Here is a 90,269-nt window from a genome sequence, read left to right on the forward strand (position 1 = left end):
GCGTACTTTTCCGGCCGGGCGTTCGGCAAGCGCAAGCTGGCGCCGCAGGTCAGTCCCGGCAAGAGCTGGGAGGGCGTCTATGGTGGCCTCGCACTGAGCCTGGTCATCACGCTGGTGGTCGGTCTGGTCCGCGACTGGACCGTGGCGGAACTGCTTAAAGGTTTGGTGGGTGCGGCGTTGATCGTGTTCATTTCGGTGGTGGGCGACCTCACCGAAAGCATGTTCAAGCGTCAATCCGGGATCAAGGACAGCAGCAATCTGCTGCCGGGTCACGGCGGCGTGCTGGATCGGATCGACAGCCTGACGGCAGCGATTCCGATCTTCGCGGTGCTGTTGTGGATGGCTGCGCCGTGAGCCGCCCACAGCAAATTACCGTTCTGGGGGCGACAGGCTCGATTGGCCTGAGCACCCTGGATGTCATTGCTCGTCATCCCGAGCGCTATCAGGTTTTCGCATTGAGCGGTTTCACTCGGTTGAGTGAGTTGTTGGCTTTGTGTGTGCGGCATACGCCGCGGTTTGCGGTGGTGCCTGAAGCTGCGGCGGCCCGTACATTGCAGGACGATCTGCGCGCCGCCGGCCTGTCGACGCGTGTTCTGGTGGGCGAGCAGGGGCTGTGTCAGGTTGCTGCCGACCCTGAGGTCGATGCGGTCATGGCGGCCATCGTCGGTGCGGCGGGCTTGCGTCCGACCCTGGCGGCTGTCGAGGCCGGCAAGAAGATCCTGCTGGCCAACAAAGAAGCGCTGGTGATGTCCGGCGCGTTGTTCATGCAAGCCGTGCGCAAAAGCGGTTCCGTGTTGCTGCCGATCGACAGCGAACACAACGCGATTTTCCAGTGCATGCCCAACGATTTCGCCCGTGGTCTGGGTGCAGTCGGCGTGCGTCGGATTTTACTGACAGCCTCTGGTGGCCCTTTCCGGCAGACGCCGATAGCGGAATTGGCGCATGTTACCCCCGATCAGGCCTGTGCTCACCCGAACTGGTCCATGGGGCGCAAGATTTCGGTCGATTCGGCCAGCATGATGAATAAAGGCCTCGAGCTGATCGAAGCTTGCTGGCTGTTCGATGCCAAGCCATCCCAGGTCGAAGTGGTGATTCACCCGCAGAGTGTTATCCACTCGCTGGTGGACTATATCGACGGGTCGGTGTTGGCGCAGTTGGGTAATCCGGACATGCGCACGCCGATTGCCAACGCCCTGGCCTGGCCGGAGCGAATCGACTCGGGTGTCGCCCCGCTGGATCTGTTTGCCATCGCACGCCTGGATTTCCAGGCCCCCGATGAAGAGCGTTTTCCATGCCTGCGTCTCGCGCGACAAGCGGCCGAGGCCGGCAATAGTGCGCCGGCCATGCTCAATGCGGCGAATGAAGTGGCTGTTGCGGCCTTTCTCGACGGACGGGTTCGTTACCCGGAAATCGCGAGTATCATCGAGGAAGTCTTGAATCTTGAGCCTGTAGTTGCGGTGAATGATCTCGAGGCGGTGTTCACCGCAGACGCCAAGGCGCGTGTGCTGGCCGAGCAGTGGTTGAGTCGTCACGGGCAATAAGTGTTGCAGTACGTTGGCCCCATGCAGCACTGGATAGGATTGCGGAGAAAGTAGATGAGCGCGCTCTATATGATTGTCGGCACCCTGGTAGCCTTGGGCGTGCTGGTCACTTTCCACGAATTCGGCCACTTTTGGGTCGCGCGTCGCTGTGGGGTCAAAGTGCTGCGTTTCTCCGTGGGCTTTGGCATGCCGTTGTTGCGCTGGCACGACAAGCAAGGCACTGAGTTCGTGCTGGCCGCTATTCCCCTGGGCGGCTACGTGAAGATGCTCGACGAGCGCGAAGGCGAAGTGCCGGCCGATCAGCTCGATCAATCCTTCAATCGCAAGTCCGTCCGCCAGCGCATTGCCATTGTTGCCGCGGGCCCGATCGCCAATTTTCTGCTGGCGATGGTTTTTTTCTGGGTGCTGGCCATGCTCGGCAGCGAACAGGTGCGTCCGGTTATCGGTGCTGTCGAGTCGGGCAGTATCGCGGCCAAGGCCGGTTTGAGCGCGAATCAGGAAATCGTTGCCATCGATGGCGAGCCAACCTCCGGGTGGGCAGCCGTGAACTTGCAACTGGTCCGTCGCCTGGGCGAAAGCGGTACGTTGCAACTGCTGGTGCGTGAACAGGGCTCCACCGCGGATTCGCCTCGTGAGCTGGCGCTGGATCACTGGCTCAAGGGCGCTGATGAACCGGACCCGATTCGCTCACTGGGTATCCGCCCGTGGCGTCCAGCGTTGCCGCCGATCCTGGCGGAACTCGATTCGAAAGGGCCGGCGCAAGCTGCGGGCCTGAAGACCGGTGATCGGCTGTTGGCCCTTGATGGCAAGTCGCTTGATGACTGGCAGCAAGTCGTCGATACGGTCCGTATGCATCCGGATACCAAAATCATGCTGCGCGTCGAGCGCGATGGTGCTCAAATCGACGTCCCTGTGACACTTGCGGCTCGTGGTGCAAGCAAAGCGCCGACCGGTTACCTGGGTGCCGGGGTAAAAGCAGTCGATTGGCCACCAGAGATGATTCGCGAGGTCAGCTACGGTCCTGTGGCCGCGATCGGGGAGGGTGCCCGACGCACCTGGACCATGAGTGTACTGACCCTCGATTCGCTCAAGAAAATGTTGTTCGGCGAGCTCTCGGTAAAAAACTTGAGTGGACCGATAACCATTGCTAAAGTGGCGGGCGCTTCTGCCCAGTCGGGTGTTGCTGATTTCCTGAATTTCCTTGCTTATCTGAGTATTAGCTTGGGTGTTCTGAATTTGTTGCCCATTCCAGTACTGGATGGGGGACATTTGTTGTTTTATCTGATCGAGTGGGTGCGTGGTCGCCCCTTGTCAGATCGGGTGCAGGGTTGGGGGATACAGATCGGCATCAGTTTGGTGGTCGGGGTGATGTTGCTTGCTCTGGTCAATGATCTGGGTCGTCTGTAACGCTTCGCTGAATTGCGAATCTGCCGCATTTTGCGGCAGTTTGTTTATTGCCAGTTGGAATAAGAAAGGACTTCATGAAACGTCTGCTGCTAACTGCGGTTCTCACCGTATTGATGATCGCCGAAGTTCACGCCGAGTCCTTCACTATCTCTGATATTCGCGTCAATGGCCTCCAGCGGGTCTCCGCGGGTAGTGTCTTTGGTGCCTTGCCGTTGAACGTCGGTGAACAGGCGGATGATCGTCGCCTGGTGGAATCCACTCGTGCGTTGTTCAAAACCGGGTTCTTTCAAGATATCCAGCTGGGTCGCGAAGGCAATGTCCTCGTTATCACGGTAGTCGAGCGTCCGTCGGTCGCGAGTATCGAGATCGAGGGTAACAAGGCCATCTCAACTGAAGACCTGATGAAGGGTCTCAAGCAATCCGGCCTCTCCGAAGGCGAGATCTTCCAGCGCGCCACCCTCGAAGGTGTGCGTAACGAACTGCAGCGCCAGTACGTCGCTCAGGGTCGCTACTCGGCGACCGTCGACACCGAAGTGGTGGCGCAGCCGCGTAACCGCGTGGCGTTGAAGGTCAACATCAATGAAGGCACCGTTGCCGCTATCCAGCACATCAACGTGGTGGGTAACACGGTCTTCCCTGATGACGACCTGATCGACCTGTTCGAACTCAAGACCACCAACTGGCTGTCGTTCTTCAAGAACGACGACAAGTACGCTCGTGAGAAACTCTCCGGTGACCTGGAGCGTCTGCGCTCCTACTACCTGGACCGCGGCTATATCAACATGGATATCGCTTCGACCCAGGTGTCTATCACCCCAGACAAGAAACACGTCTACATCACGGTCAACGTCAACGAAGGCGAGAAGTACACCGTTCGTGACGTGAAACTCAGCGGCGACCTGAAAGTGCCTGAAGACCAGGTCAAGTCCCTGCTGCTGGTTCAGAAAGGCCAGGTGTTCTCGCGCAAGCTGATGACCACCACCTCCGAACTGATCACTCGTCGTCTCGGTAACGAGGGCTACACTTTCGCCAACGTCAACGGCGTACCTCAGCCACACGATGAAGATCACACCGTAGACATCACTTTCGCAGTCGATCCGGGCAAACGTGCCTACGTGAACCGTATCAACTTCCGCGGCAACACCAAGTCCGAAGACGAAGTGCTGCGTCGTGAAATGCGTCAGATGGAAGGTGGTTGGGCTTCGACTTACCTGATCGACCAATCCAAGACTCGTCTTGACCGTCTGGGCTTCTTCAAGGAAGTCAACGTCGAAACCCCGGCCGTGCCAGGTGTAGACGACCAGGTTGACGTGAACTACAGCGTTGAAGAGCAGGCTTCCGGTTCGATTACCGCCAGTGTCGGTTTCGCCCAGAGTGCCGGTCTGATCCTCGGTGGTTCGATCACCCAGAACAACTTCCTGGGTACCGGTAATAAAGTCAGCATCGGCCTGACCAAAAGCGAATACCAGAGCCGCTATAACTTCGGTTATGTCGACCCGTACTGGACTGCTGACGGTGTGAGCCTGGGTTACAACGCCTTCTATCGCACCACTGACTACAAAGACCTCAACGTCGACGTTGCAAGCTATGCGGTAGACAGCCTCGGCGCTGGCGTCAGCGTCGGTTACCCGATCAGCGAGACTTCGCGCCTGACCTTCGGCCTGACTGCGCAACAAGACAAGATCAAGACGGGTCTGTACACCGTTGACGAGATTTTTGACTTCGTTAACAAGGAAGGTAACAGCTACCTGAACTTCAAGGCGTCGGCCGGTTGGTCCGAGTCCACCTTGAACAAAGGCGTGCTGGCTACCCGTGGTCATTCCCAAAGCCTGACCCTGGAAAGCACTACCCCAGGCAGCGACCTGTCGTTCTTCAAGCTCGACTACCGTGGCCAGTTGTTCCAGCCTCTGAGCGAAAACTACACCATGCGCCTGCACACCGAATTGGGCTATGGCGATGGTTATGGTTCGACCGATGGCTTGCCGTTCTATGAAAACTACTATGCTGGTGGTTTCAACTCGGTTCGTGGCTTCAAGGACAGCACGTTGGGTCCTCGCAGTACCCCAAGTAAGGGTACTAATCCGGGCACGGCTGAAGACCCGGATCAGGATCCACTGCCATTCGGCGGTAACGTTCTCATCCAGGGCGGCGTAGAACTTCTGTTCCCTCTGCCGTTCGTCAAGGACCAGCGGTCCCTGCGGACTTCGGTATTCTGGGACGTGGGTAACGTTTTTGACTCGCAGTGCAAAGATTCCACCAACGCAAACGGTTCGACGTCCAATACGAAGTGTAACGACATCAGCCTGAGCAACATGGCCAGTTCCGTCGGTGTCGGCGTGACCTGGGTTACCGCACTGGGCCCTCTGAGCTTCGCGTTGGCCATGCCGGTCAAGAAACCGGATAACGCTGAAACCCAAGTGTTCCAATTCTCCCTCGGCCAGACGTTCTAAGCGTCTGACCCAAGATAACGACAATGGATTTTGTAGGAGTGCATCGTGCGTAAGTTGACTCAATTGGTTCTCCTGGCGACCGTACTGGTAGCAGGCCCGGCTTTTGCCGACATGAAAATCGCCGTTCTGAACTATCAGATGGCTCTGCTGGAATCGGACGCGGCCAAGAAGTACGCCGTGGATGCCGAGAAGAAGTTCGGTCCGCAACTGACCAAGCTGAAAACACTGGAAAGCAGTGCCAAGGGTATCCAGGACCGTCTGGTTGCCGGTGGCGACAAGATGCAACAAGGCGAGCGCGAGCGTCTGGAGCTTGAATTCAAGCAAAAGGCCCGTGACTTCCAGTTCCAGTCCAAGGAATTGAACGAAGCCAAAGCCGTTGCTGACCGTGAAATGCTGAAGCAGCTCAAGCCGAAACTGGATAGCGCTGTGGAAGAAGTCATCAAGAAAGGTGCTTTTGACCTGGTCTTCGAGCGTGGCGCAGTGATTGATGTCAAGCCTCAGTACGACATCACTCGCCAGGTTATCGAGCGCATGAATCAGCTGAAGTAATCCATGACAGCGACTATAAAGCTCGGCCAATTGGCCGAGTTCCTCGGCGCCATCTTACGTGGCGACCCGGAGAAAGAAATTACTGGGCTAGCCACTTTGCAAGAGGCTGGCCCAGCTCAGTTGAGCTTTCTGGCAAACACTCAATACCGTAAATACCTGCCGGACAGCAAAGCAGCAGCCTTACTGCTGAAGGCTGCTGACGCTGAAGGTTTTGCCGGTAATGCGCTGGTTGTGCCGGATCCTTACCTGGCTTACGCCCGTGTTTCCCATCTGTTCGATCCCAAGCCCAAGGCAGCTGCCGGTATTCATCCGACAGCGGTCATTGCGGCGGATGCGGTGGTCGACCCGGCGGCGAGCATTGGTGCCTTCGTGGTGATCGAAAGCGCAGCGCGTATTGCTGCGGGCGTGACCGTTGGGGCGCATTGCTTCATCGGTGCGCGCTGCGAGATTGGCGAGGGCGGCTGGCTGGCTCCGCGAGTTACGCTGTACCACGACGTGCGGATTGGTAAGCGCGTAGTGATTCAGTCAGGTGCTGTACTCGGTGGTGAAGGTTTCGGTTTTGCCAACGAGAAAGGTGTCTGGCAGAAAATCGCCCAGATTGGTGGTGTCCTGGTCGGTGACGATGTGGAGATTGGCGTGAATACCGCCATCGACCGCGGTGCGCTGGCCGATACCATTCTTGGCAATGGTGTGAAGCTCGACAATCAGATTCAGATCGCCCACAACGTCCAGGTCGGTGATCACACCGCCATGGCAGCGTGCGTGGGGATCTCCGGCAGCACCAAGATCGGCAAGCATTGCATGCTCGCAGGCGGTGTAGGGCTGGTGGGGCATATCGAGATTTGCGACAACGTTTTCCTGACCGGGATGACCATGGTGACCCACTCGATTACCGAGCCGGGCTCCTATTCTTCCGGTACAGCCATGCAACCGGCTGCCGAGTGGCGCAAAAGCGCGGCACGCATTCGTCAGCTCGATGACATCGCGCGGCGTCTGCGACAGCTGGAAAAGCGTGTAGGGGAAGTGACCCCTGACGGTAATGCTTCATCAGATGGCTGATACCATTTCCATATCAAGTGTGCACAGCCGCTAGACTGCCTCCTTGATTTGCTAGAGGGGTGCGCTTCAGTCGCGCGCTCCCAATCTTTACATAGGCTTCCCCCCGAAATGATGGACATCAACGAGATTCGCGAATACCTGCCTCACCGTTACCCGTTCCTGCTGGTGGACCGGGTTGTGGATCTGGATGTGGAAGGCAAGCGCATTCGCGCCTACAAGAATGTCAGCATCAACGAGCCATTCTTCAATGGTCACTTTCCTGCGCATCCAATCATGCCGGGCGTGTTGATCATCGAAGCAATGGCCCAGGCTGCCGGGATCCTTGGTTTCAAGATGCTGGACGTGAAGCCGGCCGACGGCACCCTTTACTACTTCGTCGGTTCCGACAAGCTGCGTTTCCGTCAGCCGGTGCTGCCGGGCGATCAACTGATCCTTGAAGCCAAGTTCATCAGTTGCAAGCGCCAGATCTGGAAGTTCGAATGCCAGGCTTCGGTCGACGGCAAGCCAGTCTGCTCCGCTGAAATCATCTGCGCGGAACGCAAACTATGAGTTTGATTGACCCTCGCGCAATCATCGATCCGACGGCTGTACTGGCCGAGGGCGTAGAGGTCGGCCCTTGGTCGATCGTCGGCGCAGGTGTGGAAATCGGCGAGGGGACAGTGATCGGGCCGCATGTGATTCTCAAGGGCCCGACCCGAATCGGTAAGCATAACCGCATCTACCAGTTTTCCTCGGTAGGTGAGGACACGCCCGATCTGAAATACAAAGGCGAAGAAACCCGCCTGGTCATCGGTGACCATAACGTTATCCGCGAAGGCGTGACGATTCACCGAGGTACCGTGCAGGACCGTTCGGAGACTACCCTGGGTGATCACAACCTGATCATGGCCTATGCCCACATCGGCCACGACAGCGTTATTGGCAACCACTGCATCCTGGTCAACAACACTGCGTTGGCGGGCCATGTGCACGTTGAAGACTGGGCGATCCTGTCCGGCTTCACCCTGGTTCACCAGTATTGCCATATCGGCGCCCACAGCTTTTCCGGCATGGGCACCGCCATCGGCAAGGACGTTCCCGCCTACGTCACGGTATTCGGCAACCCCGCCGAAGCCCGCAGCATGAACTTCGAAGGCATGCGTCGTCGCGGTTTCAGCGAAGATGCGATCCACGCTCTACGTCGTGCCTACAAGGTGGTTTACCGCCAGGGCCTGACGGTCGAGCAGGCGCTCGCCGAGCTGGCCGAGCCCTCGGCACAGTTTCCGGAAGTCGCGGTGTTCCGTGACTCCATCCAGTCTTCGACCCGCGGCATCACTCGTTAATCATGGCTAATCTGCGTATTGCGCTGGTAGCGGGTGAGGCTTCCGGTGACATTCTGGGTGCGGGTCTGATGCGCGCGCTCAAGGCACAGCATCCTGCGGTGGAGTTCATTGGCGTCGGCGGCCCGTTGATGCAGGCCGAAGGCCTGACCTCATACTTCCCGATGGAACGACTCTCGGTCATGGGCCTGGTGGAAGTGCTGGGTCGATTGCGCGAGCTGATGGCCCGGCGCAAGAAGCTGATCGCCGACCTGATCGCCGAGAAGCCGGACGCATTCATCGGTATCGATGCACCGGATTTCAACCTCAATATCGAACTCAAGCTGCGCCAGGCCGGGATCAAGACCGTGCATTACGTCAGCCCGTCGGTCTGGGCCTGGCGGCAGAAGCGGGTGCTGAAGATTCGCGAAGGCTGCGATCTGATGCTGACGCTGTTCCCGTTCGAAGCCAAATTCTACGAAGAGAAAGGCGTGCCGGTCCGGTTTGTCGGGCATTCCCTGGCCGATGCCATTCCGTTGCAAGCCGATCGCGCTGCGGCGCGGGCCGAGTTGGGCTTGCCCGATGGTCCGTTGGTGGCGCTGATGCCGGGCAGCCGTGGCGGCGAAGTGGGGCGACTGGGTGCGTTGTTCCTCGATACCGCTCAGCGACTGCGGGCACTGCGTCCTGGCGTGCGATTCGTCATGCCTTGCGCCAGCCCCGAGCGCCGGGCCCAGCTCGAAGAGCTGCTGGCTGGCCGTGACCTGCCGCTGACCTTGCTCGACGGCAAATCCCATCTGGCCCTGGCGGCTTGCGACGCCGTGTTGATCGCCTCCGGAACCGCTACGCTTGAAGCGTTGTTGTACAAGCGGCCGATGGTGGTCGCTTATCGACTGGCGCCGCTGACGTTCTGGATCCTCAAGCGCATGGTGAAAAGTCCCTACGTCTCGTTGCCGAACTTGCTGGCCCAGCGCCTGCTGGTGCCCGAGTTGCTGCAGGACGATGCGACGGTCGAAGCCTTGGCCCAGACCTTGTCGCCGCTCATCGATGGCGGCGAAGAACAAACCCGCGGCTTTGATGAAATTCACCGGACCTTGCGTCTGGATGCCTCCAACCAGGCGGCGGATGCCGTGCTGAAACTGATTGGCCAAGTACAATGAGTAAGACAAGCATGCAAATGGGGCTGGATTTCACCTTGGTCGCTGAAGTGGAAGATTTGGTTGCCGGCGTCGACGAAGTCGGTCGCGGCCCGCTCTGCGGCGCCGTGGTTACCGCTGCGGTGATTCTCGATCCGAGTCGGCCGATCCTGGGTCTGAACGACTCGAAGAAGCTCACCGAAGCCCGCCGCGAAAAGCTCTACGACGAAATCTGCGAGAAGGCCCTGAGCTGGTGCATCGCCCGGGCCGAAGTCGAAGAAATCGACGAGCTGAATATTCTGCATGCCACCATGCTGGCCATGCAGCGCGCCATCGAGGGTCTGCATATTCAACCGAAACTGGCGATGATCGACGGCAACCGCTGCCCGAAACTGTCCATGCGTGCTGAAGCAGTGGTGCAGGGCGACGGCAAGGTGCCGGCAATTGCCGCAGCTTCGATTCTGGCCAAGGTCAGTCGCGACCGTGAAATGGCCGCTTTCGAATTGATTTATCCGGGTTACGGCATTGGTGGCCACAAAGGCTACCCGACGCCCGTTCATCTGGAAGCCCTGGCCCGTTTGGGGCCGACCCCGATCCACCGCCGCTCGTTCGCTCCGGTCCGTCTGGCGTACGAGGCGCGGGAAAACCTGATCGAGAGTTAGTCGCAAGGCTGATGTTTTTCCCAAGGCCCGGTACAATCCGGGCCTTGTTGTTTTCATGACATAACGCAGGATCACTATGCCGGCTTCATTCGTTCACCTACGCCTGCACACTGAATATTCCCTGGTCGACGGTCTGGTGCGGATCAAACCGCTGGTCAAGACCCTGGTCGGCATGAACATGCCTGCCGTGGCGGTCACTGACCAGAACAACATGTGTTCCCTGGTCAAATTCTATAAAGCTTCCATGGGCGCAGGCATCAAGCCAATTTGCGGCGCCGACCTGTGGCTGTCGAACAAAGACCCGGACAACCCACTGAGCCGGATCAGCCTGCTGGCGATGAACGCCGTGGGTTATCGCAACCTCACCGAACTGATCTCCCGTGGCTTCATCGACGGCCAGCGCAATGGCTCAATCATCATCGAGCGCGAGTGGGTGGCCGAAGCCAGCGAAGGCTTGATCATGCTGTCGGCGGCGAAAGAGGGCGAGATCGGCCTGGCCATGCTCGGCGGCAACCCCGCCGAAGCCGAAACCCTGGCCCGCGAGTGGATGGCGGTGTTCCCGGATCGCTTCTATCTGGAAATCCAGCGCACCAATCGCCCCAACGACGAAGAGCAATTGCACGGCGCCGTGGCCCTGGCCGAGAAAATCGGCGCACCGCTGGTGGCGACCAACGACGTGCGCTTCATCAAGCAGGAAGACTTCGAAGCCCACGAAACCCGCGTTTGTATCGGTGAGGGCCGCGCCCTCGACGATCCGCGGCGTTCGAAAAACTACAGCGATCAGCAATACCTCAAAAGTGCCGATGAAATGGCCGAGCTGTTCAGCGACATTCCCGAGGCGCTGGAAAACACCGTCGAGATTGCCAAGCGCTGCAACATCGAAGTGAAGCTGGGCAAACACTTCCTGCCCAACTTCCCGATCCCTGATGGCATGACCATCGACGAGTATTTCCGCAAGGTGTCCTTCGATGGCCTGGAAGAGCGCTTGAGCGTTCTGCTGCCCAAAGACACCACCGAAGACTACGAAGCCAAGCGCCAGGTCTACGTCGATCGGTTGAATTTCGAGCTGGATATCATTATCCAGATGGGCTTCCCCGGTTACTTCCTGATCGTGATGGACTTTATCCAGTGGGCCAAGAGTAATGGCGTGCCGGTAGGTCCGGGCCGGGGGTCGGGTGCCGGGTCGCTGGTGGCCTATGTGCAGAAGATCACCGACCTCGATCCGCTGGAATATGACCTGCTGTTCGAACGTTTCCTTAACCCGGAACGGGTATCGATGCCCGACTTCGACGTCGACTTCTGCATGGACGGGCGTGACCGGGTTATTGAATACGTAGCCGAAAAATACGGTCGCAACGCGGTCAGCCAGATCATCACCTTCGGTTCCATGGCCGCGAAAGCGGTGGTCCGCGACGTGGCGCGGGTGCAGGGCAAGTCCTACGGTTTGGCGGATCGTCTGTCCAAGATGATTCCGTTCGAAGTCGGCATGACCCTGGAAAAAGCCTACGAACAGGAAGAAATCCTGCGTGACTTCATCAAGGTCGATGAAGAGGCCGCGGAAATCTGGGAAATGGCCCGCAAGCTTGAAGGCGTTGTGCGTAACGTCGGTAAGCACGCCGGTGGTGTGGTTATCGCCCCGACCAAACTGACTGACTTCTCGCCGATCTATTGCGATGAGGCCGGTGATGGTCTGGTCACCCAGTTCGACAAGGACGACGTTGAGGCCGCCGGTCTGGTGAAGTTCGACTTCCTCGGTCTGCGGACCCTGACGGTTATCGACTGGGCGCTGAAAACCATCAACCGTGATCGCGCCAAGGTTGATCAGCCGCCGCTGGACATCGCGTTTATCCCGCTGGACGACAAACCGACTTACACCCTGCTGCAAAAAGCTGAAACCACTGCGGTATTCCAGCTTGAGTCCCGGGGCATGAAAGAGCTGATTAAAAAGCTCAAGCCCGACTGCCTGGAAGATTTGATCGCACTGGTGGCCCTGTTCCGTCCGGGCCCGCTGCAGTCCGGCATGGTTGACGACTTTATCAACCGTAAGCACGGTCGCGCCGAACTGGCGTACCCGCACTCGGACTACCAGTACGAAGGCCTCAAGCCCGTATTGGCGCCGACTTACGGCATCATCCTGTATCAGGAACAGGTGATGCAGATTGCCCAGGTCATGGCCGGTTACACCCTCGGTGGTGCGGACATGCTGCGACGAGCCATGGGTAAGAAAAAACCCGAAGAAATGGCCAAGCAACGCGGCGGTTTCATTGAGGGTTGCGCCACCAACAATATCGACGCCGACCTGGCCGGTAACATTTTCGACCTGGTAGAAAAATTCGCCGGTTACGGCTTCAACAAGTCTCACTCCGCCGCTTACGGTCTGGTGTCCTACCAGACGGCATGGCTGAAAACCCACTACCCGGCGCCGTTCATGGCCGCGGTACTGTCGGCGGATATGCACAACACCGACAAGGTCGTGACCTTGATCGAAGAAATTCGCACCATGAAGCTGCGTCTCGACGCGCCGGATGTGAATACTTCGGAATTCAAGTTCACGGTGAATGAGGAAGGCCGGATTATCTACGGCCTGGGCGCGATCAAAGGTGTGGGCGAAGGTCCGGTGGAAGCGATCACCGAGGCGCGTCAGGCCGGTCCGTTCAAGGATCTGTTCGACTTCTGCGCGCGGGTCGATCTCAAACGCATCAACAAGCGCACCCTCGACGGTTTGATCCGCAGCGGTGCGCTGGATCGTTTGGGGCCTTACTTCCATGACGAGCAGAAAGCCTACCAGGCCAACATCGACCGTAACCGCGCGGTCTTGCTCAATGCCATGGAAGGGGCGATCAAGGCTGCCGAACAAACCCTGCGTACCAAAGACAGCGGACACGTTGACCTGTTTGGCGGTCTGTTCGTCGAAGAAGACGCCGATGTCTACGCCAATAACCGCAAGGCCAAGGAACTGACCCTCAAGGAACGCCTGAAAGGGGAGAAAGACACTCTGGGCCTGTACCTGACCGGTCACCCGATCGACGAGTACGAAGGCGAGATCCGTCGCTTCGCCCGCCAGCGCATCATCGACCTGAAGCCGGCGCGGGATACCCAAACCGTCGCCGGCATGATCATCGCGTTGCGGGTGATGAAGAATAAAAAGGGCGACAAGATGGGGTTCATCACCCTTGACGACCGCTCGGGCCGGATCGAAGCGTCGCTGTTTGCCGAGGCGTTCCATTCCGCACAGTCGCTGTTGCAGACTGACGCGATGGTGGTGGTCGAAGGTGAAGTCAGCAACGATGACTTCTCCGGTGGCTTGCGCCTGCGGGTCAAGCGCGTGATGAGCATGGAAGATGCGCGCACCAACCTGGCTGAAAGCCTGCGCCTGAAGCTGCATACCCAGGATCTAAAAGGCGATCAGCTACGCTGGCTCGGTGAGCTGTTCAAGCGTCACCGCGGCGCGTGCCCGATCACCATGGAGTACACCAGTCCTGATGCGAAGGCCTTGCTGCAGTTCGGCGAGACCTGGCGGATCGACCCGGCGGATGCCTTGATTCAAGCCCTGCGTGACCAGTTCGGGCGAGACAACGTCTTCCTCCAATACCGTTGACGGTCAGGCTCTATTGAAAGGGCCTGATCTCGACCTGAATTTTTAATCTCGACCTGAACGCGCCTCTCCCTTAAGGTAGGGCGCGAATAGACAACCGGCCGGCCCAAGCTCTCTTGGATGTCGACCCAAGACGGACGCCTATGAACCCGAATTTTCTAGATTTCGAACAGCCGATCGCCGACCTGCAAGCCAAGATCGAAGAGTTGCGCTTGGTCGGTAATGACAATTCGCTGAATATCGGCGATGAGATCTCCCGCCTGCAGGACAAAAGCAGCACGCTGACCGAAGACATTTTCGGCAAGCTGACCAGCTGGCAGATCGCGCGTCTGGCGCGTCACCCGAAACGTCCATACACCCTGGACTACATCGAACACATCTTCACCGAGTTCGACGAACTGCACGGTGACCGTCACTTCTCCGACGACGCCGCCATCGTGGGTGGTATCGCCCGTCTGGATGACCAGCCGGTAATGATCATCGGTCACCAGAAAGGCCGCGAAGTACGCGAGAAGGTTCGCCGCAACTTCGGCATGCCGCGTCCGGAAGGTTACCGCAAGGCCTGCCGTCTGATGGAAATGGCCGAACGTTTCAAAATGCCGATCCTGACCTTCATCGACACCCCGGGTGCTTACCCTGGCATCGACGCTGAAGAGCGTAACCAGAGCGAAGCGATTGCCTGGAACCTGCGCGTCATGGCACGCCTGAAGACCCCGATCATCGCCACCGTGATTGGTGAAGGTGGTTCCGGCGGTGCGTTGGCCATCGGTGTTTGCGATCAGTTGAACATGTTGCAGTACTCGACCTACGCGGTGATTTCGCCGGAAGGTTGCGCTTCGATCCTGTGGAAAACCGCCGAGAAAGCCCCGGATGCCGCTGAAGCCATGGGCATCACCGCCGAGCGCCTGAAAGGTCTGGGCATCGTCGACAAAGTGATTGGCGAGCCGTTGGGCGGCGCCCACCGTGACCCGGCTACTGCCGCTGCCTCGATCCGCGCCGAGCTGAGCTCGCAACTGGCGATGCTGAAGAAGTTCGACAACGAAGCGCTGCTCAAGCGTCGTTACGAGCGTCTGATGAGCTACGGTCTCTGATCGATCGCTGCTTCGGCAAACGACGCAAAACCATTGTGGGAGCGAGCCTGCTCGCGAAAGCGGTATAACATTCAACAAATGTGTTGGATGTTACGCAGCCTTCGCGAGCAGGCTCGCTCCCACATTGGGTTTACGTGAAGCGATAGACGTCTATGAATCCTCCGAAGATTGATCTAACTGCCAGGCTTGTTCTGAACCTTGCCCCTTGGCGTACCGCTAGCACCTGGCGCATCGCCTTCTCCGGTGGTCTCGACTCCACCGTCCTGCTGCACCTCCTCGCACACCTCGCCAAAACAGAATCCCTGCCGGCGCTCAGCGCTATCCATGTGCATCACGGCCTCCAGGCTGCGGCTGATGCGTGGCCGGAACATTGCCGGTCAGTCTGTGACGCCCTCGGTGTGCCGCTGGAGGTCGTCCGTGTTCAGGTTCAACCCGGCGCCAGCCTTGAGCGTGCCGCCCGGGATGCGCGTTATGGCGCCTTCATCGCGGCGACTCACGCCAATGACGTGCTGCTGACTGCACAGCACCGCGACGATCAGGCCGAAACCCTGTTGTTTCGGCTGTTGCGCGGGGCAGGGGTGAGAGGTCTGTCGGGGATGCCTGGCGAACGTGTCTTGGGGCAGGGGCATTTGCTTCGGCCGCTGCTGGAGGTCACTCGGGCGGAACTTGAGGCGTATGCCGCGTTGCATCAATTGAGCTGGATCGAAGACCCCTCGAATGAGGATCGGCAGTTTTCGCGCAATTACCTGCGCCATCAGGTGTTCCCGGTGTTGACCGAACGCTGGCCGCAGGCGCAGGCAACCATGGCCCGCAGCGCGGCGCATCTGCGCGAAGCCCAAGAGTTGCTCGATGAGTTGGCGCAGATTGATCTGGTAGAGGCGGGCAGTCGCAGCGATTTCGATTGGCTGGGCTTGCCGTCCCTGAACTTGGCCGTCCTGGAAAAGCTATCCGCCGCGCGTCAACGCAATGTCCTGAGTTATTGGTTGAAAACACGGACTCGCCTGCCCGATAGCGACCATTGGTCGGGTTGGGAAGATCTTCGCGATGCCACTGGCGATGCCCGTCCGATCTGGCGGCTGGCGGAGGGTGAGCTGCACAGGGCGAGCGGGCGTATCTGGTGGCTGTCCGGTCCATGGTTGCGCACGCCACCGGTGGCCGGACGCTGGGCTGATCCTACGTTGCCACTGGCGTTGCTCGATAATGGCCAGCTCTCAATGACCGGCCAAGTCCCCGATGGCCCGCTGCATATCCGCTATCGTGAAGGCGGTGAAATCATGAGTTTGCCTGAACGTGGTCACCGCGACTTGAAGCGTTTGCTTAATGAAAGAGGCGTACCGTTGTTTGCCCGTGGCAGATTGCCGCTGCTCTATTGCGGTGAGCAATTGCTGGCTGTGGCGGGGTTGCAGGGGTTAAACGGCAGCGTACGGGACGGCTGGAATTTACATTGGCAGCCGCCGACCGAAGATCAAGGTTTGAGCTGAAAGGGGCTTTCCGGTAGACTACGCTCCCTTCTTGATACAACTTCTGTGGATTCGCCTGAATTGCAGGAGTTGCCGATTACCAAGCAGTCTTTGCTGGGCGATTCCAAAAAATGTGTAGCGAGCAACGCACCGGTGTTTCATCTCCCGGTCTGTCCCAACGCGGCGGTTTTTTTGAAAGATGCACTGTGATTAATGCAGGTGATCGGGGGCTTCGGCCTTCCTTCGCTTTCCCCGGCGGCTCGGACCGCTTTAACGCAGACTTCTAGGGTTTTTCATGACGCGCTACATATTCGTCACGGGCGGTGTTGTTTCTTCATTGGGGAAAGGCATTGCCTCGGCTTCATTGGCGGCCATCCTGGAGGCGCGGGGACTTAAGGTCACCATGCTGAAGCTGGACCCGTACATCAACGTTGACCCGGGCACCATGAGCCCGTTCCAGCACGGTGAAGTGTTCGTCACCCACGACGGCGCCGAGACCGACCTGGACCTGGGTCACTACGAGCGGTTCATCCGCACGACCATGACCCAGAACAACAACTTCACCACCGGCCGTGTCTACGAACACGTGCTGCGCAAAGAGCGCCGTGGTGATTACCTGGGCGCCACCATCCAGGTGATCCCGCACATCACCGACGAAATCAAGCGCCGGATCATCAAGGGCGCCGGCGATGCCGACGTGGCCATGGTCGAGATCGGTGGGACCGTGGGTGACATCGAGTCGCAACCGTTCCTCGAAGCGATCCGTCAATTGCGTTTCGAAGTCGGCGCCAAGCGCGCGATGCTGATGCACCTGACGTTGGTGCCGTACATCGCCACTGCCGGCGAAACCAAAACCAAGCCAACCCAGCACTCGGTCAAGGAACTGCGTTCCATCGGCCTGCAACCTGACGTGCTGGTCTGCCGCTCCGACCACCCGATCGACATCTCGTCCCGTCGCAAGATCGCCCAGTTCACCAACGTTGAAGAACGCGCGGTGATTGCACTGGAAGACGCCGACACCATCTACAAGATCCCGGGCATCCTGCACTCCCAGGGCCTGGATGATTTTGTCGTCGAGCGTTTCGGCCTGCAATGTGGCGGCGCTGATCTGTCCGAGTGGGAAGCCGTGGTCGACGCCAAGCTCAACCCTGAGCACGAAGTCACCATCGCCATGGTCGGCAAGTACATGGAACTGCTGGACGCCTACAAGTCGCTGATCGAAGCGATGAGTCACGCCGGCATCAGCAACCGCACCAAGGTCAACCTGCGCTACATCGATTCCGAAGACATCGAAAACCAGGGCACTGCACTGCTGGAAGGTGTCGACGCGATCCTCGTACCGGGCGGCTTCGGTCTGCGTGGCGTGGAAGGCAAGATCACTGCCGTTCAATTCGCTCGCGAAAACAAGGTTCCGTACCTGGGCATCTGCCTGGGGATGCAAGTGGCCGTGATCGAGTTCGCTCGTAACGTGCTGGGATGGAAAGACGCCAACTCCACCGAGTTCGATCGCACCAGCGGTCATCCGGTAGTGGGTCTGATCACCGAGTGGGAAGATGCCACCGGCGCCGTCGAAACCCGTACCGAAGCGTCCGACCTGGGCGGCACCATGCGCCTTGGCGCACAGGATTGCCTGCTGGAGCCGGGTTCGCTGGTTCACGATTGCTACGCAAAAGACGTGATCGTCGAGCGTCACCGTCATCGCTACGAAGTGAACAACAACCTGCTGCCGCAGATCATGGAAGCCGGCCTGAAAATCTCCGGTCGTTCCGGTGATGGCGCGCTGGTTGAAGTGGTTGAAGCCCCGGATCATCCTTGGTTCGTCGCTTGCCAATTCCACCCTGAGTTCACCTCGACCCCGCGCGACGGTCACCCGTTGTTCACCGGTTTCGTCAAAGCAGCGCTGACTCAACACCAGAAGAAGGCATAAATCCGATGGCGCAGAAGATCATCCGTGTAGGCGATATCGAGATTGCCAACGACAAGCCAATGGTGCTTTTCGGTGGCATGAACGTGCTGGAAAGCCGCGACATGGCGATGCAGGTCTGCGAAGAGTACGTAAAAGTGACCGAGAAACTCGGTATCCCTTACGTGTTCAAGGCCAGCTTCGACAAGGCTAACCGTTCCTCCGTGACCTCTTACCGTGGCCCTGGCCTGGAAGAGGGCATGCGGATTTTCCAGGACATCAAACAAGCCTTCGGCGTGCCGATCATCACCGACGTCCACGAGCCTGAACAGGCCGCGGTCGTCGCTGAAGTCTGCGACATCATCCAGTTGCCAGCCTTCCTGTCGCGCCAGACCGACCTCGTGGTCGCGATGGCCAAGACCGGCGCAGTGATCAACATCAAGAAAGCCCAGTTCCTTGCACCGCACGAGATGAAACACATCCTGAGCAAGTGCGTGGAAGCGGGTAACGATCAGTTGATCCTTTGCGAACGCGGGTCGAGCTTCGGCTACAACAACCTGGTCGTCGACATGCTTGGCTTCGGCATCATGAAGCAGTTCGAATACCCGGTGTTCTTCGACGTGACCCATTCGCTACAAATGCCTGGCGGTCGCTCCGATTCCGCTGGCGGTCGTCGCGCCCAGGTGACCGATCTGGCCAAGGCTGGTATCAGCCAGTCCCTGGCGGGTTTGTTCCTCGAAGCCCACCCGGACCCGGACAACGCCAAATGCGACGGCCCTTGCGCCTTGCGTCTGGACAAACTGGAGCCATTCCTGGCCCAGCTCAAAGCTTTGGACGAACTGGTTAAGAGTTTTCCGACGGTAGAAACCGCGTAAACCTCATTTCTCCGTGTAGGAGCTGAGCTTGCTCGCGAAGGCGCCCGAGAGAGCGCCGCTAGCCAACAGTCTTATGTAACAATGCGACCCACAAGTTATAAATCGATCAGTACGAGCGTTTCGTCAACTTTGGAGTGTTTACAACAATGGCAAAAATCGTCGACATCAAAGGTCGTGAAGTTCTCGACTCCCGTGGCAATCCCACCGTCGAAGCGGACGTGCTTCTCGATAACGGCATCATCGGTAGCGCTTGCGCGCCGTCCGGTGCTTCCACTGGCTCGCGTGAAGCACTCGAGCTGCGTGATGGCGACAAGAGCCGTTACCTGGGCAAGGGCGTACTCAAAGCCGTAGGCAACATCAACGGTCCGATTCGCGACCTGCTGTTGGGTAAAGACCCAAGCGACCAGAAAGCCCTCGATCACGCGATGATCAAGCTCGACGGTACTGAAAACAAAGGATCCCTGGGCGCCAACGCGATCCTCGCCGTTTCCCTGGCTGCGGCCAAGGCAGCAGCACAGGACCAGGACCTGCCGCTGTACGCTCACATCGCCAACCTGAACGGCACGCCGGGTGTTTACTCGATGCCGGTTCCGATGATGAACATCATCAACGGTGGCGAGCACGCCGATAACAACGTCGACATTCAGGAATTCATGGTTCAGCCGGTTGGCGCCAAGTCTTTCTCGGAAGGCCTGCGCATGGGCACCGAGATTTTCCACCACCTCAAAGCTGTGCTGAAGGCCCGTGGCCTGAGCACTGCCGTCGGCGACGAAGGTGGTTTCGCACCCAACCTGGCCTCCAACGAAGACGCGTTGAAAGTGATCTCCGAAGCCGTGGCCAACGCCGGTTACAAGCTGGGCACCGACGTGACCCTGGCCCTGGACTGCGCGGCCAGCGAATTCTACGAAGACGGTAAATACAACCTGGCCGGCGAAGGCCACGTATTCACCTCCGAAGGTTTTGCTGACTACCTCAAAGGCCTGACCGAGCGCTATCCGATCATCTCCATCGAAGATGGCCTGGACGAGTCCGACTGGGCTGGCTGGAAAGTACTCACCGACAAAATCGGCGAGAAAATCCAACTGGTAGGCGACGACCTGTTCGTGACCAACACCAAGATCCTGAAAGAAGGCATCGATAAAAAGATCGCCAACTCGATCCTGATCAAGTTCAACCAGATCGGCACCCTGACCGAAACCCTGGAAGCCATCCAGATGGCCAAGGCCGCTGGTTACACCGCCGTGATCTCGCACCGCTCCGGCGAAACCGAAGATTCGACCATTGCCGACCTGGCTGTGGGCACCTCGGCTGGCCAGATCAAGACCGGCTCCCTGTGCCGTTCCGATCGCGTTTCCAAGTACAACCAACTGCTGCGTATCGAAGAGCAGTTGAATGGCAAAGCCAAGTACAACGGTCGCAGCGAGTTCCGCGGCTAAGCGGTACGTGGTAAAAAAAGACACCGGATTGTGTCGGAAAAATCGCTACAGCGACGTTTTTGCCACTAATCTGATGCCTTAAGAGCACGAGCCTGGGTCTTCCAGGCTTCGTGCTATCAGAAGCTTCATAGTTTTGGCATGGCTGTCTTTTTTCACTGGATACCTGATATTCGATGCGCAGTCCCAATTGGTTGTTCCTCGTCTTGCTCCTGCTGCTGGCTGGCCTGCAGTACCGCCTGTGGGTGGGAAATGGCAGTCTGGCGCAAGTGGCCGAGCTGACTCAGCAGATCGCGGATCAACACGCTGAGAATGAAGGCTTGCTGGAACGCAATCGGGTGATGGACGCCGAAGTCAGCGAGTTGAAAAAAGGCATGGAGACCGTTGAAGAACGGGCTCGTCACGAGCTGGGCATGGTCAAGGACGGTGAAACCCTTTACCAGTTGGCTCAATGATCCAGTCGTTACCGGCCTTCTGGGCCGTGATTCCTGCCGCGGGCGTCGGTGCCCGTATGGCCGCAGACCGTCCCAAGCAATACTTGCAACTGGGCGGGCGCACTATTCTCGAACACAGCCTCGGCTGTTTCCTTGATCATCCGGCCCTGAAGGGGTTGGTGGTCAGTCTTGCTGTCGATGATCCTTATTGGCCGAACCTGGCTTGCGCCTCCGACCCTCGCATTCAGCGAGTCGAGGGAGGCGCGGAGCGTTCCGGCTCGGTGCTCAATGCGTTGCTGCATTTGCATGCGTTGGGTGCTGATGATGAGGATTGGGTGTTGGTGCACGACGCCGCACGGCCGAATCTGGCCCGGGACGATCTCGATAAGTTGTTGGGTGAACTGGCGGATGACCCGGTCGGCGGACTGTTGGCGGTGCCGGCGCGCGATACCTTGAAGCGGGTTGATAAGCACGGTCGTGTGGTTGAAACCGTGGATCGCAGCGTGATCTGGCAAGCCTATACGCCGCAGATGTTTCGTCTGGGTGCGTTGCATAGAGCGTTGGCTGACAGTCTGGTGGCCGATGCAGTGATCACTGATGAAGCGTCGGCGATGGAATGGTCAGGTTTGGCGCCACGCTTGATCGAAGGTCGGTCCGATAACCTTAAGGTCACCCGCCCTGAAGATCTGGAGTGGTTGCGTCAGCGTTGGGCTAACCGCCGCTGAATTGCTCGTTGATTGTTCGACCGCCATCGCGAGCAAGCTCGCTCCCACCTTGTTCTGCGTAGGGCTCACTTTTCGCTGATCACCATAGATCTATTGTGGGAGCGAGCTTGCTCGCGATAGCGGCGGTGCAGGCAACAAATAAGTTAACTTCGATACTCCGGCCGCTCCGCCAACCCTTCCTTCAAATAATCCACCAACTTGCGCACCTTCGGCGACAGATGCCGTTGCTGTGGGTAAAGCGCCCAAACCGCCGTATTCGGCGGTTGATGCGCTTCCAGTAGCGAAATCAACGCGCCGCTGTGCAAATGCTCCAGCACGTAATAGTCCGGCAACTGACACAACCCCACTCCTTGCAGCGTCGCATCCAATACCGCTTGCCCACTGTTGCAGCGCCAGTTTCCTTGCACCCGCTGGGAAAATTCTCGCCCGTTCTGTTCCAGTTGCCAGAGGTCCGAACTGCCGATAAGGCAGTTATGCCGGCTCAATTCCGACACGCTGTGTGGCCGACCGTACCGTTCCAGGTAGGACGGGGATGCGCACAGGTACATGCGCCGCGGTGCCAAGCGTGTCGCCACCAGTCGTGAGTCTTGCAGGCGACCCAGGCGGATCGCCAGGTCCAGACCTTCGTGCACCAGATCGAGTTGGCGATTGCTCAGTTCAATATCGATGCGCAATTGCGGGTAGAGCCCCATGAATCGGGTCACCAGTGGCACGATAAAGCGCTCGCCGTACGCCACGGCGCAGGTCATGCGCAGCATGCCCTTGGGTTCGCTGGTCAAGTCGCCGACCGCGCGCAACGCTTCTTCGCGACCATCCTGCAAACGCTGGCAATGTTGCAGAAACGTTTGCCCAGCCTCGGTCAGAGTGACTCGTCGAGTGCTGCGATACAGCAGGCGCGTCTGAAGACGCTCTTCCAGGCGTACGATTTGTCGACTGACATGGGAGGAGGAAACCCCAAGGCGTTCAGCCGCCGCAGTGAATTGGCTGCATTCGGCGACGGCGACAAACTCGTCGATCCCTTCCCAGCGGTTTTCCGACATTTAGGATTATCCCTGTACTGCAATAATATTTTGCATTTGCCCCGATTATTCATCGTACGGCTGTGTATTACACTCCTTGTCTCGTTTTTATTCACTGGAGAGTCAGCATGATCAAGTCGCGCGCCGCCGTTGCCTTCGAGGCCAAGAAACCCCTCGAGATCGTTGAAGTCGATGTCGCCATGCCGAAGGCCGGTGAAGTCCTGCTGCGTGTCGTGGCTTCCGGTGTTTGCCACACCGACGCCTACACCTTGTCCGGTGCAGATCCGGAAGGCATCTTCCCGTCAATCCTCGGCCACGAAGGCGGCGCCGTGGTTGAAGCCATCGGCGAAGGCGTGACTTCGGTCGCCGTCGGCGACCACGTGATTCCCCTCTATACCCCGGAATGCCGCCAGTGCAAATTCTGCCTGTCGGGCAAAACCAACCTCTGCCAAGCGATTCGCGCCACCCAGGGTAAAGGCCTGATGCCAGATGGCACGTCGCGCTTTTCCTACAAGGGCCAGCCGATTTTCCACTACATGGGCACCTCGACTTTTTCCGAGTACACCGTGTTGCCGGAAATCTCCGTCGCCAAGATTGCAAAAGAAGCACCGCTGGAAAAAGTCTGCCTGCTGGGCTGCGGCGTCACCACCGGCATCGGCGCGGTGCTCAATACTGCCAAGGTAAAACCGGGTGATACCGTCGCCATCTTCGGCCTGGGCGGTATCGGTCTGTCGGCGGTGATTGGCGCGGTGAAAGCCAAGGCGGCGCGGATCATTGCCATCGACATCAACCCGGCCAAGTTCGAGATCGCCAAGCAACTGGGTGCAACCGACTGCGTGAACCCGAAAGACTTCGATCGTCCGATCCAGGAAGTCATCGTTGACATGACCGATGGCGGCGTCGACTTTTCCTTCGAGTGCATCGGCAACGTGCAATTGATGCGTGCGGCCCTTGAGTGCTGCCACAAAGGTTGGGGCGAGTCGGTAATCATCGGCGTGGCCGGTGCCGGCCAGGAAATTTCCACCCGTCCGTTCCAACTGGTCACCGGTCGCGTCTGGCGCGGTTCGGCATTCGGTGGCGTGCGCGGTCGTACCGAGTTGCCAAGCTATGTGGAAATGGCCGAAGCCGGTGAAATCCCGCTGGATACCTTCATCACCCACACCATGGGCCTGGAAGATATCAACAAGGCGTTCGACCTGATGCATGAAGGCAAGAGCATCCGTTCCGTCATTCATTTTTAAGAGCAGCGCCAAGCTGGAAGCTTCAAGCTGCAAGAGCGTGGGTCTCTGCCTCCTCTAGCAGCTTAAAGCTTGGGGCTTGAAGCTGGGAGCATTCCCATGACTTTGGAAAATATCTCCTGCCAGAAAAGCTTCGGCGGCTGGCACAAACGCTACCGGCACCGCTCCGACGTGCTCGGCTGTGACATGACGTTTGCCGTGTACCTGCCGCCGCAAGCGGAACAGGGCGGCAAGTTGCCGGTGCTGTACTGGCTGTCCGGCCTGACCTGCACCGATGAAAACTTCATGCAAAAGGCCGGCGCCCTGCGCATGGCCGCCGAACTGGGGCTGATCATCGTCGCGCCGGACACCAGCCCGCGTGGTGCCGATGTACCGGGTGATCCGGATGGCGCCTGGGACTTCGGTCTCGGCGCCGGGTTCTACCTGAACGCCACCCAGGAACCGTGGTCCCGGCACTACCGGATGCATGACTATGTCGTGCAGGAATTGCCTGCCTTGGTCGAGGCGCATTTCCCGGCATCGGACAAGCGCGGTATCAGCGGCCACTCCATGGGTGGCCACGGCGCGCTGGTCTGTGCGCTGCGCAATCCGGGGCGTTATCAGTCGGTGTCGGCATTTTCACCGATCAATAATCCGATGGATTGCCCGTGGGGTCAGAAGGCCTTCTCCCGCTACTTGGGTGAAGACCGTTCAAAGTGGCGTGAATGGGATGCCTGCGCCTTGATTGCCGAGGCCGATGAGCAACTACCGTTGCTGGTCGATCAAGGAGATCGCGATGACTTCCTCGCCACCCAGCTCAAGCCCGAGGCCTTGCAACAAGCGGCGAAACTGGCGGGTCATCCGCTGACGTTGCGCCTGCAACCGGGCTACGACCACAGCTATTTCTTCATCGCCAGTTTTATCGACGACCACTTGCAGCATCACGGGCGCGCTCTAGGCCTCTAATGCAGGTAGAATCACGCCCTGACAAAAATCGGGGCGTTTTTTTATGCGTATTGGCCACGGCTATGATGTGCACCGTTTCGCTGAAGGCGATTTCATTACTCTGGGCGGCGTGCGTATTGCACACGGCTTCGGGCTGCTCGCTCACTCCGACGGTGACGTCCTGCTGCACGCCTTGAGTGATGCCTTGCTCGGCGCGGCTGCGCTGGGTGATATCGGCAAGCACTTCCCGGACACCGATCCAACGTTCAAGGGCGCCGACAGCCGTGTGCTGTTGCGTCACGTCGTCGCACTGATCCACGCCAAAGGCTGGAAAGTCGGCAACGTCGATAACACCATCGTTGCCCAGGCGCCGAAAATGGCCCCGCATATCGAATCGATGCGCGCGCTGATTGCCGCGGATCTTCAAGTTGAGTTGGATCAAGTGAACGTGAAAGCTACCACCACCGAAAAGCTTGGCTTTGTCGGTCGCGAAGAAGGCATTGCCGTGCATTCCGTTGCCTTGTTGCTGCGCGCATGAACGAACTGCAATTGCTCGGCCCGCGTGCCTATGGCGAAGCCCTGGGCACGGCGGTATTGAAAGCCACGGCGGAAGATTTTCAGGTCGATGAAGTGCTCAATATTCCCCTCAGTGGTGATGGCGAGCACCTGTGGATCTGGGTGGAAAAGCGCGGTCTGAACACCGAAGAAGCCGCACGCCGGATCGCGAAGGCAGCCGGCGTGCCATTGCGGACCGTCAGTTACGCGGGACTCAAGGACCGTCAGGCGCTGACCCGCCAGTGGTTCAGCGTGCAATTGCCGGGCAAGGCTGATCCTGATCTGTCGGCAGCGGAAAACGACACGCTGAAAATCCTCAAGACCGGTCGGCATAAACGCAAGCTGCAACGCGGTGCTCACTCGGCCAACGGCTTCACCTTGCGCCTGACTCAGTTTGCTGGCGACAAGGCGGCAATCGAAGAGCGTCTGCAACTGATCACCCAGCAAGGGATTCCCAACTATTTCGGCGCCCAGCGTTTCGGGTTTGACGGCGGCAACGTGGTCGATGCCCGCGCCTGGGCGGCCCGCAAGGCGTTACCGGAGCAGCGCAATGTGCGTTCGCGCCTGCTCTCCACCGCCCGCAGTTTTCTATTCAATCAGGTGTTGGCGGCGCGTGTCGCCGATGGCAGCTGGCAGCGCGCCCAGGTCGGCGATCTGTTGGCTTTCACCGACAGCCGCAGCTTCTTTCCGGCCGGTGAGGCTGAGTGCAGCGATCCGCGCCTGGCGATTCTCGACCTGCATCCGACCGGTCCGCAGTGGGGCGAAGGTGACTCGCCGGCCACGGGCGCTGTCCATGAACTGGAGCAGGAAATCGCCAGCCGCGAAGCAGACTTGCGCGATTGGTTGATTAACGCCGGTATGAGCCACGAACGTCGCATCCTGCGACTGCCCATTGGTGGGTTGACGTGGCATTATCCCGAGCCTGACATTCTGCAACTGGAATTCGTCCTGCCGGCCGGATGCTTCGCCACCGTATTGGTGCGCGAACTCGTCGATCTGGTGCCGGTGGGGCAGACGGACAGCCCATGCGTATTCTGATTTCTAACGACGATGGGGTAACCGCACCCGGTCTCGCCGCGCTTTATGCTGCGCTGGCGGATTACACCGAGTGCGTGGTTATCGCCCCGGACCAGGACAAAAGTGGCGCCAGCAGTTCGCTGACGCTCGACCGTCCGTTGCACCCGCAAACCTTGGCCAACGGCTTTATCAGCCTCAATGGCACACCCACCGATTGCGTGCACCTGGGCCTTAACGGCTTGCTGGAGCGCCAGCCGGACATGGTGGTTTCCGGTATCAACCTGGGCGCCAACCTGGGGGACGACGTTTTATATTCCGGCACTGTCGCAGCGGCCCTTGAAGGTCGCTTCCTGGAGCGTCCTTCGTTTGCCTTTTCGTTGGTCTCACGGCAAACAGAGAACCTTCCCACAGCCGCCTACTTTGCGCGCAAACTGGTCGAAGCCCATGCTGACCTCCAGTTGCCACCGCGCACGGTGCTGAACGTGAATATTCCCAATTTGCCGCTGGACCACATCCGCGGTATTCAGTTGACCCGCCTCGGGCATCGCGCCCGCGCCGCCGCGCCGATGAAAGTCGTCGATCCGCGAGGCAAGTCCGGTTACTGGATTGCGGCCGCAGGGGACGCCGAAGACGGCGGCCCGGGCACCGATTTCCATGCGGTGATGCAGGGCTTTGTTTCGATCACTCCACTACAACTGGATCGCACCTTCAATGATGCCTTCAGAAGTCTCGATGGCTGGCTGGAGGGGCTGCGTTAATGTCTCGTGAACAAGACGATATGCTGCGTCGCGGCATCGGCATGACCTCTCAGCGAACCCGTGAGCGGCTCATCCAGCGGCTGTATGAAGAGGGGATTTCCAACGCCAAGGTGCTGGAAGTGATCCGCCGTACACCGCGTCACCTGTTTGTCGACGAGGCGTTGGCTCACCGGGCCTACGAAGACACCGCGTTGCCGATCGGCAATAACCAGACCATCTCCCAGCCTTATATGGTGGCCCGCATGAGCGAGTTGCTGCTGGAGGCCGGTCCGCTGGACAAGGTCATGGAAATCGGCACCGGCTCGGGCTATCAGACGGCCGTGCTGTCGCAACTGGTGGAGCGGGTGTTTTCCGTGGAGCGCATCAAGGTGTTGCAAGACCGGGCCAAGGAACGCCTGGTCGAGCTGAACCTGCGCAACGTGGTGTTCCGCTGGGGCGATGGCTGGGAAGGCTGGCCGGCACTGGCACCCTATAACGGCATCATCGTGACTGCCGTCGCTACCGACGTGCCGCAGGCACTGCTTGATCAGTTGGCGCCGGGCGGGCGTCTGGTGATTCCGGTCGGCTCTGGAGAAGTCCAGCAATTGATGCTGATTATCCGTGAAGAACAGGGCTTTTCCCGGCGCGTTTTGGGGGCGGTGCGCTTCGTGCCATTGCTCAACGGGCCACTGGCCTGAGCATTTGTTTTGCCGCGCTGAATTCTCTTCGATTGCCCATGTCTTACAGCGGCGTCGATTCGTTAAACGGGATTTATCGGCAGGCAGCAAACGTGTGCGCGGAGCGATTTCGCTTCATTAAAGGTAAAGCCGGTACGGCCCGTTATACTTGCGACATTTCGTGCCGAAACACGGCAATCCACATTTTCAGCCACCACAAAGGGAGCGGCGGGTGAGTCTCACAGTCATTGCGCAGCGTAGGGTTACAACAAGCTTTCAGCGCCTGGTGACTGGCCTTGTCTTGAGCACGTTGCTGGTCGGTTGCTCGAGCACCAAGTCGAGCACCGTGGGCGTGGTGGACCGCAACAATGCCGTCGCCCAGCGCCCGGCAGTGACCACGGGTCAATATGTCGTTCGACCTAAAGACACCCTGTTCTCGATCGCTTTTCGATACGGTTGGGACTACAAAGCCCTCGCCGCCCGGAACAATATTCCTACGCCGTATACGATCCATCCGGGTCAGACAATTCGCTTCGATGGTCGTACCGGTTCAACGCCGACAGCGGTCGCCAGCACCGCGGATTCAACGCCTTCGTCGTCGCTGAAAACCACGGTAATCCGACGCCAGCCGAATGGCGCAACCACCAGTACTACGGTGGTAGCACCGTCCGTCGCCAGCAAGCCGGCCCTCGCTCCACTGCCTCCGGCAGGCCCGGCCCCGACCGGCTGGGGATGGCCTTCTAATGGCATATTAATTGGAAAATTCTCTTCAAACGGTAGTTTGAATAAAGGAATTGATATCGCCGGAGATTTGGGACAGCCTGTTTTAGCTGCGTCTGATGGGACGGTGGTATACGCCGGGAGTGGCTTAAGGGGCTACGGCGAATTAGTCATCATCAAACACAGCGATACCTACGTCAGTGCCTACGGACATAACCGCAGGCTTTTGGTTCGGGAGGGGCAGCAGGTCAAAGTCGGACAGACAATTGCCGAAATGGGGTCAACGGGTACAGACCGGGTGAAACTGCATTTTGAGATTCGCCGACAAGGTAAGCCTGTAGATCCGCTGCAATTCCTGCCACGTCGTTGATTTGTTGTCAGCCTGTTCCGTCACGTAGAGGGAACAGGCTCCAGCGTTGCCAAGGATAAAGGCGCCGCTTGAGCTTGAGGTCGAACTCACCAAAGGACTATAACAATGGCTCTCAGTAAAGAAGTGCCGGAGTTTGACATCGACGATGAGGTTCTCCTTATGGAGACCGGCATCGCTACGGATTCGATGTCGAATGATGAAGGGGCTGCACCACCTTCCGTTCGTGCCAAATCCAAACACTCCGCTTCGTTAAAGCAACACAAGTACATTGACTACACGCGGGCACTCGATGCCACGCAGCTGTATCTCAATGAAATCGGCTTTTCCCCGCTGCTCTCCCCGGAAGAAGAAGTTCATTTTGCGCGCTTGTCGCAAAGTGGCGATCCGGCCGGACGCAAACGCATGATTGAAAGTAACCTGCGGCTGGTGGTGAAAATCGCCCGGCGTTATGTCAATCGTGGGTTGTCGCTGCTGGACCTGATCGAAGAGGGCAACCTCGGGTTGATCCGGGCAGTGGAAAAGTTCGACCCTGAGCGCGGCTTCCGCTTTTCGACCTACGCAACCTGGTGGATTCGTCAGACCATCGAGCGCGCGATCATGAATCAGACCCGGACCATCCGGTTGCCGATCCATGTGGTCAAAGAGCTTAACGTGTACCTGAGGGCCGCACGGGAGCTGACGCAAAAGCTCGATCATGAACCTTCACCCGAAGAAATCGCCAACCTGCTGGAAAAACCGGTAGGCGAGGTCAAGCGCATGCTGGGCCTGAACGAGCGGGTTTCTTCGGTCGACGTCTCGCTGGGTCCGGATTCGGATAAAACCCTGCTGGACACCCTTACTGACGATCGTCCAACCGATCCATGCGAACTGCTGCAGGACGATGACCTGTCCCAGAGCATTGATCAGTGGCTCTCGGAGCTGACCGACAAGCAACGCGAGGTGGTGATACGCCGCTTCGGCCTGCGCGGTCACGAGAGCAGCACGCTTGAAGATGTCGGCTTGGAAATCGGTCTTACCCGGGAGCGGGTCAGGCAAATCCAGGTGGAAGGGCTTAAGCGCCTTCGAGAAATTCTCGAGAAGAACGGCCTGTCGAGTGAGTCGCTGTTTCAATAAAGCATTCATCAGATGGCAACAAAAAGCCCCGACTGGTTCGGGGCTTTTTGTTGCCTGGGAGAAATCTCAGGTTCGTAGTCTCGTGTTGTAAGATTTTGCTTACTCTTTCGTAAGTGTTCGTTATTTTTACAGATTGGCAGATGTCTACTTTTGCGTCGTTACTGTTATATCTAGCTGATTTATATAGATATTTAGTTTTGTTAAGTGCGTATGACAGACAATTTCGGCGGCGAAGGCCGGTTGCTCATGCCGGGGAATTCTCTAGTATCTGGGTTGTGTCGACGGATAGACACGCCCTTCAAGGAAGAGGGGAAAGGACATCGCAGGACGCGGTTCATCAGGACGATGAAAAGGAATACAGGGAATAGGGAAAAAATGTGGGCGGGTCAAACCGCCCCTTTTTTTTGCCTGCTGAAAAGCAAAAAGGCCCACAAGGGGCCTTTTCGAGAACGCGGGGCAAATCAGCGTTCGAGGTCTTTCAGCTTGCTGCCTACAGATTTGTTGAGCACGCGATCCCACTCTTCAGCACCTGGCATCGATTCTTTCTTCTCGGTGATGTTCGGCCAGATTTCGGCCAGATCAACGTTCAGCTGAATGAATTCCTGCATGTCTTCCGGGACTTCATCTTCGGAGAAGATGGCCACGGCCGGGCATTCTGGTTCGCACAGTGCGCAGTCGATGCACTCATCCGGGTGAATCACCAGGAAGTTAGGGCCTTCGTAAAAGCAGTCCACCGGACAGACTTCTACGCAGTCGGTGTACTTGCACTTGATGCAGTTGTCGGTGACGACGAAGGTCATTTCTAATTTTCTCCTCAGGCGGCGGCAGCGGAGCCCCTTCACGTTGGGGTCGCCAGGTTCGAGAGCGATAGTCTGCAGGCCGGCTAAACGCCTGCAGCATCCCAAACCGCGCGAGATTCTAACAGCTTGCAGGCAAGTGCGTTAGATCCGTGTCTTTAGTGTATAGAGCATTTCGAGCGCACGACGCGGACTCATGTCGTCCAGATCCAGTTTGGCCAGTTCATCCAGCACTGGATGCGGCAGGCTGGCGAACATGTCGCTCTGCTGCGGCGCCGCCGGTTTGCCCTTGGCGGTCTTGGGCACTTCGTGGGGCAGGGCAGTGGCTTCCAGTCGACCCAGGTGCTCGCGGGCGCGCACGATCACTTCGCTCGGCACACCGGCCAGCTGCGCAACCGCCAGGCCGTAGCTCTGGCTGGCAGGGCCAGGCAGTACGTGGTGCAGGAACACGATGCGTTCGTTGTGCTCGGTCGCATTGAGGTGGACGTTGGCCACCAGCGGCTGGGCTTCCGGCAACACTGTCAATTCGAAGTAGTGGGTGGCGAACAGCGTATAGGCGCGCAGGTGCGCCAGACGCTCGGCCGCCGCCCAGGCCAGGGACAGCCCGTCGAAGGTGCTGGTGCCGCGACCGACTTCGTCCATCAGCACCAGGCTGCGCTCAGTGGCATTGTGCAGGATGTTCGCGGTCTCGCTCATCTCGACCATGAAGGTCGAACGGCCACCGGCCAAGTCATCGCTGGAACCGATCCGGGTAAAGATGCGATCCACCAGGGACAATTCGCAACTAGCCGCCGGCACGAAACTGCCGATGTGCGCCAACAACACGATCAGCGCCGTCTGACGCATGTAGGTGGATTTACCGCCCATGTTCGGGCCGGTGATCACCAGCATGCGCGTGTTGTCGTCGAGGCTCAGGTCGTTGGCCACGAACGGCGTGCTCAGCACTTGCTCGACCACCGGGTGACGACCCTGGCTGATGCGCATGCACGGCTCGCTGACGAAGCGCGGGCAGTTCAGGTCGAGGTTCAGCGCCCGTTCGGCGAGGTTGCTCAGCACGTCCAGCTCAGCCAGTGCGGCGGCGGTGTCTTGCAGAGGCGGCAGTTGTGAGATCAGGTCTTCGAGCAGCGCTTCGTAAAGCATCTTCTCGCGAGCCAGGGCGCGGCTCTTGGCCGACAGCGCCTTGTCTTCGAACGCTTTCAGTTCCGGCGTGATAAAACGCTCGGCGCCCTTGAGCGTTTGGCGACGGATGTAGTCCGCCGGCGCCGATTCTGCTTGTTTGCTCGGCAACTCAATGAAGTAACCGTGAATGCGGTTGTAGCCGACTTTCAGGTGCGAGAGACCGGTGCGCGCCTTCTCCCGGGCTTCGAGGTCGATCAGGAACTGCCCGGCGTTTTCGCTGAGGGATTGCAAGTCGTCCAGCTCGGCGTCGTAACCGGTTTTCAACACGCCACCGTCACGGATGACCGCCGGCGGGTTGTCAATAATGGCTTTTTCCAGCAACGCCGCGAGTTCCGGGTAGGTGCTGGTGGTCGCGGCCAGTTGGATGATGTGCGGGGCTTCGAGCTCGGTCATAGCCACTTGCAACTCGGGCAGTGCACCGAGGGCGTCGCGCAGACGGGCCAGGTCACGCGGGCGAGCGTTACGTAAACCGATCCGCGCCAGGATCCGCTCGATGTCGCCGATTTCCTTAAGCTGGGGTTGCAGCTTTTCAAAACGGTAGCCATCAAGCAGGCAGGTAATGGAGGACTGACGCGCCAGCAGCACGGTCAAGTCCCGCAGCGGACGGTTCAACCAACGGGTCAACAAGCGGCTGCCCATGGCGGTCTGGCAGCGATCGACCACCGATTGCAAGGTGTTCTCGCGACCGCCGGCCAGGTTGGTGTCCAGTTCCAGGTTGCGACGGCTCGCGCCATCCAGCACCACAGTGTCGTCCAGGCGCTCATGGCGCAGGCTGCGCAAGTGCGGCAGGGCGGTGCGCTGGGTTTCCTTGGCGTAGCTGAGCAGGCAACCGGCGGCGCCGATGGCCAGGGTCAGGTTCTCGCAACCGAAGCCTTTAAGGTCTTGGGTCGAGAATTGTTGGCAGAGACTCTTCAGCGCCGTATCGCGCTCAAAATCCCACGGCGCCCGACGACGAACCCCACGGCGTTTTTCCGCCGGCAGGTCTTTCGGCCAATCGTCCGGGATCATCAGCTCTACCGGATTGACCCGCTCCAGTTCTGCCAGCAGGTTTTCCCAGCCTTTGATTTCCAGCACGGTGAAGTTGCCGCTGGTGATGTCCAGCACCGCCAGACCGAACAGACGCTCGTCACCCAGCACCGCTGCAATCAGGTTGTCCCGACGCTCATCGAGCAACGCTTCGTCACTGACCGTCCCCGGCGTGATGATCCGCACCACCTGACGATCCACCGGCCCTTTGCTGGTCGCCGGGTCGCCAACCTGCTCACAGATCACCACCGACTCGCCGAGCTTGACCAGTTTCGCCAGGTAACCTTCCGCTGCGTGGTAAGGAATCCCACACATCGGAATCGCCTGGCCCGCCGACTGCCCACGGGCGGTCAGGGTGATGTCCAGCAACTTGGCGGCCTTCTTTGCATCTTCATAGAAGATCTCGTAGAAGTCGCCCATGCGGTAGAACATCAGCTGGTCGGGGTGCTGGTTTTTCAGGCGCCAGTACTGCTGCATCATCGGCGTGTGCGAGGACAGATCGGAGATAGCTTTATTCATCGGAAATCAGGAAAACTCGTTGAAAGGTGTAGGGCAAAGGAGGGGCATCGGCCCGGCTTTTCCGCGATGGGCGCAAGGTTAACATGAGCTGTCTGCCAGACGCAGGCATCTGAACCTTGCGGCACACTTTCGTCTTTTATGCATTGTCTGCGCGAATCAGCGCAATCAAGCGGCTCGAAACAAATCTCTTTGTTCTACTGCCAATGATGAAAATCGGTCTTATTAAATTGTCGCCGTCAAAGCCAGCGACGCACCTGTCATGTCCGATGGTGCGTCGCTGTTGCCGATTAGCTAAACCGAGCGCGGAACTTTGAAAGTGGCAGCAGGGAACTCCCTCCTTCGTCGCTCACGCAATCCGTCACCTTAAGCAGGCCGGTACCACACACAACCACAGGCAAGCCGTCCTCAACAAAAATCACCTTGCCGGCAGTTCGGTTCTCGATCTGTACATCGTCTTGATCTACGGCTGCAAGGATACGCGCCGGGACACCGTCAACGAGGCAGAATGCGCCCTTGTATGGGGCTCCGACCGCATCGATCATTCGTCGAATCCGGCTCGCCGATTGACTCCAGTCAATTTGATAATCTGCATCGTCCCGCCACAAGCTATACGTCGCCTGACAATGGTCTTGAACTTCGGCTCTTAGCGGCTCACCGCTGGCCAGTGTTTTCAGCACAGCCATGCCCGAGACCAGGTAGCAACTTCCAACCGCTGTGATTGCTTCTGCAATCGTTATCGGATAGCTGATCGGCACGGAGGTTTGGTGGATGATATCGCCTCGGTCGTACTCGCTGGCGCCGAATATCGCAGACACGCCGACCTTGCTCTCACCATTGATCAGTGCATTGACCAGGGGCGCGAACCCTCGATACTTAGGCAGCAGAGAGTCATGGAAAACGATCAGCTTTTCTGGTGGGTGATTGATCAACCAGCGCCAGGAAATTGCCATTGCGTATTCAGTGGTGATTGTCGAGAAGTCTTTCCGAAGGCTGAACTTGACCCCCGCGGAATCGCACACGGATGCGATTTCTCGGGAGTAGTCATTGAGCACCGAACCGTCCTGGCCTATGACCACTTCGGCAATGATGTTTTTGAATTGAGAGACTGCTTGCTCGACGAACGTCAGCCCTTTTTCCGTCATTACAAACAAGGTCAGTAGATTCGATGTGTTCACGTGTTTTATTCCGACTGATGCTATTTAAGGGCTTTGCCCGTTTTTTATGCTCTTCTCCGGCGACCATCAACGCTGCATGGGCATCGGCTAGCGCTTGAGTAGAGTGGGCAGGGTTTTCAGCGATGAACTGTTTCAACCAGCTCAGAGCTCACTTTCCAGAAAGTCGAACTCCAGCAAGTAAGCGCCATCAAGCTTGATACTGTCGATTTAGCCGAGGGCAGTTGGGGCCGCTCCATTCGACAGGTCCCGTTTGAATATTGAGAGTGTCGCCGTAGGCTGTGACGGCCTGGACTGTGTGGGATATGCCCGGTCCAGGTACTTTTCCCACGATTTGAATGTAATCTTCATTGGGATTCTACGTCAGCAGCGGAAGGCAAATCATGCCACAAAGATCTATTTCCGTCGGCAGAGCTCTGTGATGCAAGAGTATCCAGTGTGGGTATTGCGATAGGTGGCATGGAGCCCCGCGGAACATTTCTGCTATTTATTTATGATTTATGCATATCTGCATTTGTTTTCCGCAAAAAGATCAAGCACTATTCGCGTTATGCAAAAACGCAATGTTTCTTCAGTCTTAAGAGCGCTGCTCGATCAGCACGGGATCTCCCCCACGGAGCTTCACCGTCGCACCGGCGTGCCTCAATCCACACTCTCGCGCATCCTCAGCGGGAAGATCGTCGATCCTTCGGATAAGCACATCTCGAAGATTGCCGAGTACTTCGCCGTGAGCACCGATCAGTTGCGCGGGCGCGCCGATGTTGCGCCGGCCGCCGGTGCCGGGCGCGAGCCCATACATTCCGAACTCAAGGACATAAGCTTGTGGGACGACGATACCCCTGTCGATGACGACGAGGTGTCGGTCCCCTTTCTTCGCGAGGTTGAATTGGCTGCTGGATCAGGAAGATTCGTCATCGAAGAAAGCGAGCGCTCCAGCTTGCGCTTCGGCAAGCGCAGTCTGCGTCACAACGGCGTGCAGTTCGACCAGGCCAAATGCGTGACAGTGCGCGGCAACAGCATGTTGCCGGTCCTGCGCGACGGCGCCACCGTCGGGGTCAATGCCGGTAAATGCGGGATTGGCGACATCGTCGACGGCGACCTGTACGCGATCAACCATAACGGTCAGCTGCGGGTGAAACAGCTTTATCGCCTGCCCACCGGTATCCGCCTGCGCAGCTTCAATCGCGATGAGCACCCGGATGAGGACTACACCTTCCAGGAAATCCAGGAAGAGCAGATCGTCATCCTCGGTCACGTCTTCTGGTGGGGCATGTACGCCCGCTAACCTCACCGCTATCCGATAAAACCCGCCACCCGGCGGGTTTTTTTTCGCCTGCGCAAAACCACCAACGCCTTTGTCTGCGGTGCTTTCATGCGTCAGCGCAAAACAAATGCATAAATAAATGCATTTGCGCATTGACTGTATATGCATCCATGCATATTCTTTGTCTCAAGCCGCTCAACAAAGCGGCTCGAAACGAAGCTCTTTAGTTCCACCACAAAGGCAGCGATGAACCGGCCTCAACGGTTCAGAGGGTTGGCAACTGACCCGGGTGTGCAGCGTAAAGCACCAGAAGCAGTTATCCGGCGGGCAGGGACCGCGGTCGGAAAAACAATTTGAATGGACTCGTACCGCGCCAGTAGCGCCGAAAAGTCAGCTTCCTTTTTTGCTAACAGGATCAAAGGAAGGCGAAGGACCGCATTACTGAAAAGCCCGGCCAAAACCGGGCTTTTTGGAATGCCTACCTACCGTCAGGCACTTCAAGCCTCGTCTGGGCACAGCCCGAACAAATGGAAGGAACCGGCAGAAATCAAAAGGCATTGCAGATGTTGAAAAATTGCAGATGTGGACATTGCAAAAGATTGCTCGCCCGAGTGGGTGAGCACACCGAGCTCCAGATCAAATGTCCCCGATGCGGGACGCTGAATCATGTGAAGGCCACGAGCCTCGAGCGATCGCCTGGGAGCGACTTGAGCGCGGCACCCGCTGCGCAAACCACTCAGTTAACTCAATAGGTGAACCATGAACAGTTTCAAAAAATACGTTACCCCGCTGTTGCTGTCCTTTGCGCTACTTGGTAGCGGTGGCAATGCGGCTGCCGCCAACCTTTTGGTCAACGGCAGCTTCGAACAACCCGGCTGCAGCGGTAGCTGCATTCTGGATACCCCGGCGAAAACCAACTTCATCACAGGCTGGACAACGTTCTTGTCCGGTGCCGAGTATTTCAACATGCCAGCCATGTTCGGGGGCTCGGTAGCGGCCGATGGTGTAGTGATTGTCGACCTGGCCAACTACGTCTATGGCAACGGCGGCGGCATTCAGCAGAACTTCGCCACCACGACCGGCGCCAAGTATCGACTGACCTTTAGCGCGGGCAACTCGCGCTACGCCAGTCGCTCCGGCGACGGTGTCATCCAGGTGAAAGTGGCCGGGCAAACCGTCTCCTTTAACACCCCGGTCGCCAAAGGCGTCGCGGTCGAATGGAGCACCATCACTTACGACTTCACCGCCACCACGTCGCAAACCACGTTGGCTTTTTTCAACGAACAGAACCCCTACAACAACTTCGCCTTTATCGACAACGTGATCGTTGAACGTCTTTAAAGCGGTATCGCCTGACATCACCCGGGCTGGGTCCAAAGGACACAGCCCGATCATTCATCAATCACCCCCAGGAGGCGTGACATGACAAACGAGCAACAAGCGTTGCTGGACATGCCGATCTGGCTTGTCATCGTCCTCGCCCTGGTGGGCGGGGTGTCCGGCGAAATGTGGCGCGCCGACAAGGAAGGCGCCCGAGGCTGGGCGCTGTTGCGGCGCCTGGCATTGCGCTCCGGGGCCTGCGTGATCTGCGGAGTCTCCGCGATCATGTTGCTGTACGCCGCTGGCGTGTCGATCTGGACCGCGTGTGCGTTTGGCTGCCTCACGGCGATGGCGGGGGCGGATGTGGCCATTGGGTTGTATGAGCGCTGGGCGGCGAAGCGGATTGGTGTGTGTGAAGTGCCGCCACGTCCGGATCAACAATAAAACAGCGGCGCTGATCTTTGCGTTGCAGGTGAACAGGAGGCCATTAATGTCCGTTGTCATCGAAAAACCTTCGCAGCTTGTGAGCGCCATTGCCGACGCATTGCGCATCGCCATTCCCGGCGTGAAGGTCGGCAGCCATCAAGACTTCGACAACACCATCGATTCGACCTGGGTGCTGATTGCAATCGATCACGATGCGCCGGGCAACCGCGCCAATAACGGACGCATCGCCCATGTCCTGACGGTTTCGTTGCAAGTTGTGTTGCCGACGCCTGGGCCTGAAGTGTGCGACCTGGTTAGCGAGTTGAAAAACCTCGTCACCGACAATCGCTGGAAACTGCCGGCCGATCAATGCGACCTGCCGCAGAACATCGATGGCCTTCCGACCACATCCCTCAGCGGTACACGGGAATACAACGCCTGGACCGTTTCATTCACCCAGACGCTGTACCTCGGGCCATTGCTGCTGGAAGACCCTACGGGCATCCCGAAATACGCCCGCACCTGGGAAGTGTCGAACATCGACGACCCGGATCAATACATTGCACTCGAGGACTAGCCCATGTTTGACGCGCTGTTACGCATGCAACTGGGCCCGATCATCGAGCGCTTGGCGCAGATGGAGACTGAGCTTGAAGACCTGTATCGACGCGCCGACAATTTTTGTCGGATCGGCGTGTGTCAGGAAGTCGATGCGGCCAGCAATACCTGCAAGGTCCGCCACGGTGAATTGCTGAGCCCGGCCATCCGCTTTTTCAACCCGAGTGCCGGGGCTCAGAGCGAGTCGCGGATCCCCTCCGTCGGCGAGCAATGCCTGTTGCTGAATCACGGTGGCGGCGAGGGCGGTGGGCAGTCGGTCGCGCTGTTCGGCCTTAACGGCGACCGGTTTCCCCCGGCCTCGACACTGGCGTCGCTGACCCGTCGTCTCTATCAGGACGGCACGGAAAGCGGTTACGACGATGTCAGCCATGTCCTGCACTGGAACAACGGCCCGGCGGCATTCACCGGTTCTCGTGAATCGCTCGAATTGAGCATCGGCCCGGCGCGACTGGCGATGACGCCCCAGGCAATCACCTTGCAACTAGGCGCGGTCGGTTTGCTGATCGACGCTGCCGGCGTGCACCTGAGCGGCCCGGTGGTGGATCACCAGGGGCGTGTCATCAGCCCCAAATAAAGGGTTTCCCATGATCGGAATCGATAGAAACACCGGCGCCACCGTCGACGACTGGCTGCAGTTTGTGCAGCGCGCCACCCGGGCGCTGACCACGCCGTTGGGCACCCGTCAGAAGCGCCCTCTGTATGGCAGCGCACTCCCGGAGTTGCTGGGCCAGAACCTCGGCGACGACGTGTTGATCCTGGCCCAGAGCCATGCCGCGCAAGCGTTTTACAACAAGCAGAACGGTATCGACGATTTTGAGCCGCAAGTCATTGTGGCCAGCCGGCAGGGCGCGGGGTTGTTGCTGCGCTTCGCCGGCACCTGGAAAAACCGTCAACAGACCTTCGAGGTGGTGACATGAGTATGTTGATCCCCGGCCAGAACCAGTTGGCCGAGCCGGCCATCGTCACCGTCGAAGCGTTTGAGGACCTGCTCGCAGAGTTTAAGACGTTCGTCGTTGAATACGTCGGCGCTCGCTCTCCCGAGAGTGCGGCGAAGCTGAAAGTCAGTCTGGAAAATGAAAGTGAACTGCTGACCCTTGCCCTCGAGGCTTTTTGTGTACGGCTGCAAACCCACGAACGCAAATACAACGCCCGCATCAAGCAGATGCTGGCGTGGTGGGCCACCGGCAGTAACCTCGATGCACGCCTGGCGGACATGGGCCTTGAACGTCAATTGCTGGACCCGGGCGACCCGGCGGCGTTCCCGCCGATCCCTCCGGTTTTTGAAAGCGACGATGACGCCCGGTTGCGTTATTACCTGGCGCCCCATGCCCCGGCAGCGGGTTCGCGAATGCAGTATCGCCGGGAGGTGTTCACCTTGGGTGAACGCCCAGCGGTGAAGGTAGAAACTGCGGCGGCGGGTGTAGTGACGGTCACTTACACCTTCGACCCGGACGGCTTTGCCGCGCAGGTCAAGGATGGCAACGGGCGCCGTACCGCGCCTGGAGAAGTGATGGTCACGGTGCTGGCCCGAGAGGGCGATGGCACACCGTCCGCCGCATTGCTCGACGGTGTTCGCCAACATTTCGCCCGGCCTGATGTACGCCCCGAAACCGACCTGGTCACCGTGCAGGGCGCGCAAATCAAAAACTACAAAATCCGGGTGGTGGCGAAGATCAACGCCGGTCCCGATTCGGGGCTGACCAAGGTCGCCGCGCAACAGCAATTGCAGGCCTATGCCGATTCTTGTCATCGCCTGGAAGGGCGGGTGGACCCGAGCTGGATCGACTACACGCTGCACAGCGCCGGCGCGGTGCAACTGCAAATCCTTGAACCGCTGGCGCCAATTGTTACGACGGCGTTCCAGGCCCCGTATTGCACGGGTGTCGAGGTTGAGGTGGACACGTTATGAGTGACGACACTCCTCGTCCGAGTCTGTTGCCGGCCAACAGTTCGCCACTGGAGCGGGCGCTTGATATTGGTTTCGGCAAATTGCTTGAGCGCATTACGCCGCCGTTTCCGGAGTTGATGAACCCCGCCGAAACACCGTTGGCGTTCCTGCCGTACCTCGGCGCGGATCGCGGTGTCAGCGAGTGGAGTTCCGAAGCGCCTGAAGCTGAGAAGCGCTTGACGGTCGAACTCGCTTGGCCCACCGCACGGCAGGCCGGCACTCGAAAGGCGCTGGAAAACGCCGCCAAAGGTTTGCGGCTCCAACCCGATGTGCGTGCCTGGTACGAGCAAACGCCTCCGGGCGCGCCTTACAGCTTTTCCGTCAGGGCTTTTACCGAACAGCCTTACAGCGAAGAAATCGATGCGCGCCTTGATCGACGCCTGGCGGACGCCAAAAGTGAGCGCGACACCTTAAAGGTCTCCGTCGGCCTGAGTGCCTTCGGCAATCACGTCATCGGCGCCGCCACCCTATGCGGCGAGCTGACCACGGTTTATCCGATTGTCATCGAAGGGCTCGAAGCCTCGGGCCAGGTCTTCATGGCCGCCGGGCTCTACGCCGTCGAAACCTCCACTATTTATCCACAGGGGTCCTAAATGGCCGACTATTACACCCTGCTTACCAACGCGGGGATCGCCTACGAAACTGCCTGCAAAGCGGCGGGCCTGCCGATCAAGTTGTCACAGATTTCCGTCGGCGACGGCGGTGGCGCGGTTTACAACCCGGCGGCAACCGACACGGCGCTCAAGCGCGAAGTCTGGCGCGGCCCGCTCAATGCACTGTTCCAGGATGAGAAAAACCCGAGCTGGTTGCTCGCTGAAGTGACCATCCCGCCGGACGTGGGCGGCTGGTATGTGCGCGAGGCCGGGATCTGGACCGATACCGGGATTTTGTACGCCATCGTCAAATACCCGGAGTCGTTCAAACCGGTTCTGGCCACGTCGGGGTCGGGGAAAGAGTTTTACATTCGCTCGATTTTCGAAACCAGCAATGCGTCCTTGGTGACGTTGCTGATTGACGACACCGTGGTGAAAGCGACCCGTGCGTGGGTGACTTCCTATGTCGCTGACGAACTCGCCAAACTCGACAGCAAGCAATCGGTGCGCGTGGCGACAACCGCCAGCATCACGTTGGCCGGGCCTCAAACAATTGATGGCGTAGCCGTTGTTGCGGGTGATCGGGTTCTGGTTAAAAACCAGACGGCCGCGAAAGATAACGGCATCTATGTTGCCGCAGTCGCGGCCTGGGTGCGGGCGAAAGACGCGGATGTCAGTGCAGACGTGACGTCGGGACTGATCGTCTCCGTGGAGCAGGGGGCAACGCTGGCCGATACCCGCTGGCAGTTGATCACTGATGTAGCGATTGTCCTGGGAACCACGGCGTTGACGTTCCAGAACGTGACGCAAGGTTTTGCGCCGCTCAATGCGCCGGCGCTGATCAGCCCGACGGCGAATACGCCAGCGCAGTTCGATAAATCGCAACTGCTGGTCAATTCGGCGTTTCTGAAACGTGCGGGAGTTGAGTACGGGGATTACACCAATTACTTGGCGTCTGCGGCGTTGACCCTCGCGGACATTGGTAAATGGGCTGCCTTTTCTACTGCTGGCGCGGCGGTCGCTACCTTGCCGGTCGGAAGTGGCGTTATTCCAGGTGGTGCCACTGTTTCCATTCTTTCTTCGATGGGGACTGTCAGGATCACGGCAGGGGCGGGAGAACTGATTGATGCGGTTAACGCTCCGGGTGATATCTCGATTGCTCAGGGTGACACTGCCGAGTTTATTCGCGTTGGTAACTTGTGGCGGTTAATCGGTGGGTCGGCGTTGCTGAAATATGCCGGTGTCATGTCTGGGTCTAACTGGACGACGCCTCCCCGGTTTGATAACACCAAGAAGCTTGCAACTACCGATTGGGTGAAAGCCAAAGGGTTTGAGCTGAGTGGGTTTTATATGTTCACTGCCCCATTAATCGGTATCGCGGCGCATGTTGGCAGCATGGTTCATTGTTACGGTGAAGGTCCGGTTTCCTACAGCCTTCCTGACTCGGTGGCGAATGGTATTCCCGTAGGCGGCACTATTCGTTTGCAGAACTGGTCGATGGTCAACCTGATCCTGTCCACTCAAGGCGTGGACAAAATGCAGGAAAGCCTGACTGTATTGAGCACATCTGTGAGCCGCAGCATTCCCCCGGACACCTACGTAGACATCACTTTCATTGGCAATGGCAACTGGTTGTTACTGGGTACGGGCGTTGTTGCCAAGACTTTACCGTTTGGTGCACTGATGTCACCGAACGGCTACCAGAAACTCCCCTCCGGTTTGATCATTCAGTGGATGACGGCGCTATTTCCAAAAGCTGCGCTAAGCACACCTTTCAACTTGCCGACTGCGTTTCTGAATGCAAATTTCGGCTGCGTCGTTTCGATGACAGACAGCACTATTTACGGCTCCACCGGCTCTCCTTTTGTAGCGGGTATGGCCAACGGATTGGGTCAGGTCGTTGTGCAGTCAAACTACACCGCGAGCCAATCGGCAGTTCGCGTAATTGCGTTCGGGATGTAAGGGGGAATCAGATGATTTACAGCAGTAAGACAACCGGTTTTTTTCACGATTCTGATTTGGGCGGCGAGCTTCCAGCGGATGCTTTCGAAATATCACCCGAGCTGCACGCCGAGCTGTTGAACGGTCAATCGCAGCTGATCAAAATCAATTTTGATACGGTCCCACCCTCACTGATTGAGCGTCCGCCGATGCCTCCTGAGCAATTGGCTGACTTCGAGCGTGCCTGGCGTGACGGGCAGTTGGCGAAAACCGATGGCATCGTGGCGCGTCAGCGCGACGAACTGGAGGATGGCGGTGCAACCACGCTCACCGCCGAGCAATATGCCGAGCTGCAAGTCTACCGGCGCAAGCTGCGCGACTGGCCGCAAGAGGCCGAGTTTCCTTTGGTGGATCACCGCCCCGTTGCACCCGCCTGGCTGTCTGGCCAGCTCCAATAAACGCCCCGCACCGCCGGGGCGTTTTCTTATCCGCTACATCCCAACACCACCCGAAAGCCCCAATCGAATGGGGCTTTTTAGTCTCTGGAGAAACCCAAATGGCAGAACGCCAAACCTACACCGTCCTTGTCCCGTTCCCTGTCGGGCGTGGTCACTGGTCGACCGCTGGCCAGGAACTCAACCTGCTCGACGTCGAAGCCAATGCATTGCTCAGCGCCGGTCGCCTGGAACTGAAAACATCCACCCAGGCCCAACAGGCCGCTGCCAAGAAGGCTGAATAACCATGGCTGAGGTTTTGAACTTCGAGCACAACGGCATTACCGTCAATGCCACTGAATCCCCCGAGGCCATGGGTGGCCTGGGTGACAACGTCATTGGCCTGGTCGGCACCGCGCCGAAAGCCGATCCGCTGATTCCGCGTAACTCCCCGTTCCGCATCAACAGCTTCACCACTCAGGCACTGCTCGATCCGACCGGCGCCGAGTCGGGCACGCTGTACCACGCGGTGTACCAGATCCTCAAAGTGGTGAAGGTGCCGATCTACGTGGTCATCGTCGAAGAGGGCACCGCCCCGGCGGACACCATCAACAACGTGATCGGCGGCATTGAGCCGGTGACCGGTCGCAAACTCGGCCTGACCGCGCTGGGCGGTGTGCCGGAAGACCTGACCATCATTGGTGCGCCAGGCTTCACCGGTACCAAAGCGGTGGCGAGCGAATTCGCTTCGTTCGGTAAACGCATCAAGGCCCGCGTAGTGCTCGACGGCAAGGATGCCGCGGTCGCTGATCAAGTGACTTACAGCCAGGAATTGGGCGGCGCGGACCTCGGTTTCGACCGTTGCCTGGTCGTGCATAACATGCCGGCCGTTTACTCCAAAGCGGCGAAGAAAAACGTGTTCCTCGCACCTTCCAGCCTGGCTATCGCCGCACTGGCCAAGGTCAAGCAATGGGAAAGCCCGGGCAACCAGGTGACCTACGCCGAAGACGTGTCGCGGGTGGTGGAATACAACATCCTCGACACCTCCACCGAAGGCGATCTGCTCAACCGTTACGGCATCAGCTATTACGCTCGCACCGTCCTCGGCGGCTTCTCGCTGCTGGGTAACCGCTCCGTCACCGGCAAGTTCATTAGCTACGTCGGCCTCGAAGATGCCATCAGCCGCAAACTGGTGAAAGCCGGCCAGAAAGCCATGGCCAAAAACCTGACCAAGTCGTTTATGGATCAGGAGGTCAAGCGCATTAACGACTGGCTGCAAACCCTGGTCGCCGACGAAACCATCCCGGGTGGCAGCGTGTACCTGCACCCGGAATTGAACAGCGTCGAGAAATACAAGAACGGCACCTGGTTCATCGTCATCGACTACGGCCGCTACGCGCCGAACGAACACATGGTTTACCAACTCAACGCCCGCGATGAAATCATCGAGCAGTTCCTGGAGGATGTTCTCTAATGTTTACCAACCGTGTAAGACAGGCCATCGCGGCCACCCTGCAAGGCCTGCCGTTGTCGGCGACTGTTGAAGATTTCACCGCGCCGAAGATCGAATTCGACATGGAAGAGATGCGCGGCGGGCGCTTTATCGGCGAGGAGATGGCCAAGAGCGGCAAGGTGCTCAATGCCACGCTGACCCTGCAAGGCGCCGGCCCGGAAATCATGCTGGCGCTCGGTGTGGCGCTGGGCGACGACATTCTGCTGAACGTGCGTGAAGCCGGCCAGGATCAGGACGGCAACACCTGGTTCACCTACCACACCGTGGGCGGCAAGCTGAAATCCCTTGAAGAGGCCAAGTTGAAGATGGGCGACAAACCCACCACCACGCTCATCCTGTCCTGCCGCACCTACAACCGTCTCGAAAACGGCATCCCGGTGATCGACATCGATGTGCGCACCCAGAAGTTCATGCTCAATGGCGTCGACATCCTCGGTGACGCCCGCCGCGCCGTGTTGCTGCCGTAAACCCGATCCCTGTGGGAGCGAGCTTGCTCGCGATGGGGCCGGCAGATTCAACACTTGTGTTGCCTGACCCACCGCCATCGCGAGCAAGCTCGCTCCCACAAAGGGCTTTGCAATCCCTTTGATCTGCATTCTCCAATCGGCATTTACGCAACACCTCCCCATGATCCACCAAGGAATTCATTTCATGTCCTGGACGCCTCCTGTTCACGTCTTGCTGTCGCCGATCACCGCCGACACTCAGGCGCAGATCGAGCAGATTCAGCTCAAACCCTTGTTCTACGCCGCGCAGAAAGAGGCCTTGGCCCATGCCGGTGATGATGAGGACGATCAGTTTTTCGAACTGGCGAAATTGGCCACCGGGCTGTCGGTCAAGGAACTCGACCAACTCAAACGCCCGGACTACGTGAGCATCGCCCAGTACGTGCACGAAATGTCGACCCGCCCGGCTTCTTACTTTCTGGAACAGGAAGGGCAGGGAGATCCATCGGCAGAACCCGACCAAGTACAACTGCTGCAACCGCTCAACCCCGGGGGCCGCAGCATGACTGCGCTGACCCTGGAAATGCCGGTGCTGCGCGCCACCAAGGCGATGAAGAAACTGAAAACTGCCAAGGAACGCGCTGAGTTCATCACCGCCCATTGCACCGGGTTGATGATCCCCGATCTGGACCTGCTGACCGTGCCCGACTGGACACAGCTTCAGGTACGCATCGACGATTTTTTAAACAAACCGGCGGACTTCTTTCGGAGCGCGACATCGAAGTAATCCTCGATGTGGTGCCGCTCATTTACCCGGTAAGTGAAGCGGAAATTCTGGAATGGGACGCCGGCAAGGCATTGCGCCGCTACGACATCGCGATCACTCGCCTTGGCGTGAAACAGGAGTAGAGCGGGATGGCGGACGATAGATATTCGCTCAAATACGCAGCCCTTGACGACAGTGGGCTGGCGTTCGGTAGTACCAGCATGGCCTCGGCCGGCACGGGCGTATTGTCAGCACAAGGCATGGGCTCGTCCGCCAGGGATCTTCTGTCTGGCCTCGGCTTGGCGCTGGAAAATGTCGGGCTCAAGCTCGGTCTGTTGACGACGGCGATTGAGTCGCTGAATTTGAAAATTTCGTCGCAACGTTTGTTGTCCCAAACGATGGGAGCTGGCGCCAAGAGTGAGCCGGCCAACGAAAAGAGTGCGGGCAAGCCCGGTAACCGTATAGAACCGCCGGACCTGCTCAAACCCGCGATAGAGATGGATTCGGCCATGGCCGATCTGAAGCAGGCAGCCCAATTGACGCCGCGCCAAAGCGCGGAAATGGTGCAGTCAACCCAGCACATCGCCAGCGCTCCGCTGGTGGCGGCCGGGGGGACTAAAGCGGTTGATCTGGTGAAGATTGAAAGCCTGGCGGCCACGGCGGGGATCGCCAGTGATCTGCCCAACGCGTCGGACCGACAGTTTGAACTGCTGCGCTTCGCCAGTGACGCTGGCGTCGCCGCGTCGGCGTTCAAAATGCCGGCTCTGGATGTCGCCGAGATGATGGCCGCCTGGCGCACGTCGATGAAGCTCAGCGGCCCTCAGGCTTTTGATCTGGCGGACGCAACCAACCATTTGGGCAAGATACCCGGTGGTGCAAAAGCGGCTGATATCGGTGCGGTTTTGCAGCGTGACGGTGTCGCCGCTACCACAGCAGGGTTGATGCCTGCCCAAGCTGCTGCGCTGACGGCGGCATTGCTGAACACGGGCACGCAAAAGTCCGACGCCGGCGCTGCGCTCAATAGCATCACGACCGCCATGGCCAAGGGTGATCAGGTTTCTGCAAGCGAGCGAGTGGCCTGGCAACAGTTGAAGCTTGATCCCGTGGAGGTGGCTGGTCTTTTACGCCAGCAGGACAAGGCGCCGGGCGCGGTCATGTCGGTGCTTGCAGCGTTAAACGCACAGCCTGCCGAAAATCGCTCAAGGCTGGCCACCACATTGTTTGCCAACGGGGACGAAGCGGCGGTGCGCATGTCGCGCAATCTGCCTGACGTCAGCCAAGCCTTCTGGCAGGTGTCCGACAACCGCCAGTACGCCACGTCGCAGTTAGGTGACAAGGGCTCGGTGAAGCAAGACGCGCTTGTACAGTCCAGGACCCAACAGGGTCAGTGGAATGTCTTGAATGCGCGCAACGATCGTCTGTCGCTGGCCTCCGGGAATGCGCTGCTACCCATGGCTGACAGCGCGCTGGGTGCTGCCGGTTCGGTGACTGACAGACTGAGCGAATTGGCCGAAACCCATCCGAAAACCACGGCGGCTGTTGTCATTGTCATGGCAGCTATCAAGCCGTTGGTGAGTACGCTGTTCAAATCCATTGCGGATGAGGTGAGCAGCCAGGCAGCCAAGGGGGTGCTGGGTAAGGTGGCACCTCGGCTTCCCGGCCGTTTGGGAGAATTGATCTCCGAAGACTTCAGAAAAACCGGTGGCACGCCCAAACCGGATCTCAAGCTCGCGAACGCCGCCATGGCAGATGTAGAGCTCGGTCCTATGCGAGGGCTGAGCGGTTCCTTGAGCCCCGTGAAGCGCTTGATTCCTTTGGCGACCGCGTTAAGTGTTGCCCCCATGGTGGTCGAAGGCGTGATGAACGGCGATGCCCGGATGGTCGGCGCTGGTTTGGGCACCGCTGGCGGCGCCTGGGCGGGTGTTGAAGCGGGGGCGGTCATGGGTGGCACGGCGGGTGCCTTTCTCGGTCCGTTCGGCGCCGCCTTTGGCGGGCTGGCCGGTGCGGCCGTTGGCGGATTGGCAGGCAGTTGGATCGGTCAGGAAATGGGGGCCCGGTTGGGCGAAAAACTCAGTGCGCCTGCCGACAGGCTCCTTCCTCCGGATCAGGCCGCTAAAGACCTGACCAACGCCCAAACCAACAATCAGCAAAACACGGTGAACGCCAACATCTACATCAACGGCCTCGATTCACCCAATACCACCGAATTGGCCAACCTGGTCGTGCAACACCTTTCCAACCAGTTCGCAATGATGACAACGACCAATCAACTCGCCGTGCGACGTGACACGGCCCTGACCGATGGGGTGGCTTGATGAGGCAGCAAATGGCACTCGGTACGTTCATTTTTGGCTTGTCGAGCAACTTTGCCTACGACGGTCTGGTGCGCAAGTCGGACGGTGGCTGGGTGAAGGTGGATATTTTGACCAGCAAGCCCAAATCCAGCCAGACCGGTCAAGGCCTGCAAACCCTGACGATCACTGGCAAGGCAATGTACGCGGTGGCCATGGATCGGCTCGACGAATTGCGTGCCTTGCAGGCGCTGCGGATACCGCTGCCGTTGGTCGATGGCATTGGGCGCAACTGGGGTTTGTGGCGCATCGATGATGTGTTGGAAACCCAAAGCTGCGTGATTGATGACGGCACGGCGATGTTGATCACTTGGTCGATTACCTTGGGGGAATACGTCAATGCGTAAGGTACGAACCATCGCCGGTGACTCGGTGAATCTGTTGCTCTATCGCGAAACCGAGCGCTGTGACGACGGGGCTGAAGAAGCGCTGTGGCGCCTCAATCCGACACTGGCCGAGCAAGGCCCTGTACTGCCAGCAGGCGTCTGGGTGGTGCTGCCGGAACTTGAAACCAGGCCCGCAGCGAAAACGCCGGCAACGGCTTGGGATTAAGGAGGCTGCATGGCAATCGGGTTTACGCCAGCGATAAAAATCTACGGGGCCAACGCGACCCTGATCAATCAGCGTCTGATCAGTTGGGAGCATATCGATACCGCCGGTATTGAGTCCGATCAACTGACGTTGGTGCTCGATCTGGAAGGTCTTGAAGGGCTGCCGAGCCTGGGTGGCAAAATCGGTTTGTGCGTGGGTTATCTGGAATCCGGGCTGGTGGATAAAGGCCAGTTTGTGGTGGCCCGGCGTACGCCGACACTGTTTCCGTTTCGCGTGTCGCTGGTAGCGACCGCCGCACCGTTCAGTGCGGCGGACGAGAGCGGATTTCAACAGCGCCGTTCGGCCAGTCATGGTCCGACGACCCTCGGGGCACTGTTTCGCCAACTGACGGCCAAATACGGTTTTTCGCCGAGGGTGGATCCGTCAGTGTCACTGATAAAGATCGCGCATATCGACCAGTCGAATGAAACCGACATGGGCTTCATTTCACGCTTGGCGACCAAGTATGGCGCCATCGCCAAACCCTTTAATGAGCTGTATGTGCTAGCGCGGCCGGGCCAGCTCAAATCGTTGTCGGGCAAGGTATTGGCGGACGTAAGACTGTCGGTTACGCACAACAATCGCCCCGGCGACCATGCGTTCATCACCGCGACCCTTGATGATTCCGCCAAGGCCAAAACCCAGGGCTGCCAGATCAGTTGGTGGGACGCTGCAGCCGGTTTGCTGCAGATGGTTGAAACCGGGCTCGCGCCGTTCAAGACCCTGCGCCTGAATTGTCAGAACGCAGAGGAAGCGCAAGCGATTGGCGAAGGTGAAGTGCGCAAAATGGGCCGTGAAAAACTCAAGGTGAAAATCAGCTGCCCGGGCAATCCAGACTTCTCGGCTGAAGGGCTGGTCCTGCTGGACGACACATGGCCGGACTTTATGCGTGGGCGCTGGTCGATCGACAAAGTCACCGCCAGCGGCGACCGCACCAGCAGCTATCGCTGCATGATCGACGCGACGTGCATCGATCCCGGCGCTGAAGCCATCCTCTGATCAAACCCCACACCCATTCACAGAACCCTGTGGGAGCGAGCCTGCTCGCGAAGACGGCAGCACATTCACCATCGATGTCGCCTGACCCACCGCTTTCGCGAGCAAGCCCGCTCCCACAGTTGGCTCAGTGTTCGACACAGCACTTACGCACAACCGAAATTCCCCTGTGGGAGCGAGCCTGCTCGCGAAGACGCCAGCACATTCACCATCAATGCCGCCTGACCCACCGCCTTCGCGAGCAAGCTCGCTCCCACAGTTGGCTCAGTGTTCTGCACAGCACTCGCGCACAACCGAAATTCCCCTGTGGGAGCGAGCCTGCTCGCGAAGACGCCAGCACATTCACCAACAATGCTGCCTGACCCACCGCTTTCGCGAGCAGGCTCGCTCCCACAGTTGGCTCAGTGTTCGACACAGCACTTACGCACAACCGAAATTCCCCTGTGGGAGCGAGCCTGCTCGCGAAGACGCCAGCACATTCACCAACAATGCTGCCTGACCCACCGCTTTCGCGAGCAGGCTCGCTCCCACAGGTTTCGACCGCACCTTTCATACAGATGGAGCGCCCTCATGAAGATCACTCCGATCCTCACGCAACTGCGTGCCCAATGCCCAACCCTTGCCAATCGCATCGCGGCGGGTATCGACCTCGCCACGCTGCAAGCCAACACCCCACTTACCACGCCATGCGCCTACATCGTGCCTCTCGCCGATGTCGCCAGCAAAAGCCTCGCGCAGAACCTGGCGCTGCAACCCATCCGCGACAGCTTCGAAGTGACCCTGGTGCTCGACACCACGGACGCGACAAAAGCGCTGGATCTTTTGCATGACCTGCGCGCCGAGCTGTGGCGCGCTCTGGTGGGTTTCAAGCCTGGGGCTGATTACGACGCCATCGAATACGACGGCGGTGAATTGCTTTCCATCAACGCCAGTCGCGCGTTGTATCGCCTGCGCTTTTTTGCCGAATTCCAGCTCGGCCGCAACCTGCCAAACCAACCGGCAGAGAGTTGGCACGAGCGTGAACTGGACGGTTTGTCGTCCTTTGCCGGGGTCACTGTGCGGGTCGATGCCATCGATCCGGCGGACCCCAATCTGAAACGCCCAGGCCCCGACGGGCGCCTGGAAATGACTTTCTCTGGAGATGTAACCCCATGAGCAAACGCATCACCGTGCTGCCGGCCCCAGGCCGTGTCGTGCCGGACCCGGGAGCGGGCGATCTGTTGCCCCTCGAGGGCCGTGAAGTGCCGGACAACGCCTGGTGGCGTCGACGTCTGGCCGATGGCGATATCACTACCAAAGCCGTGAAAGCGGCCAAACCACAGGGAGCCAAATAATGGCGATCGGATTCAGCAACATCCCCGCGGACATTCGTGTTCCGCTGTTCTACGCCGAGATGGACAATTCGGCCGCCAATAGCGCGTCGTCGGCCATGCGCCGCTTGATCGTCGCCCAGGTCAACGACAACATCGCCCCGACCGACGTCGGCAAACTGGTGCTGGTGTCCAGCGTTGCGCTGGCCAAAAGCATTGGCGGCCAAGGTTCGATGTTGGCCTCGATGTATGAAACCTGGCGCAAGACTGACCCGATCGGCGAGATCTGGTGCCTGCCGCTGCACAACACCACGGGCAGCATCGCCAAAGGTGTGGTGACCCTGACCGGCACCGCGACCCAAAGCGGTGTGCTCAACCTGTACGTCGGCGGCGTTCGCGTTCAAGCGTCCATCGTCAGCGGTTTCACAGCGGCCCAAGCGGCCACTGCACTGGCGCTGAAAATCAATGCGTCGGCCGACTTGCCGGTGTCCGCTGCGGCGGCCGAAGGCGTCGTGACCCTGAGTGCCAAATGGACCGGCGACAGCGGTAACGACATCAGCCTGCAATTCAATCGCCTGGGCAAGAGCAACGGCGAAGAAACCCCGGCGGGCCTGACCTCTGCTGTTACTGCCATGACCGGCGGCGTCGGTGTACCGGATCAAGTGGCTGCCGTCGCGGCACTGGGCGATGAACCGTTCGAGTTCATCTGCATGCCGTTCTCGGACCTGAGCACCCTCAACACCTGGCAAGCCGTCATGGATGACAGCACCGGTCGTTGGTCCTGGGCCAAGCAATTGTTCGGTCACGTCTACAGTGCCAAGCGCGGCACCATCGGCACCTTGGTCGCTGCGGGCCAGGCGCGCAACGATCAGCACATGACCATTCAGGCGCTGGAACCGGGCGTTCCACAACCGTTCTGGGTCCAGGCCGCTGCACTGGCCGCGCGCACGTCGGTGTTCATCTCCGCCGACGCCAGCCGCCCGACCCAAAGTGGCAGCCTGCCAGGTCTCGACCCGGCGCCGGCCAGTGAGCGCTTCACCCTGACCGAGCGTCAGTCGCTGCTCAACTACGGCATCGCCACCGCGTACTACGAAGGCGGCTACGTGCGCATTCAACGTTCGATCACCACCTACCAGAAGAACGCGTACGGCCAGGCTGACAACTCCTACCTGGACAGCGAAACCATGCACCAGTCGGCGTTCATCGTGCGCCGTCTGCAAAGCGTGATCACCAGCAAATACGGGCGCCACAAACTGGCCTCCGACGGCACCCGTTTCGGCGCCGGCCAGCCAATCGTCACCCCGAGCACCATTCGCGGTGAGCTGATTGCGCAGTACGCCAAGCTCGAACTGGAAGGCCACGTGGAAAACGCCGAGCTGTTCGCCGAGCACCTGATTGTCGAGCGCGACGTGCAGGACCCGAGCCGGGTCAACGTGCTGTTCCCGCCGGATTACATCAATGGCCTGCGCGTGTTTGCACTGCTCAACCAATTCCGCCTGCAGTACGACGACGCGGCTTGATCGCTGCGTTTGATTGCGTGATTTCAGCCCACCTCGCGTGGGCTTTTTATTTGAAGGGAGAAACACCATGGGTCAACTGATTGCGGGCACCTGCTACGTCAAAGTGGACGGCGCTCAACTGACCATCAATGGCGGCTGCGAAGCACCACTGATGTCCACCAAACGTGAAACCGTCGTGCCGGGTTTCTACAAGGAAACCGACATCGCACCGTCGTTCAAAGTGACGGCGCTGCACACCCCGGACTTCCCGCTCAAGCAGCTGGTAGCAGGCGTCGACATGACCGTCACCTGCGAATTCAGCAACGGCAAAGTCTACGTGCTGGCCGGCGCCTACCTCGTCGATGAACCGGCGTCCAAGGGCGACGACGCCTCGATCTCGCTGGTGTTCAACGGCGTGAAAGGGACCTGGCAATGAGCGGCGCCGTGAAGCTTCAAGTTGCGATCGAAGCCCACGGCGAGCCCCTGACCGAACTCAACCTGCGCCGTCCGACGGTGCAGGAAGTGCGGGCGATCAAGGCGCTGCCGTACAAGATCGACAAGAGCGAAGAAGTCAGCCTGGACATGGACGTCGCGGCCAAATACATCGCGGTCTGCGCCGGCATTCCACCGTCGTCGGTCAACCAGTTGGACCTGGCTGACCTCAACGCGCTGAGCTGGGCCGTCGCGAGTTTTTTCATGAGTGCGGCGTCGGAGCCATCACCGACCTGATCGCAGTCGCCTATGACCTGGCCTGGTTCTGGAAGGTTGACCCCGAACAGATGATGGCCAGGCCACTGGATGTGCTCCGGGAATCCCTGGAGCACGCGCAACGGATCAATGCGATGCAGCAGGTGCAGTGATGGCAGACACAGAAACGGTAAAAAAATCGGTGTTGTTGACCGGTATCGATGAACTGTCCCCCAAGCTGGCCGGCCTTGTTTCAAAGGTCGACAGCTTCAAGAAAAATCTGGAACAGGCCGGCCTTGGCAAGCTGGATATCAGCGGCTTGTTCAAGGGCGGTAGCGTGATCACGCCGTTCGTGGACGGGATCAAGGCGTCCGATGCGTTCAAGGGAAAATTGGCCGAGGTCGGTGAAGCGACCAAGGCTGTGGACCTGCCGAGCGCACCCGCCAGCGCCACGCAAACCATGAACGTCTTCAGCCAGTCGATGGGCACGGTATCCGCCGCTATCGATGCCGCGTTAATGCCGGCAGTTGCGTCCCTGGTGGTGGGGTTGGAGCCGGTGCTGAGCAGCGTGGGAACACTGCTGAGCGAAAACCCGAAACTGGTTGAAGGACTGGCGGCCGGTGCCGTCGCGTTCTCGGCAATTCAAACCGCCGTGAGCGGGGCGACCCAGGTGTTCGATCTGATGAGCACGGTGATGAAGACCAACCCGATCATACTGATCGCCATGGGCATCGCGGTGGCCGCCGGGTTGATCGTCGCCAACTGGAAACCGATCTCGACGTTCTTTGCCGGGCTCTGGCAAAAGATTGCGCCAGTGGTGATGCCGATGGTCGAGTTCTTCAAGACCATGTTCAGCTTCACGCCCCTCGGACAGTTGATCAGTAACTGGGGCCCCGTCACCGCATTCTTCGCGTCGTTGTGGCGAGGTATCCAGGCTGTGGCGGGGCCTGCGTTCGAACTGTTAAAAACCCTGTTTTCCTGGACGCCTCAAGGGCTGATCCTCAGTAACTGGGGGCCAATCAGCTCGATAGTGGCAACGATTTTCGGGCGGATGAAAGACAACGCAACCGAGTTTTTCGGCTTCCTCAAGGCGTGTTTCGACTGGACGCCCCAAGGCATGATCCTGAACAACTGGGGGCCGGTCACCGGGCTGTTTGCGGCCATCTGGGATTTGTTGGTGGCGCTGGCCGTGCCGGTGAAAGACATGCTTCGCAGCGTGTTCAACGACTACGTGCCGATGGACCGGATTACCGAACTCTGGGGCAAGGTGCCTGATTTCTTCGGTGGGATGGTGGAGAGCATCGACGTGGCCATGCGGCTCCTGGCGACCATCTTCGGCATCCCGTTCGTGGGCTCACCCCTGGATGCGTTCAATCTGCAGTGGGCGCCGTTGACCAAGGGTATCAGTGATTGGGTGGACAAGATTCAAGCGCTCATGGCGCCGATCAAAGACATGTTCGGTGGCAGCTTCGGCGGCTTTATCACCCTCATCACTGGCAAGATCGAAGGCTTGACCGAGGCCCAGAAGAAAACCAATGCCGAAGGCAAAGGCGAACTGGCACCGGCGTTTTTTGGCGCCGGCACCGAGCCGACGTCGGATGCAGCGTTGGTGCCCGGCAACCTGGCGCAAAAACCGTCGTTGCCGACCGGTTCCCTGACGCAAAACTCCAGCGCGCTGATCCAGCAAACCGCCGCCAACAACCGCACGCAACTCGAAGGCGGCCTGACCGTGCGTTTCGACAACGCACCGGCCGGTCTGCGCACCGATCAACCGCAAACCAATCAACCGGGGCTGGCGCTCAATTCGCGCATCGGCTATCGCTCACTTTCGCTTGGAGGTTCCAATGAGCTGGCGTGACCGTTTATTGCCGGCGTCCTTTCGAGGTGTCGGTTTCTGGGTCGAACAGGCAAAAACCCCGGTCGGCAAAAAGGGCCAGTTGCACGAGTATCCCCAGCGGGACCTGCCGTTTTTCGAGAACCTTGGCCAACAGGCGAAGATCCACGATCTGACGGCATTCATCGTCGGCCCGGATTGCCTGGAGCAGCGCGACAAGCTGCTCCAGGCGTTGGAGCAGGGTAGCGGCGAACTGGTGCATCCGTGGCTGGGACGCTTGCAGGTCAAGGTCGGTGAATGCGACATGACCCACACCCGCCAGGACGGCGGGTTGGTGACGTTTGCGCTGAAGTTTTACCCCGACGAACCACTGCCGTTCCCGACGGCCACGGTCAGCACGCAGAAGCTGCTACTGGTCTCGGCTGACAGCCTGTTGGGGTCGGCGGTCGCGCGTTTTGAAGACGCGATGACCTTGATCAAAGCGGCGCGGATCGGCATTGCCGACCTGCGCAACAGCATCAAGGACATTTACGGGGTGATTCAGAGTCAGCTGCAACCACTGATCGATCAGTACCGGCAGATCAGTCAACTGGTCAAAGCCGTCAAGGAATTGCCCAAGGAAGTGGCGGCCGAATTCAAGGGATTGATCGGCGACATCAAGGAACTCAAGGACTTTGCCCGTGACGGTTATCGTGGCGTGATTGCCAACGTTTCCCAGCAGGTCGAAGCGATCCGCAAGGCTGATGCGCCGAAGATCACCACCGGCAAGGACACCACGGCTGCCGCCCAGGCCCTGGCCAATCTGGTGCAAGACACGTTGCTGGTGCAGGCGGCCCAATGGGTCGCCTCGATGCCGGTGGCGTCAAAAGTGGTCAAGTTGAGTTCCACGCCATCCCTGGCGCAACAGGCCGTGCAACCGGTCCAGCGCCAGGCAGTGCCGGTGGCCGATGATGTGCTGGCATTGCGCGCGGCCCTCGATGAGGCGATCCAGCAAGCGTCGAACAAGGCTGATCCGGCGCACTACCAGGCGATGACGGACCTGCGCCATAAGCTCAATGCGCATCTGACGGCCGTTGCGTCGTCGGGTGTCAGGCTGGTCAGCAAGTCGTTTCAGGACAGTTTTCCAGCGCTGGTGGTCGCCTATAAGCAGCTGGGCGATGCGACGCGGGTGCAGGAAGTGATTCAGCGCAACGGCATTGTCCATCCGGGTTTCCTCCCACCGAACGATCTGAAAATCTCCGGGGAGTAAGTCATGAGCGAACTGGACAACAAAGTCACCCTGACCGTTGACGGTCTGGAGTATGGCGGCTGGAAAAGCGTGCAAATCACAGCGGATCTGGAGCGTCAATTCCGCACCTTCAAACTTGACGTGACCTGGCAATGGCCGGGGCAGACCACGGTGCGACGGATTCAGCCAGGGGCGCCGTGCGAGGTGCGCATCGGCAACGATCTGGTGCTCACCGGGTATGTGTTCAAGGCGCCGATCAGTTATGACGGGCGGCAAATCAGCCTGAGCATCGAGGGCAGTTCGAAAACCCAGGACCTGGTGGACTGCGCGGCGACCAATCGTCCCAACCAATGGCATCAGCAATCGTTGCTGAGCATTGTCGAGGCGCTGGCGTCGTCCTATAGCGTCTACGTGGCCAGTGAAATTCCGGAAACTGCCCGGCTCGGCAGTCACACCATCGTGCCGGGGGAAACGGTCTTCCAGTCCATCGACCGGTTGCTGACGCTGTTCCGGGTGTTTTCCACCGACGACGCCCAGGGCCGGGTGGTCCTGGCGCGTCCGGGCAGCGGAGGCCGAGCAAGCGATGTGCTGGAACTGGGCAAGAACATTCTTTCGGCCAACGCGCCGATGGATTACAGCCAGGTGTTCTCTGAATATCGGGTGATCGGCCAGCAGAAGGGCAATGACCAGAAGAGCGGGGCGGCGGTCAGCGAGGTCGAGGCGGTGTCCACCGACCTGGGCTACAAGCGCAAGCGGGTCACGGTGATCAATGAAGGCATGCAGATCACGCCGGAACTGGCGCTGCAACGCGCCAACTGGGAAGCCGCCACCCGCGTCGGCAAGGCCTTGACCACCACGTACCAAGTGCAAGGCTGGCGCCAGGCCAATGGCGATTTGTGGCGTCACAACACGCTGGTCAGGGTCAAGGACCCGGTGCTGGAAGTGGATGGCGACATGCTGATCTCCCAAGTCACCTACTCACTCTCGGCGCAGGGCTCCGTCACCACATTGCAAGTCGCGCCGCCGCATACCTTCGACGCCAACCCGACACCGCCGAAGAAGACCTGAACCCAAAACCTGTGGGAGCGGGCTTGCTCGCGAAGGGGTCGTGTCAGTTGAAACAAACATCGCCTGACCCACCGCTTTCGCGAGCAAGCCCGCTCCCACAGTGGATCTCCTGCGCACGCAAGTAACGTGAACGACGCCGTCCAAATGTGGGAGCGAGCCTGCTCGCGAATGCGGACTGACATTCAACATCGAAGTCGACTGGCCCACCGCTTTCGCGAGCAGGCTCGCTCCCACAGGGAATCTCCTGTGTACACCAATGCCGCGGCAACCCCGATCAATTGTGGGAGCGAGCTTGCTCGCGATGACGGCCTCACATTCAACATCGAAGTCGACTGACCCAACGCATTCGCGAGCAAGCTCGCTCCCACAGGGAATCTCCTGTGTACACCAATGCCGCGGCAACCCCGATCAATTGTGGGAGCGGGCTTGCTCGCGAAGACGGCCTCACATTCACCAACGATGTCGACTGACAGGCCGCTTTCGCGAGCAGGCTCGCTCCCACATGGGTCGGCGTCGGTCCTGATTTAAAGGAACCCCAATGAGCCTACTGACACGCCTCCTGGCGCGCGGCACTGTCGTGCTCGCCAACTCGGCCACCAAGCTGCAATCGCTGCAAATGCGCCTGACCGCCGGCGAAGTGAACGATGACATGGAACACTTCGAACCCTACGGTTTTACCAGCAATCCGCTGGCCGGCGCCGAGGGCATCGCCACGTTTCTGGGTGGTGATCGCTCCCACGCCATCGTCCTGGTGGTCGCTGACCGCCGCTATCGGCTCAAGGCTTTGGCCCAGGGCGAAGTGGCGATCTACACCGACGAAGGCGACAAGATTCACTTCAAGCGCGGACGGATCATCGACATCCAGACCGCGACCCTGAATATCCGCGCCAGCACCGCCGTGAACATCGACACCCCGACCCTGACCCAGACCGGCAAGATCGTCTCCCAGGGCGACCAGGTCGCGGGTGGCATCAGCCAGATCAAGCACGTGCACGTCGGCGTGCAGGCGGGCAATGGCCAGACCGGCGTGCCGGCGGGAGGCCAGTGATGTTTATCAGCCAAAACCTCCACGCCGCCCTGATCCGCTCGGTGCTGATCAGCCTGTTCACCTGGCGCCGCGCCGCCGATGACGACGCCCTCGATGACGAGGAGCGTTTCGGCTGGTGGGGAGACACGTTTCCCACTGTTGCCGACGACCGCATCGGCTCGCGGCTGTGGTTGCTGCGCCGGGTCAAGTTGACCCGGCAAACCCAAATGGACGCTGAATTCTATGCCCGCGAAGCCCTGCAATGGCTGATCGACGACGGCCATTGCAGCGCCATCGACATCATCAGCGAACGCCTCGACGCCCAGCGCCTGAACCTGCGTACGGTCCTGACCCTGGCCGATGGCGAGCGCCTGGACATTAACCCTGATAACAGTTGGCAGGTGATCTATGCCGTTTGAAACCCCTTCGCTGCCGGTGCTGATCAAGCGCACCCAAAGCGACCTGGCCAGCGACTCGCTGCGCCAGTCCGATGCGCAAGTGCTGGCCCGTACTCTCGGTGGCGCCGCTTATGGTTTGTATGGCTACCTCGACTGGATCGCCGAGCAGATCCTACCGGACAAGGCCGACGAATCGACCCTGGAACGGATCGCCGCACTGCGCCTGAACCAGCCGCGCAAAGCCGCGCAAGCCGCCAGCGGCAGCGTCAGTTTTACCGCCAGCGCCGGCGCTGTGCTGGATGTCGACACCCTGCTGCAATCGAGCGACGGTCGCACCTACAAAGTGACCGCTGCGCGCACCACCAGCAACGGCCTTAACACCACCACCATCACCGCGCTTGACGCCGGCAGCCTGGGCAATGCCGATGCCGGTATGACGCTGATCCCGGTGCAGCCGATTCAGGGCATTGTCGGTAACAGCTTTACGGTGCTAGCGCCGGGCCTGATCGGCGGCGTCGCCCGGGAAAGCCTGGAATCCCTGCGCTCCCGGGTGATCAGTTCCTACCGCATCATCCCCCACGGCGGCTCGGCGCAAGACTATGAAACCTGGGCGCTGGAATGCCCCGGCGTGACCCGGGCCTGGTGTCGCAGCACTTACGCGAACCTGGGTATCGTCAATCTGTACATCATGCGCGACGACGATCCGCAACCGGTTCCGAACCCCGCGCAGCTGGCTGAAGTCCAGGCCTATATCGAACCGTTGCGCCCGGTCACCGCCGAGTTGCATGTGCTGCCGCCCGTTCAAGTGCCGGTCACCTACAAACTGTCCCTGACCCCCGACACCACCGCCGTGCGCGCCGCTGTCGAAGCGCAGTTGCGTGATTTGCATAACCGCGAAGCCGGACTGGGCGACACCTTGTTGATCAGCCACATCCGCGAAGCGATCAGCAGCGCCACCGGTGAAAGCGACCACACACTGACCGCGCCCGCCGCCAACGTCGACGCAGCCGTTAATCAATTGCTGACCTTCGGAGGCTGCGTATGGGGGGGCTAAGAACGGCCGCGCAATACCACGCGCAACTGCGCAGTCTGTTGCCCAGCGGCCCGGCCTGGGATCCCGAACGGGTTCCGGAACTCGAAGAAGTCCTGGACGGCATCGCCCAGGAACTGTCCCGACTTGACGCCCGCGCCGCCGACCTGCTCAACGAGATGGACCCGGCTGGCGTCAGCGAACTGGTGCCCGATTGGGAACGGGTGATGAACCTGCCCGACCCATGCCTGGGCGCCACGCCGCTGTTCGACGACCGTCGCCTCGCGGTGCGCCGTCGACTACTCGCGGTCGGCAGTCAGGCCATCAGTTACTACGTGGAAATTGCCCGCACCCAGGGTTACCCGAACGCCACCATCACCGAACTCGAAGCCCCGCGAATGGGCCGCTCACGATTTGGCGCGGCGCACTTCGGGACGTGGCAGGCGCAGTTCATGTGGACGCTGAACACCGGCGGTCGCTTGCTGCTGGGCCGGCGGTTTGGCGCGAGCTACTGGGGCGAGCGCTTTGGCATGAACCCGGGCTCGGCCCTGGAATGTCTGATCCATCGCAGCGCACCGGCGCACACCAAGGTGCACATCAATTATGACTAGGGAGTAGAGAAATGGATTTTCCAACGAAAGTGCCCAGCGCCGGCTTGGTGGATGGCAAGTTTGTCGATGAAAACCCGTTGACCGGCACGCCGGGATCTTTGATTCCGGCGAGCTGGGGCAATGGGGTGACGCAGGAGATTGTGAACGTGATCAAGGCCGGGGACCTGACCCCGGATGAGACGAAAGTCGACCAGTTGTTGCAGGCCATTCAGAGCGTTTCGGCCAAGGGTTGGAACCTGGATTCGGCGTTGCCGATAGGCTCGTTGCCGATGCCAACTGTGGCAACCGCGGACGGGCGTCTGTCGGTGACGCCGATTGCAGCGGCCACCAGTGGCGGCAAGGTTTCGATCCCGGCGGGGGTGTTTGTCAGCATTGGCCAGGAAGTGGTGGCGGGGCAGTTGGGGCGGTCGCGCACCTTTACCACCCAGGCCTGGAGCAGTGTGGAGATGGTGCCCAGTGCCTGGTATTTCGTGAGGGCGCAGGTTGTGGGCGGTGTTCTGAAGTTCTACATCCAGCGCGGCAGTCTGTATGACATCGCGCCCGCTAGTTTGAAAGGCACGCCGGATGCGGCAGCGGGCGGCGGTTTCCAATCGACGCCGCTGGACATGTGTATCGCCTGGATCATTACCAGCGCACCCGGATCGGTTCCCACGGTATTTCCGATTTACAACCGATCGCGACTCACCTGGACACAAACGGTGAATGGTTCAGGTGTCATTTATCTGCCTCTCGATCCTCATGCACGGTCGGCGCGCCTGATCGTCGGCAACCCGACACCCTCGCCGACGGAAATCACGGGCGTAGGTTTTGCGCCGGGGGGGTGGGTGGGGGGCAACTACTGCTTCCTTTCACCGGCGCTGACGACCAGCTCCAACCATGACGCCGGTTGGACATCGCCGTATCCGTGCGCGATTTTCACCAACAACTTTGTCAACGATGTGACGGTAACCAGCCTGACCGCCAGTTTTGAACATTCGCAATTGCGTTCGTTGTGGCAGTCCTACCAGGCGGAACACATGCTGGGTTCGACCAGTGCTGTCAGTGACGAATTGCTGTTCAGTATGGGGATCAAGAACCATCCCGCGTCTGACTATGTTTCAGGTATCGCGGTCAACTTCAGTGCTGCCGTCAATGTCAGTTTTTCCTGGGAGCTTATTCGATGAACGTCATTCAAGAGCTTCATCACTTTGAAGACGGACTTCGCCCACCACAACCGTCTGCAGCTCATGCATGGGATGGCGACAAGTGGGTAGAGGACGCCTCGCAAGTCGCGTTGCTGGTACAGCAGGAAGCCGAACGTCTTTGCGCCAGAGTCGATACAGCGGCGGACAATGCGCGCAATGCACTGGCCGGTGATCCGCTCAAGGCCATGGAATACGCACAAGCCGCCGCCGACGCCCAGGCCTTCATCGACCAAGGTTATCCGAAAAAAGAGGTACCGCTGTCGGTGTCCGCCTGGGTCGTCAAAGGTCGGACCGCACGACAAGCGGCGGACCAGATTGTCGCTAAAGCCACGCAATTCAATGAAAGCCTGCTGACGCTTCGAACCCTTCGCTTGAAGGCGAAAGAACACATCAAAGTTCACATCGCCAAGGGTAAAACCGACCTTGCCAATCAAGTCAGCGACGACGCGATTGCCGCTATCCGTAACGTGGCGGGCTAGCTCATTTGAAGTCTGCGCTGTACCCAACGCCCACTCACCGTGGGCGTTTTTGTTTTTATTCAAACATGACCTGCTGCGCTGTTGTGTCGATTGCGCCGCATGGCTTTATTACAGGGAGCACAAGCCATGGATTATCCAAAAAGCATCCCCAGCGTCGGACTGGTGAACGGCAGATTTGTCGACGAAAACCCGGTGACCGGTTCGCCCGGATCGTTGATTCCGGCAGTCTGGGGCAATGCGGTTACGCAAGAGATTTTGAGTGTGGTGGCCGGCGCCGGAATGGCTCCGTCGGAAGCGGACAACGGCCAGTTGTTCAAGGCGATCCAGACGATCATCGGTATGACTAGCCCGATGCGTTCGGTGGTCACCCGGCTGGCGGCATCGAAAGTGCTGGCACCGGAAGAACTGGGTCTGGTGTTGATTGATGGCAGCCCCGCAGCCACCACCATCACGCTTCCACCGGCCGACGTTGCCCTGGGTGTTCGCGACGTCATTGTTCGACGCGTGGACAACAGTGGTAACCGTCTGGTTATCCGGGCTGCCGGCTCCGATCGAATCAGATTTCATACCCATCTTTCTGCATCGGGTTATCCATTCCTGGTGCTGATGGGCGGCGGCGACTGGTGGCAACTGCGCAGCGACGGCGCTGGCAGTTGGTGGCCGGTAGGGCGGTTTGACAACACGCCGCTGGGTCGACCGTTTTTCGAGACGACGCTGCAAATGAGCCCCGGCGGCTATGGCGCCCTCAACGGCAATGTCCTGTCGCGCAGTGACTGGCCCTGGCTTTGGGACCACGCACAACAATCGGGGGCGTTGACCACCGAGGCGGCGAGGGGAGGTATGGAGGGTGGCTGGACTTCCGCAGATGGTGCGCTGAACTTCCGAATTCCGGAGGCGCGCGGGGAATTCCTTCGCGTGCTGGACGAGTCCCGAGGTGTGGACGTGGCGCGCACATCAGGCAGCAGCCAGGTGCACACGCTTCAGAAGCATAACCATTTCTTGCCCACCGGCACGGGCAGTTCAATCAGACCCGCCTCAAGTATTCCTGACGGGCTGTGGGATGTTGCACATGACGTTAACGCCGTCCCTACCAATACGACTGTTGCTACCACTTATCCCAATCCAGCGTTCGATGCAGGTACAGAGGGCGGTGTAGGGAATATCGGCACCTTTTCCGCTGAAACCCGTCCCCGAAACATTGCCTATCCGGGCCGAATCAAACTGATTTGAGGTGCATATGTTTAATTATTTGATCGATGAAAGTGGCGCCTTATTCGGCCCTGTAGAGTTTCCGGTTGTTCCGGGTATCGGCGTGCAGTTGCCCAGTAATGCCATAACGCTGGGGATCGAATTGTCCAAAGCACCTGTTGCTCATACTTGGGCATTTGTAGAGGACGCGCTGCAACTTAAAGCCGATTACCGGGGCGAAGTTTATCGCACGGACACCGGCTTTAGAGAGACCTGGGTAGAACTGGGTGATCTGCCGCAGGGCTATACGACTCAGGTTTGGCCGGGTACTTACTATCGTTGGGTCAATGAAGCGTGGGCGTTAGATGAAAAGGCTCACTTGGCCGATCTTGAACACCAGGCCCTGACGAAACGAGACACCCTGCTGCGTGATGCCGTTGTGCGTATAGCCCCGCTTCAATACGCCGAAGATATCGGTGACGCCTCGCATGATGAGCAACTGGCATTGATGGAGTGGAAGCTCTACAGCGTTGAACTCAACCGTATCGAGCGGCAAACGGATTTTCCCACTGAAGTCGTTTGGCCTCCTGTCCCTGGAACAGTTGCAGCTTGACCGTCTTAACCAAGGAATGAAGAAACATGGATTTTCCAAAAAGTGTTCCCAGCGCCGGACTGGTCAATGGCAAGTTTGCAGATGAAAACCCGCTTTCCGGAACACCCGGTTCGTTGATTCCCGCAACTTGGGGTAATGGTGTCACGCAGGAAATTCTGAGTGTCGTTCAGGCGGCGGGTTTTACGCCCGATGAGGCGTCTCAGACTCAATTGCTCGCGGCATTGCGCAGTCCGGCGCTGTTTTTGACGGCGCCGCAATTTGATGCGGGACGGTCAGCGGCAACTTCCGAATTCGTCCAGCGAGCGCTGGGTAACTATGCAAGTTCTCGTGGAATATCCGCAGTGACACAGTTGACCGTCGCGGATGTGGGAACGGCTATCGGACTGGGCGGCAACGTCGCTTATACGGTGACCCTGCCGGACGCGACGACGGTTCCGAACGGGGCAACGATCAGCCTGCATTGCCGCAACAGCGCCGCCGTTACCATTGCCAGTAAAACCGGTTCACAGGTCAGCCCCCAAGGGGCCTTTCTCAGTTCAATGGTGATGAACTCGGGTGAAAGTGCGCACTTTGTCCGGGAGTCAGGTATCTGGGCGGTTTATGGCACAGCCAGCCTGAAATATGCCGCGTCGTTCTCCGGTGTGGTGGGTACTCCCGGTTACCAGAAGTACCCCAGCGGCAATATTGATCAATGGGGTTACGGTACGACGGATGCCAATGGTGAGATTTATGTGACGTTTCTCACTGCGTTTCCAACAGCCTTTTCTTCCATTGTTGCCAACCATGTGGGGGGTGAAGGGGCCGCGGTCATCTTGTACGCGGGCAGCGCCACAAAAACGGGCTGCCGCTTGAGAGTCCGAGACATGAACGGCGGATCAGCCGGCGGATGGGGCGTTTATTACTTTGCCAAGGGTTATTGAATGAACGAGTTCAATGTTTTGTTTAGTGCAAGTACCTGTGGCGTTTATGTGCCAGGGATCAATAGTTCGGATATTCCAGCGGATGTCATTGAAATCCCTCGGGCGTACTGGATATCCCTGCTTCAAGAATTGGCCGTCACTGCAAAGATGATTTCCGTACGTGCCGATAACGGCTATCCCGTTCTTGTCGATACACCGCCCCTGGCGCCGGAAGAAGCCGAGAATATCGAGCGCATCTGGCGTGACGCACAACTGTTAGTGACGGACAGCATGGTCGCTCGTGATCGCGATGAACTGGAGGATGGCGGCGGTACGACATTGACCACCGATCAATATGCCGAATTGCAAGCCTATCGGCGGGCGCTTCGGGATTGGCCGCAAAACTCATTCTTCCCCTTTACCGAACATCGACCCGGCACACCGAAAGGGTTGCTCGGGTTTCTCTGATACGACGCTTTCGTTTTCGCTGCTGATGCCATAGGGACTCTGACGTTCTTGAACGTGACAGAGCGCAGGAATGTGGATATCGATAAATGATAGAGGACAGTAAGAGATGGACTATCCAAACAGTGTTCCCAGTGCCGGCCTGGTCAACGGGCGCTTTGTGGATGAAGATCCGATGGCGGGTACGCCAGGCTCCTTGATTCCGGCAAGTTGGGGCAATGGCGTCACCGAAGAAATTCGCAACGCCATCACCGAAGCCGGACTGACGCCAAAGGAAGATCGTAATGACCAACTTGCAACGGCGATCAGGCAGCTATCGAAACCGGATCCGCTGCAAAATTTCCCCGCGCAGGTTTATCGGAAAAATGTGCTGATCAACGGTGGCTTTGATATCTGGCAACGCGGATCCTCAAACATCGGGCCTAACATCGGAGGCTTTATCGCTGATCGGTTTCGTTGTGACTGGAACGGCAATGCGGGTGTGAACATCACCCAGCAAAACTTTGTTTTAGGCCAGACCGAAGTGCCTAATGAGCCGCGGCACTTTCTTCGATGGCAGCAAGTGACCGCTGGTACGGGTGCAACGGTTCACAAAATATCCCAGGCTATTGAGTCGGTCAGAACCTTGGCCGGTAAAGTTGCCACTGTTACGTTTTGGGCCAAGTCGGATGCAGCGCGTCCACTCAAGGTTTCCATTACGCAATACTTTGGGCCGAGCGGGTCGGCGTCGGTCGACAATACCGTGGGTAACTTCCAACTGACCACGTCGTGGGCCAGGTACACGGCTACCTTCCAGGTTCCATCATTGGCCGGAAAGATGTTGGGGAACGTGAACAATGATTACCTGCGGCTGGCCTTCGATTTGCCGTTAAACGTTTTGCAGACCGTGGACCTTGCTCAAATTCAACTTGAAGAAGGCCCGGTTTCCACACCGTTCGAATATCTGTCTATTCCACAGCAACTGATCGATTGTCAGCGCTACTTCGAAAAGTCATTCAATGCCGGGATTTTGCTTCAGGCGGGTAATGGCACCACTACTTGTCAGGCAACGTTCACTCAGATTTCAGCCGCTAACAGCGGGCAGTATGGGATGACTATTCCTTTTCTGGTGCAGAAAAGAGCGCAGGCAACTATTGCGATGTTTTCTCCTGGGGACAACAGCAATCAGGTCTGGAACCAGTCAATGGCCAAAGCCTGTACGGGAACGACCGTCCAGGGCCTGACCAATCGCAATATCGCCTTTGCCACAGTGACCGCTGTTGGCAGTGTGCCCGGGCATACCTTGCAACTGGAATGGACCGCGGACGCAGAATTATAGGAAGCAAAAAATATGAGTTATCAATCGACCATTAATGGCGTTTATCGCCTTTCTGATCTGGCCTTTGTTCCTTCGGACCCTGCCAATCGAGACTGGCTCGAATACCTTGACTGGGTGGCGTTGGGGGGTGAAACCTTGCCATTAGACTCGCCGCCGGAGAACAAGGTATCCGGTCAAGGGGTCTTCGCTTTTCTAAAGCGGATTGTTTAATAAATTCAGCGGCGATCGTATGAATGTCACTACGCAGCAACTCCAAAACATAATGCCCAACGCCCGCTCCCAAGCGGGCGTTTTCATTTCCGCCCTCAACTCCGCCATGACCCACCGCAACATCAACACCCCGAAACGCATCGCCGCGTTCCTCGCGCAAGTCGGCCATGAATCCGGGCAATTGCAGTACGTACGTGAACTCGGCAACAACCAATACTTGAGTAAATACGACACCGGCACCCTGGCCTTGCGTCTGGGCAACACACCAGAAGCCGACGGTGATGGTCAGAAATACCGCGGTCGTGGGCTGATCCAGATTACCGGTCGGAGTAATTACCGAGAGTGCAGCCTCGGCCTGTTTGGCGATGAGCGTTTGCTTTCATTGCCTGAATTGCTGGAACAACCGCAGTGGGCCGCAGAGTCCGCCGCCTGGTTCTGGGAGCAGAACGGCCTGAATGAACTGGCCGATCGTGACCAGTTCAACAGCATCACCCGGCGGATCAACGGTGGTCTGAACGGGCTCGAGGATCGGCTGCAAATCTGGGCGCGGGCGAGGGCGGTGCTATGTCAGCCTTCGGTCTGATTTCCTGGCGGCTGATGGGCATCGTTGTATTGGCCGGTTTTTCGGCGGTACTGGCCTGGCACGTTCAGGACTGGCGTTATGCCCGGCAACTGGCGGAACAGGCCCGGTTGCAGGCCGAGACGCTGAATCAGCTGACCCAGGCTGCCGCGACGCAACAACAAGCCGAGCAGGACAAGCGTCTGGCCCTGGAACAACGGTTGTCGGCCAGTGAACAAATCCATTATCGAGCGCTTAACGATGCCCAACGTGATCAAGGTCGCTTGCGCGATCGTCTTGCCACTGCTGATGTGCGCCTGTCAGTCCTCCTCGATGCCAATGACGTTGCCGCCACCTGTGCAATGCCAGCCGCCTCCGGCACCGGCGGCGTGGATCATGGCGCCCCAAGAGCCCGACTTGACCCGGCGCATGCTCAACGAATTATCGCCATCACCGACGCCGGCGACCGCGGACTGATTGCCTTGCAGGCCTGTCAGGCTTATATCAAGGCCCTGGCTCGCTAACATTTTGATCGAACCTGTGTCTTGCAAGCGTGATGTGCTCGTGTACGGTGGTTCCATTCAGCCCGATCAGGAGAGGACCGTGAAAGAAATCACCCAGCTGGCCGCTGAACTTGGCAGACGCATGCAGGTTCTCAATGCCCACGTGACGACCGCCGAGTCTTGCACCGGTGGCGGGATCGCCGAGGCGATCACCCGTATTCCCGGGAGTTCGGCGTGGTTTGAGGCCGGCTATGTGACGTATTCCAACCGCCAGAAAACCTTGCAACTGAATGTGCCCGAGGGGTTGTTCGAGACGGTGGGGGCGGTCAGTCGCGAGGTGGTGGAGGCCATGGTTCGTGGCGCGCAGGATAAAAGCCATGCGCAGTTTGCCGTGGCGGTCAGCGGTGTCGCAGGGCCGGATGGCGGTTCTGCGAGCAAGCCGGTGGGCACGGTCTGGCTGGCCTGGGGCGTCGGCGAAGCGGTGTTCAGCGAGGTCCAGCACTTCCCCGGCAACCGCGATGAGGTCCGCCGACAAACGGTGAAGGCCGCGCTAGAGGGGCTGCTGCGCCATGCCGCTGGAGAAATCTCAAATCAGGGGTAGGCGATCCTGAATCGCTGTGGAATAATACTGGCTACTTATACAGGTGTTGGCCGTCAGGCCTTATTGATTACGTGAGGACTTTAATGGACGACAACAAGAAGAAAGCCTTGGCTGCGGCCCTGGGTCAGATCGAACGTCAATTCGGCAAGGGTGCCGTAATGCGTATGGGCGATCAGGACCGTCAGGCGATCCCGGCTATCTCCACTGGCTCTCTGGGTCTGGACATCGCGCTCGGCATTGGCGGCCTGCCAAAAGGCCGTATCGTTGAAATCTACGGTCCTGAATCTTCCGGTAAAACCACGCTGACACTGTCGGTGATCGCCCAGGCTCAAAAAGCCGGCGCGACCTGCGCATTCGTCGACGCCGAACACGCCCTCGACCCTGAGTACGCCGGCAAACTGGGCGTCAACGTCGACGACCTGCTGGTTTCCCAGCCGGACACCGGCGAGCAGGCCCTGGAAATCACCGACATGCTGGTGCGCTCCAACGCGGTTGACGTGATCATCGTCGACTCCGTAGCTGCCCTGGTGCCAAAGGCCGAGATCGAAGGCGAAATGGGTGACATGCACGTGGGCCTGCAAGCCCGCCTGATGTCCCAGGCGCTGCGTAAGATCACCGGTAACATCAAGAACGCCAACTGCCTGGTTATCTTCATCAACCAGATCCGTATGAAAATCGGCGTGATGTTCGGCAGCCCGGAAACCACCACCGGTGGTAACGCGCTGAAGTTCTACGCTTCGGTTCGTCTGGATATCCGTCGTACAGGTGCGGTGAAGGAAGGTGACGAGGTTGTCGGTAGCGAAACCCGCGTCAAGGTTGTGAAGAACAAGGTCGCTTCGCCGTTCCGTCAGGCTGAGTTCCAGATTCTTTACGGCAAAGGCATCTACCTCAACGGTGAGATGATCGACCTGGGTGTTCTGCACGGTTTCGTCGAGAAGTCCGGTGCCTGGTACGCTTATGAAGGCACCAAGATCGGTCAGGGCAAGGCCAACTCGGCCAAGTTCCTGGCAGACAATCCGGAAATCGCCGCGAAGCTCGAGAAGCAGTTGCGTGACAAACTGCTGACCCCGGCGCCGGACGTCAAAGCATCGCCAGTCAAAGAGACTGCTGATGACCTGGCTGACGCTGATATCTGATTGATCCGATGACCGCCGTACTCGATACACTCGTCGCGGTGCGGCGAACCGCAATGGACCTGCTCGCACGACGCGAGCACGGTCGGGTCGAGCTGACGCGTAAACTGCGTCAGCGCGGCGCCCTCCCTGAAATGATCGACACAGCACTCGACCGGTTGACGGAAGAGGGTTTGCTGTCCGAATCCCGTTACCTCGAAAGCTTTGTTTCCTACCGTGCCCGTTCCGGTTACGGCCCTTTGCGCATTCGCGAAGAGCTGGGCCAGCGCGGCCTGCAACGTCCTGACATTGAACTGGCATTGCGCGAGAGCGGTATCAATTGGCAGGAACAACTGGAAGACACCTGGCGACGCAAGTTTGCCGGGCATTTACCGATAGACATGCGGGAGCGATCCAAACAAGGGCGTTTCCTGGCGTATCGGGGGTTTTCCATGGAGATGATCAACCGCTTGTTCAGCGGTCGAGGGATGGACGATTAAATAAAAACGGCCCGCTATTTCGATAGCGGGCCGTTTTTTTTTGCCTGTTGTTTACGTCACCTTGGACGGTTCCCGCGTGCGCTGTTGCGCCTGGGGTTTGGGCTGTGCCCAGTTTTCCGGCAGGTTGATGAAGTCCACCAATTCCCGCAGGCGCCCATGATCACGGGCATTAAAGGTGAAGGCCAGTCGCGCCAGATGGCTGAACTGCGGCTCATCGTGCTCCTCGCCGCTATAGACATGCTGATGGAAATGGTCGCTCAGGCACAGGTCGGCGAAGGCCGTCTGCATGTGTTCGAGCGCGCCGTCGCTGAGCTGGTGATTCATGCGAATCACAAACTGATGCTTGAGCCAGCGGCTGGAGTGGAAGTTGCTGTAGAACTGGTTGATCTGCTGCACCGCTTCTTCGGCACTGTAGACCAGGCTCACCAACTTCATGTCGGTCGGCAGGATGTAACGGTTTTCCTCCAGTTGATGGTGGATGAAGTCCAGCGCGCCTTGCCAGAAGGTGCCCCCCGGCGTATCCAGCAGCACCACCGGCACCAGTGGACTTTTACCGGTCTGGATCAGGGTCAGCACTTCCAGCGCTTCGTCCAGCGTACCGAAACCGCCCGGGCACAGGACCAGCGCGTCGGCTTCCTTGACGAAGAACAGCTTTCGAGTAAAGAAGAAGTGGAAGGACAGAAGGTTGGTGGTGCCCTGGACGGTAGGATTGGCATGCTGCTCGAAGGGCAGGGTGATGTTGAACCCCAGGCTGTGTTCCAGGCCGGCGCCTTCGTGAGCGGCAGCCATGATGCCGCCGCCGGCACCGGTGATGACCATCAGGTCCGAGCGCGCCAGTGCGGCGCCGAGTTCCCGGGCCATGCCATACAGCGGATGCTCGATCGGTGTGCGGGCCGAGCCGAACACAGTGACTTTGCGCCGACCCTTGAACTGTTCCAGCACACGGAATGCGTGCTCCAGTTCGCGCAGGGCCTGCAGGGTAATCTTGGCGTTCCAGCGGTTGTGATCTTCCTGGGCCATGCGCAGCACGGTCAGGATCATGTCGCGGTAAATCGGGATATTGGGGCTGTTGGGTGAAACCAGGTTGAGTTGCTCTTCGACCTTGCTGGTGAGGTCGTGGCCGCTTTCTTCAAAATGACGGCTGAGGAGGTCATTCGGTTGGTAAGGCATTCAACTTCTCCTTGCATGCAGGCTGTGTTTTTTCCAGCGAGTGAAAAAAACCTTCGCAACAACAAACGCATAACGGGCCGCTCCTTTTCGGCCTGACAGTCAATGTGAATACGCTAAATCTAGTTCCTCTGGATCAATTACGCTGCCTTGATCATTGCGCCGCAAAGTCTTTCCTGGCAACCGCTTATTGACGATTTGCAAGGTGGTTTCACCGCTCGTCAGAACGCAAGCTCGGTGGCTGTGGCTCTGATTTACTAAGTTACAGGCGCGGTACGACAACTTTGCGTCAAAGGCAGTACGCGAAGTGACAGCGGTTCAGGGAAATGAGTGAGCAGGGAGGCGGTAAATCATGGCCAGATTGATTCTGGAGATCGATGCGCAGCTGTATCGATTATTGAAGTCGTCAGCAGAGACCAATCATTTGAGTCTTGAAGAGGAGTGCTGCCGGCGTCTGGGCGGCGGCGAGCGCCGTTCGCGATATTTGCAGGCGTTGCTGGCAGAACTGCGCGCCGAGGATGAACAGCGACGCGCCAATTCCCGATGATTACTTCTTCTTGGCCGGTGTCGCTTTCGGGCAATCCGATTCCTGATAGCTGGCGGAGCCGACCGAGCGGTTGGTCTTCACCTCAGTGAAGTCGTAACGCATCACTGCGCCCTTGGCCATCAGTTTGCGGAACGACGGGTTGTTGCAGACAGAGGCGCCCAACTGGAAATACACGGCTTTGGGATCGGCACGCATTTTTTCGGCGTGGCTGCTTTGCACGCTCAAGTGGTTGATCAGCGTATTGCCTTCGACGGTGTAGCCCTGATCGAGAATGTCCTCGTTGATCGCCCGGGGGGTGCCGACGCTGCTCTGTGCGGCGACGTTTCGCAGCTCTCTGTTGAGCGTCTGCTCACTCAAGGAAACGGCCTGAGCGCTGAAGGACGACACCAATAGAACGGCAGCGGTGGGAACGATAAGGCGCAGCATGAAACTCTCCTGGTTCAGTGACTGGTTGGTTCGACCCGTCACGTGACTGTGCGTTCAGTGGCGGCGAATTATAGGGGAGCGGGCCCGGACGGTACAGGCTTGCGCCGGCCGCTCTGATAAACTGCCGGCACTTTCTGCCTTGCCGAGTGTTTTTTGTGTCGATTTTCCCTACCTGTCGGCGTTGCCTGCGATGAACACCATCCCTGCTCACTTTGCGATAAACGCCGTGGCCCGCTTGCGCGATGAGCGCGAAGAGGAAGGCATCAAGCCGATTCAGGCCCGTGGCTGGCGGGCACCGCGTTGCCGTGCCTGCCGGGTGATCGAGAGCCATTGCCTGTGTGCCTGGCGTCCGCAGGTCGAAACCCGCTCCGGCGTGTGCCTGATCATGACCAACAAGGAAGTGTTCAAACCCAGCAATACGGGCTGGCTGATTGCGGATGTGGTCCGCGATAACCATGCGTTCATTTGGTCGCGCACCGAAGTCGATCAGCAACTGCTGGATCTGCTGGCCGATCCGCGATGGCAGCCGTATCTGGTGTTTCCGGGCGAGTACGTCGAGCCCGAGCGCGTGACCAACACGGTCAATGTCGAGAGCACCAGGCGCCCGCTATTTATTCTGCTGGACGCCACCTGGACCGAAGCCCGGAAGATTTTTCGCAAAAGCCCTTACTTTGACCAGTTGCCCATCCTCAGCCTGCTCCCGGAGAAACTCTCCCGGTATCGCTTGCGCCGCTCGACCCGCAGCGAGCACTTGTGCACCGCCGAAGTGGCTGCGCTGTGCCTGGATCTGGCGGGTGATACTGACGCGGCATCGGCACTTGACGCGTACTTCGATGTATTCAGCCAGCATTACCTGGATGCCAAGCGTCAGCTGGATATGAACGTCGAAACCCCGGCCCACGCCGAGCTGATGCCTTTTGTGCAGAACACGGTTCCGGTCATCGGCTGATTGTCGCCCATACTGCAAAGAACTGTGGCGGCCACGTTACTTGACCACCCCGGCTTCGCTGGGCATGCTTGGCGCCGATTAGGGCGCGGCCAAAGTTTGATACGCCGACTTTTTACGTGGATTACCACGTGATTGGCGTTGAACGTGCCCTGTTGGTACAGCTCCGTGGCTGTACCTCGAGTTGTATTGGCGACGCTTGAATGCATCGGGCGCCCCATAAAAAACAGGATCATTTGAAAAATGGCCACATACGAAATCCTGATAGCCGATGACCATCCTCTTTTTCGTAGTGCCTTACACCAAGCGGTGACCCTGGGCCTGGGCCCGGATGTCCGTCTGGTGGAAGTGGCGAGCATTGCCGAACTGGAAACCCGCCTGGACGAAAAATCCGACTGGGATCTGGTGCTGCTGGACCTGAACATGCCGGGGGCTTACGGTTTTTCCGGGCTGGTGCTGTTACGCGGTCAGTACCCGCAGATTCCGGTGGTGATGGTCTCGGCCCAGGAAGAAGCCTCGATCATGGTCAAGTCCCGGGAATTCGGCGCCAGCGGTTTCATACCCAAGTCGAGTGACTTGAGTGTCATTCAAAAAGCCGTACGTGCGGTGCTTGATGGCGACGTCTTCTGGCCGCCCCAGGCGTTCGAAGCGGTCAGCGTTTCCGCCGAAGCCAAGGCTGCCAGCGAGGGGCTTGCAAGCTTGACGCCCCAGCAGTTCCGGGTGCTGACTATGGTGTGCGAGGGGTTGCTGAACAAGCAGATTGCCTACGAGCTGAGCGTGTCCGAAGCGACGATCAAGGCTCACGTGACGGCGATCTTCCGCAAGCTGAATGTGCGGACCCGAACCCAGGCGGCACTGCTCTTGCAACAACTTGAGTCAATTTCGAGCCACTAAAGCACAACAGATTCACGCTTTTTTGACTTTCTTTACTCTAGCTTTCCCACTCCTTTTTGGTTCAGTTGCCTACCCTATGTCACCTTTTAAAGGCCAGACCGGCCTAAAACGCATCCTCAACGCCTCTGGCTACTCGCTGGACGGCCTGCGCGCAGCCTTTACCGGTGAAGCGGCTTTTCGGCAACTGGTGTTGCTCAACGTTATCCTGATTCCGATTTCGTTCTTCCTGAACGTCAGCCGGGTCGAGCAAGCGCTGCTGATCGCCGTCTGTCTGTTGGCCTTGATTGTCGAGTTGCTCAATTCGGCGGTAGAAGCGGCGATCGACCGCATTTCCCTTGAATTGCACCCGCTGTCCAAGAACGCCAAGGACATGGGCAGTGCCGCGCAGTTCGTGGCATTGACCATGATCGCGCTGGTCTGGGCGGTGATTCTGCTTTAAGCGATGGTAGGCAGGACGATCTCGTCGCTGCGCTGGACCCCGGCGGTGAAGGCGCGGCACAGATCGAGGAATTCGCGCATCGCTGGCGTCTGAAATTTCTGTTTGTGCCAAATGAAATAGAACTGCCGCGCCAGGTCCAGATCCGGCGTCTCCACCGCCACCAGGCTGCCGCGGCGGAACGCATCGCGCAGCGCCAACCGTGAAATGCAGCCAATCCCCAAGCCTGACTCCACCGCACGTTTGATCGCTTCGGTGTGTTCCAGCTCCAGGCGAATATTCAGCGCGCTGCGATGGTGACGCATGGCCTGGTCAAAGGTCAGTCGTGTGCCTGAGCCCTGTTCGCGCAGGATCCAGGCCTCATGGCTCAGCTCTTCCATGGTCGCGATACCGCGTTTGGCCAACGGATGCTGGGGCGCACAAAACACCACCAGTTCATCCTCGACCCAGCTCTGCACTTCGATGTCCGGGTGGCTGCAATCGCCTTCGATTAGACCCAGGTCAATTTCATAGTGGGCGACTTGTTGCACGATGTTGGCGGTGTTCTGCACATGCAGCTTTACTTGGCTTTCCGGGTGACGCTGCATGAAGCTGCCGATCAGCAGCGTCGCCAGGTAATTGCCGATAGTCAGGGTCGCGCCGACCGCCAGGGAGCCGAAACCCGACTTGCCATTGAGCAGGTCTTCGATTTCCTTGGACTGGTCGAGCAGCGCCACCGCCTGGGGCAATAGCTGTTTGCCGAGGGCGTTGAGGCTCAGTCGTTTGCCGGCGCGGTCGAACAGCTGGCAGCTGGACTGGCGCTCCAGCTCGGTAATCGAGGTGCTGGCCGCCGATTGCGAGAGGTTGAGCAGACCCGCAGCACGGGATACGCTTTCCTGCTGAGCGACGGCGACGAAGACTTGAAGTTGACGTAGAGTAAATCGCATATCTATATAACCGATAACCCTTATCTTAATAATCCAGTTAACAGATATTGTGGCTGCCATTAGAATGCGATGCAATTGCGCACAGCCGTTCATTTTTTGCAGAGCGCGCGCAGACCAATCTCCAGGAGTCCCACGTACATGAGCAACATGAACCACGAGCGTGTCCTCAGTGTTCACCACTGGAACGACACTCTGTTCAGCTTCAAGTGCACCCGCGATCCGGGCCTGCGCTTCGAGAACGGTCAGTTCGTGATGATCGGCCTGCAACAACCCAACGGCCGCCCGCTTATGCGCGCTTACTCGATTGCCAGCCCGAACTGGGAAGAGCATCTCGAGTTCTTCAGCATCAAGGTGCCTGATGGCCCGCTGACTTCCCAGTTGCAGCATCTGAAGGAAGGCGACGAGATCATCATCAGCAAGAAGCCTACCGGCACGCTGGTGCTGGATGACTTGAAGCCTGGCAAACATTTGTACCTGCTCAGCACCGGTACCGGTCTGGCGCCGTTCATGAGCGTCATCCAGGACCCGGAAACCTACGAGCGTTTCGAAAAAGTGATCCTGTGCCACGGCGTACGCTACGTCAACGAAGTCGCTTACCGCGAATTCATCACCGAGCACCTGCCGCAGAACGAATTCTTCGGCGAGGCCCTGCGTGACAAGTTGATCTACTACCCGACCGTGACCCGCGAGCCGTTCGAGAACGAAGGCCGCCTGACCGACCTGATGCGCAGCGGCAAGCTGTTCAGCGACATAGGGTTGCCACCGATCAACCCGCAGGACGACCGCGCCATGCTGTGTGGCAGCCCGAGCATGCTCGACGAAACCAGCGAAGTGTTGAACAGCTTCGGCCTGAAAGTTTCGCCGCGGATGCGCGAGCCGGGTGACTACCTGATCGAGCGTGCGTTCGTCGAGAAGTAAGCACTCCGCGACCCCTTGTGGGAGCGAGCTTGCTCGCGATGGCTTCAGCACATGCAGCATTGATGTGACTGACAAACCGCTATCGCGAGCAAGCTCGCTCCCACATAAAGCAAAAGCCCGCATGACCTGAAGAAGTCATACGGGCTTTTTCGTTTCTGGTGTTCAGACTTTTGCGGGAATGACTTCCAGGACGCGTATCACCCCGGCCTCAGGGTAATGCCAGCGCACATCCAGATCCCAGAACTGCGCGCCATATTCCCGTTCAGGTGTAGGAATCTGGTACGCCGGGCGTGGGTCTTGTGCCAGGCATTGATCAATCAGCGCAACCAACGGCTCGCCAAGGCGCTTGGCGTGCTCGTGAGCTTGTTGCAGCGCTGTCTCCGCCCACCGCACCGGAATCAACTGCGGCGCGGCGCTGGCGATGCTGTTGGAGGCGCTGTCGATGATGTCGGCGTAAGGCACGTAGGGTTTGATGTCGAGAACCGGCGTGCCGTCCAGCAGGTCGATACCGGAGATAAACAACCGATTGGCTTCGACCCTGTCCAGTTTCACCACGGATTGGCCGATGCCATTGGGCCGATGGGTCGCACGGGTGGCGAAAACGCCCATGGACTTGTTACCCCCCAGGCGAGGAGGGCGGACCTTCAGTCGTGGCTTTTCTTCCAGGGCCTGATGGAACAGGAACAGCAACCAGACGTGGCTGACCTGCTCCAGTCCCTGCACCGCATCGCCCTGATCGAACGGCGCCACCAGTTCCAGCACGCCGCGAGCGGCCGGGGCCAGCTGCGGTTGGCGCGGGATGGCGAATTTCTCCTTGAAGCAGGAGCGCACGAAGCCAATGGGGGAAACGCTGTAGGTCATGGTCTGGGTCGAGGCGGGGTGAGGTGAGGTGGGCATGATAACCCACCCAAAGATCGTTCCCACGCTTTGCGTGGGAATGCCTCAATGGACGCTCTGCGTCCGCTTTTGGGACGCGGAGCGTCCCGGGCTGCATTCCCACGCGGAGCGTGGGAACGATCATGGTGAGGCGATCAGAGGCTAAAACCACCATCCAACGGAATGATATTCCCGGTCATATAAGCCCCCGCCGTACTCGCCAGACTGATCGCCAACGCCGCCATTTCTTCCTCCCGGCCCCAACGCTTCATCGGAATCAACGCCGTATCTTCCGCCAGCGCCTGCTCATCATTGCCGATGTGCGCCGTCATCTTGCTCGGAAACCGCCCCGGTGCGATCACGTTGACGTTGATGTGCTGGCTCACCAGTTCCCGCGCCAGAATCCGCGACAGTTGATGTAGGGCGGCTTTACTCGGCCCGTAGGCATAAGCCTGTTCACCAAAGGAGGAAATCCCCGCCACCGAACCGATGTTGATGATTCGCGCCGGGTTGGCTTCAGTGCCTGCTTTGCGTAATAGCGGCAGAAACTGCTGGATACAGTTGAACACCGAGGTCACGTTGAGCTGCATGACCTTTTCCCAGCCCTTGATCGGGTAGCTTTCCAGCGGTGCGCCCCAAGTGGTGCCGGCGTTGTTCACCAGAATGTCCAGGTGTTCGATCTGCTCGCCCAGGCGCGTCGCCAGTTGCAGCACACCTTCCTCGGTGGCGAGATTGGCCGCCATGCCGTGGCAGATGCCGAGCGCACTCAACTCCTCGGCAGTTTGCAGACAAGCCTCTGCATCCCGGGCGCAGACGTACACGGTCGCGCCGGCCTCGACATACGCCTTGGCGATCATTTTGCCGATACCACGGGTGCCGCCGGTCACCAGAGCGGTGCGGCCTTGCAGGGAAAAATACGGGTGCATGGCGAATCCTGAGAGCTGAGGGTTAGTACACCCTAGTCGTCAGCCGCCGGAAGCGGAGCCACTATTTTTGCGCGGAATGGAGATCTATTTGTAGGAGCAAAGCTTGCTCGCGATGGCGATCTCGAAAACGCCATCGCGAGCAAGCTTTGCTCCTACAGGGTTGGCCGCCGTTACTGCGGACGAACGCGCAGGGTCAGGCCTTTGAGGAAGTTGCGCAGCAACTGGTCACCACAGGTGCGGTAGTTGGTGTGGCCGAACTTGCGGAACAGCGCGCTCAGCTCAGGCTTGGACACCGGGAACTCGGAAGCCTTGAGGATCGCGTGCATGTCGTCTTCTTTCAGCTCGAAGGCCACACGCAGTTTCTTCAGGATGATGTTGTTGGTCACCGGGGTTTCGATCGGCTGCGGTGGACGGCTTTCGTCTTTGCCGCGCTTGAAGATCACCAGGCCATCGAGGAAGTGCGCCATGACTTCGTCCGGGCAGCGCACGAAGCCTTCCTCGTCTTCCTCTTTCTTGTCGAGGTAGGTCAGCAGGTCTTCCATGGACACGTCCATGCCGCCGATCTTGATGATCTCGATGACTTTCTTGTCGCTGATGTCGAGCATGTAGCGCACGCTGCGCAGTACGTCGTTATGAATCATGGTGTGCAATCCTGATATTCAGCAGTGGGCGCCGCATAAGCAGCGGCGCCGAAATGTAGGGCGGCGTGAAAAGTCTTAGAACTTCTCTTTGCCGGACAGGTAGCGCCATTGCCCCAGCGGCACTTTGCCGATGGACACGCCGCCGATGCGGATGCGACGGATGGCGACGACCTTCAGGCCCACGGCCTGGCAGAACAGGGCAATCACGCCCGGTTGTGGGTTCTTCATCGCAAAGCGCAGACGGTTTTCGTTCTGCCAGCTGGCCTTCACCGCCGGCAGTTCCTTACCCTTGTAAGTCAGGCCATGGTTCAGGCGATTGAGGCCGTGAGCCACCATGTCGCCTTCAACCTCGACCACATACTCCTGCTCGATTTTCGCCGAATCGGCGGTGAGCTTGCGCAGGATCTTCCAGTCCTGGGTGAACACCAGAAGACCGCTGGCGTTGGCCTGCAGGTCGGTGCTGGCGGTCAGGCGCAGGAAGTGGCCCTTGAGCGGACGTTTGCTGAAGCGGTGCTCTTCGCTCAGGGTTTCGGCGCTGATAGTGGCCATGGCCGTTTCCGCATCCATGCCCACGGGGACGTTGAACAGAATGGTCACCGGCTCCGGCGCAGTGGCTTTGGCCTCTGGGTCGAGCTCGACTTTCTGGTTCTCGACCTTGAACTGCGGCTCGTCGATGACTTCGCCGTCCACGGTGACCCAGCCGCCCTCGATGAACAGCTCAGCCTCCCGACGGGAACAGCCGACGAGTTCGATGAGGCGTTTGGAGAGACGAATCGGGTCAGTCATGACAGGGCCGTAACAAAAAAGGGGTGGGCATTGTACCTGCTGGGCGCGGGTTAATCGCGGGTCCATTTCACCGTTTGGCTTTATTGTGGGAGCGAGCCTGCTCGCGAAGGCGATCTATCAGTCAACATTGATGTTGGCAGACAGGCCGCTTTCGCGAGCAGGCTCGCTCCCACATTGTCTTGTGTTAACCATTGCGGGCCAGTTGTTGCCCCTGGCGCAAGCGCATGTGCAACAACGGATAAGGCTGGCCCATGCCGTCGACTTCCGAGCGGCCAATCACCTCGAAGCCTTGTTTGAAGTAAAACCCCAGCGCCTGCGGGTTCTGTTCGTTGACGTCCAGCTCATCGGCGTTCAGGCGTTCCAGGGCATAGCGCAGCAGTTGCTTGCCCAGGCCCTGGCCGCGATGGGCCGGGTCGATAAAGAGCATCTCGACCTTGCCCGCCGCGACGCCGGCGAACCCGGTAATACGCTGACGCGAATCCTTGGTGCAGATCAGCATCACCGCGTCGAGGTAGCGGGTCAGCACCAGGTTCTTCAACAGTTCGATGTAGCTGTCCGGCAGAAAGTCATGGGTGGCGCGCACCGAGGCCTCCCAGACCCGGGTTAGTTCTTCGTAATCACTGTGTTTCGGTGTGTGGATGACCGAATGGTGGCGCATGCCCGCCTGCCTCTCATGGGGTGAATGATGCGAATCCTTTCTCCACAAAACGATAGACGTAAAAAAGCCCCGCATCTCGTCAAGAGAGCAGGGCTTTTTGTATTTTTTGCGTTTAGATCTGTTCAGCCCACAGGTCGTACTCGTCGGCGTCGGTCACTTTGCACCAGACTTTGTCGCCTGGTTTCAAGTTGCTGCCGTTGTCGATGAACACGTTGCCGTCGATTTCCGGGGCATCGAAGAAGCAGCGGCCAACCGCGCCTTGCTCGTCGACTTCGTCCACCAGCACTTCGATTTCACGGCCGACGCGCAGTTGCAGGCGCGCCGAGCTGATGGCCTGTTGGTGCGCCATGAAGCGGTCCCAACGGTCTTGCTTGACGTCGTCCGGCACGATGGCCGCGTCCAGCAGGTTGGCCGGGGCACCTTCGACTGGCGAGTACTGGAAGCAGCCGACGCGGTCGAGCTGTGCTTCGGTCAGCCAGTTCAGCAGGTACTGGAAGTCTTCTTCGGTTTCGCCAGGGAAGCCGACGATGAAGGTCGAACGGATGATCAGGTCCGGGCAGATTTCGCGCCAGTTCTTGATCCGCGCCAGGGTCTTGTCTTCGAAGGCCGGGCGTTTCATGGCTTTCAGGACTTTCGGGCTGGCGTGCTGGAACGGGATGTCCAGGTACGGCAGGATCTTGCCGGCGGCCATCAGCGGGATCAGCTCGTCGACGTGCGGGTACGGGTAAACGTAGTGCAGACGGACCCAGACACCGAGGGAGCTCAAGGCTTCGCAGAGTTCGGTCATGCGGGTTTTCACCGGCGCGCCGTTCCAGAAACCGGTGCGGTATTTCACGTCGACGCCGTAGGCGCTGGTGTCCTGGGAGATCACCAACAGCTCTTTGACGCCGGCCTTGACCAGGCGCTGAGCTTCGTCGAGCACGTCGCCGACCGGACGGCTGACCAGTTTGCCGCGCATCGACGGGATGATGCAGAAGCTGCAGCTGTGGTTGCAGCCTTCGGAAATCTTCAGGTACGCATAGTGGCGCGGGGTCAGCTTGATGCCTTGCGGCGGCACCAGGTCGATCAGCGGGTTGTGATCCTGGCGCGGCGGCACGGCGTCGTGCACGGCGTTGACCACTTGCTCGTACTGCTGCGGACCGGTCACGGCCAACACGCTCGGGTGCACCTTGCGGATGTTGCCTTCTTCGACGCCCATGCAGCCGGTCACGATGACCTTGCCGTTTTCCTTGATGGCTTCGCCGATCACTTCCAGCGACTCAGCCTTGGCCGAGTCGATGAAACCGCAGGTGTTGACCACCACGACATCGGCGTCCTCGTAAGTGGACACGACGTCATAGCCTTCCATGCGCAGCTGGGTAAGGATGCGCTCAGAGTCGACCAGGGCTTTGGGGCAGCCCAGGGATACGAAGCCAACCTTTGGATTGGCCGTGGCGGGAGTGGTGGACATGTCTAACCTCGGTATTTGTTGACGCCTCCAGCCGAAGTGGGCAAGGCGACAGACGGGCACTTGGTGTGCCTCTGATCAAAAAGTGCGCAATTCTAGCGATGAGAGGCGCACTTGACCAGCTTTATGCAGGGAAATACGACGAGTGCTGCGCTATGCTTCGCGCCGGTACGCTTTACCGAATTTTTACAGTCAACAAATCGTCTGTAACCTGAAGTAAAACAGCGCATGCTGCACGGCAAAGCATAGTGCTTCTTATAAGAAGTCCGGGTCTGAGTAGTAGGAGTTTTGGATGGGGCAGGCAAGTAGTCAGGCGGCGGGCGCCGAGCATTCGGCGGCAAAACCGATCGGCATGCTGGTCGCGGCAGTCGGGGTGGTTTACGGCGATATCGGCACGAGCCCGCTGTACACTCTCAAAGAAGTGTTCTCCGGTGCCTATGGCGTCCCGGTCAACCATGACGGCGTGTTGGGCATCCTGGCATTGATCTTCTGGTCGCTGATCTGGGTCGTTTCATTCAAGTACATGATGTTTGTGTTGCGTGCCGACAACCAGGGCGAAGGCGGGATCATGGCTTTGACCGCGTTGGCCCGGCGGGCGGCGGCGGGGCATCCGAAGCTGCGTTCCTTGCTGGTGGTCTGCGGGCTGATCGGCGCAGCGCTGTTCTATGGCGACAGCATGATCACCCCGGCGATTTCCGTGCTCTCGGCGATTGAAGGCCTGGGGCTGGCATTTGATGGCATCGATCATTGGGTGGTGCCGCTGTCGTTGGTCGTGCTGGTGGCGCTGTTCCTGATCCAGAGCCACGGCACTGCGCGCATCGGCATTTTGTTCGGTCCGATCATGGTGACCTGGTTCGTGGTGCTGGGTGCCCTCGGCGTCTACGGCATCCTGCAACACCCGGAAGTGTTGCAAGCGATGAACCCGGTGTGGGGCGTGCGATTCTTCGTCGCGCACCCGGGCATGGGCGTGACCATTCTTGGCGCCGTGGTGCTCGCACTGACCGGTGCCGAAGCGCTGTACGCCGACATGGGCCACTTTGGCCGCAAGCCGATTGCCCGTGCGTGGTTCATCCTCGTGCTACCGGCGTTGGTGCTGAACTACTTCGGCCAGGGCGCATTGCTGCTCGGTGATCCGGAAGCTGCGCGCAATCCGTTCTATCTGTTGGCGCCGAGCTGGGCGTTGATCCCGTTGGTCGGCCTGTCGACCATGGCCACGGTGATTGCTTCCCAAGCGGTGATTTCCGGTGCGTTCTCCCTGACTCGTCAGGCGATCCAGCTCGGTTACATTCCGCGCATGCACATCCGCCACACCTCCAGTGCAGAGCAGGGCCAGATCTACATTGGCGCGGTGAACTGGTCGCTGATGGTCGGTGTGATCCTGCTGGTGATCGGCTTCGAATCTTCCGGCGCCCTGGCCTCGGCCTACGGCGTCGCGGTGACCGGCACCATGCTGATGACCACTGTGCTGGTGTCGGCGGTGATGTTGCTGCTGTGGAAATGGCCACCGATTTTCGCCGTGCCGTTGTCGATCGGTTTCCTGCTGGTAGACGGCCTGTACTTCGCCGCCAACGTGCCGAAAATCGTCCAGGGCGGCGCATTCCCGGTGATCGCCGGTATCGTCCTGTTCGTGCTGATGACCACTTGGAAACGCGGCAAGCAACTGCTGGTCGAGCGTCTCGACGAGGGCGGATTGCCGCTGCCGATCTTCATCAGCAGCATCGCCGTGCAACCACCGCATCGCGTCCAGGGCACCGCCGTGTTCCTCACCGCCCGCCCGGACGCTGTGCCCCACGCGCTGTTGCACAACCTGCTGCATAACCAGGTGCTGCACGAGCAAGTGGTGTTGCTGACGGTGGTCTACGAAGACATCCCGCGTGTCCCGGCGTCCCGGCGTTTCGAGGTGGATTCCTACGGCGAAGGGTTCTTCCGGGTGATCCTGCATTTCGGCTTCGTCGACGAACCGGACGTGCCGCAAGCGCTGAAACTGTGTCACCTCGACGACCTGGACTTCAGCCCGATGCGCACCACCTACTTCCTCAGCCGCGAAACCGTCATCGCCTCCAAACTCGAGGGTATGGCCCGCTGGCGCGAAGGGTTGTTTGCCTTCATGTTGCAGAACGCCAACGGCAACCTGAGGTTCTTCAATCTGCCGCTGAACCGGGTGATTGAGTTGGGGACGCAGGTGGAGATGTAAGCCCGCGAGATCTAAAAGCCCCCGTTGCCGTTGAGGTGGCGGGGGCTTTTTTGTGTCTGGCCACATTATGCCGGAGCAATGAAGATCTCCTGTGGGAGCGAGCCTGCTCGCGAAGGCGTCGTGTCAGCCAACATCAATGCTTGCTGACACACCGCTTTCGCGAGCAGGCTCGCTCCCACAAGGGTTCTGCGGTGTTACTTGCTCTCAGGCATCTCTTCCTCAGATTCAGTCTTCGTCCGCGCAGGTCGCGGGGTCAGCACCTTCACCACATCATCAATCACAGCCTTGCCCATTGCCGTCAGGTAATGCGCGGCCCAGGCGTGGCGGTCGGTGTCTTTGGCGTAAGCGGCATCCTCGGCGAAGGATTTGGCGAGGAATAGCAGGTCGGAGGCTTGTGACAAGGCATCAACGATAGGGACGCCGGCGCGGACGTTGAATAACGCCTGGTTCGAGCAGTAGATGAAGGGGGTGAAGCCGATGGTTTTCAGGTCTGAGGGTGTGGGTGGATTTGTTTTGCTCATTGTTTCGCTCCTTAAAACGAGGAGTTGCCGCATTCGTTACCACACGAATGGGTGGCAGCTGTACGCAGGGTGGTAAACCGGAAGAGCAAAGAAACCGGCAGACCCGAAGGTCTCCCACGTACAGCTGCCATAACACGGGATTGCAGACGTGAAAACGCATGAGTCGTGATGGGGGCGCTGTTGCGCTTTGCCTAGCCGGGTTACCACACCCGATCGCTGATTGGTCAGCGACGGCCGGAGAGTATCCCGTCGGAGAAAAGCGCAACAAGGCATCAAAGTGCCCAAAAACCACGATTCGGAGTTTGCCTACAAGGTCTGTCGGCGTCATCTGATATTGCGGCACCTTAAGTAAACAAAACTAAACGTATCCAGTGAGCTTGAAAACGCAGGTTAGTAAATTCGCGTTTTTTGGAGCTTGCTGTACGTCGAATTCGACGCAATACTCTGCGTAGAACTGTGTGTTCGAATTTGCATGATTGTGTAGAGAGGTGAGTATGACGGCATTGTTAGAGCGTGCTGACCAAGCGATATCGGTGACTGCAATGGTTAGGGGATTCAGTGCTCGGCTAAAAGAAATCTCCAGCCGAGCCACCGAGAGGCTGGTCATCTTCAAGGATAACCAACCGGCAGCGGTCATTATCAACGTCGATGCGTACCAGGAAATGCTCGACGAGCTTGATGACCTGCGAATAGAAGCTGCAGCCCGAGAACGACTGAGCGGTTTTGATCAGTCCAAGGCAGTCAGCCATGACGATATGCGGGCTCGGTACGCGAAGAAAGACTAAAGGAGCTGTGGATGGTTTGGGGCGTTATCTATCATCCAGAGGTTCAGAAGGATCTGGATCTACTGGGGGCTGTGGCGGCGAATCGCATTCTTGATGTTATCGAAGTGCGGATTATTAATGGTGAGCCGGACAAGAGTGGCAAGCCTCTAAGGGCCAGTCTTGCAGGCTGTAGACGGATCCGGGCAGGCGATACACGAATTGTCTATAGAGTCGATGGCAAAGCTATTCAGGTGTTGATTGTCGCAGTCGGGGCCCGACGTGACGAAGAAGTCTATGACGCCGCAGAGCGTCGTCTATAAGCAGGAAGCCCTCGTTGCCGTGAAGGTTGCGAGGGCTTTTTTGTGTCCGATCACTTGAATCTGCTAACCATATTTGTAGGAGTGAGCCTGCTCGCGATAACGGTCTGTCAGGCGAAACCAATAGAGGATCTCAGTCCGCTATCGCGAGCAGGCTCGCTCCAACCGGCGGCGTTACATGCTTTCAGGCAGTTCTTCTTCAGATTCGGCCATTGCCCGGGCTGGTCGCGAGGTCAGCACCTATTGAAAGGCCTTGACGGTTCGATATTTCCAATCGAACAAGTGTCCACGTTTTATGGAATGTGGACATGTGGAGTTTCTAGCTTGATGAAGAGTCAAGTCTGCACATGTAAAAAAGCCCCCGCAACCAAACGGCTACGGGGGCTTTTTGTTGGGCGGGGGCTCAGATCACTCTTGCGCCGTCGCCTCTTCCTTGGCCTGACGCTTGACGATGATGTCCACCAAGCGCTGTGCCAGTGCCGGGTAGTTTTCGTCGAAGTGATGGCCGCCAGGCAGCTTCACAGCCTCGCCGACAGCGGTCTTGTCGGTGCAGCCGCTCTCGTCGACTTCTTCTTCGCCGTAGATGCACACCACTTTGTCGGCAGGCAACTTGGCCATCTCCGGGCCGGTGGCGGCTTCTTTGCCGGCGTTGCCGAGCCAGCCTTCGACTTCGATTTCGAAGCTGCCGGTGCGGGCGAAGGCCAGCAGGATGATTGCGTCGACCCGTTGTTGTTCCGACTCTGCCAGGCGGTTGTAGATCGCTGGCAGGACGTCGGCGCCAAACGAGTAGCCGGTCAGGATGAAGCGCTTGGTGCCCCATTTCTGACGGTAGTGCTGCATCAGCTCGGCGAGGTCCAGGGCGCTTTGCTCCGGGCTCTTGTGTTGCCAGTAGTAGCGCAGGGTGTCGATGCCGACCACCGGGTAGCCGATCTTGGCCATTTCGCCCGCCACGTCGCGGTCCAGGTCACGCCAGCCGCCGTCACCGGACAGGAACAGGGTGACGGTGTCCTTGGCCTGGCCGGCCGGGACTTCGACGACAGGAATCTGCAAGCCACCGGCAGCCTTGTCACCGCCGACCAGGATCTTGCGCAGTTCGTTGTTCAGGACTTGCGGTAGGTTGATGTCGTAGTCACTGATGCTGGTTTCGGCATTGGGTTGATCGCGCACGAAACCTGCGCTGGCGTCGTCCGGGTTGTCGTTCCAGGCCACTAGCCAGTGGCCGTGGGCGGCGCTTTTTGGCAGCAGATGCGTGCAGCCACCCTTTTCCAGGGCCAGGTCCACGGAAACGGCCTGGGCCTTGTCGTTCTTCTGTTCGGACAACCAGCGCCAGGCCAGCACCGCGCCAGGGCCGATGCCGCTGACCAGGGTCGCCGGGCCTTTCAGCTCGCGCAGACCCGATTGCAACGCGCGGCTTTGCAGCAGGCAGTCTTTCGGCAGGATCACCTGGACGATTTGCGCCGAAGCGCTGCGGCTCAGGGATTTCAGTTGTTGATCGCTGAGTTTCTGTTCAGCAGTGACCGCCACCAGCACCTGAGCTTTTGGCGTGGTGCCGGGAATCACCCGGGTCATGGCGGCGCCATCGGCCGGGGTCAGCAGTTCGAGAGTCGGTTCGGGTGCCGGGCGTTTCATGTACCAGTAGCCGCCACCGACAATCAGGGCCAACACGACCAGTGTGGCCAGTACGTACCGCAAGGAGCGTTGAATCATCAGCGTTTCACCAATCCAGTCAAGCCGCCCGCAATCAGGGCAGCAGTATCGGCCAGGGCAACCAGCGGATCGAGTCCGGCGGGCACGGCCATATAACGGGGTTCCCAGTCAGGCTGGAATTTGTCTTTGAAGCGGCGCAAGCCTTGGAAGTTGTAGAGCTGCTCACCACGGCGGAAGACCATCGAGCCCAGGCGCTGGGTCAGCGGCGCGCCGCGACGGGGTTGTAGACCCGACAGCGGCACCATGCCCAGGCTAAACTTGGCGTATCCATGATTTTTATAATGTTGAATCAGGCCGACCATCATGAACTCCATGGTCAGCTTCGGGGCGTCCGGGTGCGCGCGCATCAGGTCGAGGCTGGCCAGGTCATGGCCATAGGTCTCGAGCAAGTTGGCGAACGCCACCGGGCGTCCCTCAAAACGAATCACCGCGACGCGGAAATGCTTGAGGTAGTCATCGCTGAAACGGCCGAGGGAGAAGCCTTTCTCGCGCACGTTCTTGCCGGTCAGCCAGGCATCGGAAATCACCTTGAGCTCATCCATCGGCGCGTGGCCCGGCTCGTGGATCTCCAGCGATAGACCGTCACGGGTGCCACGGTTCCAGGTGTAGCGCAGGTCTTTCATCTCTTTGCCCTTGGCTTCGAGATCAAAGCGATGCAGATCGACCCGGGCTTCTTCGCCAAGCTTGATCGCGGTCAGGCCGATGTCCATGTAGTACGGCAGGTTCTCGGCGCGCACTTGATAGAAGACCGGGCGCGCGTGGTGGATGTCGCAGAGGTCGCGGAACTGCCAGATCATTTCCGCCCGTTGCTGGGTCGGGCCGATCGGGTCGTACAACGCCACCAGGCTGCGACCACGGCGGGCGTACATCAGGAACGCCTCGTCGTTGGGGTGAAACAGCAACGCCTTGTCACCGGTCAGTGCGAGGCCGCCGTCGGGTTGCGACGACGCCATGAGTATCTTTACCGCGCGATCCAGTTCGTCCGGCGTCGGCAGATGAATGATCGGGCGCGCGGTACGCAGCAGCCAGGTCAGCGACACCACCACCAACAGCACGGCGGCACCCAACAGCGAACGCAAGCCACGTGGCGCATCCGCGTCGAGGGTGAACTGCCACCAGAGCTGATGGCTGTACGGAACGTCTTGATAGGCAAACAGCAGCAGCCAGATCGAGGCACCCAGTACGCACAGGCTGGACACCAGATACAACGGCGAGAACGGCAGTTCGGTCAGGCGACTGGCGCGATAGAACGAGCGCCGGAACACCCCGAGCAGGCTTGCCATCAGGGTCATCAGGCAGGCTTCTTCCCAGTCGAAACCCTTGAGCAACGAGAGCAGGGCGCCGACCAGCAGCAGAATGGTGGTCAACATCCACGCAGCCGACAGTCGGCGGCGCAAGCCCTGGGCCAGCAACAGGCACAGCACGCCGATCAGGCTGGCGCCGAAGTGGGAGGCGTCTACCAGGCGATGAGGAATCAGAAAGCCGATGTGTTCCAGGCGCGTGTCGATTTCCGGGGTGGCGCCAGAGAACAGCAGCACCACGCCAGACAGGAACACCAGCAGCGCCAGAATCGGCGCCGCCAAACCCGAAGCCGCTCGCAGCGATTGTCGAGACTGGAACAGGCGCTGGCCTTCGTTGATCAGCAGGAATACGCAGGCCACCAGCAACGGCAGCACCACATAAATCAGGCGATACAGCAGCAGGGCGGCGGCCAGTGGCGCGGCACCGAGGGTGTCAGCGAACGCGGCCAGCAGAATGGCTTCGAACACCCCGACACCGCCGGGCACATGGCTGAGCACACCTGCGGCCAGGGCCAGAAGGTAGATCAGCAGGAAAGCGCCAAAGGGTGGCGCTTCCGGCAGCAGCAGGTAAAGCACAGTCGCGGCAGCGGCCACGTCCAGGGCGGTGATCACCAGTTGCAGGAAAGTCAGGCGGCGGCCCGGCAGGCGCAAGGTGCGGCGTCCGGCCTTGACCATCAGATTGTCGGGGTAAGGCTGGTCTGGCAGGCGACGGCGATAGATGCCGATGGCCAGCACGGTCGTGAGCAACAGCACCGCGCCGGCAATCACCCCCAGCAAGATCTCGGAGAGGCCCAGGGCGGCGGAGGCGGCAGGCAAGTTGCTCAAGGTCGCGAGTGCTGCCAGCGGGGGCAGGGCGCAACCGAGGGAGAGGCTGGCGAACAATGTCATGTGGGCAACGTCGGAGGCCCCCAAGCCATGACGCGCATATAAACGGTAGCGAACCGAACCGCCCGACAGCATCGACAGGCCGATGGCGTTACCGATGGCGAATGCGGTGAAACCACCCAGGGCCAGTGTGCGTGGCGCCAGCGTGACGCCCGCATAGCGACTGGCAGACCATTCGTAGCCCAACAAAATGATGAAGCCGACGATCGTCGCGCCCAATGCGCCGATCAATGCCGGTTTCGGCACTTCCAGGATCGAGTCGTGGAGCGCATACAGATCGAGTTCGCTTAATAGATGGCGACAGGCAATCAGCGCGATAGCGAACAACAACAGTGTGACCGCAAGACCTATGGGTTGACGGTACTTGCTGATCAGATCGAGCAGGCGCAAACGCTCGGCCTTGATAGGTTGTGTCGCTGTGACGGTGTCTTGTGGATCAGACGAGTTGGCGCGCATCAATCACCTCTTGGATTGTGCGCGACAGGATGGAGGTATCGAGCCAAGTTACCAATCCCTGTAGAAAAAAATAATCACAAATATTAACGCCTCTCACCGGTTTACGGCGATGGCACGTCATCGGTCGTAGAGGGCCTGCCTAGCACAGAGCATAGTCTGAACTCAGAGTCTTGGTGATCCCGAACGGTTCACTACACAGTGACAGATCATTGTTGCGAAAGGACTTTTTCAACAGATACAAAAAAGGCCACTCTTTCGAGCAGCCTTTTTTGATGTTTGGTTGCGGGAGCCGGATTTGAACCGACGACCTTCGGGTTATGAG

General features: G+C 59.0%; 94 protein-coding genes (1 of these 94 only partly in view). 78 read left to right on the forward strand and 16 right to left on the reverse strand.

What is annotated here, in order from left to right; translation table 11 throughout:
* The 18 genes from BK667_RS06030 to ispD form a co-directional block, all read left to right on the forward strand.
* Positions 1–354: the 3' portion of a phosphatidate cytidylyltransferase gene (locus BK667_RS06030; RefSeq protein ID WP_123508104.1), read on the forward strand. 453 nt of this gene lie to the left of the window's left edge; only the last 354 of its 807 coding nucleotides appear in the window; its start codon lies off the left edge, out of view; its stop codon occupies positions 352–354.
* Entirely contained in the window at positions 351–1,541 is a 1,191-nt protein-coding gene (gene ispC / locus BK667_RS06035; protein WP_123508105.1) for a 1-deoxy-D-xylulose-5-phosphate reductoisomerase, read from the forward strand. The genes BK667_RS06030 and ispC overlap by 4 nt, the downstream gene beginning before the upstream one ends.
* A 54-nt stretch (positions 1,542–1,595) precedes the next feature.
* Positions 1,596–2,948, forward strand: a complete 1,353-nt coding sequence (gene rseP, locus BK667_RS06040) for a sigma E protease regulator RseP (RefSeq protein ID WP_123508106.1) — start codon at positions 1,596–1,598, stop codon at positions 2,946–2,948.
* A gap of 74 nt (positions 2,949–3,022) precedes the next feature.
* Complete coding sequence (gene bamA / locus BK667_RS06045; protein WP_123508107.1) at positions 3,023–5,398, forward strand: outer membrane protein assembly factor BamA; 2,376 nt, start codon at positions 3,023–3,025, stop codon at positions 5,396–5,398.
* A 45-nt stretch (positions 5,399–5,443) separates the two neighbouring features.
* The gene (locus BK667_RS06050) at positions 5,444–5,947 is read left to right on the forward strand and encodes an OmpH/Skp family outer membrane protein (protein ID WP_054047181.1); all 504 of its coding nucleotides are present in this window, start codon (positions 5,444–5,446) and stop codon (positions 5,945–5,947) included.
* Between the two features lie 3 nt (positions 5,948–5,950).
* Positions 5,951–7,006 (forward strand): UDP-3-O-(3-hydroxymyristoyl)glucosamine N-acyltransferase, encoded by a 1,056-nt coding sequence (lpxD, locus tag BK667_RS06055; protein WP_123597064.1) that lies wholly within the window; start codon positions 5,951–5,953, stop codon positions 7,004–7,006.
* A gap of 108 nt (positions 7,007–7,114) precedes the next feature.
* Positions 7,115–7,555 carry a 3-hydroxyacyl-ACP dehydratase FabZ gene (fabZ, locus tag BK667_RS06060; RefSeq protein ID WP_007940511.1) on the forward strand — a complete coding sequence of 147 codons (441 nt, stop codon included), beginning with the start codon at positions 7,115–7,117 and terminating at the stop codon, positions 7,553–7,555.
* Positions 7,552–8,328 carry an acyl-ACP--UDP-N-acetylglucosamine O-acyltransferase gene (gene lpxA / locus BK667_RS06065; protein WP_123405766.1) on the forward strand — a complete coding sequence of 259 codons (777 nt, stop codon included), beginning with the start codon at positions 7,552–7,554 and terminating at the stop codon, positions 8,326–8,328. Before fabZ ends, lpxA begins: the two co-directional genes overlap by 4 nt.
* Before the next feature lie 2 nt (positions 8,329–8,330).
* A complete protein-coding gene (gene lpxB / locus BK667_RS06070) occupies positions 8,331–9,461 on the forward strand; it encodes a lipid-A-disaccharide synthase (RefSeq protein ID WP_123597065.1) in 1,131 nt (376 codons plus the stop codon).
* A gap of 11 nt (positions 9,462–9,472) precedes the next feature.
* Positions 9,473–10,099, forward strand: a complete 627-nt coding sequence (gene rnhB, locus BK667_RS06075) for a ribonuclease HII (RefSeq protein ID WP_123508110.1) — start codon at positions 9,473–9,475, stop codon at positions 10,097–10,099.
* Between the two features lie 76 nt (positions 10,100–10,175).
* Positions 10,176–13,697 carry a DNA polymerase III subunit alpha gene (gene dnaE / locus BK667_RS06080; protein WP_123597066.1) on the forward strand — a complete coding sequence of 1,174 codons (3,522 nt, stop codon included), beginning with the start codon at positions 10,176–10,178 and terminating at the stop codon, positions 13,695–13,697.
* Positions 13,698–13,837: 140 nt separating this feature from the next.
* Complete coding sequence (locus BK667_RS06085; RefSeq protein WP_123508112.1) at positions 13,838–14,785, forward strand: acetyl-CoA carboxylase carboxyltransferase subunit alpha; 948 nt, start codon at positions 13,838–13,840, stop codon at positions 14,783–14,785.
* Between the two features lie 152 nt (positions 14,786–14,937).
* Positions 14,938–16,266 (forward strand): tRNA lysidine(34) synthetase TilS, encoded by a 1,329-nt coding sequence (gene tilS / locus BK667_RS06090; protein WP_123597067.1) that lies wholly within the window; start codon positions 14,938–14,940, stop codon positions 16,264–16,266.
* 274 nt (positions 16,267–16,540) lie between these two features.
* The gene (gene pyrG / locus BK667_RS06095) at positions 16,541–18,172 is read left to right on the forward strand and encodes a CTP synthase (protein WP_123508114.1); all 1,632 of its coding nucleotides are present in this window, start codon (positions 16,541–16,543) and stop codon (positions 18,170–18,172) included.
* A gap of 5 nt (positions 18,173–18,177) precedes the next feature.
* Positions 18,178–19,023, forward strand: a complete 846-nt coding sequence (gene kdsA, locus BK667_RS06100; protein ID WP_054047163.1) for a 3-deoxy-8-phosphooctulonate synthase — start codon at positions 18,178–18,180, stop codon at positions 19,021–19,023.
* Positions 19,024–19,169: 146 nt separating this feature from the next.
* Entirely contained in the window at positions 19,170–20,459 is a 1,290-nt protein-coding gene (gene eno / locus BK667_RS06105; RefSeq protein ID WP_123405778.1) for a phosphopyruvate hydratase, read from the forward strand.
* Between the two features lie 173 nt (positions 20,460–20,632).
* On the forward strand, positions 20,633–20,911 hold the full coding sequence (gene ftsB, locus BK667_RS06110) for a cell division protein FtsB (RefSeq protein WP_008028992.1): 279 nt from the start codon (positions 20,633–20,635) through the stop codon (positions 20,909–20,911).
* Complete coding sequence (gene ispD, locus BK667_RS06115; protein ID WP_123597068.1) at positions 20,908–21,615, forward strand: 2-C-methyl-D-erythritol 4-phosphate cytidylyltransferase; 708 nt, start codon at positions 20,908–20,910, stop codon at positions 21,613–21,615. Before ftsB ends, ispD begins: the two co-directional genes overlap by 4 nt.
* A 143-nt stretch (positions 21,616–21,758) precedes the next feature.
* On the opposite strand, the gene BK667_RS06120 is transcribed toward ispD, so the two are convergent.
* Positions 21,759–22,655, reverse strand: coding sequence for a LysR family transcriptional regulator (locus tag BK667_RS06120; RefSeq protein WP_123597069.1), 897 nt, complete (start codon positions 22,653–22,655; stop codon positions 21,759–21,761).
* A 107-nt stretch (positions 22,656–22,762) separates the two neighbouring features.
* Between BK667_RS06120 and BK667_RS06125 the strand changes: the two genes are divergently transcribed.
* The 8 genes from BK667_RS06125 to rpoS all read left to right on the forward strand — a co-directional run bounded on the left by BK667_RS06125 (position 22,763) and on the right by rpoS (position 29,985).
* Positions 22,763–23,875, forward strand: a complete 1,113-nt coding sequence (locus BK667_RS06125; RefSeq protein ID WP_123597070.1) for an S-(hydroxymethyl)glutathione dehydrogenase/class III alcohol dehydrogenase — start codon at positions 22,763–22,765, stop codon at positions 23,873–23,875.
* 96 nt (positions 23,876–23,971) lie between these two features.
* On the forward strand, positions 23,972–24,817 hold the full coding sequence (gene fghA / locus BK667_RS06130) for an S-formylglutathione hydrolase (RefSeq protein ID WP_123597071.1): 846 nt from the start codon (positions 23,972–23,974) through the stop codon (positions 24,815–24,817).
* Between the two features lie 43 nt (positions 24,818–24,860).
* Positions 24,861–25,334: a 2-C-methyl-D-erythritol 2,4-cyclodiphosphate synthase gene (ispF, locus tag BK667_RS06135; RefSeq protein ID WP_010462780.1), complete on the forward strand. Its 474-nt coding sequence runs from the start codon at positions 24,861–24,863 to the stop codon at positions 25,332–25,334.
* On the forward strand, positions 25,331–26,389 hold the full coding sequence (truD, locus tag BK667_RS06140) for a tRNA pseudouridine(13) synthase TruD (RefSeq protein WP_123597072.1): 1,059 nt from the start codon (positions 25,331–25,333) through the stop codon (positions 26,387–26,389). Before ispF ends, truD begins: the two co-directional genes overlap by 4 nt.
* Entirely contained in the window at positions 26,377–27,126 is a 750-nt protein-coding gene (surE, locus tag BK667_RS06145) for a 5'/3'-nucleotidase SurE (RefSeq protein WP_123508119.1), read from the forward strand. The genes truD and surE overlap by 13 nt, the downstream gene beginning before the upstream one ends.
* 41 nt (positions 27,127–27,167) lie before the next feature.
* Positions 27,168–27,803, forward strand: coding sequence for a protein-L-isoaspartate(D-aspartate) O-methyltransferase (locus BK667_RS06150; RefSeq protein ID WP_173860469.1), 636 nt, complete (start codon positions 27,168–27,170; stop codon positions 27,801–27,803).
* 211 nt (positions 27,804–28,014) lie between these two features.
* Positions 28,015–28,872 carry a peptidoglycan DD-metalloendopeptidase family protein gene (locus BK667_RS06155; RefSeq protein ID WP_123597073.1) on the forward strand — a complete coding sequence of 286 codons (858 nt, stop codon included), beginning with the start codon at positions 28,015–28,017 and terminating at the stop codon, positions 28,870–28,872.
* Positions 28,873–28,977: 105 nt separating this feature from the next.
* Positions 28,978–29,985 carry an RNA polymerase sigma factor RpoS gene (gene rpoS / locus BK667_RS06160; RefSeq protein ID WP_054047143.1) on the forward strand — a complete coding sequence of 336 codons (1,008 nt, stop codon included), beginning with the start codon at positions 28,978–28,980 and terminating at the stop codon, positions 29,983–29,985.
* 461 nt (positions 29,986–30,446) lie between these two features.
* Here rpoS and fdxA read toward each other — a convergent pair whose 3' ends face one another.
* From fdxA to BK667_RS06175, 3 genes are all read right to left on the reverse strand, one after another.
* Positions 30,447–30,785, reverse strand: coding sequence for a ferredoxin FdxA (gene fdxA / locus BK667_RS06165; RefSeq protein ID WP_123511920.1), 339 nt, complete (start codon positions 30,783–30,785; stop codon positions 30,447–30,449).
* A 141-nt stretch (positions 30,786–30,926) separates the two neighbouring features.
* A complete protein-coding gene (mutS, locus tag BK667_RS06170; RefSeq protein WP_185058180.1) occupies positions 30,927–33,494 on the reverse strand; it encodes a DNA mismatch repair protein MutS in 2,568 nt (855 codons plus the stop codon).
* 299 nt (positions 33,495–33,793) lie between these two features.
* Positions 33,794–34,681, reverse strand: coding sequence for a methionyl-tRNA formyltransferase (locus tag BK667_RS06175; RefSeq protein WP_123597075.1), 888 nt, complete (start codon positions 34,679–34,681; stop codon positions 33,794–33,796).
* A gap of 547 nt (positions 34,682–35,228) precedes the next feature.
* Between BK667_RS06175 and BK667_RS06180 the strand changes: the two genes are divergently transcribed.
* The 44 genes from BK667_RS06180 to recX all read left to right on the forward strand — a co-directional run bounded on the left by BK667_RS06180 (position 35,229) and on the right by recX (position 70,208).
* Positions 35,229–35,963, forward strand: a complete 735-nt coding sequence (locus BK667_RS06180) for a LexA family transcriptional regulator (protein ID WP_123597076.1) — start codon at positions 35,229–35,231, stop codon at positions 35,961–35,963.
* A gap of 542 nt (positions 35,964–36,505) precedes the next feature.
* A complete protein-coding gene (locus BK667_RS06185) occupies positions 36,506–36,694 on the forward strand; it encodes a Com family DNA-binding transcriptional regulator (RefSeq protein WP_123511926.1) in 189 nt (62 codons plus the stop codon).
* A gap of 7 nt (positions 36,695–36,701) precedes the next feature.
* Complete coding sequence (locus BK667_RS06190) at positions 36,702–37,283, forward strand: DUF642 domain-containing protein (protein ID WP_123597077.1); 582 nt, start codon at positions 36,702–36,704, stop codon at positions 37,281–37,283.
* Positions 37,284–37,364: 81 nt separating this feature from the next.
* Positions 37,365–37,706: a phage holin family protein gene (locus tag BK667_RS06195; RefSeq protein ID WP_123511930.1), complete on the forward strand. Its 342-nt coding sequence runs from the start codon at positions 37,365–37,367 to the stop codon at positions 37,704–37,706.
* A 46-nt stretch (positions 37,707–37,752) separates the two neighbouring features.
* Complete coding sequence (locus tag BK667_RS06200) at positions 37,753–38,265, forward strand: hypothetical protein (protein ID WP_123597078.1); 513 nt, start codon at positions 37,753–37,755, stop codon at positions 38,263–38,265.
* Between the two features lie 3 nt (positions 38,266–38,268).
* Positions 38,269–38,880: a phage baseplate assembly protein V gene (locus BK667_RS06205; protein ID WP_123597079.1), complete on the forward strand. Its 612-nt coding sequence runs from the start codon at positions 38,269–38,271 to the stop codon at positions 38,878–38,880.
* Positions 38,881–38,890: 10 nt separating this feature from the next.
* Positions 38,891–39,223 carry a phage baseplate protein gene (locus BK667_RS06210; RefSeq protein ID WP_123597080.1) on the forward strand — a complete coding sequence of 111 codons (333 nt, stop codon included), beginning with the start codon at positions 38,891–38,893 and terminating at the stop codon, positions 39,221–39,223.
* Positions 39,220–40,215, forward strand: coding sequence for a baseplate J/gp47 family protein (locus BK667_RS06215; protein ID WP_123597081.1), 996 nt, complete (start codon positions 39,220–39,222; stop codon positions 40,213–40,215). Before BK667_RS06210 ends, BK667_RS06215 begins: the two co-directional genes overlap by 4 nt.
* Positions 40,212–40,847 carry a phage tail protein I gene (locus BK667_RS06220; protein WP_123597082.1) on the forward strand — a complete coding sequence of 212 codons (636 nt, stop codon included), beginning with the start codon at positions 40,212–40,214 and terminating at the stop codon, positions 40,845–40,847. Before BK667_RS06215 ends, BK667_RS06220 begins: the two co-directional genes overlap by 4 nt.
* Positions 40,848–42,809 carry a phage tail protein gene (locus BK667_RS06225; protein ID WP_123597083.1) on the forward strand — a complete coding sequence of 654 codons (1,962 nt, stop codon included), beginning with the start codon at positions 40,848–40,850 and terminating at the stop codon, positions 42,807–42,809.
* Between the two features lie 11 nt (positions 42,810–42,820).
* Positions 42,821–43,246, forward strand: a complete 426-nt coding sequence (locus BK667_RS06230) for a phage tail assembly chaperone (protein ID WP_123597084.1) — start codon at positions 42,821–42,823, stop codon at positions 43,244–43,246.
* Between the two features lie 98 nt (positions 43,247–43,344).
* Positions 43,345–43,527, forward strand: coding sequence for a hypothetical protein (locus BK667_RS06235; RefSeq protein ID WP_123597085.1), 183 nt, complete (start codon positions 43,345–43,347; stop codon positions 43,525–43,527).
* Positions 43,528–43,529: 2 nt separating this feature from the next.
* Positions 43,530–44,696, forward strand: a complete 1,167-nt coding sequence (locus tag BK667_RS06240; RefSeq protein WP_123597086.1) for a phage tail sheath protein — start codon at positions 43,530–43,532, stop codon at positions 44,694–44,696.
* Entirely contained in the window at positions 44,696–45,202 is a 507-nt protein-coding gene (locus tag BK667_RS06245; protein WP_123511949.1) for a phage major tail tube protein, read from the forward strand. The genes BK667_RS06240 and BK667_RS06245 overlap by 1 nt, the downstream gene beginning before the upstream one ends.
* Positions 45,203–45,386: 184 nt before the next feature.
* Positions 45,387–45,968: a phage tail assembly protein gene (locus BK667_RS06250; RefSeq protein ID WP_123597087.1), complete on the forward strand. Its 582-nt coding sequence runs from the start codon at positions 45,387–45,389 to the stop codon at positions 45,966–45,968.
* A gap of 128 nt (positions 45,969–46,096) precedes the next feature.
* The gene (locus BK667_RS33805; protein WP_123597088.1) at positions 46,097–48,262 is read left to right on the forward strand and encodes a phage tail tape measure protein; all 2,166 of its coding nucleotides are present in this window, start codon (positions 46,097–46,099) and stop codon (positions 48,260–48,262) included.
* Positions 48,262–48,645 carry a phage tail protein gene (locus BK667_RS06260; RefSeq protein ID WP_123511955.1) on the forward strand — a complete coding sequence of 128 codons (384 nt, stop codon included), beginning with the start codon at positions 48,262–48,264 and terminating at the stop codon, positions 48,643–48,645. Before BK667_RS33805 ends, BK667_RS06260 begins: the two co-directional genes overlap by 1 nt.
* Positions 48,638–48,850 carry a tail protein X gene (locus BK667_RS06265; protein WP_123511957.1) on the forward strand — a complete coding sequence of 71 codons (213 nt, stop codon included), beginning with the start codon at positions 48,638–48,640 and terminating at the stop codon, positions 48,848–48,850. The genes BK667_RS06260 and BK667_RS06265 overlap by 8 nt, the downstream gene beginning before the upstream one ends.
* Positions 48,851–48,859: 9 nt before the next feature.
* Positions 48,860–49,888 (forward strand): phage late control D family tail protein, encoded by a 1,029-nt coding sequence (locus tag BK667_RS06270; RefSeq protein WP_123597089.1) that lies wholly within the window; start codon positions 48,860–48,862, stop codon positions 49,886–49,888.
* A gap of 567 nt (positions 49,889–50,455) precedes the next feature.
* Positions 50,456–51,040 (forward strand): phage tail terminator protein, encoded by a 585-nt coding sequence (locus BK667_RS06285; protein WP_123597090.1) that lies wholly within the window; start codon positions 50,456–50,458, stop codon positions 51,038–51,040.
* The gene (locus tag BK667_RS06290; RefSeq protein ID WP_123597091.1) at positions 51,037–51,219 is read left to right on the forward strand and encodes a DUF2635 domain-containing protein; all 183 of its coding nucleotides are present in this window, start codon (positions 51,037–51,039) and stop codon (positions 51,217–51,219) included. Before BK667_RS06285 ends, BK667_RS06290 begins: the two co-directional genes overlap by 4 nt.
* Positions 51,219–52,715 (forward strand): phage tail sheath subtilisin-like domain-containing protein, encoded by a 1,497-nt coding sequence (locus tag BK667_RS06295; RefSeq protein ID WP_123597092.1) that lies wholly within the window; start codon positions 51,219–51,221, stop codon positions 52,713–52,715. The genes BK667_RS06290 and BK667_RS06295 overlap by 1 nt, the downstream gene beginning before the upstream one ends.
* Before the next feature lie 67 nt (positions 52,716–52,782).
* On the forward strand, positions 52,783–53,130 hold the full coding sequence (locus BK667_RS06300) for a phage tail tube protein (protein WP_123511965.1): 348 nt from the start codon (positions 52,783–52,785) through the stop codon (positions 53,128–53,130).
* A complete protein-coding gene (locus BK667_RS06305) occupies positions 53,127–53,423 on the forward strand; it encodes a phage tail assembly protein (protein ID WP_054047093.1) in 297 nt (98 codons plus the stop codon). The genes BK667_RS06300 and BK667_RS06305 overlap by 4 nt, the downstream gene beginning before the upstream one ends.
* A 130-nt stretch (positions 53,424–53,553) precedes the next feature.
* A complete protein-coding gene (locus BK667_RS06310) occupies positions 53,554–55,239 on the forward strand; it encodes a phage tail tape measure protein (protein WP_123597093.1) in 1,686 nt (561 codons plus the stop codon).
* Positions 55,226–56,464: a DNA circularization protein gene (locus tag BK667_RS06315; RefSeq protein ID WP_123511969.1), complete on the forward strand. Its 1,239-nt coding sequence runs from the start codon at positions 55,226–55,228 to the stop codon at positions 56,462–56,464. The genes BK667_RS06310 and BK667_RS06315 overlap by 14 nt, the downstream gene beginning before the upstream one ends.
* A gap of 3 nt (positions 56,465–56,467) precedes the next feature.
* Positions 56,468–57,511 (forward strand): phage baseplate assembly protein, encoded by a 1,044-nt coding sequence (locus BK667_RS06320; protein ID WP_123597094.1) that lies wholly within the window; start codon positions 56,468–56,470, stop codon positions 57,509–57,511.
* A 538-nt stretch (positions 57,512–58,049) separates the two neighbouring features.
* Complete coding sequence (locus BK667_RS06345; protein WP_123511973.1) at positions 58,050–58,559, forward strand: phage baseplate assembly protein V; 510 nt, start codon at positions 58,050–58,052, stop codon at positions 58,557–58,559.
* Positions 58,559–58,957: a phage GP46 family protein gene (locus BK667_RS06350; protein ID WP_123511975.1), complete on the forward strand. Its 399-nt coding sequence runs from the start codon at positions 58,559–58,561 to the stop codon at positions 58,955–58,957. The genes BK667_RS06345 and BK667_RS06350 overlap by 1 nt, the downstream gene beginning before the upstream one ends.
* The gene (locus BK667_RS06355) at positions 58,947–59,990 is read left to right on the forward strand and encodes a baseplate J/gp47 family protein (RefSeq protein ID WP_123597095.1); all 1,044 of its coding nucleotides are present in this window, start codon (positions 58,947–58,949) and stop codon (positions 59,988–59,990) included. Before BK667_RS06350 ends, BK667_RS06355 begins: the two co-directional genes overlap by 11 nt.
* Entirely contained in the window at positions 59,978–60,577 is a 600-nt protein-coding gene (locus BK667_RS06360) for a YmfQ family protein (RefSeq protein WP_123597096.1), read from the forward strand. Before BK667_RS06355 ends, BK667_RS06360 begins: the two co-directional genes overlap by 13 nt.
* Before the next feature lie 11 nt (positions 60,578–60,588).
* Positions 60,589–61,740 carry a phage tail protein gene (locus BK667_RS06365; protein WP_123597097.1) on the forward strand — a complete coding sequence of 384 codons (1,152 nt, stop codon included), beginning with the start codon at positions 60,589–60,591 and terminating at the stop codon, positions 61,738–61,740.
* A complete protein-coding gene (locus tag BK667_RS06370; RefSeq protein WP_123597098.1) occupies positions 61,737–62,240 on the forward strand; it encodes a phage tail protein in 504 nt (167 codons plus the stop codon). Before BK667_RS06365 ends, BK667_RS06370 begins: the two co-directional genes overlap by 4 nt.
* 126 nt (positions 62,241–62,366) lie before the next feature.
* Positions 62,367–63,470: a phage tail protein gene (locus BK667_RS06375; protein ID WP_123597099.1), complete on the forward strand. Its 1,104-nt coding sequence runs from the start codon at positions 62,367–62,369 to the stop codon at positions 63,468–63,470.
* 7 nt (positions 63,471–63,477) lie between these two features.
* The gene (locus tag BK667_RS06380) at positions 63,478–64,041 is read left to right on the forward strand and encodes a tail fiber assembly protein (RefSeq protein WP_123597100.1); all 564 of its coding nucleotides are present in this window, start codon (positions 63,478–63,480) and stop codon (positions 64,039–64,041) included.
* A gap of 26 nt (positions 64,042–64,067) precedes the next feature.
* A complete protein-coding gene (locus tag BK667_RS06385; RefSeq protein ID WP_123597101.1) occupies positions 64,068–64,961 on the forward strand; it encodes a gp53-like domain-containing protein in 894 nt (297 codons plus the stop codon).
* On the forward strand, positions 64,962–65,408 hold the full coding sequence (locus BK667_RS06390) for a phage tail assembly chaperone (protein ID WP_123597102.1): 447 nt from the start codon (positions 64,962–64,964) through the stop codon (positions 65,406–65,408).
* 106 nt (positions 65,409–65,514) lie between these two features.
* Entirely contained in the window at positions 65,515–66,723 is a 1,209-nt protein-coding gene (locus BK667_RS06395) for a carbohydrate-binding protein CenC (RefSeq protein WP_123597103.1), read from the forward strand.
* 12 nt (positions 66,724–66,735) lie between these two features.
* The gene (locus tag BK667_RS06400) at positions 66,736–66,933 is read left to right on the forward strand and encodes a hypothetical protein (protein WP_123597104.1); all 198 of its coding nucleotides are present in this window, start codon (positions 66,736–66,738) and stop codon (positions 66,931–66,933) included.
* A gap of 19 nt (positions 66,934–66,952) precedes the next feature.
* Complete coding sequence (locus BK667_RS06405; protein ID WP_123597105.1) at positions 66,953–67,516, forward strand: glycoside hydrolase family 19 protein; 564 nt, start codon at positions 66,953–66,955, stop codon at positions 67,514–67,516.
* Positions 67,498–68,016 carry a lysis system spanin subunit gene (locus BK667_RS06410; protein WP_123597106.1) on the forward strand — a complete coding sequence of 173 codons (519 nt, stop codon included), beginning with the start codon at positions 67,498–67,500 and terminating at the stop codon, positions 68,014–68,016. Before BK667_RS06405 ends, BK667_RS06410 begins: the two co-directional genes overlap by 19 nt.
* 79 nt (positions 68,017–68,095) lie before the next feature.
* Positions 68,096–68,596: a CinA family protein gene (locus BK667_RS06415; RefSeq protein ID WP_123512002.1), complete on the forward strand. Its 501-nt coding sequence runs from the start codon at positions 68,096–68,098 to the stop codon at positions 68,594–68,596.
* Positions 68,597–68,679: 83 nt separating this feature from the next.
* Positions 68,680–69,732 carry a recombinase RecA gene (gene recA, locus BK667_RS06420; RefSeq protein ID WP_007907270.1) on the forward strand — a complete coding sequence of 351 codons (1,053 nt, stop codon included), beginning with the start codon at positions 68,680–68,682 and terminating at the stop codon, positions 69,730–69,732.
* Positions 69,733–69,740: 8 nt separating this feature from the next.
* Entirely contained in the window at positions 69,741–70,208 is a 468-nt protein-coding gene (recX, locus tag BK667_RS06425; protein WP_123512005.1) for a recombination regulator RecX, read from the forward strand.
* A gap of 51 nt (positions 70,209–70,259) precedes the next feature.
* Here the strand turns inward: recX and BK667_RS06430 are convergent, their stop codons facing one another.
* The gene (locus BK667_RS06430) at positions 70,260–71,378 is read right to left on the reverse strand and encodes an LOG family protein (protein ID WP_123597107.1); all 1,119 of its coding nucleotides are present in this window, start codon (positions 71,376–71,378) and stop codon (positions 70,260–70,262) included.
* Positions 71,379–71,727: 349 nt separating this feature from the next.
* On the opposite strand from BK667_RS06430, the gene BK667_RS06435 reads away from it, so the two are divergent.
* Positions 71,728–71,922, forward strand: a complete 195-nt coding sequence (locus tag BK667_RS06435; RefSeq protein ID WP_054047053.1) for a hypothetical protein — start codon at positions 71,728–71,730, stop codon at positions 71,920–71,922.
* On the opposite strand, the gene BK667_RS06440 is transcribed toward BK667_RS06435, so the two are convergent.
* A complete protein-coding gene (locus BK667_RS06440) occupies positions 71,923–72,348 on the reverse strand; it encodes a PA3611 family quorum-sensing-regulated virulence factor (protein WP_123597108.1) in 426 nt (141 codons plus the stop codon).
* A 190-nt stretch (positions 72,349–72,538) separates the two neighbouring features.
* On the opposite strand from BK667_RS06440, the gene BK667_RS06445 reads away from it, so the two are divergent.
* From BK667_RS06445 to BK667_RS06455, 3 genes are all read left to right on the forward strand, one after another.
* Positions 72,539–73,297, forward strand: coding sequence for a tRNA-uridine aminocarboxypropyltransferase (locus BK667_RS06445; RefSeq protein WP_123597109.1), 759 nt, complete (start codon positions 72,539–72,541; stop codon positions 73,295–73,297).
* A 240-nt stretch (positions 73,298–73,537) separates the two neighbouring features.
* Positions 73,538–74,188 carry a response regulator transcription factor ErdR gene (gene erdR, locus BK667_RS06450; protein WP_123512012.1) on the forward strand — a complete coding sequence of 217 codons (651 nt, stop codon included), beginning with the start codon at positions 73,538–73,540 and terminating at the stop codon, positions 74,186–74,188.
* A 76-nt stretch (positions 74,189–74,264) separates the two neighbouring features.
* Positions 74,265–74,627 carry a diacylglycerol kinase gene (locus tag BK667_RS06455; protein ID WP_007947182.1) on the forward strand — a complete coding sequence of 121 codons (363 nt, stop codon included), beginning with the start codon at positions 74,265–74,267 and terminating at the stop codon, positions 74,625–74,627.
* Here the strand turns inward: BK667_RS06455 and BK667_RS06460 are convergent.
* A complete protein-coding gene (locus BK667_RS06460) occupies positions 74,624–75,550 on the reverse strand; it encodes a LysR family transcriptional regulator (RefSeq protein ID WP_166656010.1) in 927 nt (308 codons plus the stop codon). The two genes, BK667_RS06455 and BK667_RS06460, sit on opposite strands and share 4 nt — an antisense overlap.
* A gap of 138 nt (positions 75,551–75,688) precedes the next feature.
* Between BK667_RS06460 and fpr the strand changes: the two genes are divergently transcribed.
* Positions 75,689–76,468, forward strand: a complete 780-nt coding sequence (gene fpr, locus BK667_RS06465; RefSeq protein ID WP_003443014.1) for a ferredoxin-NADP reductase — start codon at positions 75,689–75,691, stop codon at positions 76,466–76,468.
* Between the two features lie 162 nt (positions 76,469–76,630).
* Here fpr and tsaA read toward each other — a convergent pair whose 3' ends face one another.
* From tsaA to rimO, 6 genes are all read right to left on the reverse strand, one after another.
* Entirely contained in the window at positions 76,631–77,329 is a 699-nt protein-coding gene (gene tsaA, locus BK667_RS06470; RefSeq protein ID WP_123512014.1) for a tRNA (N6-threonylcarbamoyladenosine(37)-N6)-methyltransferase TrmO, read from the reverse strand.
* A 170-nt stretch (positions 77,330–77,499) separates the two neighbouring features.
* Entirely contained in the window at positions 77,500–78,270 is a 771-nt protein-coding gene (locus BK667_RS06475) for an SDR family oxidoreductase (protein WP_123597110.1), read from the reverse strand.
* Between the two features lie 170 nt (positions 78,271–78,440).
* Entirely contained in the window at positions 78,441–78,911 is a 471-nt protein-coding gene (locus BK667_RS06480) for a YehS family protein (protein ID WP_054047039.1), read from the reverse strand.
* Between the two features lie 75 nt (positions 78,912–78,986).
* Positions 78,987–79,697, reverse strand: a complete 711-nt coding sequence (locus BK667_RS06485; protein ID WP_123512019.1) for an rRNA pseudouridine synthase — start codon at positions 79,695–79,697, stop codon at positions 78,987–78,989.
* A gap of 184 nt (positions 79,698–79,881) precedes the next feature.
* Complete coding sequence (locus tag BK667_RS06490) at positions 79,882–80,355, reverse strand: acetyltransferase (RefSeq protein WP_123512021.1); 474 nt, start codon at positions 80,353–80,355, stop codon at positions 79,882–79,884.
* Between the two features lie 112 nt (positions 80,356–80,467).
* Positions 80,468–81,805, reverse strand: a complete 1,338-nt coding sequence (gene rimO, locus BK667_RS06495; protein ID WP_123512023.1) for a 30S ribosomal protein S12 methylthiotransferase RimO — start codon at positions 81,803–81,805, stop codon at positions 80,468–80,470.
* Between the two features lie 289 nt (positions 81,806–82,094).
* Here rimO and BK667_RS06505 point away from each other — a divergent pair, with 289 nt between their 5' ends.
* Entirely contained in the window at positions 82,095–83,996 is a 1,902-nt protein-coding gene (locus BK667_RS06505; RefSeq protein WP_123597111.1) for a potassium transporter Kup, read from the forward strand.
* A 194-nt stretch (positions 83,997–84,190) separates the two neighbouring features.
* Here the strand turns inward: BK667_RS06505 and BK667_RS06510 are convergent, their stop codons facing one another.
* Positions 84,191–84,517 carry a DUF3077 domain-containing protein gene (locus tag BK667_RS06510; RefSeq protein WP_123597112.1) on the reverse strand — a complete coding sequence of 109 codons (327 nt, stop codon included), beginning with the start codon at positions 84,515–84,517 and terminating at the stop codon, positions 84,191–84,193.
* 494 nt (positions 84,518–85,011) lie between these two features.
* Between BK667_RS06510 and BK667_RS06515 the strand changes: the two genes are divergently transcribed.
* Both BK667_RS06515 and BK667_RS06520 read left to right on the forward strand, forming a co-directional pair.
* Complete coding sequence (locus tag BK667_RS06515; protein ID WP_123512031.1) at positions 85,012–85,302, forward strand: type II toxin-antitoxin system Phd/YefM family antitoxin; 291 nt, start codon at positions 85,012–85,014, stop codon at positions 85,300–85,302.
* A gap of 11 nt (positions 85,303–85,313) precedes the next feature.
* Positions 85,314–85,601 carry a type II toxin-antitoxin system RelE family toxin gene (locus BK667_RS06520; RefSeq protein WP_123597113.1) on the forward strand — a complete coding sequence of 96 codons (288 nt, stop codon included), beginning with the start codon at positions 85,314–85,316 and terminating at the stop codon, positions 85,599–85,601.
* 405 nt (positions 85,602–86,006) lie between these two features.
* Here the strand turns inward: BK667_RS06520 and BK667_RS06525 are convergent, their stop codons facing one another.
* Both BK667_RS06525 and mprF read right to left on the reverse strand, forming a co-directional pair.
* Positions 86,007–87,305, reverse strand: a complete 1,299-nt coding sequence (locus BK667_RS06525; RefSeq protein WP_123597114.1) for a virulence factor family protein — start codon at positions 87,303–87,305, stop codon at positions 86,007–86,009.
* Positions 87,305–89,947: a bifunctional lysylphosphatidylglycerol flippase/synthetase MprF gene (mprF, locus tag BK667_RS06530; RefSeq protein ID WP_123597115.1), complete on the reverse strand. Its 2,643-nt coding sequence runs from the start codon at positions 89,945–89,947 to the stop codon at positions 87,305–87,307. The genes BK667_RS06525 and mprF overlap by 1 nt, the downstream gene beginning before the upstream one ends.
* Positions 89,948–90,269 lie beyond the last annotated feature (322 nt).

This window comes from Pseudomonas frederiksbergensis, assembly GCF_003732705.1.
GTDB lineage: Bacteria > Pseudomonadota > Gammaproteobacteria > Pseudomonadales > Pseudomonadaceae > Aquipseudomonas > Aquipseudomonas frederiksbergensis_F.

Excerpts from the sequence above, each read along its gene's own strand:
- rseP (WP_123508106.1), top strand. The coding sequence starts at position 1,596 with ATGAGCGCGCTCTATATGATTGTCGGCACCCTGGTAGCCTTGGGCGTG.
- bamA (WP_123508107.1), top strand. The coding sequence starts at position 3,023 with ATGAAACGTCTGCTGCTAACTGCGGTTCTCACCGTATTGATGATCGCC.
- lpxD (WP_123597064.1), top strand. The coding sequence starts at position 5,951 with ATGACAGCGACTATAAAGCTCGGCCAATTGGCCGAGTTCCTCGGCGCC.
- fabZ (WP_007940511.1), top strand. The coding sequence starts at position 7,115 with ATGATGGACATCAACGAGATTCGCGAATACCTGCCTCACCGTTACCCG.
- lpxA (WP_123405766.1), top strand. The coding sequence starts at position 7,552 with ATGAGTTTGATTGACCCTCGCGCAATCATCGATCCGACGGCTGTACTG.
- lpxB (WP_123597065.1), top strand. The coding sequence starts at position 8,331 with ATGGCTAATCTGCGTATTGCGCTGGTAGCGGGTGAGGCTTCCGGTGAC.
- rnhB (WP_123508110.1), top strand. The coding sequence starts at position 9,473 with ATGCAAATGGGGCTGGATTTCACCTTGGTCGCTGAAGTGGAAGATTTG.
- dnaE (WP_123597066.1), top strand. The coding sequence starts at position 10,176 with ATGCCGGCTTCATTCGTTCACCTACGCCTGCACACTGAATATTCCCTG.
- BK667_RS06085 (WP_123508112.1), top strand. The coding sequence starts at position 13,838 with ATGAACCCGAATTTTCTAGATTTCGAACAGCCGATCGCCGACCTGCAA.
- tilS (WP_123597067.1), top strand. The coding sequence starts at position 14,938 with ATGAATCCTCCGAAGATTGATCTAACTGCCAGGCTTGTTCTGAACCTT.
- pyrG (WP_123508114.1), top strand. The coding sequence starts at position 16,541 with ATGACGCGCTACATATTCGTCACGGGCGGTGTTGTTTCTTCATTGGGG.
- kdsA (WP_054047163.1), top strand. The coding sequence starts at position 18,178 with ATGGCGCAGAAGATCATCCGTGTAGGCGATATCGAGATTGCCAACGAC.
- eno (WP_123405778.1), top strand. The coding sequence starts at position 19,170 with ATGGCAAAAATCGTCGACATCAAAGGTCGTGAAGTTCTCGACTCCCGT.
- ftsB (WP_008028992.1), top strand. The coding sequence starts at position 20,633 with ATGCGCAGTCCCAATTGGTTGTTCCTCGTCTTGCTCCTGCTGCTGGCT.
- ispD (WP_123597068.1), top strand. The coding sequence starts at position 20,908 with ATGATCCAGTCGTTACCGGCCTTCTGGGCCGTGATTCCTGCCGCGGGC.
- BK667_RS06120 (WP_123597069.1), bottom strand. The coding sequence starts at position 22,655 with ATGTCGGAAAACCGCTGGGAAGGGATCGACGAGTTTGTCGCCGTCGCC.
- BK667_RS06125 (WP_123597070.1), top strand. The coding sequence starts at position 22,763 with ATGATCAAGTCGCGCGCCGCCGTTGCCTTCGAGGCCAAGAAACCCCTC.
- fghA (WP_123597071.1), top strand. The coding sequence starts at position 23,972 with ATGACTTTGGAAAATATCTCCTGCCAGAAAAGCTTCGGCGGCTGGCAC.
- ispF (WP_010462780.1), top strand. The coding sequence starts at position 24,861 with ATGCGTATTGGCCACGGCTATGATGTGCACCGTTTCGCTGAAGGCGAT.
- truD (WP_123597072.1), top strand. The coding sequence starts at position 25,331 with ATGAACGAACTGCAATTGCTCGGCCCGCGTGCCTATGGCGAAGCCCTG.
- surE (WP_123508119.1), top strand. The coding sequence starts at position 26,377 with ATGCGTATTCTGATTTCTAACGACGATGGGGTAACCGCACCCGGTCTC.
- BK667_RS06150 (WP_173860469.1), top strand. The coding sequence starts at position 27,168 with ATGACCTCTCAGCGAACCCGTGAGCGGCTCATCCAGCGGCTGTATGAA.
- rpoS (WP_054047143.1), top strand. The coding sequence starts at position 28,978 with ATGGCTCTCAGTAAAGAAGTGCCGGAGTTTGACATCGACGATGAGGTT.
- fdxA (WP_123511920.1), bottom strand. The coding sequence starts at position 30,785 with ATGACCTTCGTCGTCACCGACAACTGCATCAAGTGCAAGTACACCGAC.
- BK667_RS06180 (WP_123597076.1), top strand. The coding sequence starts at position 35,229 with ATGCAAAAACGCAATGTTTCTTCAGTCTTAAGAGCGCTGCTCGATCAG.
- BK667_RS06185 (WP_123511926.1), top strand. The coding sequence starts at position 36,506 with ATGTTGAAAAATTGCAGATGTGGACATTGCAAAAGATTGCTCGCCCGA.
- BK667_RS06190 (WP_123597077.1), top strand. The coding sequence starts at position 36,702 with ATGAACAGTTTCAAAAAATACGTTACCCCGCTGTTGCTGTCCTTTGCG.
- BK667_RS06195 (WP_123511930.1), top strand. The coding sequence starts at position 37,365 with ATGACAAACGAGCAACAAGCGTTGCTGGACATGCCGATCTGGCTTGTC.
- BK667_RS06200 (WP_123597078.1), top strand. The coding sequence starts at position 37,753 with ATGTCCGTTGTCATCGAAAAACCTTCGCAGCTTGTGAGCGCCATTGCC.
- BK667_RS06205 (WP_123597079.1), top strand. The coding sequence starts at position 38,269 with ATGTTTGACGCGCTGTTACGCATGCAACTGGGCCCGATCATCGAGCGC.
- BK667_RS06210 (WP_123597080.1), top strand. The coding sequence starts at position 38,891 with ATGATCGGAATCGATAGAAACACCGGCGCCACCGTCGACGACTGGCTG.
- BK667_RS06215 (WP_123597081.1), top strand. The coding sequence starts at position 39,220 with ATGAGTATGTTGATCCCCGGCCAGAACCAGTTGGCCGAGCCGGCCATC.
- BK667_RS06220 (WP_123597082.1), top strand. The coding sequence starts at position 40,212 with ATGAGTGACGACACTCCTCGTCCGAGTCTGTTGCCGGCCAACAGTTCG.
- BK667_RS06225 (WP_123597083.1), top strand. The coding sequence starts at position 40,848 with ATGGCCGACTATTACACCCTGCTTACCAACGCGGGGATCGCCTACGAA.
- BK667_RS06230 (WP_123597084.1), top strand. The coding sequence starts at position 42,821 with ATGATTTACAGCAGTAAGACAACCGGTTTTTTTCACGATTCTGATTTG.
- BK667_RS06235 (WP_123597085.1), top strand. The coding sequence starts at position 43,345 with ATGGCAGAACGCCAAACCTACACCGTCCTTGTCCCGTTCCCTGTCGGG.
- BK667_RS06240 (WP_123597086.1), top strand. The coding sequence starts at position 43,530 with ATGGCTGAGGTTTTGAACTTCGAGCACAACGGCATTACCGTCAATGCC.
- BK667_RS06245 (WP_123511949.1), top strand. The coding sequence starts at position 44,696 with ATGTTTACCAACCGTGTAAGACAGGCCATCGCGGCCACCCTGCAAGGC.
- BK667_RS06250 (WP_123597087.1), top strand. The coding sequence starts at position 45,387 with ATGTCCTGGACGCCTCCTGTTCACGTCTTGCTGTCGCCGATCACCGCC.
- BK667_RS33805 (WP_123597088.1), top strand. The coding sequence starts at position 46,097 with ATGGCGGACGATAGATATTCGCTCAAATACGCAGCCCTTGACGACAGT.
- BK667_RS06260 (WP_123511955.1), top strand. The coding sequence starts at position 48,262 with ATGAGGCAGCAAATGGCACTCGGTACGTTCATTTTTGGCTTGTCGAGC.
- BK667_RS06265 (WP_123511957.1), top strand. The coding sequence starts at position 48,638 with ATGCGTAAGGTACGAACCATCGCCGGTGACTCGGTGAATCTGTTGCTC.
- BK667_RS06270 (WP_123597089.1), top strand. The coding sequence starts at position 48,860 with ATGGCAATCGGGTTTACGCCAGCGATAAAAATCTACGGGGCCAACGCG.
- BK667_RS06285 (WP_123597090.1), top strand. The coding sequence starts at position 50,456 with ATGAAGATCACTCCGATCCTCACGCAACTGCGTGCCCAATGCCCAACC.
- BK667_RS06290 (WP_123597091.1), top strand. The coding sequence starts at position 51,037 with ATGAGCAAACGCATCACCGTGCTGCCGGCCCCAGGCCGTGTCGTGCCG.
- BK667_RS06295 (WP_123597092.1), top strand. The coding sequence starts at position 51,219 with ATGGCGATCGGATTCAGCAACATCCCCGCGGACATTCGTGTTCCGCTG.
- BK667_RS06300 (WP_123511965.1), top strand. The coding sequence starts at position 52,783 with ATGGGTCAACTGATTGCGGGCACCTGCTACGTCAAAGTGGACGGCGCT.
- BK667_RS06305 (WP_054047093.1), top strand. The coding sequence starts at position 53,127 with ATGAGCGGCGCCGTGAAGCTTCAAGTTGCGATCGAAGCCCACGGCGAG.
- BK667_RS06310 (WP_123597093.1), top strand. The coding sequence starts at position 53,554 with ATGGCAGACACAGAAACGGTAAAAAAATCGGTGTTGTTGACCGGTATC.
- BK667_RS06315 (WP_123511969.1), top strand. The coding sequence starts at position 55,226 with ATGAGCTGGCGTGACCGTTTATTGCCGGCGTCCTTTCGAGGTGTCGGT.
- BK667_RS06320 (WP_123597094.1), top strand. The coding sequence starts at position 56,468 with ATGAGCGAACTGGACAACAAAGTCACCCTGACCGTTGACGGTCTGGAG.
- BK667_RS06345 (WP_123511973.1), top strand. The coding sequence starts at position 58,050 with ATGAGCCTACTGACACGCCTCCTGGCGCGCGGCACTGTCGTGCTCGCC.
- BK667_RS06350 (WP_123511975.1), top strand. The coding sequence starts at position 58,559 with ATGTTTATCAGCCAAAACCTCCACGCCGCCCTGATCCGCTCGGTGCTG.
- BK667_RS06355 (WP_123597095.1), top strand. The coding sequence starts at position 58,947 with ATGCCGTTTGAAACCCCTTCGCTGCCGGTGCTGATCAAGCGCACCCAA.
- BK667_RS06360 (WP_123597096.1), top strand. The coding sequence starts at position 59,978 with ATGGGGGGGCTAAGAACGGCCGCGCAATACCACGCGCAACTGCGCAGT.
- BK667_RS06365 (WP_123597097.1), top strand. The coding sequence starts at position 60,589 with ATGGATTTTCCAACGAAAGTGCCCAGCGCCGGCTTGGTGGATGGCAAG.
- BK667_RS06370 (WP_123597098.1), top strand. The coding sequence starts at position 61,737 with ATGAACGTCATTCAAGAGCTTCATCACTTTGAAGACGGACTTCGCCCA.
- BK667_RS06375 (WP_123597099.1), top strand. The coding sequence starts at position 62,367 with ATGGATTATCCAAAAAGCATCCCCAGCGTCGGACTGGTGAACGGCAGA.
- BK667_RS06380 (WP_123597100.1), top strand. The coding sequence starts at position 63,478 with ATGTTTAATTATTTGATCGATGAAAGTGGCGCCTTATTCGGCCCTGTA.
- BK667_RS06385 (WP_123597101.1), top strand. The coding sequence starts at position 64,068 with ATGGATTTTCCAAAAAGTGTTCCCAGCGCCGGACTGGTCAATGGCAAG.
- BK667_RS06390 (WP_123597102.1), top strand. The coding sequence starts at position 64,962 with ATGAACGAGTTCAATGTTTTGTTTAGTGCAAGTACCTGTGGCGTTTAT.
- BK667_RS06395 (WP_123597103.1), top strand. The coding sequence starts at position 65,515 with ATGGACTATCCAAACAGTGTTCCCAGTGCCGGCCTGGTCAACGGGCGC.
- BK667_RS06400 (WP_123597104.1), top strand. The coding sequence starts at position 66,736 with ATGAGTTATCAATCGACCATTAATGGCGTTTATCGCCTTTCTGATCTG.
- BK667_RS06405 (WP_123597105.1), top strand. The coding sequence starts at position 66,953 with ATGAATGTCACTACGCAGCAACTCCAAAACATAATGCCCAACGCCCGC.
- BK667_RS06410 (WP_123597106.1), top strand. The coding sequence starts at position 67,498 with ATGTCAGCCTTCGGTCTGATTTCCTGGCGGCTGATGGGCATCGTTGTA.
- recA (WP_007907270.1), top strand. The coding sequence starts at position 68,680 with ATGGACGACAACAAGAAGAAAGCCTTGGCTGCGGCCCTGGGTCAGATC.
- recX (WP_123512005.1), top strand. The coding sequence starts at position 69,741 with ATGACCGCCGTACTCGATACACTCGTCGCGGTGCGGCGAACCGCAATG.
- BK667_RS06430 (WP_123597107.1), bottom strand. The coding sequence starts at position 71,378 with ATGCCTTACCAACCGAATGACCTCCTCAGCCGTCATTTTGAAGAAAGC.
- BK667_RS06435 (WP_054047053.1), top strand. The coding sequence starts at position 71,728 with ATGGCCAGATTGATTCTGGAGATCGATGCGCAGCTGTATCGATTATTG.
- BK667_RS06440 (WP_123597108.1), bottom strand. The coding sequence starts at position 72,348 with ATGCTGCGCCTTATCGTTCCCACCGCTGCCGTTCTATTGGTGTCGTCC.
- BK667_RS06445 (WP_123597109.1), top strand. The coding sequence starts at position 72,539 with ATGAACACCATCCCTGCTCACTTTGCGATAAACGCCGTGGCCCGCTTG.
- erdR (WP_123512012.1), top strand. The coding sequence starts at position 73,538 with ATGGCCACATACGAAATCCTGATAGCCGATGACCATCCTCTTTTTCGT.
- BK667_RS06455 (WP_007947182.1), top strand. The coding sequence starts at position 74,265 with ATGTCACCTTTTAAAGGCCAGACCGGCCTAAAACGCATCCTCAACGCC.
- BK667_RS06460 (WP_166656010.1), bottom strand. The coding sequence starts at position 75,550 with ATGCGATTTACTCTACGTCAACTTCAAGTCTTCGTCGCCGTCGCTCAG.
- fpr (WP_003443014.1), top strand. The coding sequence starts at position 75,689 with ATGAGCAACATGAACCACGAGCGTGTCCTCAGTGTTCACCACTGGAAC.
- tsaA (WP_123512014.1), bottom strand. The coding sequence starts at position 77,329 with ATGACCTACAGCGTTTCCCCCATTGGCTTCGTGCGCTCCTGCTTCAAG.
- BK667_RS06475 (WP_123597110.1), bottom strand. The coding sequence starts at position 78,270 with ATGCACCCGTATTTTTCCCTGCAAGGCCGCACCGCTCTGGTGACCGGC.
- BK667_RS06480 (WP_054047039.1), bottom strand. The coding sequence starts at position 78,911 with ATGATTCATAACGACGTACTGCGCAGCGTGCGCTACATGCTCGACATC.
- BK667_RS06485 (WP_123512019.1), bottom strand. The coding sequence starts at position 79,697 with ATGACTGACCCGATTCGTCTCTCCAAACGCCTCATCGAACTCGTCGGC.
- BK667_RS06490 (WP_123512021.1), bottom strand. The coding sequence starts at position 80,355 with ATGCGCCACCATTCGGTCATCCACACACCGAAACACAGTGATTACGAA.
- rimO (WP_123512023.1), bottom strand. The coding sequence starts at position 81,805 with ATGTCCACCACTCCCGCCACGGCCAATCCAAAGGTTGGCTTCGTATCC.
- BK667_RS06505 (WP_123597111.1), top strand. The coding sequence starts at position 82,095 with ATGGGGCAGGCAAGTAGTCAGGCGGCGGGCGCCGAGCATTCGGCGGCA.
- BK667_RS06510 (WP_123597112.1), bottom strand. The coding sequence starts at position 84,517 with ATGAGCAAAACAAATCCACCCACACCCTCAGACCTGAAAACCATCGGC.
- BK667_RS06515 (WP_123512031.1), top strand. The coding sequence starts at position 85,012 with ATGACGGCATTGTTAGAGCGTGCTGACCAAGCGATATCGGTGACTGCA.
- BK667_RS06520 (WP_123597113.1), top strand. The coding sequence starts at position 85,314 with ATGGTTTGGGGCGTTATCTATCATCCAGAGGTTCAGAAGGATCTGGAT.
- BK667_RS06525 (WP_123597114.1), bottom strand. The coding sequence starts at position 87,305 with ATGATTCAACGCTCCTTGCGGTACGTACTGGCCACACTGGTCGTGTTG.
- mprF (WP_123597115.1), bottom strand. The coding sequence starts at position 89,947 with ATGCGCGCCAACTCGTCTGATCCACAAGACACCGTCACAGCGACACAA.